Genomic DNA, 111629 nt, shown 5'->3' with positions numbered 1-111629 from the left:
TGATCCACGGCGGTTTGCGCTCGATCGGCGTCTCGGCGTTGCGCGCCTCGATCCGCAGCAGGCGACGCCCCTCGGGGGCGGCCGTTGCGGTACGCGCTGCCTGACCGGTCGTCGGTGCGGAGTGCTCGATCGTCACGAAAACGAGCCTACGCCGGACGGCCACCATCTATGTGCGTCAGGCGACCGGCGTCACGCCCCGAACGTTGTGACGCCGGACACCGGCAAGCCGAAAATTGGCGTCACACGGACGGGGCGCGGGTGTTACCGTCGCCGCCAACAGCGACGACGGAACCGAGTAGTGCCCCGACCCGCCAGTGCAGAGAGCCGCCGGTGCTGAGAGGCGGTCTGGCGACGGGTGCGCGAAGACCCTCCCGAGCTGCGGGAAGAACGGCTGAGAAGCCCAGTAGAGCCCGCCCGGCTGGCCCCGGTCATCAGGCGACGAACGAGGTTCCCGCTCCGGCGGGGACGAAGGTGTGGTGGCACCGCGAGGTTCCCGCTCGCCCACACCTCCCTGGGGCTGATGCGATGTCGCCGCCCCGGTGGCGGCGTCGCGATCGACCGAGGAGCAGCCCGCCATGCAACGAACCCTGTCCCAGCACCTGCCCGCCCACGTCGGCGAAACCGTGCGGATCGCCGGCTGGGTACACCGCCGCCGCCTGCTCAAGTCGGTGGCCTTCCTGATCGTGCGGGACGCCGCCGGCCTGGCCCAGGTGGTCGTCACCGACCCGGCCGTCCGTGCCGAGCTGGAGAAACTCACCGAGGAGACGGTCGTCGAGGTCACCGCGACGGTCACGTCGAACGGCACCGCGCCCGCCGGGGTCGAGCTGACCGACCCGACGGTACGTCCCCTCGGCCCGCTCGCCGTGCCGCCGCCGTTCGACCTGTACCGGCCGGCGCTCACCGCGAGCCTGCCGACCCAGCTCGACAACGCCCCGACGGCCCTGCGCCACCCGAGGAGATCCGCCGCGCTGCGCGTCTCGGCGGCGGCGGTGGCCGGGTTCCGGGCCGCCCTCGACGCCCGGGACTTCGTGGAGATCCACACTCCGAAGGTGGTCAGCTCGTCCACCGAGAGCGGGGCGAACGTCTTCGCGCTGGACTGGTTCGGCCGGCCCGCGTACCTGGCGCAGTCGCCGCAGTTCTACAAGCAGTTGATGGTCGGCGTCTTCGAACGGGTCTACGAGGTGGGGCCGGTCTTCCGGGCCGAGCCGCACGACACCGTCCGGCATCTGGCGCAGTACACGTCGCTCGACGCGGAGCTGGGCTTCGTCGCCGACCACTCCGACGTGATGCGGGTGCTGCGCGACACGCTGGCCGGGATGCTGGGCACGGTGGGTGAGCGGGCCGGTGGTGCCCTGGCGACGCTCGGCGTCACGCCGCCGCAGGTGCCGGCGGAGATCCCGGCGGTGCACTTCAGCGAGGCGTTGACGATCGCCGGGGCGCCCGCCGACGAGCCGGACCTCGCGCCCGCCCACGAACGGGCGCTGGGCGAGTGGGCCCTCCGCGAACACGCCTCCGACTTCCTCTTCGTCACCGGCTACCCGATGGCGAAACGGCCGTTCTACACCCACCCCGACCCGGCGCGGCCGGCGTACTCGAATGGCTTTGACCTGCTCTTTCGCGGTGTCGAGCTGGTCACTGGCGGGCAGCGGCTGCACCGGCACGCCGACTACCTGGCGGCGCTCGCCGCCCGGGGTGAGCCCGTCGAGCCGTACGCCGGTTATCTGGACGCGTTCCGGCACGGCATGCCGCCGCACGGTGGCTTCGCCATCGGCCTGGAGCGGTTCGTCGCCCGCCTGGTCGGCGCGGCGAACGTCCGGGAGGTCACCGCGTTCCCGCGCGACCTGCACCGCCTGACCCCGTAGGAGGACACGGGCCGGCGTCGTACGACGCCGGCCTGTGCGCCGGGGGGCGGTGATCCATGGCGCGCTTGCCTCGTCGCCAGGGCTGTCACAGCCCCTTGAACAGGTGGGAGGTCGTGATCAGGACGGTCCGGTCGCCAGCCGTGATGGCGTCGCGTCGCCGCAGGAGGTCGTAGGCGGCCAACACGGTGCAGCTGCTGATCTCCCAGGTGTGCCCGTGTCGGCTCGCCCGCTCGTACCACCTGGTTGCCACGTCTTCCCGCACCACCACGGCGCTGCCCGCGCTACGGGTCACCGCGGCGTGGGCCTGGACTGTCGTGCTGTCCCCGGCGATCGAGTGGAGGCTTCCGGCGCTGTCGGGAAAGCGCGCGGTGATGTCCCGGCCGGCGAGCACGGCTGACAACCGGGGGAATGGTTCGACCAGATGGAGGCGCGGCACGGGCCCGCCCGTCAGGGCGGACCACTGGACGAACCCGAGGTGGACGCCCCACGCCAGGTCGCCACGGCTCGACGGGATCACCACATGGTCCACCCCGGCGGGAACGGCGGCTGCGATCTCCCAGGCGACGGCCTTGTAGCCCTCGATCCCGAAACAGCTACTGCCGATGACGATGTCGGCGACGTTGGAGACGGCGAGCGTGTCGGGACGGTCGGCCGCCTCCCTGACGTACCGAATGCGTTCCTCGTCGGTGTCGAAGGTGCGCAGGTCAGCTCCGAGCCCGCGCAGCGGCGCCGCGAGCGATTCGGGCAGCCAGGTGAAGCCGGCCACCTCGGCCCGGAGGCCGACGGCGGCGGCGAAGGCGGCGGTCGCCAGCCCGGCGTTACCTGACGATCCGACGACGACGCGCTCGTAGCCCGACGCCTTCGCGTGGGTCACCGCCATCGCCGCGAACCGGTCCTTGTGGGATCCGGTCGGATTCGCCGCCTCGTTCTTGACGAGCACTCCGTCGAGCCAGGGCAGCGGGAACAGCGGCGTGCGCCCCTGGCCCAGATCCGGAACGACCGGGTACGGCAGCAGTTGGTCCTGGCGGACCGCCTCGGCGGGGTACCGGCAGAACAGGTTCGAGCCGTGGCCCGCTGCCGCGCAGGAGGGGCACCCGAGCGAGTAGTCGCCCACCGGATGCCGGGTGCCGCATCGGATGCATTCGAGGGCCGTGACGGCGGTACCGCTCGGCGGTCGTACCGCGTCCGTCATGTCACGTCACCGACGCGCGGGTGCGTTCGTCGGCCGGTGCCGCAGTCAGACCTCGACGAGGGTGGACAGCCGGCGCTCGACCACCGGGAGCACGTCGGCGACGGTGATCGGGCGGCCCAGCTCGGCGGTGAGCGAGGTGACTCCCGCGTCGCGGATGCCGCACGGCACGATCCGGTCGAAGTACGTCAGGTCGCAGTCGCAGTTGATCGAGAAGCCGTGCAGGGTGACGCCCCGGGCCACCCGGATGCCGATGGCGGCCACCTTGCGGGCCGGCCCACGGTCGTCCTCGGGCACCCAGACTCCGCTGCGCCCCTCGACCCGGCCGGCGGCCAGCCCGAACTCGGCGCACACGTCGATGAGCAGCTCCTCGGTGCGGCGGACGTACGCGACCACGTCCACCGGGTCGGGCAGCCGCAGGATCGGGTAGCCGACGAGCTGCCCCGGCCCGTGCCAGGTGATCTTGCCGCCCCGGTCCACGTCGACGACCGGGGTGCCGTCCACGGGCCGATCCCAGGGCTCGGTGCGCTTGCCCGCGGTGTAGACGCTCGGGTGCTCCAGCAGCAGCACGGTGTCGCCGCGCTCGCCGGCCACCACCGACTCGTGCAGTCGCCGCTGCTCGTCCCAGGCGGCCTGGTAGTCGAGCAGGCCGGCACGGACGGCCGTCAGGCCGGAGGTCGTCGTCGTCACGGCGTCCAGCCTAGTCCGGCCGACGGCTCAGATCCCTCGTGAGCCACCTCACCGGGGCCGGTCAGGCCGGCGGGACGCGCCAGAGCCACACGTCGTCGATCCGTTGCGGCTCGCCGAACAGGGCGGTGGCGGTACGCCGGACAGCCGCCTCGTCGACACCGAACTTCGCGCCGTGCACCTGGTCGGCGAGGACCACCGTCTCGATCCGCCAGTGCCGCAGGTCCGCTTGGACCTCACGGATCGTGCCGTCGGTGACGATCGGCACCAGCCCGGTGCGGCCGGCCTGGTCCATGAGCGCGCTCAGGGTGCGCGGCACCGGGCCGATCCGGCCCCGCCCGTCCGGGCCGCCGGGGCCGAGGAAGAAGCCGCCGGGGATCGTGAACTCGCCCTGCCGGTGCGACAGCGCGTACGCCTGCCAGCGCTGCCCGTCCGGGTAGATGTCCACGGTCAACGGCACCGGCGTCAGCACCCTGCCCGGCGAGACGTACTCGCGCCAGGTGCCGGCCGTGATGAAGTGCGGGATCGGCTCCCGCTCGCGGGTCAGCAGCGGGGTGGGCAGCAGCGGCAGCAGGGCCACCGCGAACCCCAGCGACCACGCCAGCTCCGTCGAACGGTGCCGGGGCGGCGCGGCCCGCAACTGATCCAGGGTGTACGCCAGCAGCACCCCGATCACCGGCGCCACCACCAGGGCCAGCCGGGCGGGCAGCGCGGCGTTCACCACCGGCAGCTGTCCGAGCACGTCGAACGGCATGGGCAGGTCCGTACGCCGCCCGTCGATCTTCGCCACCGGCCCGAAGGACAGCACCGTGAAGATCACCGCGACGACGCCCAGCGCCCAGAGGACGGCGCGGCGGCCGGGGTCGGCGCGTCGCCAGAGCGCGACGAAGCAGACCACTGTGAGCACGAGCAGCGGAATCCCGAAGAAGGAGTTCTCCTCGGTGGGGTTCGGCGCCAGCGCGGTGCCCAGCCCGACCTCCCCGGCCAGGGAGCGGCGCGGGAACGCGGCGAAGGCGGCGATGTCCTCGGAGTGGATCACCGGGTCGAAGCCGGTGCCGTGGAACCGTTGCGGCCCGGCGAAGTGCAGCCACAGCGGGTACGACAGCAGCACGCCGGCGACCACCGCGGTCACCCCGAGCCCGCGCACGAAGGTGGGCAGGGCGGCTCGGGCCTCGGCGCGGTGGGCCGGGTGCAGCGCCCAGACGGCGACGAACACGCCGAGCGCGAGAGCGGCGAAGAACAGGCCCTCGGCGGCGATCGAGAAGGCCACCGCCACCAGCACCCCCAGGATCACCCCGTCGCGCAGCCAGTGCCCGGGGCGGCGCAGCGCGAACAGCCGCCAGATCAGCAGCGGCACCAGCCAGCCGGCGGTCCAGTTCAGGTGGGCGTTGGCGTGCGAGACCATGCCGGGGGAGTAGGCGATGAACAGGCCGCCCACGCCGGCGGCGAGGCGGCTGCGCACCAGGTGCCGGGACAGCAGCCAGTACCAGGCCAGCGCGGTGGCGAGCAGGTTCAGGGTGAGGATCACCAGGAACGTCGCCGGTGGCCCGACGAGGTACGTGAGCGGGGCGAAGACCACCGCGTACACCGTGATCGAGGTGTTGACCGCGAGGTTCACGCCGTCCGGGACGTTGATCAGGTACGTGAAGAAGGGGTTCTCCCCGTGGGTGACCGCGTGCCCGCCGAAGGCCAGCAGCCACTCGAAGAGCGCCTGGTCGCTGGAGTTGACGGTGATCGTGCGTACGTTCGGGTCCCGCCACAGGCCGCTGGTCACCCAGACGGCGAGCGCGAGCGCCACGAGCACGACGATCAGGTCGGCCCGTCGGTCCTGACGGGCGCGCGGTGGCGACGCTGGTGCGGGCCCGGTGGCCAGCGACGGGGAGGAGGGCACGCAGCGGACGTTACCAACCGGACCTGGACGAGCCGGTCAGACCGGCGGTTGTTGTCGGCTCCGCTGCCCTCGCGACGGGCGCGGTTCGTCGTACACAACGGCTGCCGTGAATGTGTGACTGTGCCCCATGTCATAGCGGCGACACGTCGTCGTAACGTCTCGGCAACTCGACCGTGACCCAGTTCACAGTCTGCCCCTCTCAGGAGGCCGCCGTGCGCCGCTCCCCATCCACCCTCAACCGCCTGATCGGTGCGGTCGCCGGGCTCGTCCTCGCCGCGGCGGGCGCGCTCGCCCTCGCCACACCCGCCCAGGCCGCCACGCTCACCCAGGTCACCGGGTTCGGCTCCAACCCGGGCAACCTCGTCATGTACGCCTACCGACCGGACAACCTGCCGGCCAACTCCCCGGCCGTGGTCCTGCTGCACGGGTGCGTCCAGAACGCCTCCGGCTACTTCGCGAACTCGGGCTGGCAGAAGTACGCCGACCAGTGGAAGTTCGCACTGATCGTCGCCCAGCAGCCCTCCGGCAACAACGCCAACTCCTGCTTCAACTTCTTCGAGAGCGGCGACACCACCCGGGGTCAGGGCGAGGCACTGTCGATCAAGCAGATGGTCGACCACGCCAAGGCGAACTTCGCTGTCGACGGCTCCCGGGTCTTCGTCAGCGGCCTCTCCGCGGGCGGGGCGATGAGCGCCGTCATGCTGGCCACCTACCCGGACGTCTTCGCCGCCGGATCGATCATCGCGGGCATCCCGTACCGCTGCGCCACCAGCATGGTCAACGCGTTCAGCTGCATGAACCCGGGCACCGACAAGACCCCGGCGGCCTGGGGCGACCTGGTCCGTGGCGCCTACTCCGGCTACACCGGCCCGCGCCCCCGGGTGGCCATCTGGCACGGCACGTCGGACACCACCGTCACACCGCTCAACGGCACCGAGTCCCGCGACCAGTGGACAAACGTGCGGGGGATCTCGCAGACCCCTACCAGCACGTCGTCGCTGCCCGGCAACACCAGCCTCGAGGTGTACGGCAACGACGAGGTACGCCTCTACCGCGTCTCCGGGATGGGCCACGGCACCCCGGTCGATCCGGGCTCGGCGGCGGACCAGTGCGGCACCGCTGCCGCGTACTTCCTGGACACCATCTGCTCGACGTACCGCGACGCGCTCTTCTTCGGCCTGAACGGCGGCGGCAGCACCCCCACCCCGACGGCCACCCCCACCGCAAGCCCGACGCCGACCGCAAGCCCGACGCCAACCCCGACCCCGACGCCGACTCCCACCGCCCAGCCGACCTGCGTGACCGCGAGCAACTACGCGCACGTGGTGGCCGGGCGTGCCTACCAGTCCGGCGGCTACGCCTACGCCAACGGCTCCAACCAGCGCATGGGCCTCTACAACACCTTCTACACCAGCACCCTCAAGCAGACCGCCCCCAACTACTGGGTGATCGGCTGCTGACCCCTCGGCCACCTGCGTTGATCATGAAGTTATTGCCACGACACGCCGAGGTGAGTGGCAATAACTTCATGATCAGCGCGGGTCTAGGCGTGCAGGGCTGCCTGGAGGGCCTCGGGGAGGGTGGGGTGCTGGTAGGGGAAGTTGGCCCTTTTTAGGACTGCGGGGTGGACTCTCGTGCTGGTCAGGGCCTCGTGGGCGAAGCCGCCGAGCGCCACCTTCAGGGCCAGCGCGGGGATCGGGATGATCGCCGGCCGGTGCAGTTGCCGGGCCAGCTCCCGGGTGAACTCGGCGTTGGTCACCGGATGCGGACCCACCACGTTGACCGGGCCGGCGATGTCGTCGTGGGCCAGCAGGAAGACTGTCGCGTCCAGCCAGTCGGCCATCGAGATCCACGGCAGCCACTGCCGGCCACTGCCCAGCCGCCCGGCGATGCCCAGCTTGAACGGCAGCAGTTGCGGCTTGAGCAAACCACCGTCGCGGTCCAGGGGCAGGCCGGTGCGCAGTCGCACCACGCGTACGCCGGCGTCCTCGGCCGGACGGGTCGCGGCCTCCCAGACCCGGCAGACGTCGGCCAGGAAACCCTCGCCGGCGGGCGCGTCCTCCTCGACGACCCGGTCGCCGGTGTTGCCGTACCAGCCGACGGCCGACGAGTTGAGCAGGGCTCGGGGACGGTCGGCGGCCGGCAGCCCGGCGATCGTCGTCGCGAGTGTGCTGCTGCTGTCCACCCGGCTGGTGCGGATGAGCCGCCGGTAGTCGTCGTTCCAGCGCTTGTCGCCGACGCCCGCGCCGGCCAGGTTGATGACGGCGTCCGACCCGGCGACCGCGGCCGGGTCGAGCTGGCCGGCCGCCGGGTCCCACTGTCGCTCCCGCGGGTCGCGCGGTGCCCGACGAACGAGCCGGGTGACCTCGTGCCCGTCCACGGAGAGCCGGTCGCCCAGCCGGGTGCCGAGAAAGCCGGACGCGCCGGCCAGAAGGATCCGCATGTCCTTATCTTCGTCGAAAACGCCACCTCCGGACGCGCCCCGGCCCCACTCCTCGCCGATCCCGCACAACGTGTCGCCGTTCTGCCCGGCCAGCACGGGCGCGATCGGCGAGGTGGGTCGGTCAGGCCGTGGGCACGGGGCGCAGGTCGGTGAGGAGGCGCTCCACCTCGGCGTACGCCTCGGGGGGTAGCGGGCCCAGGGTCAGGCTTGCCAGGTTCTCGTCGGCCTGGGCCACCGTGCGGAGGCCGGGAATCGGCACCGTACGCGGGCTGCGAGCCAGCAGCCAGCCCAGCGCGCCCTGGGCGAGAGTCCGGCCGTCCGCGGTGAGCGCCGCGCGGACCTGCTCGACCCGTGCCGCCCAGCGAGGTGTGGGCCGGCCGTCGGTGAACCACTGCAACCACTCCGGTGCGCGACCGCGTACGTCGTCCGCACCGAGCGCCCGGGTCGAGCCGGTGAGCAGTCCCATCGCCAGTGGCCCCCGGTTGAGGCTCGCCAGGTCGAACTTGTCGCAGACGGCGAGGACCGCGGCGTTGTCGCTCAGCACCGACTCGTCGTGCTGGATGACGGCGCAGCGCGCCCCGGCCGCCGCGAACGCCTCCGCCGACTCCGGGTTGTCGGTGCTCCAGCCGTACGCCCGGATCTTGCCCTGGTCGACCAGGTCCTCCAGGGTGCCGACCAGGTCGAGCGCGGCGGGCACGGGCAGTTCGTTGATGTGCAGTTGGTAGAGGTCCACGTGGTCGGTGCCGAGCCGCCGCAGCGAGTCCTCCAGACTGCGCACGGCGAACGCCGGGCTGGCGTCGGTGCCCCGCGCTCGCCGGGTGGCCTCGTCGCTGACGTTGCCGAACTTGGTGGCGATCACCGCCTCGGCCCGGCGACCCGCCAGGGCCCGACCGAGGATGCGCTCGCTGTGCCCGGCGCCGTAGTTGCTGGCCGTGTCGAACAGGGTCACTCCGAGATCGAGAGCCCGATGGATGGTACGGATCGACTCGTCGTCGTCCACCTCTCCCCAACCGAACGGCTGACCGTCGTCACCCCAGAGCGGGCCGCCGATCGCCCAGCACCCCATCCCGATCGCGCTCACCTCGATGCCGCTGCGTCCCAGCGTTCGTGTCGTCGTCATGCGGACCAGCCTCCAACCTGGAGTGCGCTCCAGGTCAAGGGGTGGCTACCATCGGCGGGCATGACCGGTTACGCCCCCGCGGAGGCCGCTCGGCGCAGCGGCTTCAGTCTGGACACGCTGCGGTACTACGAGAAGATCGGCCTGCTGGCCGACGTCACTCGAACAGCAGGTGGCCAGCGTGTCTTCACCGACGACGACCTGAGCTGGCTGGTGCTCTTCCGCTGCCTGCGCGACACCGGGATGCCGATCGCCCAGATGTGCCGGTACGCGGCTCTGGCCCGCGAGGGTGAGCACACCTTCGGCGAGCGCCGTGAGCTGCTGGAACAGCACGCTGCTCGGGTCGAGGAGCAGATGCTCCTGCTGAGCCGCCAGTACGAGCACCTCCGGGAGAAGATCCGCTTCTACGAGCGGCTGCCCGGGCCGGCACCCGAAACGGCGCAGCCCACCGCCACCCGGTCCGGCCCCGCCGTCAGCCGGTGACCTGCCCCGGCACGGTCAGTCCGAGGAGTTCCTCGGCCGTCCCGGGCCGGCCGGTCAGCGCGTTCAGTGCGGAGACCAGCCGCTTCTCCTCGTAGCGGAAGTGCGACTCGAGCAGGGCGGCCAGGCCGTCCAGCTCGCCGCGTACCTGGACGAGTGGCACCGCCGCGTCGCCGGCGAGCAGCGCCTCAACCCGCTCCAGGATCCCCGCCACCACCTCGTGGTCGACGATCAGGTTGGCCAGGACCGGCCGCAGCTCGGGAACCTCGTCGGCCAGGACCCGGAACGCCCCGGCGTCCTCACCTGTGTGATGGCGGCCGAGTGCGGCGCAGAAGGTCAGACAGTGGGCCCGCAGGTCTCGCGACGGGCGGGCGTCGCCGAGGCTTTCCCGCAGGCGGGCCAGTTCCGCGCGGAGCCAGAGGTGGATCTCGATCATCTGATTGCCGACGGCGGCGAGCCGGTCGGCCGGTGAACCTGTCGGGTGCACGTTCGTCCCATGCTGTCCCCGCGCCTCCATGCCCACGGCGGCCTTCGTGCCGGGTACACCGCGACGCTGCGCCGGAGTCTATCCGAACCGATCACGGCGTGGTCGGCTCGTCGGTCTCCCGGACGTCGTGCCAGCGCGCCCGCCAGGCGGCCTCGTGGGCCTCGTGGCTGGTCCGCTCCTGGAAGACGGCGGCCCGCAACGCGTGCCGGGATTCCGACATCACCATCACCTCCACGGCCACCAGTGCCACGCAGATCACCGTCGCGAGGGTGAGCGCGCCCAGCGCCGGCAGGTGCTGGCCGACCGGGAGGGCCGCCGTGAGCACCACGATCACGCCGACGCGGGTCCAGCTGACGGTGTGCAGGGTGCGCAACTGGAACAACATGTTGACGGCGAAGTAGCAGATCAACCCGCCGAAGAGCATCGGCACGGCTGGTCCCTCCGCCTTCTCGGCGATCCCGCCGGCCGGGTCAGTGATCTTGTGCAGGATCTCCTCGTTGCCGATGGAGAAGAGGATCACCCCGGCGATCATCGGCAGGTAGAGGTATGCGTACGCGTCGCGGGCCATGGCCACCCGCGGGCCACCCTCCGCCGCGTGCAGGGCGATCCGGGCGGCCGGCCCGATGAAGTCGAAGTGTGCCCACCACAGGGCGGCCGTGACCACGATGCCGAGCGCCGCGGCGGCCACCGCCGGCCAGGTCACCGGCTTGCCGAGCAGGTTGCCACCCACGCCGGTGGAGATGATGGACTCGCCCAACGCGATGATCAGGATGAGGTCGTAGCGCTCCGTCCAGTGCTCGGCGCTCGTCACCCCCCAGCCCCAGGTGCCGACGATGAAGCCGGTGGCGTACTGCACCACCACCACGGTGATCCACAGGCCGTCGCGGACCAGCGCAGCCCGGCCGGGGTCGTCGATCAGGGTCGGGAGCAGCGCGGCGGCCAGCAGCAACACGATGCTCACCGCCAGTTCCGGGGCGAAGCGCCGCAGTTGCCGCCGCTCCTGCGGGCTGTCCCGCACCACGTGCTGATAGAGGATCCAGTGGATGCCGCGGACCACGACGTAGCTGACGGCCACCAGCATCGGGCCGGCGGCGCCGGCCTGCGGGTCGCTGAACGCCTGCGGCAGGGCCAGCGCGAACGAGAACAGGGCGGCCATCGAAACCACCATCAGCACCGGGACGTAGCCCTCACCGAGCCGGACCCGGGTGGCGACCAGGCTGTGCACCACCCAGATCCACCAGAGCACGGCGAGCACCAGGGCGGCGTGCAGCAGTTGCCGGCCGGAGATGTTGGCGGCGGTCGCCCGGGTGATGATGAAGAACGAGAAGACGAAGACCAGGTCGAAGAAGACCTCGAACTTGTCCACCCGGGCACCGGGAGCAATCGGGACGGCCGGTCCCAGTTGTCCACCCCGCCGGTAGCCGCCCACGGTCCCACTCTGGCAGCGTCCGGCCTGCTCGGAGGCCCGAACAGGGATGGCGACGGTGTCCGGAGTTACCTCCGGTCCGGCTCGGGAAACACCGGGACCACGGCCTCCGGCAGCGGGCCGGTCGGTCCGAGCCACCCTGGACAAGGATGGATCATGACGACGAACAACCCGATCACCACCTCGTTCGCCCATACCTCCACGGCCATGGACGTGATCCGGGGCGTGGACCTCGTCCGGCGGCGGGCCATCGTCACCGGCGGTTCGTCAGGCATCGGCGTGGAGACCGCCCGTGCCCTGGCCAGCGCCGGCGCGGAGGTCACCCTGGCCGTCCGCAACCCGGACGCCGGCCAGCAGGCCGCCGACGACGTCACGGCCAGCACCGGCAACGACCGGGTCATGGTCGCGCCGCTCGATCTCGCCGACCAGGGGTCCGTCGCCGACTTCGTCGCCAACTGGGACGGTCCGCTGCACATCCTGGTCAACAACGCCGGCATCATGGCCGCGCCCCTGAGCCGAACCCCGCAGGGCTGGGAGATGCAGTTCGCCACCAACCACCTCGGGCACTTCGCGCTCGCCACCGGGCTACGCCCGGCACTCGCCGCCGCCGACGGGGCCCGGATCGTCTCGGTCAGCTCCGCCGCCCACCTGCGCTCGCCGGTGGTCTTCGACGACATCCAGTACGACAAGCGGGAGTACGAGCCGTGGCAGGCGTACGGGCAGTCGAAGACGGCAAACGTGCTGTTCGCCGTGCAGGCTTCCCGGCTCTGGGCCGACGACGGCATCTTCGCCAACTCGCTGATGCCGGGCGCGATCCGCACCAACCTCCAGCGCTACGTCAGCGAGGAGGAGCTGAACCGCTTGCGCGCGGGCAACGCGGCGACCTGGAAGACCGTGGAACAGGGTGCCGCCACCTCGGTGCTGGTCGCGGCCTCGCCGCTGCTCGACGGTGTGGGCGGGCGCTACTTCGAGGACTGTCAGGAGGCCGCTCCGGCCCAGCCCGGCGGGCGGACGGGAGTCGCGGCGTACGCGCTGGACCCGGAGGCTGCCGAGCGGCTCTGGAAGGTCTCGACGACGCTGCTCAAGAGCTGAGGACCGCAAACGAAAGGGCGCCCCGGTCGACGACCGGGGCGCCCTCTACGCGTTGAGCTGGATCAGGACAGGCCCAGCTCCGACTCGAAGTTGCCGCCCTCCAGCCGCTCCTTGACCGCGGTCAGGAAGCGGGCCGCGTCGGCGCCGTCGATCAGCCGGTGGTCGTAGGACATGGCCAGGTAGACCATCGACCGGACCGCGATGACCTCGCCCAGCTCCGGGTCGTTGACCACGACCGGCCGCTTGACCACAGCACCCGTGCCGAGCATCGCCGACTGCGGCGACGGCACGATCGGGGTGTCGAACAGAGCGCCCCGGCTGCCCGTGTTGGTGAGCGTGAAGGTCGCCCCGGCCATCTCGTCCGGGGTGATCTTGTTGGCCCGGGTGCGCTCGGCCAGGTCGGCGATCCGCTTGGCGATGCCGCCCATGTTGAGGTCACCGGCGTTGTGGATGACCGGCACGAGCAGTCCGCGCTCGGTGTCCACGGCGATGCCGAGGTGCTCGGCGGCCGGGTAGCTGATCGTGCCGCCCTCCAGGTCCATGCTGGCCTGGATGATCGGGTACGTCTGGAGCGCCTCGATGGCGGCGAGCGCGAAGAACGGCAGGAAGGACAGCTTCACGCCGTGCTTGGCCTGGAACGACTCCTTGGCCTGGACCCGCAGCTTGGCGACCTTGGTGACGTCGACCTCGACGACGGTGGTCAACTGCGCCGTCTCGTGCAGCGACTGCTGCATCCGCTTGGCGATGGTCGCACGGATGCGCGGCAGCTTCTCCGTGGTGCCCCGCTTGTTGCTCGGCTGCGGCTTCGCGGCCGGCTTCGCGGCGGCGGCCGACGGCGCGGCGGCGGGCTGTGCTGCCGGAGCCGGCGCGGCCTTGGCGGCCTTCGCCTTCTCGGCCGCGTCGAGGACGTCCTGCTTGCGGATCCGGCCACCCACGCCGGTGCCGTTGAGCGAGCCCAGGTCGACACCGTGCTCACTGGCCAGCTTGCGGACCAGCGGAGTGACGTAACCGGCGGCCTCCTCGCCGCCACCCTGCGCCGGGGCGGACGGGCGCTGCGGCGCGGCGGTCGGCGCGGCCGGCTGCGAAGCCTGCTCGGTCTTCGCCGGCTGCGCCGAGGTCTCGGTTTCCGCGGCCGGCTCGTTGTACGACATGCCCGGGGTGGGCTCCTCGACCTTCGGCGTCGGCTTCGGCTCGGCCTTCGGCGTCGGCGCGGCCTCCGCCTTCGGCTCGGGCTTCGGCTCGGGCTTCGCCTGGGCGGGGGCGCCACCGGCGGCGCCGATGATCGCCAGGTCGGCGCCGACGTCGGCGGTCTCGTCCTCGGCGACCTTGATCTCCAGAACCGTGCCGGCGACCGGCGACGGGATCTCCGTGTCCACCTTGTCGGTGGAGACCTCCAGCAGCGGCTCGTCCACCTCGATGGTGTCGCCGACCTGCTTGAGCCAGCGGGTGACCGTACCCTCGGTGACGCTCTCACCCAGGGCCGGCATCTTCACCGCGGTGCCCTCGCCCGACGACGCGGCGGCCGGAGCCGGCGTCTCGGCCGGGGCCTCATCCTGCGCCACCTCGTCGGCGGTGCCCTCGGCGGCGGCGGTCGGCTCGGCGGCCGGCTCCACCGACTCGGCCGGGGCCTGCTCCTGCGGCGCAGCCTCGCCGCCACCGGTCGACTCGCCCTCACCGGCGATGACGGCCAGCTCGCTGCCGACCTCGGCGGTCTCGTCCTCGCCGACCACGATCCGGCTCAGCACGCCCGCCGCGGGCGACGGGATCTCGGTGTCGACCTTGTCGGTCGAGACCTCGAGCAGGGGCTCGTCGACCTCGACCGTGTCGCCCTCCTGCTTGAGCCAGCGCGTGACGGTGCCCTCGGTGACGCTCTCGCCGAGCCGGGGCATGGTGACCGATACCGGCATGTTCTCCAGACTCCTTCATTCCCCTTGGGGGATCTTCGCCCGTCGCCGGACGCCGCGGTTTGGGTGATCAGGCGTGCGCGTGCAGCGGCTTGCCGGCGAGGGCCAGGTGCGCCTCGCCCAGGGCCTCGTTCTGGGTCGGGTGGGCGTGCACGAGCTGGGCGACCTCGGCCGGGTACGCCTCCCAGTTGTAGATGAGCTGCGCCTCGCCGATCAGCTCACCCACCCGGGCGCCGACCATGTGGACGCCGACGACGGGGCCGTCCTCGACCCGGACCAGCTTCACGAAGCCGGTGGTCTTGAGGATCTGGCTCTTGCCGTTGCCGCCGAGCGGGTAGTTGTACGCCTGGACCTTGTCGGCGCCGTACTGCTCCTTGGCCTTCGCCTCGGTGAGGCCCACCGACGCCAGCTCCGGGTCACAGTAGGTGACGCGCGGGATGCCAACCTCGTCGATGACGGCCGGGGTCTGCCCGGCGATCTCCTCGGCGACGAAGATGCCCTGCTGGAAGCCCCGGTGCGCGAGCTGGAGGCCGGGCACGATGTCGCCTACGGCGTAGACGTTCGGCACGCTGGTGCGCAGCCGCTCGTCGGTCAGCACGTAGCCGCGGTCCATCTTCACGCCCTGCTCCTCGTACCCGAGGTTGGCGGTGTTCGGGCCGCGACCGACGGCGACAAGCAGCAGCTCCGCCTCGACGGTCTCGCCGCCGGAGATGGTCAGCTTGACGCCGTTCTCGGTCTTCTCGACCTTCTCGAACGGCTTGCCGACCTTGAAGTTGATCTTCCGCTTGCGGAAGGCCCGCTCCAGCGCCTTCGACGACTCCTCGTCCTCGGCGGCGACCAGCCGGGGCAGCGCCTCGACGATCGTCACGTCAACACCGAAGGACTTCCACACGCTGGCGAACTCGACGCCGATCACGCCGCCACCGAGCACGATCACCGACGACGGCACCCGGTCCATCGTGAGGGCGTGGTCGCTGGTGATGATCCGCTCGCCGTCGACCTCCAGGCCGGGCAGGCTCTTCGCGTACGAGCCGGAGGCCAGGACGATGTTGCGGCCGGTGTAGCGCTTGCCGTCCACCTCGACCACGTTCTTGCCGACCAGCTTGCCGTGGCCCTCGACGATGGTGATCGCCTTGTTGGTCTTCAACATGCCCTGCAGGCCCTTGTACAGCCGGGCGATCACGCCGTCCTTGTACGAGTTGACCCCGGCCATGTCGATGCCGATCAGCTCGGCCTTCACACCGAACTGCTCCGACTCGCGGGCCTGGTCGGCGATCTCCGCCGCGTGCAGCAGGGCCTTGGTCGGGATGCAGCCGTTGTGCAGGCAGGTGCCCCCGAGCTTGCCCTTCTCGACCAGCGCGACGGACAGGTCCAGCTGGGCGGCGCGCAGCGCGGTCGCGTAGCCGCCGCTGCCACCTCCGAGGATGACGATGTCGAAGGTCGCTTCGTTCGGCTCGCTCACGTCCAACTCCCAGGTCGCGTCGCTGCATCGGGGGTCACGAGGTGTAACACGGACACACCCCACCTCGGTCATCTTGTCACCACCGGGCACAGGGTGCGTAGTGAGGTGCCCAACGACACGTCATCGACACGTACCCTTGGCACCGTTGTCGATGACGCAGGGTGGGGGAGAGGTTCGGTGGGGTTGTTCCGGCGCCGGAAGCAGGCGCGTGTGCTGAGCCACGACCGCGCGGCCGATCGCGGCGATCTGGACCATCTCGAGAACTTCATCCGCAGTCGGCGCGGTGTCGAGGCGTTCATCGAGCCCCGGACGACTGTCACCGAGACCACTGTCATCCTGATCGCCGACGACGGGGAGTGGACGCGCCGCCGCATCGACGGCCCGGACGGCGCGCGGCGCTTCGCGTACCGGATGGGCATTCCGGTGTACGACGTCCGGCTGATGGGCTACCCGCAGCGGATGCGCGACTTCAACGAGCGCCGCAAGCGCCGACCCGAGCGGTATTGAGCAACGCCGAGGGGCCCCCGGGTAGGGGGCCCCTCGGTCGTACGTCCGTCAGCCGTTGGCGGCGACGTCCTCGACGAGCTGCACCAGGGTGCGGACCGGCACGCCGGTGCCGCCCTTGGTCCAGTAGCCGGTCGGCTCACCCGAGTGGTAGCCCGGCCCGGCGATGTCGATGTGCGCCCACGCCACGTCGTCGGCCACGAACTCGCGCAGGAACACGCCGCCCTGCAGCATGTGCCCGGCGCGGTCCATCCCCGCGTTGATCTGCGAGATGTCCGCCACGTCGGAGTCCATGCCCTTGCGCACGTCGTCCGGCAGCGGCATCGGCCAGGCGGGCTCGCCGACCGCGTCGCCGACCGTACGGACCCGCTCGCACAGCTCGGGGGTGCCCATCACGCCGGCCACCCGCTTGCCCAGCGCGATCACCTGACCGCCGGTCAGGGTGGAGGTCTCGAACAGGTAGTCGGTGCCGTCCTCGCAGGCGCGGGCGATGGCGTCGGCCAGGACCATCCGGCCCTCGGCGTCGGTGTTGAGCACCTCCACCTTCTTGCCGCTGTACATGCTGATCACGTCGCCCGGCCGGTAGCTGGCGCCCGACGGCATGTTCTCGGCCATCGGCAGGTACCCGCTGACCGCCACCGCCGGCTTCAGCGCGGCGATCGCCAGCATGGCCGCGCCCACCGCGGCGGCGCCCGCCATGTCGGACTTCATCTCCCACATGCCTGCCGCCGGCTTGATCGAGATGCCACCGGTGTCGAAGGTGATCCCCTTGCCGACAAGCGCGACCCGCTTGCCGTTGCCGCCGTCCTGCGGGGTGTAGGTGAGCTTCACCAGCCGCGGCGGGGCCTCCGAGCCCTGCCCGACAGCGATGATGCCGCCGTACCCGCCCGCGGCCAGCGCCGCCTCGTCCAGCACCTCGACACCGAGGCCCGCGTCACGGGCGGCGGCGGCCACGGCGTCGGCGAACGACGGGGGCCGCAGCTCGTTCGGGGCGGTGTTCACCCAGTCCCGGCTGAGCCGGACCGCGCCGGCGACCGCCTGCGCGCGGGTGATCTCGGCCTGGGCGCCCGCGTCGGCGGCGTCCGGAACGGCGATCAGCACCTCGGCCACCGGCTCCCGCCGGGTCGGCTGCGGCCGGGTCTTGTAGCCGGCGAACCGGTACCCGCCGAGCAGCGCGCCCTCGGCGACCGCGCGCAGCGCGGCCGGCGCGTCCGCGTCGTCGGGCAGCGGCATGCTCAGCGCCACTCTCGGGGCGCCGGCCAGGGCCCGGACCGCCGCGCCGGCAGCGCGACGCAGCGTCTCCGGCGCCGGGGCGGCACCCGTCGGTTCCGGGCCGAGCCCGACCGCGACGACCAGCGGGGCGGTGACGGTGCCCAGCGTGGCCAGCTTGACGACCTCACCCGGCCCACCGGTCGCGCCGAGCAGCGCGAGCGTCTCGGTCAGCTTGCCGTCGAAGGCGACGGCGATGCTCTCCGCGCCGCTGGCGAGCAACAGGGCGCCGGCGAGGCCATTGGTGGCGGCCTGCTCTCCCGTCTGGCTGTGCACGCCGATCACGATCGCGTCGACGGCGAGCTCGGCCGGGTCGGTGTCGACCAGGCTCAGGGTGGTGGTGCGGGGTGATGTCACTGAAGCTACTCCGGGCGGGCCGGGCCGGTCGCGACGTCGCGTACCAGCGGTGAAGGTCTCCGGCGGAACCTACCCGCCGGACGTCAGGGCTGTCCCGTCGATCACGCCAACGGGGTCCCGCCGATGCTAACCAGCGGGGGTACCCCCGGTAAGTTGCCACCCATGACCGACGTGACCTCCGACGCCGCCGCGACCCGGCTGCGTCGTTCCCCGCTGCACGAGCGGCACACCGCCGCCGGCGCCAAGTTCGCCCCCTTCGGGGGCTGGGAGATGCCGCTGGAGTACGCCGGCGGCGGGGTGCTCAAGGAGCACACCGCGGTGCGTACGGCGGTGGGGGTCTTCGACGTGTCCCACCTCGGCAAGGCCCGGGTGACGGGCCCCGGCGCGGCCGAGTTCGTCAACTCCTGCCTCAGCAACGACCTGCGCCGCATCGGCCCCGGCCGAGCGCAGTACACGCTGTGCTGCGACGACGCCACCGGCGGCGTGGTGGACGACATCATCGCCTACCTGTACGCCGACGATCACGTCTTCCTCATCCCGAACGCCGCGAACACCGCCGAGGTGGTGCGCCGGCTGCGCGCCGCCGCCCCGGAACGGATCACCGTCACCGACGAGCACGAGGCGTACGCGGTGCTGGCCGTGCAGGGCCCCCGATCGGGCGAACTGCTCGCCGCCCTCGGCCTGCCCACCGAGCACGGCTACATGAGCTTCGACGCCGCCAGCCTCACCGCCGGCCCGGCCGCTGGTTCCGCCGCTGGTTCCGCCGCCGCCGCTGGTTCCGCCGCCGTGGAGCTGACCGTCTGCCGGACCGGCTACACCGGGGAGTTGGGCTACGAGCTGGTCGTGCCTGCCGAGCACGCGGTGGCCGTGTGGGACGCGCTCTTCACCGCCGGCGAGGCGTTCGACCTGCGCGCCTGCGGGCTGGCCGCCCGGGACACCCTGCGTACCGAGATGGGCTACCCGCTGCACGGGCAGGACCTCTCGCTGGACATCACGCCGGTGCAGGCCCGCTCGGGCTGGGCGGTCGGCTGGGACAAGCCGGCCTTCTGGGGCCGTGACGCGCTGCTCGCCGAGAAGGCCGCCGGCCCCCGCCGTACGCTGCGCGGTCTGGTGGCCGTCGACCGCGCCATCCCCCGCCCCGGCATGACTCTGCACGTGGGCGACAAGCAGGTCGGCACGGTGACCAGCGGCACCTTCTCCCCGACCCGCAAGCAGGGCATCGCCCTGGCCCTGTTGGACACCGACGCCCAACTGGCCGACGGCGACCAGGTCGAGATCGACATCCGAGGCCGCCGAGCCCCCCTGACCCTGACAAAACCCCCCTTCGTAACCCCCTCAGTCCACTAACCCCCACCCACCCCACCCACCCACCCCCGGCCCGCCGCCCACCCCCCGCCCCCCCACCCCCCACCTGCGGTGATCATGAAGTTGTCGCCATGACACGCCGACGGCGGTGGCAATAACTTCATGATCACCGTGGGCTGGGGCGGGGACCGCGCGGCCGGGGGGGTGGGTGGGGGGGTTAGGGGGTTGGGGTTGGGGGTTCGCCGGAGTCCAGGACTGCTTGGGTCCAGCCGCCTTCGATGACGCCGGTGGCGTTCAGGACGGCCCAGTCGACGACGTCGGTGGCTTCCACCACCACGGGGGCGCCGATCCGTACGCTGGGGTCGGTGTTGGCGTCGCTGGCGCTGACGCCGACGATCCGCTCCGGGGTCTCCCACGAGGTCACGCCCGCCCAGACGTACTCCGGGCCGTCGTCGCCCGGCAGGCCGTACTTGACCACCAACTGCGACTCCACCGGCAGTTGGCCGGCGACGAAGCGCGCCCGCGCGTCGTCCAGGGCGGCGCGGGCGGTGGCGACCGCACGGCTCATCGCGTCACCGGAGCGGGCATAGCGCACGTCCGGCTGGATGCCGGAGAACAGGGTCGCGCAGGCGGCGGCGTAGTAGCGCCCGTCCGGACCGGGGTGCCCGGCCGGCGGGCGCAGGCTCAGGAACGAGTCGGCGTCCGGGTCGGTCGCCGGGTCCAGCTCCAGGCGCAGCAGCACCGGGGCCGTCGCTCCGTGCTGCTCCGGATTGCCGTACGCCACCGCGATGTCGTGCCCGGTCACCGTGGCCAGCACCGGCAGTTGCACGAACGCCGGCACCTCCTCGCCGGTGAGCCCGTCGGTCCAGTCCCGCAGCAGCCGTCGCGCCGCCCCGGTCATCACCGCACCCCAGGCGCGGGTCAGGTGGTCGGGCACCCCCTGGGTCTGCAACTCCAGCAGACCGAAGCGCCGCAGCCCCTTCGTGGTGAACCACAGCCCCTCGGTGTCCGAGGAGTACGGCACCAGCACCCAGTCGACAAGCCGGATCCGGCCCTGCTCGTCGGGGAGCGAGCGCAGCGCGGTCGCCGGGTCGAGGAACTGCAGGCCGAAGACGTCCACCACGTCGCCGTCGACGGACTCGGCCACCGCAGCCGCCACCGCCCGGGCCGCCCACTCGTGCGCCGGCGGCCAGCCGGGCCGGTACTCCGCCTGCACCACCACCAGGTGTGTCGCCGCGGCCAGCCGGGCCAACTGCGCCTCGGTGGCGCCGAACGCGGTGAGCAGATCCGGTGGCAGCGCGGGAAACTCGCTGATCGGCCGGGTGTCCACGCTCATCAGCGGGCTGTCCAGCATCTGCCGGGCGAGCCCGTGCACCGGCTCGGCCAGCCGGCCGGTCAGCGCCGCCACCGCCGTCTTCGCGCTGACCTTCGGCAGCCCCGCCATCGGCACCAGGTAGGTCGCGCTGAGCGACTCCGGCACCGGTACGGGCAGGAAGTCGTCCGTGATGAGCATGTGGGTTCCCCCGGTGGCCGCGCCGGTGCTGTCGAGCCGAACGCTACCCGGCCCGCCGCGCCGGCTTCAGCCGGACAGCACCACACCCAGGTAGACAAGCGTGGTGACCACCTCGACTGTCGCGCCGAGCACGTCGCCGGTGATCCCGCCGAGGCGGCGTACCACGTGGGTCAGCAGCGCCACCGCGACGGCGAGCGCGGCGGCGACGGCGAGCGGCCCCTGCCAGGGGCGGCCCGGCACCGCGGGCACCGCCAGCAGCGCGACGGCGACCGCGCCGACGGTCACGGCCACCGGGCCGACCGTGCCTGCGACCATGGCTCCCAGCCCGTCCGGCCGGGCGGCGGGAACGCCTCGCCGGCACGCGACCGTCACGCCCAGCCGTCCGGCGGCGGTGGCCGCGACCACGGCCGCGAGGCAGGCGGGCCAGGACCGGCCTGCCAGCTCGGCGAGCGCCGCCGCCTGCACCAGGACGACGACCACCAGGGCGACGACGCCGAACGGCCCGACGTCCGGCTTCTTCATGATCTCCAGGGCGGCGGCGCCCCGCCGGTACGACCCGAGCGCGTCCACCGTGTCGGCCAGCCCGTCGAGGTGCAGCCCCCGGGTCAGCAGGGCGGCGGCGCCCACTGTCACGCCGGCGGCGACCAGCGGGGGAGCGAGCGTGCCGGTCAGCAGCAGGACGCCGCCCAGCAGCGCGCCGAGCAGCGCGCCGACGGCCGGGGCGAGCGCCATCGCGGTACCCGCCACCGGGCGGTCGATCCGGCCGGCGCGTACCGGCAACGTGCTGAAGGTGGTGACCGCCAGCCGGGCGCCCGCGATGAACCGCGACTCAGCCGGCACGCCAGCCCGACGCCGGCTGCTCGTCCGTCTCCGTGCGGGTGGGGCCCGGTCCGGCAGGCTCCGGCTCGGCGAACTCCGGGTCGGTGTAGTCGGGCCCGGTGTAGGCCGGCTGGGCGTAGTCGGGTTCGCTGTCGTCGGGCTCCGCGTACTCCGGGTCGGTCTGCGGTTCGTCGGCCCGGTCGGCGCCGCCGGCCAGCGACGGGTGGACCGGCAGCGCGGCGGCCAGCGCCAGCACCGAGCGCAGCAGCGGCAGCGCGACAAGCGCGTTGGCGCCCTCGCCGAGGTCCAGCCGCAGGTCGAGCAGGGGCGTGAGGCCGAGTACGTCGGCGGCCAGCCGCACCGCCGGGTGCCCGCCGTGGTCGGCCAACAGGCACCAGTGCCGGGCCTGCCCGGCGAGGTCACGGCTGACCATTCCGGCGGCCAGCCCGACCGGCCCGTCCAGCAGCACCGGCACCCGACGGGCCGTCGCGCCCAGCAGCACGCCGGTGGCCACCGCCACATCGCCGCCGCCCAATTCGGCCAGCACGTCCTTGGCGGCGCGGGGCGAGCGGCGGGTGCGGTGCAGCGCGTCGCGCACCGCCGCGCAGCGGACCATCCAGGCCGCGTCGTCGATCTCGCCGGAATCGGTGATCACCCGACCCAGCACCGCCGGTGGTTCCGCGCCGGCCGTGGCCGCCAGCACCGCCGCCGCCGCCGCCTCGGTGCCGGCGCCGCACGCCCCCAGGACCAGCAGTTGTACGCCCGCGTCGGCCGCCTGCTCGGCCAGCCGCCAGCCGTAGCGCAGCGCCGACTCGACCTGCTCGCCGGCGAGCGCCGGCTGGGTCTCCATGGGCGCGGAGACGGGGGTGTCCACCACCTGCAGGCTCGCGCCGCTCTCGGCGGCCAACCGGGCCAGCGCGCCCCGCCCGGCGCGCGCCTGGGCGGCCCGACGCGCCGACTCGCCCGCGACGGTGCCGGCCGACGCGCCACCGGCGTGGTCGCCGTTGAGCAGCAGCACCCGCACCGAACCCCAGGCGACAGGCGTCGAGGTGCCCTGTGTGGCGGCGGCGAAGCCGACCACCCGGTCCAGAACACCCAGCCCGGCACCCGGTACGTCCAACGTGGCCAGCCGATCCACCGCCTGCGGCCCGGCGTAGTCGTCGGGCATCGGCAGCTCCATACCGGGCTGGATGACCAGCCCGGTGGCCACCATCGGCAGCGCCATTGTCGGTGCGGCCCAGGGGTTGCCGGGCTCCTGGTTCGGAGCGACAGGCGGGGTGTGGGTCAGCACGTCGGGGAGCTGCACCTCGGGCGTGGGCTCGCCGTCGAGCAGGCTCGTGCCGGCCCGGTGCGTGCCGGTCCGGCTCGCGTCCTGGGCGGTGACCTGGCTCGTGCTCGGCGGCACGGACCGCGCCGACGCGCTCACGGTCGGAGCGGCGGCGAGGGCGGCGGTCGGCTTCAGCCAGGCCGGCTGACCGGCGACCACCAGCACCACGGCATCGCAGGCGTCGGCGACCGCGCGGTTGGCCGCGCCGAGCGCGTCGGTGAACGCCCGACCCAACGGGGTGGTCGGCACCAGCGACAGCCCCACCTCGGGGCTCACCACCACGACCCGCGCCGAGCAGGTGCGGATCGCCTCGGCCAGCTCGGCGATCGTCGCCACGTCGTCGGCGGGCTGGTGCTCCGGGTCGAGCAGCACCGTCACCCAGCCGCCCAGGTCGTCCACGAGGAGTGTCTCGTTGGGCTCAGCGGATTCGAGCACGTCCGCCAGCCGACGCGGCTCCCCGGCGGTCTCCTCGGTGGTCCAGCTGCCCGGTCGTCGGGAGCGGTGCGTCGCCAGCCGGGTCGCCCACTCGGTGTCCTCCGGGTCGCCCTCGGGTGCCGTGGCGATGTAACGGACCACCGGCGCGTCGGCGACCAGGGACTCGGCGAACTCGGACTTGCCGGACCGGATACCGCCGAGCACCAGGACCGTGTTCCACCCGTCAACGGACATGTCCGTACCTTAGTTCGCATCCTTCGGGGTTGGGCACGTCGCCCCAGCCCCGACGGAGATCGGGAGTCCGATCCGCGTCCCTTGCGGTTAAGCGTCCGCTTCCCCGCGATCGCTGGCAGTCCTGGACAGTTTCCGTCGGCGAGGAACTGCGCTGTCCCGAGCAGGCTTCGGAAGCCCGGCGTGACCTGGGTTGATCAACCCGTGGGTTGCCGCGGGGGCGAGCGAGCGGCCGTTGCGCGCCGGGCCGACTACGCTGGCGGGGGTTCGTCCCACGGGGACTTCAGCGGCGAGGGGAGACGCGGCATGGCGTGGAGCTGGCGGTACGAGGGCACGGACGGTCAGACGGTCGAGGGCCCGGCGGAGTCGTTCGGCAGCCAGGCCGACGCCGAATCCTGGATCGGTCAGACCTGGCGTGAGCTCGCGGCGTCCGGCGTCACCTCGGTCGCACTCGTGGAGGACGACCGGGTGGAGTACCGGATGAGCCTGCTGCCCACGGCCGAGTGATGGCGTACGACCGGCCGGGCGCCGACGGACTGGTGCTGGGCGTGCCCAAGGCGGCGTTCCGGCCCAGCCCGGTCTTTCTCGGCCTGGTCGCGCTCTTCGCGGTCAGCGGGGTGCTGGCCTGGAACGGCTACGGCAGTGTTCGCTTCGACGTGTTCCTGTTCGTGGTCTCCGGCTGGCTGGTGTCGCTCTGCCTGCACGAGTACGCCCACGCGGTCGTCGCCTACCGCGCCGGCGACCGGGACATCGCCCACCGCGGTTACCTGACACTCAACCCGTTCAAGTACACCCATCCGCTGCTGTCGATCGTCCTGCCGGTGGTGGTGGTGCTGCTCGGCGGCATCGGCCTGCCCGGCGGGGCGGTGTGGGTGGACCGGCACGCCATCCCGGGGCGGCTGCGGCACACCCTGGTCAGCCTCGCCGGCCCGGCGACGAACGTGCTGTTCACGTTGCTGCTCGTGGCGGCGGTGCGACTCGGCACGTCCTCGGGCGGCCCGGTGGAGTTCTGGGCCGGGGTGGCGCTGCTGGCGTTCCTCCAGCTCACCGCCAGCGTGCTCAATCTGCTGCCGGTGCCCGGCCTGGACGGCGGCAACATGATCCAGCCGTGGCTCAACCCGCAGTGGCGCAGGATGTACGACCTGTTCGCCCCGTACGGCTTTCTTCTGCTCTTCGCGCTGCTGTGGAACCCGCGCATCGGCGGCTGGTTCTTCGACGCGGTCTTCGCCGTCGGCGACCTGCTCGGCCTGCCGTCGTGGCTGTACGCCGCCGGTCTGGACCTGATCCGCTTCTGGCAGAGCTGAGTTGTCCGGTCCGGCCGGCGCGGGTGCGCCGACCGGACCGGAGCCGCGTCAGGGACGCTCGGCGGGGGACTCGGTCTTCGCCGGGTCCCGCTCGGTGACCGGCTCGACGATCTCGTCGATGGCCTTGAGCAGCTCGGCGTCGAGCTTGACCCCGGCCGCCTTCACGTTGTCGTGCACCTGCTCGGGGCGGGACGCGCCGATGATCGCCGACGACACGTTCGGGTTCTGCAGGACCCACGCCACGGCCAGCTGGGCCATGCTGAGCCCGGCCTGCTCCGCGAGCGGCTTGAGCTGCTGCACCCGCGTCAGCACGTCGTCGTTCATGAACCGGGAGATGAAGTTCGCGCCGGACTTCTCGTCGGTGGCGCGGGAACCGGCCGGCGGCGGCTGCCCCGGCAGGTACTTGCCGGAGAGCACGCCCTGGGCCATCGGCGACCAGACGATCTGGCCGATGCCCAGCTCCTCGCTGGCCGGCACGACCTCGGTCTCGATGACCCGCCACAGCATCGAGTACTGAGGCTGGTTGGAGACCAGCGGGACGTGCAGCTCACGGGCGAGCGGGTGGGCGGCCCGCAGCTGCTCGGCGGTCCACTCGGAGACGCCGATGTAGTGCGCCTTGCCGGAGTGCACGACGTCGGCGAACGCCTCCATCGTCTCCTCCAGCGGCGTGCTGTAGTCGTACCGGTGGGCCTGGTAGAGGTCCACGTAGTCGGTGCGCAGCCGGCGCAGGGAGCCGTTGATCGACTCCATGATGTGCTTGCGGGACAGGCCGCGGTCGTTGCGACCCGGCCCGGTGGGCCAGTAGACCTTGGTGAAGATCTCCAGGCCCTCGCGACGCTCGTTCTGCAGCGCCCGGCCGAGCACGTCCTCGGCCCGGGTGCCGGCGTACACGTCGGCGGTGTCGAAGGTGGTGATCCCCGCGTCGAGGGCGGCCCGGACGCAGGCGTTCGCCGCGTCCTCCTCGACCTGTGAACCGTGGGTGATCCAGTTGCCGTACGAGATCTCGCTGACCATCAGGCCGGAACGGCCCAGGTGTCGGAATTCCATGCCCCGACCCTAACTCCGGTGGATCACGATCGCCGAGCGGCGACTCAGAGCACCGGGTTGGCGTCGGTCAACAGCCTGTCGATCTCCTCCAGCACCGCCGCGCGATCGGGGTGCACCGGGTCGATCAGCGGCTCACCACGCCGGTCCAGCGCACCCCACCGACCGCCGCCGCTGCCGACGAGGAACGCCACCGGGTGGATGACCACCATCGGGTACGACGGCGGCACCAGCACCGTGCCGGTCCGGTCCACCACACCGCGTCGTCCGGCCACGTCGACGACCACGAGACCCTCGTCGGTGAAGCCGTCGACAGGCCCTCCCTCGGTCAGCTCGGTGACGAAGCCGTGGTAGCGGGTCGGCACCACGATCCGCCCGGTCCGGTCGACCGCCCCCCACCCCTCACGCTTCACCGCGGCCAGCCCTCGGCGGAACGGCCGTACGTCGGCGAAGTTGGGCGGAACCTGCACCGCGCCGGTCGGGTCGATCGCCGTCCACCCGCCGTCGGTGACCACCCAGGCCAGGCCGTCGCTGAACGGGCGGACCGCCCGGTACGAGGGCGGGATCACAGTCGTACCCAGCAGATTGATCAACGACCACCGGTCGGTGTCCGGCCGGCGGACCCAGGCCAGCCCGTCGTGAAACGGCTGCGCCTCGGCGTAGCGGGCGGGAATGACCAGCTCGCCGGCGTGGTCGGTGTAACCCCACAGCGGTCCGTCCCGGTCCGGCTGCGGGGGCCGGTCACGGTCGAGCACCTCGTCCCGACCCCGGGGGTACGGCCCGAAGCCCTCCGCCGAAGCCCGCGCGGTCACCGCGTCGAGCGCCACCCGGACCCGGTCCAGCAGTTCGGCGTCGCCGGCCCCGCGCAGGTCGAGCGCCCGCTCGAAGTGGTGACAGGCCTCCATCAGCCGGCCCTGGTCATAGCAGCACCGCCCGGCGTGCTCGTGCAGGGCGGCCCGCAGCCGATCGGGCAGCTCGATCGAGTTGGCCTCGGCGAAGAGCTGGTCGGCCTCGGCGTAGTCGCCCCGCCAGCGCAGGACGTGGGCCAGCCGGGCCTGAGCCAGCGCGGTCCGGCGCAGCTCACCGGTGGCCTCCGCGTAGGTGAGGGCGAGCCGTCCGTCGGCCAACGCGTCGTCGAGCTCGCCGAGAATCCGCGAGGCGACCGCGCGCAGGCTGAGCAGCCGCGCCCGAGCCCGGTTGTCGACCGCCGAGCCCAGCTTCTCGGTCAGCCGCCGCCGGATGGCCCGCATGGCGTCCGGCTCCGTCAACTCCTCGCGCAGGGTCACCGGGTCCAGCCGCCAGCGGTACGCGGCCAGCACCTGCTCCGGGTCGCCCTGATCGGCCAGCGAGGGACGAGGCGTCTGGGGTGTCGTGACGGGCGGCGCCGACACCGGCACGTCCTGGTCGGACGATCCACTGCGCGGCGCGGGAATGCCAGCGAACGGTACGGCGGAGACGGCCGCCGGGGGCGTGGCGGGCGGCCCGGAGACGGGTGCCTGTGCGGCGGGCGGCCCGGAGACGGGCGGCGCGGGGGCGGGTGTTTGTGCAGCGGGTGGTGCGGAGACGGGCGCCGTCGCGGCCGGTGGCGCGGGGGCTGGCGGTGCGGAGACGGGCGTCGTCGCGGTGGGGCGTTCCGCTGCGGACTCTGGCGGCGTGCCCGTCGCCTCGGTCGCCGGGCCGGAACCGGCCAGGCCGGCATCCGTGTCCGGCCCGGCGGTCGGCGGGTACTCGCTACTCGACGCGGGCGGCGCCGACATCGGTCGGTCCGACGGCTCGGCGTCGGGGAGGCCGTCCGGCGACGCGTCGGTGGATGTGTCGGCGGTCGGCGCGCTGGTCGGGCCACCGACCTCGTGGACGTCGTCGGGGGCGAGTCCGCTGTGGTGCCCCGACGTCTCGGCGTGCGGCTCGTCCCCAAGCGGACGGTGGGTCTCGGCCGATGCCGGCTCGACGGTTGGCGCGTCGTCGTCCGCGGCATCGTCGACCAGATCGTCCAACCAGACGCGTGGAGCATCGGAGACCTGGTGTGCCGGCGGTCCGGCGACCGGCTCCGATTCGTCGGTCGGGGTCATCTCGGCGGCGGCCTCGGCGGCGAGGCCGTCGTCGATGGGGCGACGCTCACCGTTGGCCACCTCCACGGGCGTGGCGGAGGCCGGCGGTGCCGAGACGGGCCAGGCTGAGTCGGGCGGCGCGGAGGTCGGTGGCGCCGAGACGGGCCAGGCTGAGTCGGGCGGCGCGGAGATCGGTCGCGTTGAGTTCGGTGGCGCCGAGACTGGTGGTGCCGAGACCGGTGGTGCGAAGGCCGGCGGTGCCGAGACGGGCCAGGCTGAGTCGGGCGGTGCGGCGACGGGCGGCGCCGAGACTGGTGGTGCCGAGACCGGTGGTGCGAAGGCCGGTGGCGCCGAGACGGGCCACGCCGAGTGGGGCGATGCCGAGACCGGCGGCGCGGAGACAGGCGGTGCCGACACTGGCCGTGTCGCGTCGGGCGGGGCGGGTCGTGTCGCGGTCGGGTCTACTGGAGGTGCGGACGCCGGCCGGATCGGTGGCGGGGAGGCCGCTTCGGCGGGCGGTCCGGAGATCGGTGTCCCAGCGGTTTCGACGGCCGGGTCGGGTCGCCGGTCGGTTGCGCGGTCACCGACCGGCTGGCTGGACGCCACCGATCGGTCGTGCTCGTCCTCGGCGTGCGGCGGCGAGCCGGCCGAGCCGTCGCCGGGCGTCCAGTTCTCGGTCGTCTCGGCGACGGTGTCGGTCGCGGTGCCTTCGGTCGGCCGCTGGTCGGCCGGCATCTCGTCCTGGTCGGACTCGGCCGGCTGCGCGGCGGGACTGAACCAGGCTTCCGGCCCCCGCGCCGACGCCTCCGCTGGCTCCGCAGCGCTGGGCTCGGGCGCCTCCGAGGGCACCGGGGGCACGTAGCGACGCGGCACACCCGGGGCGATCGGAAGCGCCGGCTCGGGTTCCGGCGCGGGTGCCGAGGACGTCGACGTCCCGGGGGTGGCGGGCTGTTCCGGCCGCTGCCAGGCCGGCGGCGGCGCGACCGGCGGGCGATCGTCCGAAGTCGGTGCGGGGTGCGGCCCAGGCGTGGGATGCGTGGGCCGGCCCTGCGGGGCCGAAGTGCCCGAGGCCGCCGGATGCCGCTGCTCGGCCGCCGGTTCGTCGTCCCGCCACCGATCGGGCGAGCGGTTGCCGGCATCCGGCCCGGGGTAGCGCGGTGGCGCGGACCGGGCGTCGACAGTCGAAGCCGGTTCGGTGGGTGTGCGGTGCTCGGGCCGCTGCGGCGGCTCGGGCCGCTCGTCCGACGCCGGGGGATCCACCGGGGCGGGCAGGAACTCCAGCCGCAGCCGGGCGGCCGGTGGACCGGAGACGGGGACCTCCGCAGGGGAGACCGGTGTGGCCGACACCGGCCGCTCGTACTCCGGGCGAGCGGACGATGTGGACGGTTGCCACCCCTGGTCCGACGGGGCGGGGGAGACCGGAGCGGCAGACACCGGCCGGTCTCGCCCGGGTGCGGCGGGCGACACCTGTCGCTCCGGCGACGTCGGTCGAACCGGAGCCGCCCGACCAGTGCCCGGCGCGGCCGGGGAGACGGGGGTGGGCGGGATCGGAGCCGCCCGGCCGGCGCCCGGCGCCGCCGGGGAGACAGGAGTGGCCCGGTCCGAGGTGGGCGATGTCGTCGCGGCGGGCCGCGCGGACCGCTCGTCGTATCGGGGCTGCTCCGCCGGCGGCCGTTCGGGTCGGGCGGCCGGCCGCGACGGCACGCCCGGCTCGGCGCGGTGCGGCTCGGGTCGGTACCCCGGCTCGCGGGTGCGGTCCGGGTGTACCGGTCCGGGTGCCGGCCAGGGCAGGCCGCCAGCCGACCGGGGGTCAGGCTGTGCCCGGGGCTCGCGGTAGAGCTCCTCGCGGTGAGGCTCCGGCCGCGCGGACTCGCGCGGGCGACGGTCCGGGTACGCCTCGGTGCGGGCTGCCGCCTCGCGGGGTTGGTGTCGGTGCGGCTCGACATCGGGGCGGCGGCGCTCGTCGTCGCGGCGGGGCTGCTCCGGTGCCTCCGGTTCGGGGCGTCGCCGCCGTCCGCCCTCGGACGTCGACGGCGGGCCGAAAGCCTCGTCCGGCCGGCGCTGCCGGTCGGTGGGCGTACCGGGGCCAGCCTCCACGCGGGACCGACCGTCGGCGACACCCCGCTCCGAGCGCCGGACGTCATCAGGGAGTCGTTCCATCCGGCGGGCGTCATCGGGTAGGCGTTCCGAGCGGCGGGCGTCGTCGGGTACGCGGTCGGCGTGGCCGTCCGCCCGGTAGCGGGAGCGACTGTCCACGGGCGCCCACGGGCCGGCTCCCTCGGCAGCCCAGCCGTCGTTCGGGCGGCCGTCGTGGCCCCTGACCGGTCGTGCACCGTACCCGTCGCCGGGGTGCCGCTCGTGACTCGCGGCCGGCCGCTCCGACGTGCCGCGTCGGCGCGGCGTCTCGTCCGGCTCGGGCACCCAGCCGGAGTCACTGCGCGGTGCGGGAGAGACGGGTGGTGCGGCCGGGTACGCCCGGTCCCGGTCGGCCGGCTCGTGTCGGGACGTACGGCCGTCGTACCGCTCGGAAGTGGGCTGCTCGCGGTGCCAGGCGGCCTCCCTCGCCGGTCCCCGGTCGTCGCCGGGGCGCCGGTCGGACCAGGCGGTCCGCCGGTCAGACTCGGGGGAGCGGCGCTCCTCCCGTCGGGGCGGCTCGGGGAGCGGGCGGCGGTACGGCTCATGGTCGTAGTGCGGGGTTTCGGTCCGCCCGTGGTGTGCCATGTCGACCGGACGCTCGTCGCCGTGTGGCCAGCCGTAGGCCGACGTCTCGGCGGGTCCGCCGTCCGCCCCCCAACGGCCTTGGGGAGCCAGCTCGTCGTCCGCTCCCCAACGGCCGTTGGGGGCCGGGTCGGCCGGAGGCTCGTCGGCCCAGGAGCGCCCGAGGTAGGTGCCGTCCGGTCGGGTGGGCGCGAGTGGCGGCACCTCGGTACGACCGACCACGCTCGCTCGTCCGCGCGGCGGCGGTGGGGGCTGGTGGGTGACGCCGATGTCGCCGGGGTAGCGCTGGCCGGGGAACTGGGGGTGCCACTCGGTGGTCGGCTCGACCACCCAGGACGGCTCGTTGGGGTCCCGCCACCGGTCCGTGTAGCGGCCGTTCATCCGTCGAGCCCGTCGCCACACCCGGCCGCGTGGCCGCTCCCCGTCGACGGTGCGGTGTCCGCGGTCGTATGCCGCTGACCGGTGGGCGTCCGGTCGCCGCCTGCCACGCCCCGGTGGCCGGCTCGCGTCCGCTCGCTCACGGCGTTGTCACCTCGTTGCACATTGTCGCGCTGGGGCCTCGCGTGCCGGTCGGGTCGCCCGTTCCGGCAGGGCGTGGCTGCGGATGGAGGGTAACGGCGCGGGCTCGTTCACCGCCACTGTGGCACCGCCCATGGGCGCAAACGTTATCCGATGGTTCCGGACATTTAGGTTGATAACCCAATCTGGCCTTCGACGATACCCCACCCGACACGGTGACAGACCGGAGCCTCGGGTCAGGGGTGCTCCATGACGAGGACGGCGAAGGTGCCGGGGACCAGCGCCTCGTACCGGTGCGGCATGTCGCCGGGGAACGTCGCGTAGTCACCCGGACCGAGATCCACGGTGCCCCCCTCGGGGCCGAGGCGCAGCCGGCCCGCTGCCACCACCACGTGCTCGATGCTGCGGGGGGTGTGCCCGTCCGCCTCCCGGACCGCGCCCGGCTCCAACTCGATCAGGTACACGTCGCGGCGTAGGTGCGCCGTGCCGGCGCTGAGCAGCGTTCCGGTGAAGTCGGCCTGCTCGGAACGAACCCGGGGCCCCTCCCCGGCGCGGATCACCCGGATGTCGACGTCGGCCGGCTCCACGAGCCGGCTGAACGGTACGCCCAGCGCCACGCCCAGCGCCCAGAGCGTCTCGACGCTCGGGTTGCCCGTCCCTGATTCCAGGTGGGAGAGCGTCGACTCGGACACCCCCGCCCGACGAGCCAGCTCGGTCAGCGAGACACCGACGCGCTCCCGTTCGCGGCGCAGGGCGGCGGCGATGTTGGCCAACGGGGCAGCCGGTTCTCCAGGCATGCGTGTTCGCTCCATTGGATCAACGTTCGCGGTGACGAACAACGGGCGACCTGTTCACCGTGATGAACTACGCGCACGGTACAACGATCAGCCGCTGCCCGGATGCTTCCCGCTGTGCTTTGCCCCCAACGCGGGCCCCCACGACGGACCCTGACACGGCCGCAGCCTTCGCCGGGCAGCCTCCGCCAGGGCGATCCCGGCTCGCCGAGAAGCCGGGATCAGACCTTGTCGCCGAGCTTGACCTGCGGGGCCGGAGCGCGCATCCGCCGGAAGGTGATCGACCGCATCACGGCGTAGAGGTAGAGCGAGCCCATCCGCTGGTCGGTCTTCGGGAAGCGCTCCCGGACCAGCTTGCCGATCTTGCGGCAGATGAGCAGCGAGTCCACGACCACACCCAGGGCCAGCGCGCCCCAGAGCACGTTGGAGATCAGCCGGACCACCGGCGGCATCGCCGCGTTCGAGCCGATCAGCACGATCAACGCGCCGCCGAAGAACCAGGTGCCGACGGTACGCCGGGAGTCGACCACGTTGCGCGCCAGCAGCCGCTCCGGGCCCCGGTCGCGGGGGCCACCCTCGCGGCGGAAATCGGCCGCGGCCTCGGTACGCAGTTGGCGGCGCCGCTCCCGCTCCTCCTCCTTGGTGAGGGGGCGGGTGGGCCCGGCCGGGCGACGGCCGACTGTGGGTCGCTTCGGCGTCTCCCGACCCTTGGCCGGGGTGTAACCCCGGGGACGGTCAGCGGTCTCCTCGGGGGTCACCGAGGAGACGGCCTCGTCGACGAGGTCGGTGGACTTGCGGCGAAAGAGCGACGGCACGCGGCAAGGGTAGCCAACGGTCCGCACACGCTGCACATCGCGGTGCAGCGGCCGACGGCTCCCGACCGCAGCGCGCGATCTGGAGCCGTCGGAGCCGAACGATGGTGAGACAGGTTACGGGCGCTCGGCGTGCGCGCCGAGGTCGGCGAGCTTCGCCTCGAAGTCCTCGTAGCCCCGGTTGATCAGGTCGACGCCGTACACCCGGGAGGTGCCCTCGGCCGCGAGTGCCGCGATCAGGTGGCTGAAACCGGCCCGCAGGTCGGGGATGACCAGGTCGGCGGCGTGCAGCTTGCTCGGCCCGGCGATCACCGCCGAGTGCTTGAAGTTGCGCCGGCCGAAGCGACACGGGGTGCCGCCGAGGCAGTCCCGGTAGACCTGGATGTTGGCGCCCATCGAGTTCAGCGCCTCGGTGTAGCCCAGCCGCTGCTCGTAGACCGTCTCGTGCACGATCGACAGGCCGCGGGCCTGGGTCAGCGCCACGACCAGCGGCTGCTGCCAGTCGGTCATGAACCCGGGGTGGACGTCCGTCTCCAGCGCCACCGCGTTCAGCTCGCCACCGGGGTGCCAGAAGCGGATGCCGCCCTCCTGGCCGGGGTCGCCCAGCTTCGGCGGCCGGGTGTCGGTGACCTCGTACTCGCCGCCGACGGACCGGAAGATGTTCAGGAAGGTCATCATGTCGGCCTGCTGCGCGCCGAGCACCTCGACGTGGCCACGGGTGGCCAGCGCGGCCGCGGCCCAGCTGGCGGCCTCGATCCGGTCCGGGATCGGCCGGTGAGTGTACCCGTGCAGCTTCGGCACACCCTGGATCTCGATGACCCGGTCGGTGTGGACCTTGATGATCGCGCCCATCTTCTGCAGGATGCAGATCAGGTCGATGATCTCCGGCTCCACCGCGGCGTTGCGCAGCTCGGTGACGCCCTCGGCCATCACCGCGGTCAGCAGCACCTGCTCGGTGGCGCCGACGCTCGGGTACGGCAGGGCGAACTTGGTGCCGTGCAGCCCGTTCGGCGCGGACAGGTGCAGGCCCTCGGGCCGCTTGTCGACGGTGGCGCCGAACTCGCGCAGCGCCTGCAGGTGGAAGTCGATCGGGCGCGGGCCGATGTGGCAGCCGCCCAGATCCGGGATGAACGCGTGCCCGAGCCGGTGCAGCAGCGGCCCGCAGAACAGGATCGGGATTCGGCTCGAACCGGCGTGCACATTGATCTGGTCGGTGCTGGCGCTCTCCACGTTCGCCGGGTCGAAGACGAGCTCGCCGTCCTCGGCGCCGTCGGTCACCTTGACGCCGTGCAGACCGAGCAGACCCCGGACCACCTCGACGTCGCGGATCTTCGGCACGTCGAACAGCCGGCTCGGGCTGTCGCCCAGCAGTGCGGCGACCATCGCCTTCGAAACCAGGTTCTTCGCGCCGCGCACGCGGATCCGCCCTTCGAGCGGAGTCCCTCCGTGCACGACCAGGACGTCGTCGGTCAACGCAACCTCCAGCGCTTCGGTGCTGCTGTGTTGATGGTGGGGAGCGTGAACTCTGTCGCTACCCCGGATGCGGCCATATCGAAACGGCCCGCTTGCGTCCTCGCCCCGGCAGCATAGCCCTCGGTGACGAAGATGGACTCGGTCACACGGGCGTGTGTGGCATTAATCGGTGATCCGGCACTTTTGTGTGCCAGGAGCGTCACGGATCGTGATCAGGCGGCCGTGGGGGGTGGAGTGTCCGCCCCGGGCAGGGCGAGCATCTGGTCCAGCGCCACCCGCGCGTGGTGCGCGGTGTCGGCGTCCACCGTGATCTGGTTGACGACCCGGCCCGCGACCAGCTCCTCCAGGGCCCAGACCAGGTGCGGCAGGTCGATCCGGTTCATGGTCGAGCAGTAGCAGACGGCCTTGTCGAGGAACATGATCTGCTTGTCCGGGTGGGCCAGCGCGAGCCGGCGGACCAGGTTCAGCTCGGTGCCCAGCGCCCACGCCGAACCGGCCGGAGCGGCCTCGACGGCCTTGATGATGTATTCGGTGGAGCCCACGTAGTCGGCAGCGGTGACCACCTCGTGCCGGCACTCCGGGTGGACCAGCACGTTGACCCCCGGCACCCGCTCGCGCACGTCGTTGACGCTGTCGAGGGTGAACCGGCCGTGCACCGAGCAGTGCCCCCGCCACAGGATCATCTTGGCGTCGCGCAACTGCTCCGGCGTGAGCCCGCCACCGGGCTTGTGCGGGTCGTAGAGGACGCAGTCGTCCAGCGACAGGCCCATCTCCAGCACCGCCGTGTTACGGCCCAGGTGCTGGTCCGGCAGGAAGAGCACCTTGGAGCCCTGCTCGAACGCCCAGTCCAGGGCGCGCTTGGCGTTGGACGAGGTGCAGACCACGCCGCCGTTGCGGCCGACGAAGCCCTTGATGTCGGCCGAGGAGTTCATGTACGTCACCGGCACGGTCTCGCCGGCGATGCCCAGCTCGGTGAGCGTGTCCCAGGCGGCCTCGACCTGACCCAGGACGGCCATGTCCGCCATCGAGCAGCCGGCCGCCAGGTCGGGGAGGATCACCCGCTGGGCGTCCGTGGTGAGGATGTCGGCGCTCTCGGCCATGAAGTGCACGCCGCAGAAGACGATGTACTCGGCGTCCGGGCGGGCCGCGGCCTCCCGGGCCAGCTTGAACGAGTCGCCCGTCACGTCCGCGAACTGGATCACCTCGTCGCGCTGGTAGTGGTGCCCCAGCACGAAGACCTTGCTGCCCAGCTTCGCCTTCGCCGCCGTGGCCCGGGCCACCAGATCCGGATCGCTGGGCGCCGGCAGGTCGCCCGGACACTCGACGCCGCGCTCGGTGTCGGGGTCGCTGCCCCGGCCGAGCAGCAGCAGAGCCGTCGCCGTGTTGGAGGGTTCCACCCAGGTCGAAGTCACGTAGCCCATGGTCCCACAGCGCGAGCGCGCCGCAGCTCCGCTCGGTGTGGGCTGCCACACTGCTCGGCATGCGCGTGCTGCTCTGCCCGGACAAGTTCGCCGGCACCCTGCCCGCACCGGAGGTCGCCGCCGCGGTGGCGGACGGGTGGCGCAGCGTCGCCGACGGTGACGACCTGCTGATCCGGCCGCTCGCCGACGGCGGGCCGGGCTTCGTGGACGTGCTCGCCGGCGCGCTCGGCGGCCGGCGGGTGCCGGTGTCGACCGTCGACCCGCTGGGCCGGCCGGCGGCCGGTGAGATCCTCCTCACCACCGACGGCACGACCGCCTATCTGGAGAGCGCGCAGGCGTGCGGGCTGCACCTGCTGGCCGCCGGCGAGCGGGATCCGAAGGTCACCACGTCGTACGGGCTGGGTCTGCTGGTGACCGCCGCCGTGGAGAGCGGCGCCCGGACGGTGGTGATCGGGCTGGGCGGCTCCGCCACCAACGACGGCGGCGCCGGCATGCTCACCGCGCTGGGCGCGACAGCGCTCGACGCGACCGGTGCGGCGCTGCCGTACGGCGGGGCGCCGTTGGCAGTGGTCGACGCCCTCGACGGCGCTCCCCGGCTGCGCGGCGCCCGGCTGGTCGCCGCCACCGACGTGGACAACCCGCTGCTCGGCCTGCACGGGGCGAGCAACGTGTTCGGTCCGCAGAAGGGCGCCGACCGCGCCGACGTGCTGCTGCTCGATGCGGCTCTGGAGCGCTTCGCGGCGGTGCTGGAGCGGGATCTCCCCGGCTGCCCGGTGGGGCTCGGCGCGCTGCCCGGCGGTGGGGCCGCCGGCGGCCTCGGCGCGGCCGTCCTCGCGCTCGGCGGCGCCTGCGAGTCGGGCATCGGTCTCGTCACCCGGGCCACCCGGCTGGAGGCCGCGCTCGACACCGCCGACCTGGTGATCACTGGGGAGGGGTCCTTCGACCACCAGTCGCTGCGCGGCAAGGTCGTCGCCGGGGTGGCCGGGGCCGCCCGGGACCGGGGGGTGCCCTGCGTGGTGGTGGCCGGCCAGGTCAGCACCGGCCGACGGGAGGCCGCCTCGGCGGGGGTGACGGACGCGTACAGCCTGGTCGAGCACTTCGGTGGGGAGCAGGCCGGCGGGCTCGACGCCGCCTTGAGTCGTCCCGCCGACGGATTGCGCGAGCTGGGCGCCCGACTGGCCCGGCAGTGGAGCCGCTGAGGCGGCCGACGGCGCGTGAGGAGGGGCCTACCTGCGGCGGCGATCACGCCACGCGGGTGGGCGCGGCCGGGGCGGCGTACGATCGGAACCGGACCACAACCGGGAATCACTGGACGGCGCGCGGCGTTGGCCAGTGCGTCCGGACCCAAAACCGCGCAGGGAGACTTCCACGTGACCACGCCAGCGCAGACCGAGTCGACCGAGGCCCAGGCCCCTACTTCCGTCGTCCTCACCGACGTCGCGGCGCAGAAGGTCAAGGCCCTGATCGAGCAGGAGGGCCGCGACGACCTGCGGCTCCGCGTCGCGGTGCAGCCGGGTGGCTGCTCCGGCCTGCGGTACCAGCTCTTCTTCGACGAGCGTTCGCTCGACGGTGACGTCGTCACCGACTTCGGTGGCGTCGAGGTCGTCGTCGACCGGATGAGCGCCCCCTACCTGTCCGGCGCGACGATCGACTTCGCCGACCGGATCGACGCCCAGGGCTTCACCATCGACAACCCCAACGCAGGCAACTCCTGCGCCTGCGGCGACTCGTTCAACTGAGTCACCCACGCACCAGCACGGCGGGGCCGTCCTTCGGGGCGGCCCCGCCGTTTTCGTGTCGGTGGGAGCGGTTCCGCGCCGGGCGCGACCGGTCGGTTGTCATTGCCCGACCGACCGGTCACGTCACTGTTGCCGGGCCGGTAGGCTGACCGCGCCCTGCTCCCGACCCCGAGGGTTGACATGAAGATCGCCGTGACCGGCTCGATCGCCACCGATCACCTGATGAGCTTCCCGGGTCGCTTCGCCGACCAGCTCATCGCCGATCAGCTGCACAAGGTTTCCCTCTCCTTCCTGGTGGACGACCTGGTGCTCCGCCGTGGCGGGGTCGCGGCGAACATCTCCTTCGGCATGGGCCAGCTCGGGCTGCGCCCGGTGTTGCTCGGGGCGGTGGGCGCGGACTTCGCCGACTACCGCTCCTGGCTGGAGCGGCACGGCGTGGACTGCGACTCCGTGCACATCAGTGAGGTGGCGCACACGGCGCGGTTCGTCTGCACCACCGACACCGACATGTGCCAGATCGCGTCGTTCTACGCGGGGGCGATGAGCGAGGCCCGCAACATCGAGCTCGCCCCGGTCGCCGACCGGCTCGGCGGTCTGGACCTGGTGCTGGTGAGCGCCAACGACCCGGAGGCGATGCTGCGGCACTCGGCCGAGTGCCGCACCCGTGGGTACGCCTTCGCCGCCGACCCCTCCCAGCAGCTCGCCCGGATGCCCGGCGAGGACGTGGTGGCGCTGATCGAAGGCGCCGAGTACCTGATGACGAACGACTACGAGAAGTCGCTGCTGCAGAGCAAGGCGAAGCTCAGCGACGACCAGCTTCTGGACCTGGTCAAGGTGCGCGTCACCACGCTGGGCAAGGACGGGGTGGAGATCGCCGGCCGGGGCATCGACCCGATCCACGTGCCGATCGCGCGGGAGATCCGGGCCGTCGACCCGACAGGTGTGGGCGACGGCTTCAGGGCCGGCTTCTTCACGGCGCTCTCCTGGGGTGTCGGCCTGGAGCGCGCCGCCCAGGTCGGCTCGCTGCTGGCCACGCTCGTCCTGGAGACGGTCGGCACCCAGGAGTACGACGTCCGCCCCGACCTGTTCGTCAAGCGCCTCGCCGAGTCGTACGGCGACGCGGCCGCCGAGGAGATCCGCGCGCACCTCCTCCCGTAACCGGGGTCAGTGGGTGCGGCGGATGTCGTAGGCGGGGCCGTCCGGGCCGCTGATCGCCGCGAGGAACTCCTGGCCGCGCATCCGGCACCAGGCGGGGATGTCCACCGCGGCGGCCGGGTCGTCGGCGAGCACGCGGACCACGGTGCCGACCGGCACCTGCGGCATCCGGCGGGCCGCCGCGATCACCGGCAGCGGGCAGCGCTGCCCCCGACAGTCGAGCACCTCGTCCGGCATCGTCACAGCCCCACCACCCCGGCGTCGGCGCGCAGCCCGGCGACGATCCCGGGCAGCTCGGCGAGGAACCGCTCGACGTCGGACTCGGTGGTGTCCCGGTGCAGGCTGACCCGGACGTTGCCGTGCGAGAGCACCCCCATCGCCTCCAACACGTGTGACGGCCGCAGCGTGGACGACGTGCAGGACGAGCCGGACGACACCGCGAACCCCCGCCGGTCCAGCGCGTGCAGCAGCGTCTCGCCGTCGACGTACAGGCAGGAGAACGTCACCAGGTGGGGCAGGCGTAGCACCGGGTCGCCGACCACCTCCACGTCGGGCACCTCGGCCGCGACCCGCGTCCGGATCCGGTCCACAAGCGGGTCCAGCCGGGCCGCCTCAGCGGCCGCGTCGGCCGCCGCCGCGCGCAGGCTCGCCGCCGCCGCCACCACCGCGGGCAGGTTCACCGACCCGGGGGTACGTCCACCCTCCCGCTCGTCGGCCGGCCAGGGCGACTCCCAGCGGGTGCCCTTGCGGACCGCCAGCAGCCCCACCCCGGGCGGGCCGCCCCACTTGTGCGCGCTGGCGCTGAGCAGCGCCCAGCCGGCCGGCAGGGGCACCCGCCCGACCGACTGCGCCGCGTCGACGTAGAGCGGCACCCCGACATCCGCGCAGACGGCCGCCGCCTCGGCGACCGGCTGCACGGTGCCCACCTCGTGACTCGCTGTGATCAACGCGGCCAGCGCGACCCCGGGCGCGCGGACGGCCGTCGACCAGGCCGCCAGGTCCAGCCGGCCCACCCGGTCGACAGGCACCGAGTGGGCGACGCCACCGGCCGCGACGTGCCGCTCGGCGGCGTGCAGGACGGCGGAATGCTCGATCGCCGAGTGCACGAGCGTCGCCCCGGCCCGGTGCCGTCCCGCCAGGCCGCCGAGCACCGCGCCGTGGGCTGCCGTCGTACCGCTGCTGGTGAAGGACAGCTCGTCGGCGCGGACGCCGAGCGTCTGCGCGGCGGCCTCGCGGGCGGCGTCGAGCAGTTGCCGGGCGCGGCGCGCCTGGCCGTAGAGCTTTCCCGGGTCGGCCCAGCCGTCCTCCAGGGCGGCCAGCAGCGCCTGCCGGGCGACCGGATGCAGCGGCGCGGCCGTTGCCGCGTCCAGGTAGACCGAAGAGGCGCTCACGGACCTGCCTTTGTTCGCGGTTGCGGGGCTCGCAACCCCGGCTCACTCCTCGCGCTCACGGATCAGACGCTATCGCGACGTTATGCCCAGGATCCCCCCGATGGGGGCGGACAGTGACCCCACCACGGCCGAGTCCGTCATGGTCGAGTAATCTGCGACCGTCGGTGACGCCTTTGCCGCCGGTGCTGAGGAACGACGCACCGCGGCGCGCTAGGGAGGCAGGACCAGGTGGTCGCAAGGAGTTCGGAGGTACGGCCGTCGGCCGTACGGCACGGTGCTGCCCCAGGGGTCGGTGGACGCCGGGGACGCGGTGCTGGTCGGTTGGCCGGGCTCGGTCTCGGGGGCGTGGCTCTGCTGGTTCTGCTCACGGGCTGTGACGTGGGCAAGACGTTCGACGGCTTCGGTTGGCCGCAGGGCGGCATCTCGGCGGAGTCGCACCGCATGTACGACCTGTGGATCGCCTCCTGCGTCGCCGCGCTCGCGGTCGGCGTCTTCGTGTGGGGCCTGATCTTCTGGTGTGTCGTGCGGTACCGCAAGCGCGGCAACGCGCTGCCGGTGCAGACCCGCTACAACCTGCCGATGGAGTTCCTCTACACCATCGCGCCGATCCTGATCGTCTCCGTGCTCTTCTACTACACGGCGATCGTGCAGACCGACGTCGACAAGCTGTCGAAGAACCCGGACGTCACGGTCGAGGTCGTCGCCTTCAAGTGGAACTGGCAGTTCAACTACCGCGACGGTCAGGGCACGGAGGCCCGCACCACCGCGTCGACGCTGGGCACCAGTGAGGTCATCCCGGTGCTCGTGCTGCCGACCAACCGGTCCATCCGGTTCGAGGAGACCAGCCGCGACGTCATCCACTCGTTCTGGGTGCCGGAGCTGCTGTTCAAGCGGGACGTCATGCCGGGCAAGATCCGCAACGTCTTCGAGGTCTCCAAGCTGGACGCCGAGGGCGCGTACGTCGGCCGCTGCGCCGAGCTGTGCGGCAGCTACCACGCGTTCATGAACTTCGAGCTGCGGGTGGTCTCGCCGGAGAAGTACGACCAGTTCCTCGCGGCCAAGCAGAGCGGCAAGTCGACGCAGGACGCGTTGACCGAGATCGGCGAGCAGCCGTACGCGCAGACCACGCAGCCGTTCGACACCCGGCGGACGCACAGCAACTTCAACCCGGACAGCGCTCCGGCCGGCACGGGAAGCTGAGGCAGCCGCATGAAGACCGAGTGGCGTATCTTCCTGATCATCGCCGGGTTCCTCTTCGGCGCCACCATTCTCTACGGCGCCTGGACCCACGGGGAGTCCGGCAACGTCGAGTGGGTGGGCACCGTCGCCCTGCTGCTGTCGTTCCTGCTCTGCTCGATGTGCGGTGGCTTCTTCTGGTTCGTCTCCCGCCGCATCGACCTGCGCCCGGAGGACCGGCCGGACGCCGAGATCGCCGACGGCGCCGGTGAGGTCGGCTTCTTCAGCCCGGGCAGCTACTGGCCGTTCGGTCTGGCGCTGGCCGCCGCGACCGCCGCGCTGGGCATGGTGTTCTGGCAGTTCTGGCTGATCGGCCTCGGCCTGCTGGCGGTCGTCTTCGCCGCCTGTGGCCTGCTGTTCGAGTACTACACAGGCACCCGGCGCACCGCCGAGCACTGATCCACCCGGTCGCCCGCGACCAACAGGCGTGACGAAGGCCCGCACCCCCACCGGGGGAGCGGGCCTTCGTCGTGGCGTGTCGTGTCGACGGGTCAGGCGGCGTGGCGGTGGGCGGGCTGGCGACGTCGGCGGTCGGCCAGCCGGGTGACGCTGACGGCGTACGTGGCGATCAGCACGGCGGCGCCGCAACCGGTGCAGACCAGCTCGGGACAGTCGCTGCCGTGGCCGTCGACGCAGGGTGGCGCCTCGAACGGTGCCACGCCCTCGCAGACGTCGCAGTAAAGCTCGTGATGCGACACGGGCGTCTCCTCTTCACTCCAGGCGACAGGCCCCCGAAATGCGACAGCCGCGCACAACGGAAGCGGAGAATGACTCGCCTGTAGTTTCCCACGCGGGTCCGACAAATCTCCGCGGCCACCGCTCGGGGGCACCCGGACCACGGCGTGATCCACTCGACATCGGGGAAGTCGGGGCATCACGACCGGCCGGACACCGCCGATTCCAGGAACCCAAGTCGATCACGCTCCCGGCGCGGTCAGGCGGTGGCGGCCTTCTCGGCGGTGGTCGCGGTCTCGATCCAGCGGTCCAGGGTGGCCGCCGCCGCGCCCGAGTCGATGGACTCGGCGGCGCGGTCCAGGCCGGCACGCAGCGCCTCGGTCAGGTCGCCGTCCAGCGGACCCTGGGTAGCCAGCGCCGCCGCCGCGTTGACCAGCACCGCGTCGCGGACCGGACCGGTCTCGCCGGCCAGCAGGCGACGGGCCACGCCGGCGTTGTACGCGGCGTCACCGCCCCGCAGGTCGCCGAGGGTGGACCGGGGCACCCCCAGGTCGGCCGCGTCCAGCACAGCCTCGCGTACGGTGCCGCCCTGCGCCGCCCACACCCGGGTCGGTGCGGCGGTGGTGAACTCGTCCAGCCCGTCCTCGCCGCGCATCACCAGCACCGAGTCACCCCGGGCGGCGAACACGCCGGCCATCACCGACGCCATCCGTGCGTCGAAGCAGCCGACGGCGCCGGCGCGGGGGCGGGCCGGGTTGGTCAGCGGGCCGAGGAAGTTGAAGACGGTGGGAACGCCCAGCTCCCGCCGGACCGGCCCGGTGTGCCGCATCCCCGGGTGGAACCGGGCGGCGAAGCAGAAGCCGATGCCGGCCTCGGTGACGCAGCGCACGATGGCGTCCGGGTCGAGGTCGAGCGGGACGCCGAGGAACTCCAGCAGGTCGGCGGTGCCGCACAGGGAGGACGCGGCCCGGTTGCCGTGCTTGACGACCCGGACACCGGCGCCCGCCACGACAAGCGCGGCCATGGTGGAGATGTTGACCGTGTGGGCGAGGTCACCGCCGGTGCCCACCACGTCCAGGGCGGTCGAGCGCAGCTCCTCGGGGAGGTCGACCGGGACGGCCCGGCTCAACATCGTCTCCACCAGGCCGGCCAGCTCGGCCGAGGTCTCACCCTTGGCACGCAGGGCCACGGCGAAGCCGGCGACCTGCGCCGGGCCCGCCGAGCCGGCCATGATCTCGCCCATCGCCCAGGCGGTGTCGGCGGTGGACAGCTCCTCGCCGCGCAGCAGCGAGTTGAGCAGGTGCGGCCAGGTCCGATCGCCCATGGCGGGCCTCCCGAGCGTACGAAGTGCGGGTGGGCTGGAACCGGCGCCGGCTGGTCCGGCGCCGCGTCGGTGCCGGAGAGCGGGGGACGTCAGGCGGGTGCGTGCGTCCGCAGCAGCTCGGCCACCGTGCTGCCGGTGGTCACCGGGTCGAGCGGGTGCACAAGCGTCGCGTCGACCTCGGCGTACGCGGCGAGCCATCGGTCCGCGGCGCGGGCGATCACGAGGCAGGTGGGCGGGGCGTCGTCCCGATCGTCCTTGATCTGGCGGGCGATGCCGATGCCGCCGCCCGGGCTCGCCTCACCGTCGAGCACCAGCAGGTCGATCTCGTAGTCGTCGACCAGCCGGATGGTCTCGGCGTACGTCGACGCGTCGACGAACTCGATCTGCAGCCCGGGCGCGGGCCGGGTGCCGACAGCGAGCCGCATCCGGTCACGGACCTGCGGGTCGTCGCTGTAGAGCAGGACGGTGCACAGACGATCGCTCATGGCTGACAGGCTCCCACCTCGTAGCTGCCCGCCGATCGTACCGGTCGACGTGACGTAGCCGACATCCCGCCCGACGCCCGGCCGACGGCGTACCGTCTGCGCAGCTCAGGTCGTCGCGGCGTCGGCGGCGCGCTCGCGGGCCTCCTGGCGGTCCAGCTCGCGGTCGACACGGCGGGCCTCCCGCTCGGACTGCTTCACCCACTGCACGACAAGCACCGCGAGCATGGTCACACTGACGAACTCGCCACCGGCCCAGAGGATGCCGCCGGCGACCACCTGGTCGGCCTTGGGGTCGGCCCAGCTCAGGTGCAGCGACGGGTACCAGTCGCCCCCGAAGAGGGTGGTGCTCTGCATGATGGTGAGCCCGAGCACGGTGTGGAACGGCACGGAGAGCAGCATCAGCAGGGCCCGCGCCGGATACGGCCAGCGGCCCGGGAGCGGGTCGAGGCCGAGCAGCGGCCAGAAGAACACGCAGCCGGTCATGATGAAGTGCGCGTGCACCAGCTCGTGCGCCCAGGCGTGTTCCAGGGTGAAGCGGTACAGGTCGCTGAAGTACAGCGCGAACGGGTTGACCACGAAGATGGCGAACGCCACCAGCGGGAAGCTGTAGACCCGGGCGACGCGGCTGTGCACGATCGCCAGGAGCCGCTTGCGCGGCCCGACCGGCAGGGTCCGCAGGGCGAGCGTCATCGGCGCGCCGAGCGCCAGGAAGATCGGCGACACCATGGAGAGCACCATGTGCTGGACCATGTGCACCGACAGCAGCGCGGTGTCGTACGCGTGCAGACCGCTGACGGTGACCAGCGCGATGCCGCCGAGGCCGGGCCCGAGGAAGAACGCCGTACGGGCGATCGGCCAGCGGTCCCCGCGGACGCGCAGCCGGTGCACTCCGTAGAGGTAGAGGCCGGCGGCCAGCACCAGGCCGAGGGCCAGCCAGCTGTCCAGCCGGGTCTCGGTCAGCACCGCGCCCACGGTGAACGGTGGCGGTGTCGCCTCGGTCCCGGCGGCCAGCGCCGTCGGGCCTGCCAGAGTGGCCGCGAGCACATCGGCGGGGACGGCCGAGGTGGCGGCGAGGATCGGATCGACGTGCAGCACGCTTTTCAGGCTAGGCCAGGCGAACCGGACCTCGACGGTCGGGCCACGGAAGGCGCAGGTTTGCCACCCCGCTGATGGGCGGCCCCGGTCAGGGGCAATAATGACGGCGTGACTGCGGCCCCAGCCATTGACAAGAGCCGGATCCACTCTCTGACCCGACCGAACATGGTCAGCGTCGGGACGATCGTGTGGCTCTCCAGCGAACTCATGTTCTTCGCGGCGCTGTTCGCGATGTACTTCTCGATCCGCGCGGCTGCGCCGGAGCAGTGGGAGAAGCACACCGAATCGCTGAACATCCCGTACGCGACCACCTTCACGGTGATCCTCGTGCTGTCCTCGGTGACCTGCCAGCTCGGCGTCTTCGCGGCGGAGAAGGGTGACGTGCACGCGCTGCGCCGCTGGTTCACCGTCACCTTCGTGATGGGTCTGATCTTCGTGCTCGGCCAGGTGAACGAGTACCGCCACCTGGTGGAGGACGGCGTCAGGATCAACGGCGACGGGTACGGCTCGATGTTCTACCTGACGACCGGCTTCCACGGCCTGCACGTGACCGGCGGTCTGATCGCCTTCATCATCTTCATGGTCCGCACGACCATGGGCCGGTTCACGCCGGCGCAGGCGACCTCGGCGATCGTCGTGTCGTACTACTGGCACTTCGTCGACGTCGTGTGGATCGGGCTGTACGCCATGATCTACTGGCTTCAGTGATCTTGGCGCGTCACGAACCGCGCCGCTGCTCCGTCCCCTGAGACAAGGTCCAACCGGTTAAGGACACAGCTCATGACTTCTGACAACGACCGCCGACGCGGTCTGCTCGCGCGGTTGCGCGGGCGGCCCGCCGCGCGCAGCAGGGGCCGCCGCCGGCTGGGCGCCGCGGTCCGGCTGTTCGCCGCGCTGATGCTCGCCGGCGGCGCATACACCGTCTTCGCCCCCGGTGCGCAGGCGCAGGACAATCCGCCGCTTACCGGTGCCGCAGCCGAGGGCAAGGCGCTGTTCGACGTGAGCTGTGTGACCTGCCACGGCCGCAACGCCCAGGGCGTCGAGGGCCGCGGGCCGAGCCTGATCGGCGTCGGCGCGGCCTCGGTCGAGTTCCAGGTCAGCTCGGGCCGTATGCCGCTGGCCCGCCAGGAGGCCCAGGCGCACCGCAAGCCGCCGGTCTTCACCGACGAGCAGGTGCGCCAGCTCGGCCAGTACATCCAGGAGTTGGGTGGCGGTCCGGTCGTCCCGGGCACCGAGGAGAACCTCCACGAGGACGGCAACGTCGCGGCCGGCGGCGAGCTGTTCCGGATCAACTGCTCCCAGTGCCACGCCTTCGGTGGCGGCGGTGGCGCGCTCTCGTCGGGCAAGTTCGCCCCGAGCCTGCACCCGGCGACGGACCGGCAGATCTACGCGGCGATGCTGAGCGGCCCGCAGAACATGCCGGTGTTCGGCGACAACCAGATCACGCCGGAGCAGAAGGCCGACATCATCGCCTACATCCAGGAGACGCTGAAGACCGACCAGGACCCGGGCGGGTTCAACCTCGGTCGGTACGGGCCGTCCACCGAGGGCCTGGCGATCTTCCTGGTTGGCATTGTGGCGCTCGTGTTCGCTAGCCTGTGGATTGCGGGTAAGTCGTGACCGAGCGGATCGTCAGATTCAGTGCCGTGGTGCCGCTCGGCGCCACCCGTAGCGAGGTGACGGCATGAGCACGCACACCGAGCACCAGGCCCCGCAGGGCCGGGAGCCGCTCGACGTGAACGACCCCGGGCTGACCCGGTTCGACATCGTCCGTGAGGGCGCGCGTCGGGACGACATCGAGATCGTGCACTACGAGCCGCAGGTGCTGCCCGGCACGAAGGCCGAGCGTCGGCTGACCCGCGTGGTTGCCGGTTTCTTCCTGATCACCGGCCTGGCGGCGACCGCCTTCCTGGCCATCTACATCTGGTGGCCGTGGAAGTACGAGCCGGGCCGCGGCGGCGACAAGTTCTACACCCCGCTGCTCGGGTTCACCCTCGGCGTGGCGCTGCTCGCCGTCGGCTTCGGCATCCTGACCTGGGGCAAGAAGTTGCTGCCCAAGGAGGTCTCGATCCAGGACCGGCACGAGGGCGCGGTGGACGCCGACGGTCGCACCATCACCGGCCAGACCATGCTCTACATGGCCGACGAGCTGGGTGTGAAGCGTCGTCCACTGCTCGGCATCTCGCTGCTGGCCGGTCTCGCGCCGGTCGCCGCGGTCGCGGCGGCGCCGCTGGTCGGCGGTCTGATCTCGCAGCCCCACAAGAACAACCAGATGTTCACCACCGGGTTCGCCGCCGCCGAGGGCGGCCAGCGGATCCGCCTCGTCCGCGAGGACGGCCGCCCGGTGCGCCCGGCGGACATCAGCACCGGTGGCCAGCTGACGGTCTTCCCGGGCATCGAGAACGGTGTGAGCAACCGGCACGCCGACTCGCCGACGCTGCTGATCCACCTGCGCGACTCGGACGCGCAGGAGTCGCGCCGGGCCAACGAGCGGGTCGGCCACGGTGACTTCATGTGGGGCAACTACGCGGCGTTCTCCAAGATCTGCACGCACGCCGGCTGCCCCGCGAGCCTGTTCGAGCAGCAGACCAACCGTCTGCTCTGCCCGTGCCACCAGTCCCAGTTCCTGATCACCGACAACGCCCGGCCCGTCTTCGGCCCCGCCAGCCGGCGGCTGCCGCAGCTGCCGATCGAGGTGGACTCCGAGGGCTTCTTCGTGGCGAAGTCCGACTACACCGAGACCGTCGGGCCTGATTTCTGGGAGCGGCCATGAAGCGTCGAAAGTTTGACCTGGCAGCCACGCCGGGCAAGGCCGCGGTGGGGGTGGACGACCGTTTCCAGGTGGCCACTCCGCTCCGTCGGCTGCTGAACAAGGTCTTCCCGGACCACTGGTCGTTCCTGCTGGGCGAGATCGCGCTGTTCTCGTTCATCGTGCTGCTCCTGACCGGTGTGTTCCTCACCTTCTTCTACGAGCCGGCGATGACCGAGGTGGTCTACGACGGCAGCTACGCCCCGTTGCAGGGCACGCCGATGTCCGCCGCGTACGCCTCCAGCCTGGACCTGTCGTTCGACGTCCGCGGCGGCCTGGTGATGCGGCAGATGCACCACTGGGCGGCGCTGCTGTTCATGGCCGCGATCGTCGTGCACATGCTGCGGGTGTTCTTCACCGGCGCCTTCCGCAAGCCGCGCGAGACCAACTGGATCATCGGCTCGCTGCTGTTCTGGGTCGGCTTCCTGGCCGGCTTCACCGGCTACTCGCTGCCGGACGACGGCCTGTCCGGCACCGGTCTGCGGATCGCCTCGGCGATCATGCTGTCCATCCCGGTGATCGGCTCCTGGCTCACGTCGTCGATCTTCGGTGGCGAGTTCCCCGGCACGATCATCATCAGCCGGTTCTTCATCGCCCACGTCCTGCTGATCCCGGGTCTGCTGCTCGCGTTGATCAGCGCCCACCTGGGCCTGGTCTTCAAGCAGAAGCACACCCAGTGGCCCGGCCCCGGCCGGACCAACGGCAACGTGGTCGGCGAGCGGATGTTCCCCCGCTACGCGCTGAAGCAGGGCGGCTTCTTCATGGTCGTCTTCGGCGTCATCGCGCTGCTGGGCGGTCTGTTCCAGATCAACCCGATCTGGCTGTTCGGCCCGTACGAGGCGTGGGTGGTCTCGGCCGCCAGCCAGCCCGACTGGTACGTCATGTTCCTCGACGGCTCGACCCGACTCATGCCGGCCTGGCAGCTCAACATCCCGATCGGCGACGGGTACGTCATCCCGCCGCTGTTCTGGCCGACTGTCGTGCTGCCCGGCATCCTGGTCGGCCTGTCGACGATGTACCCGTTCCTGGAGGCCCGGCACCTCAAGGACCGCAAGAGCCACAACCTGCTCCAGCGGCCCCGCGACGTTCCGGCCCGTACCGCCGTCGGCGCCATGGCCGTCGCCTTCTACGTCGTGTTGACGCTCTCGGGCGCCAACGACGTGATCGCCGACAAGTTCCAGATCAGCCTGAACGCGATGACCTGGGCGGGCCGCGTCGGCCTGCTGGTGGTCCCGCCGCTGGCGTACTACGTCACCTACCGGCTCTGCCTGGGTCTGCAGCAGCACGACCGGGAGGTGCTCGCGCACGGCGTGGAGACCGGCATCATCCGGCGCCTGCCGGACGGCCGGTTCGTCGAGGTGCACCAGCCGCTCAGCGCGGCGAACGGGCACGCGGACGGCCACGGTGAGCTGGACTACGTCGGCTGGGTGGTGCCGAAGAAGATGAACCGGCTCGGGGCCCTCGGCCCGGCGGTCCGGGGCTTCTTCTACCCGATCGAGAAGCCGGTCGAGGCGCCGGTCTCGCCGGGTCACCCGCCGGTAGAGCCCCGGCCCGAGCGCGCGGAGATCGGCAGCGGCGAGAGCCGTCACTGACCCCGACCGCACTGTCACGTGGCGCCCGCCGGACTTCCGGCGGGCGCCACGTCGTTGTCAGTGTCCCGTCGCCCATCCGAGCAGGAGTCGGACGGCCACGGCGGGACCGGTCGACCCCGCGCGCCGGGCGATCGCAGGAATAACCCCCGTGAGCCGGGTATCCGTGCGGTCCAACGTCTCAAGGGGGGGAAGCATGTTGGGTCTCAAACGCCTCGGCCTGTTGGCCGCGCTGGTGCTGGTAGGTGTCGCGCCGGCTGTGGCCGCGCAGGCCGCGGCACAGCCGTCGACGCAGGACACCCAGTATCTGCAGGCGGTACACCAGGTGAACCTGTTCGAGATCACCGCCGGTGACCTGGCTCAGCAGAAGGGCCAGAACCAGGGGGTCAAGGACCTGGGTGCGATGTTCAAGACCGACCACACCCAGCTTGACCAGACGGTGCAGCAGACGGCGTCCCAGCTCAACGTCGAGTTGCCGAACGAGCCCAGCGCCGATCAGCAGGCCGTCATCGACAAGCTGAACAACGCCAACGGCGCGGAGTTCGACAGGCTCTGGGTGACCAGTGAGCTGGCCGGTCACGTCCAGGCCATCCAGGCCACCCAGACGGAGATCTCGCAGGGCTCCGAGCAGTCGGTGGTCCAGCTGGCCCAGAACGCCCTGCCGACGCTTCAGGCGCACTACGACGAGCTGGTCCAGCTCGCCAACCAGCTGGGCGTCCCGGTCCCGCAGACCAGCGCCAGCGGTACGCCAAGCCCGGGTACCTCGTCGCCGGCTCCGGGTGGCGCCACCGAGTCGCCGGCTCCTAGCGGCGGCATCACCGAGTCGCCGGAACCGGGCCTCGGCACCACCGAGCGGCCCGCTCCCAGCGAGAGCTGACGTAGCGGCAGCAGACGGCCGGTCCACCCGCAGGGGTGGACCGGCCGCGCCACGTCCGGCGGCGGCCTTCCCACGCGGCCTCGCGGGTCAGTCGGCGTCGGCGAGGCCGATCGCGAACGTCTCCTCAAGGTCGAGCTGGGAGTACGCCCGGAAAGCGATGTGCGACTCCGTGTTCAGCACACCCGGCACCTTGGAGATGCTGCCCGCGATGACCTGGGCGATCTGGTCGAACTCGCGGACCCGGACGATGGCGATGAGGTCGACGTGCCCGGCCACCGAGTAGACCTCGCTGACGCCGGTGACATTGGCCAGGGTCTCCGCCACCTCGGGAATCGCGTCGGTGGCGCAGTCGATCAGCACGATCGCGGTGATCACGGGGCAATTCTCCGTTCGTCGGCGTCGTCGCCCATGCTAGATGTCTCCGCCTGGGCCGGGAGAGGGTGTACCGCGTCAGCTCAGCTTTGCGCGGCAGCCTGGACCGTGCAGCCGTCCCCGAACCGGATCACGTCGTGCAGCCGTTCGCCGTCGCGTACGACCGCGCCCGGCCACACCACCGTGCGCCGCACCTCGCCGTCCACCCGTGCGCCCGCGCCGACCACCGACTCCAGGCAGCGCCCGGTCACCGTCGCGGACGGGTCGACGAGAGCATCGCCACCCGCGGCGTGCAGGTTGGCCGCCAGGTAGTCGGCGGGGGTGCCGGTGTCGTAGAAGGTGCCCGGGTAGGGCACCACCTCCAGCGCGCCGGCCGCCTCGGCCGGCCGCCACGCCGCGCGTACCAGGTCGGAGAAGACCACCGGCAGGTCGCGGACCAGCCGCCACGGCAGCAGCGAGAACCCGGTGAAGCAGTGTCCGGCGAAGGTGCCGGGCGCCGTGGGGTCGGCGGCGGGTTGCCCGAGCAGGCGTACGGAGTTTCCGTCCCACCCGTCCAGTAGCGCGGCCACGTCGGGGCCCGGGGGAGTGGCGGCGTCGGCCAGGTACGCGTCGGCGTTGCCGACCAGCACCGGCCGGCCGTCGATGAAGTCCCGCAGGTTGGCCACCCCACCGGCGGTGCCGAGCGGGTCGCCGGGCTCCACCGACAGGTGGGCGCGGCCGCCGACGTGTGCGACCACCTGGTCGGCGAGGTAGCAGGCGTTCACGGCCACGCGAGCGGGACCGCTCAGGCCGAGGCCGGCCAGGCGAGCCAGCGCCCGGTCCAGCAGTGGCACGTTGCCGACCGGGCAGAGCGCCTTGGGCACCCGTGCGGTGAGCGGGCGCAACCGGGTGCCCTCACCCGCGGCGAGCACGACCGCGCACAGCTCGGCCGGCACGGAAGCCGGACCGGTCATGGCAGCCGGACCGGTCATGGCAGGTCGTCGGGGATCGGGGGCGGGAACTGTCCGGCCAGCGGCCCGATGTCGTAGTAGGCGAGCAGCCGGGCCGTCGGCCAGGTGAGCTTGGGCAGGTCGTCCAGCGGATGCCAGGCGGCCTCGAAGACCTCCGCGCCGTCGACCGCCAGGTCGGTGGTGGACGCCGGCACCTCCGTCTCGAAGACCATGTCCACCCAGCCCTTGGCGTGCACGATCGCGTTCGGCGCCGCCGGGCGCAGCCGGGACGGTGGCAGCCGGATACCGGACTCCTCGAACAGTTCGCGGGCCGCGCCCACGACGGGCGGCTCGGCCCGGTTGAGCAGGCCGGCGGGCAGCGACCAGCCCTTGCCGGGGGGCTGGCGCAACATCAGTAGCCGGCCCGCGCCCGTCGCCTCGGCGTCCCGAACCAGGGTGACCGCCCCGACGATGTACTTGGGCACGGCCAGCTTCACCAGGCGACGGCGCACCGGCAGCGGCAGCCGGTAGAAGGCCTGGTAGAAGATGGCCCGACCGGTGGCGCGGGAACGGGGGATCATGACCCCAGGCTAGTGGTCACGAATGTCCCTCGGACGCGCTGGGGGCCGGCCGGTCACTGTCGATGGTCGACCAGGTCGATGAGCTGGCGTACGACGGTGTCCGGTTCGATCACCCGGTCGAAGACCGCGACGAGCAGGGTCTCCAGGTCGGGATAGCCCAGCTCCTCGGAGAGCCGCAGCAGCGGCAGGTCGCTGGCGAGGCCGCGGTTGTGCTGGCGCAGGGCGAGCCCGATGGTGGCCCGACCGAGGCGAACCTTGTCGCTGATCGTGATGCCCGGCTCGGTGTGCTCGGCGAACCACCTGTTGATCTGCATCTGCGCGTGCGGCGACTTGACGAAGCCCAGCCACTCCTTGCGGGGACCGCGTGGCGCCACGCCGGCCTCGAAGCCGTTGTCACCGTCGTTCTCGGTGAAGATCTCCACCACGTCGCCCTCGTCCAGCTCCGAGCTCAGCGGCGCCAGCCGGCCGTTGATCCGGGCCGCGAGACAGTGGTCGCCCCGCTGGCTGCCCAGCTCGTACGCCAGATCGACAGGCGTGGCGCCAGCCGGCAGCACGACCTGACGCCCGTCGGCGAAGACCTGGATCTGGCCCTCGGCGAGGTCGCAGCGCAGCGACTCGTAGAACTGCGCCGGGTCGGCGGCGTCCGGCTCCCAGTCGAGCACGCGGCGCAGCCAGTCCAACTGTTCGGCCCGGGCCGCCGCGCTGCCGCCGCCGGAGCGTGGGAAGCGGAAGTCGGCGGCGATGCCGTACTCGGCCGCGCGGTGCATCTCCTCCGTGCGGATCAGCACCTCCACCGTGCGGTCCTGCGGGCCGCAGACGCTCGTGTGCAGCGAGCGGTAGAGGTTGTTCTTCGGTGAGGCGATGAAGTCCTTGAAACGGCCCGGGACCGGCCGCCAGGTGCCGTGGATCGCGCCCAGGGCGGCGTAACAGTCGGTGGCGGGCCCGTCGACCACCACCGAGATGCGGGGAAGGTCGAACGGGGCGGTGTGGCCGCCGGCGATGGTGTCCTTCCAGATGGAGTAGAGGTGGCGGGGGCGCGGGCTCACCTCGGCGTCGACCCGGCTGCGGCGCAGCGCCGCCCGGGCCTTTGTCACCACCGAGTCGAGGTACGAGTCCCAGCCGGGCCGATCGTGCACGTGCCGGGCCAGCCGGGCGTGCTCGTCGGGCTCCAGGTGCAGCAGCACCACGTCGTCCAGCTCGCGCTTGAGGGTCTGGATGCCCAGCCGGTCGCAGAGCGGGACCAGCACCTCCTGGGTCTTGCGGGCGATCCGTTCCCGCGACGCCGCGGAGCGCACACCGAGCGTACGCATGTTGTGCAGCCGGTCGGCCAACTTGATGATCAGCACCCGGACGTCCTTGGCTGCCGCGACGATCATCTTGCGGACCGTCTCCGCCTCGGCGGCCTTGCCGTAGAACGCCTTGTCGAACTTCGTCACCCCGTCGACCAGGTGGGCCACCTCGCCGCCGAAGTCCTCCGACAGCGCCTGGAGCGTGTAGCGGGTGTCCTCGACGGTGTCGTGCAGCAGCGCCGCCACCAGGGTCGTGGTGTCCATGCCCAGCTCGGCGCAGATCTGCGCCACGGCGAGCGGGTGGGTGATGTACGGTTCGCCGCTCTTGCGGAACTGGCCCCGGTGCATGTTCTCGGCGATCGTGTACGCCCGGCGCAGCACGGCGGGGTCGGTGCCGGAGTGGATGCCCCGATGGGTGCGGACCAGGTGGGTGACCGGGTCGGAGTCGGTGGTCGGCCAGGTGAGCAACGACCGCAGTCGGCGGGTCAGGGGCAGCTCACCCGACTGGGTCGGCAGGGCGCCCCCCAGGGCGGCGCCGTGTCCGGCGTCGACGTCCACGAGGGACACCTCCTCACCCCGGCTCCGCGATCGCCGGACCGGGCGATCGGAAGCAGGCCCACGAAACGGGCAGGACTGCACTTCTCTAACAGCCTAAGGGAGTCGACGTAGTCCGATCGGTCAGTTGGTCATGAGCGTTCGGTCGAGAGTTGGTGCGACCCCCCGCTCTCGGCCTTCGCCAGCAGGTCACGGAAGCGGCCCGCCCCGCCCGCCGGGGACGACCAACCGGACGACATCTCGACGAGCCGGGTCTCCGGCCGCTCCAACCAGGACAGGATGCGCTCGGATTCCTCCGCCGTGGCCGACGGTACCGGACCGTGCCCGCCCGACACCGTCTCGGCGGTGGCCCGGATGGCGTTCAGCGTGGGTCGCGGGTGGACGCCGGGCGGGGACACCCCGGCGCCGGCCAGGCGACCGTGCCGGACCAGGGCCAGCTCCCAACCGCCCCGGGCGGCCGGTCGGGCGGCGGCCAGCTCGACGATCGACGTCAGCGCCGCCAGCCGCTGCATCCGCACGGTGGCGCGCAGCACCGCGGCCAGCCGGGACCGCACCACGGCTGCCTCCTCGTAGCGTTGGTCGGCGGCGAGCACGTCGATCCGGGCCAGCAGCGCGTCCACCACCGGCTGCGGGTCGCTGGCGGTGGCGGTGCGGAACGGCCCGGCGGCTCTGTCGTCGTACTCCTCGGGGGTGATCCTGTGCTCGCAGGGTGCCGGGCAGCGACCCAGCTCGGCCAGCGCGCAGGCCGGCGTGACGGTGCGCAGCGAGAGCCGGTGCGTGCACTGGCGCAGCGGCACCGCGTCGTGGAAGCCGGCGGCGGCCAGCTCGGCGGCCCGCCGGGAGGTGAACGGCCCGAGGTAGGCGGTGTCCGTGGGGGAGAGGTCCCGGACGATCGACAGCCGAGGATACGGACCGTCGGTCAGCTTGAGCCAGACCATCCGCTCCGGGTATTTCGACCGTCGGTTGTAGGGAGGAGCGTGCGCGGCGATCAGCCGCAGCTCCCGGACCTCGGCCTCCAGCGAGTGCGCGCACTCCACGGCCTCGACCCGCTCGGCGGCGGCCAGCATCTCGGAGATCCGGGCGCGCTTCTCGCCGGCGGTGAAGTAGCTGCGCACCCGGGTGGCGATGTCGACGGAGGTGCCGACGTAGAGCGGCCGGTCGTCGGCGGCCCGGAAGATGTAGACCCCGGGGACCTTGGGCAGCCCCTCGGCCAGGTGTCGCTTGCGGCGCTGCGTCGGGGTGACCGCGCGGGCGAACTCGATGGCGTCGCCGACCGTGTCCACCCGGTGCCCACCGAGGCGACCGATCAGCCCGTGCAGCACGTCGACTGTGGCTCTCGCGTCATCGAGTGCCCGGTGGGTGGGCTGGGTGCCGGTGCGGAAGTAGGCGGCCAGGGTGCCCAGCTTGCGGTTGGGCACCTCGTCGCGGGTCAGCACCCGGCGGGCCAGCGCCGCCGTGTCCAGTACGCGCGGATTGGGCCAGCGGTGACCGTGCTTCGCGCAGGCGGCCTTGAGGAACCCCACGTCGTACGGGGCGTTGTGGGCGACAAGCACCGCGTCGGCGAGGAACTCCAGGAAGCTGGGCAGCACCTGCTCGATCGGCGGCGCCGGCAGCAGCATGGCCTGGGTGATCCCGGTCAGCACGGTGATGAACGGCGGAATCGGCTGCCCCGGGTTGACCAGGGTGGCCAGCTCACCCAGGTGCTCGCCGCCGCGCACCTTGACCGCGCCTATCTCGGTGATGCCGCCGCCGTCGGGTGCGCCGCCAGTGGTCTCCAGGTCGACCACCACGAAGGTCGTCGCATACAGCGGCAGGGCCGGGTCCACCCCGCCCACCGCCGGGTCGAGACCGGCCAGTGACTCCTGGACGTACTCCGCCTGTGCCATCGGCGGCACGGTAACGCCCCGGTCCGACACTCCCGTCGCAGCCGTCCCAGCAGTCACCATGGGGCTAGGATGAGAGATCGGCTCACTCACCGGGCGGTGGGCCCGGTCGCGGTGGGAGACTTGCCACATGCCCCTCACCGAGCCGCACGACGACCACCTCCCGCAGGAGGATCCGGTCGTGGTCGACGGTGCCGTGGGCGACCCGGACAGCAGTGACACATCTGTCGATTCGGGTGCCGATCCGGCGGTCGAGCCCGAGCCGACGCTGCCCGAGCCGGTCCGGCAGCGGATCGTGACGTTGACGGCCACCGTGCTGCCCACCCTGCCCGCCGACGAGGTGCCGGTGCCGCTGCGCCGGGTGGCCAAGTTCGCCCCCAACCGCCGGGCCCGCCTCGGCGCCCCGGCCATCGCCGCCCAGCTCACCGCCGACCCGCTGTTCCGGCAGCGGGTCACCGCCCGGGTGCTGGCCGACGCCGGCGACCTCGGCGCGGCCGTGATCGAGGGCACCGCGCCGGCCGCCGCCGACCCGGTCGAGGTGGCCGCGCTCGCCTACCTGGCCCGACCCCGCGGCTGGCGGGAGCTGATCGACGCCAGCGGCGCGGCGGTCCGCGCCGAGGCGGACAGCGCGGTCGTCGCCGAGCTGGTCCGCGAGGCCGAGCAGCGGGCCACCCGCGCCGAGCACGACCGGGCGGTGGCAAGGGTCGAGGCCGAGAAGCTCCGCGACGAGCTGGCGCGGGTCCGCGAGGAGTTGGGCCAGCTCCGGGAGGAGTCCCGTCAAGTGGCCCGCACCCTGCGCGAGACGCAGGCCCGGGAGCGCAAGGCCACCGAACTGTTGGCCACCGAGCGCGGCCGGGCCGCACGCGCCAGCGCCGACGTGGACGCCGAACTGCGCCGCGCCCGCGCCCGACTCGCCGAGGCGGAGGCCGCCGCCGGGGTGGCCCGGGCCAGTGCCAAGGAGGCGCGCTCGGTCGACGATGCCCGCCTCTGGCTGCTGCTGGAGACCATCGGTCAGGCCGCCGTCGGGCTGCGCCGGGAGTTGGCGCTCGACCCGGTGGACAAGCTCCCCGCCGACTTCGTCGCCGACGCGTTCGCCGAACAGCCGGGCACCGCCCCGGCCGGCCCGGCCGCACGCGCCCGCGACACCGACGACCCGGCCCGGTTGGACCAGCTGTTGGCCCTGCCCCGGGCGCACCTCGTGGTGGACGGCTACAACGTCACCAAGCGCGGCTTCGGCGAGATGTCGCTGGAACAGCAGCGCAAACGCCTCATCAGCGGCCTGGGCGGGATCGCCGCGCAAACCGGCGACGAGGTCACAGTCGTGTTCGACGGCGCCGAACGGATGCACGGGCTGCCTCCGGCACCGCGCGGCGTCCGGGTGCTCTTCTCCCGCAAGGGCGAGACCGCCGACGAGCTGATCCGCCGCCTGGTCCGCGCCGAGCCGGCGGGCCGTCCGGTCGTCGTGATCTCGTCCGACCGCGAGGTCGCCGACGGCGTACGCAGGCACGGGGCGTACCCGCTGGGCGCCGACTCGCTGCTGCGCCGCCTCGCCCGCTCCTGAGGGCACGGCCGACGGCCCGGAGGCTGTCGGGGGAGAGCGTTAGCATCGCCGCGATTGCCGAGCGGATGGGGGACGCCATGGCCCAGGACAGCGCCACGAGGTTCGTCGACAGGGACCTGGGTGGTGTCAGGTTCGACAGGTCGACGCTGGCCGGCGCGGTGATGCGCGGCGTCGACGTGCGTGGCCTGGACATCGACGGTCGATATTCGTTACCGAGCGGCCGAGCTTCGCGTCGGTGCTCGAAATGCGGGCCGACCGGCAGGGCATGGTGCGGGCCTTCCTCGCGACCGTCACGCCGGACGCGCTCGCTGAGTCTCGGCCGAGCGCGTGGTCGCCGGAGCACGAGGTGTCCGTCCTGCACTGTCTGCACGTGATCCGCGACGAAGAGTGGGAGCACCTCCGCTTCGTACTTCGTGATCTCGAGGCGCAGCGCTGACGATGCGCGAGGTCGGCCTCGGTGACTGGGCCGTCGACTCGGGCGGCCGCGTCAGGTGGTCGCCAGTCGCTTGGCCAGCTCGCGGCTCAGGGTGTGGCGGTCCGGCGTCATCGAGGCCACCGGCACGATCAGCTCGTACGGGCCACGTCCGGGCGTCGACCACTGGCCGGGTCGCAACGGGGGCCGGGTCAGCTGCCGATCGAGTGGTTCGACCACCAGCCGCGGGCCCAGCCTGCCTCGAACCTCGGCGCGGGCCACATTCGCCCAGTCGATGGTGAGGACGGTGCCGTCGGGCACGGTCATCTGCAGGGCCTCGTCGGTCAACCGCAGGGGCAGGCGAGGCTGACGACGCAGCTGCCAGCGGATCATCAACCCGGCGGCGACGCCGAAGCAGCCCGACCGCAGCAGCGGCTGCCACCACGGTTCGTCGAACACCACCGCGTAGGCGGCGACGAGCGCCGTCGCGATCATTGCGACGATGGCCATGGCCCTACGACGTCGGCCCGGCGAGTGGTGGAACTCCAGTACGGACGAGGAATCGACGTCGGCCACCGTCACTTCGTTCCCGAGCGGCCACGGTGGCAAACAGGGCCGCAGCGTGATCAACACGAGGTCGGCGATGTCGGGGTGTCCCGGCCGTCGGAACACCCCGACATCGCCGAACTGGAGTGGATCTCGAACCCCCCGGTGCCCCGGTGCCGCTAGACGCAGCGGTAGACGGCGGGGTTCGGGTCGTGGCCCGTGTTCATGTAGTCGCCGGCGAGCATGCCGCTCGCGTTGCCGTAGAAGGCGTTGTACCAGACGGTGTCGCCGTTTACCGACGATCCGGGCGCCCAGCAGTTCAGGTAGACCGACTGGCCCTTCGGGATCGTGAGGATGACCGAGCACTGCGAATTGTTCAGCCACTGGCAGTAGCGCAGGTTCAGGTCGGTCTTGGTCTGGAAGGTGCCGCCAGCGAACGCGGGGGTGGCGACGAGGCCGACCGCTGCGGTCACCGTGACGGCGCACGCGGCGAGGAGACGTCGTGGATTCATGTCTTCAACCTCCGGTGGGCGGTCAGTACGAGCAGTAGGGGGAGTCCATGATGTCGAGGGCGACCGCGTAGCCGTACGGCTCGAGGTAGGCCAGCTCTCCCGGCGCGACGCAGACCCAGTCGCCGTTCGAGTAGAAGATCTTCGCGCCGTCGTCGTTGCGGGTGTTGTAGACCCAGTCGGCGCCCCGGCTGCGGGACCCGAGGGTCTGGTAGTAGTTGTCCTGGAACGACGCGGTCGGCGGGGCGTCGTTGTACGGGCTCCCGGTCACCCAGAAGCAGACGCGGGGGTAGTTGCAGCCGAATGCCGAGGTGGCCTGCGCCGGCGTGGCGACGAGCCCGCTCGCGGCCGTCGCGGCGGCCGCGAGGAGCGCGACGGCCGCGAGGCGGGAGCGTGTGGTCGAGGTTGGTCCGCGCATGTCGAGTCCTCCGGTGGGTCGAACGTGGGTTCGGCCGGTTCGCTCGGCCGTACCGTCACGATCGCAGCGGCCACCGTGGAGGGAACAGGCGCTTGGCCGGCAGTTGACCGGCGATTGGCTCGTCACGGGATCGCTGATATCGGGGCGTTCGGCCGGCCGGGATACCCCGATTTCGCTGATCTGGAGTCGATCTAGCCCTCAACGGGGCGGTGCGGGCGGTTCTGTCGTACCCGGTGGATAGCGTCGATGTGACCGACGGTGCTCGGGCGACGACGACAGGGCGTCGACTGCGCATCGCGAGCGATCAGGAGGCGTGATGCTCATCGACTGCGACGGGTGCGCGAAGCGGGCCGACGGCTGTTCCGGCTGCCCGCTGACCGCCCTGTTCGACGAGACGTCCCCGGCAGCCGGGCTTGTCGCCGCCGAGGTCGAGGCGATCGAGGTGTTCGCCCGGGCCGGCTTCGACGTCGAGGTGCTGGCCGCGCCCGCGCGGCCCGGCGTCGCCGCACGCCGGGTCCGTCGGGTGGCCTGAGTCCGCCCGCACCCCGGGTCCGTCGGGTGGCCTGAGTCCGCCTGCACCCCGGGTCCGCCGGTCGCCTGAGTCCGCCCGCATGCCAGGTCGCTGGGAGCGCGACACCGCGCCCGGAGCGGGCTTTTCGCGGGCCATAGGATGGGCGGTCACGGCGGGAGGAGCGGCGGGATGAGCGGGGTACGACGCGAGCACGGCGAGCTCGTCGATGCTGCGCGGGCCCATCGCGTGGCGCGCACGGCGGTGCGCCGGTGACGCCGCGCGGCTGGGCGCTGCTGACGTTGGCCGGGTTGACGGTGGCCCTGCTGGTGACCGCCGCGCTGTTCATTCCCTGGCACCGGCCGCCGGCGCCCCGCGCCGACCAGCTCGCCGCGCTGCGCGACCTCCCGGCCGAGCAGGTGGCCAAGGGGCGTGAATTTCGTGCCGCGCTGCGCCCCGGGAGCTACGCCGCGCTCGCCGTCGGGCTGCTGATCGCCGTCGCGCTCGGACTCACGCCGCTGGGCAGTCGCCTCGTCGAGCTGGTGGGCCGGCCCTTCGGCGGGCACTGGATCGCGCAGGCGGTGCTCGGCGGTCTCGCCGTGGTGCTCGTCGCCGACCTGCTCACGCTTCCGTTCTCGGCGTGGCGGCAGAGCGTGCTGACCCGCTACGGGCTGAGCACCAACGGGTGGAGCGGCTGGGCCGTCGACCTGCTCAAGTCGTACGCGGTGAGCGCCGTGATCGGCGCGGTGGCGCTGTTCGGTTTCTACACTGTCATCCGGCTCGCCCCGCGCTGGTGGTGGGCGTTCGGCGCGGCCGGCGCGGCCCTGCTGGTGGTGCTGCTCTCGTTCGTGCTGCCGGTGCTGGTGGAGCCGGTGTTCAACAAGTTCACGCCCCTGGAGCAGGGCCCGCTGCGCACCGAGCTGATGAGCATGGCCGCCCGGGACGGGGTGCCGGTGCGCGACGTGCTTGTCGCCGACGCCTCGCGGCGCACCAGGGCGGTCAACGCGTACGTCTCCGGCCTCGGGCCGACCCGCCGGGTGGTCGTCTACGACACGCTGCTGCGCGAGGCCACCCCGGCCGAGGTCACCGCGGTGGTGGCCCACGAGCTGGGCCACGCGAAGGACTCCGACGTCACGGTGGGCACCCTGACCGGGGCGCTGGGCGCGGCCGCCGCCGTGGTGGCGCTCTACCTGCTCGGCTCGTGGGGGCTGCTGCTGCGGTTGGCAGGCGTCGACTCGGTGGCCGATCCACGCGCGTTTCCGCTGCTGATCGCCCTGGTCACGGTGGCCGGCCTGGTCGCCACCCCGGTGCAGGCGCTGCTGTCGCGCCGGGTGGAGGCGCGCGCCGACGCGCATGCGCTCACGCTCACCGGCGATCCGGTGGCCTTCGAGTCCATGCAGCGCCGCCTCGGCTCGGTGAACCTGGGCGACCCCGATCCGCCGCGCTGGGAATACCTCTACTCGGCCTCGCATCCATCCACTGTGGAGCGCATGGCCGCCGCCCGCGCGTACGCCCGGGAGGCCGCCCGATGAGCCGCACGCTGCTGATCACCAACGACTTCCCGCCCCGTCCGGGCGGCATCCAGTCCTTCGTGCACAACCTCGCCGTGCGCCAACCGGCCGGCTCGGTGGTCGTGTACGCGTCGAGCTGGCGCGGTGCCGCGAAATTCGACGCCGACCAGCCGTTCGAGGTGATCCGCGAGCGCACCCGGGTGCTGCTGCCCACGCCGCTGATCGCCCGCCGGGCGGCCCGCCTCGCCCGCGCGTACGACTGCGACACCGTGTGGTTCGGCGCGGCGGCCCCGCTGGGGTTGCTCGCCGCCGGGCTGCGGCGACGGGCGGGCGTACGCCGGGTGGTGGCGCAGACCCACGGCCACGAGGTCGGCTGGGCGGCGCTCCCGGCCGCCCGGCCGGCGCTGCGGCGCATCGGTCGGGGTGTCGACGTGACCACCTACCTCGGCGAGTACACCCGCACCCGGTTGGCCCGCGTGCTGGACGGGGTGACCGACCTGCGCCGGCTGGCGCCGGGGGTGGACGTGGACACCTACCACCCCACCGTGGACGGTGAGCCGGTCCGGGCCCGGTTGGGGCTGACCGACCGGCCGGTGGTGGTCTGTGTGTCCCGGCTGGTGCCGCGCAAGGGCCAGGACATGCTGATCCGGGCACTGCCGGAGATCCGCCGCCGGGTGCCCGACGCGGCGCTGCTGATCGTCGGTGGCGGGCCGTACCGGGCAACCCTGGAGAAGCTGGCCCGGCAGACGGGCGTCGAGCGGGACGTGGTGTTCACCGGTTCGGTGCCGGCGGCCGACCTGCCGGCGCACTACGCGGCCGGCGACGTCTACGCGATGCCCTGCCGCACCCGCAACCGCGGGTTGGACGTGGAGGGGCTGGGCATCGTCTACCTGGAGGCCTCCGCGACCGGTCTGCCGGTGGTGGCCGGGGACTCCGGCGGCGCCCCGGACGCGGTCCGTGAGGGAGAGACCGGGTACGTGGTCGGTGGCCGGGACGTCGCCCAGCTCGCCGACCGGGTGTCCCGGCTGCTCGCCGACCGCGATCTGGCCCGCCAACTGGGCGCGGCCGGTCGGGCGTGGGTGGAGCGGGAGTGGCGCTGGGAGGCGCAGGCGCAGCGGATGGCTGCTCTGCTCGCCGGCTGACGCCCCGCCCGCGCTCAGCCGCGCGCCGGCCGGGGCGGGGCGTAGCGGGGCACGTACTCCTGGTCGGTGAGCCGTTGGATCGCGGCCATCACCTCGTCGGTGATCGTCCGGATGTCGCGCGGCCCGAAGATACGCCCGGCGACGGGGATCGGCGGACCGAACCGCAGGGTGACCGGGTGCCGGCGGGGCAGCCGCGCGTCGACCGGCAGGACCTCGGCGGTGCCGAGCACGCCGACCGGGACGATCGGCACCTCGGCGTCGCGGGCGAGTCGGGTCATGCCGGTCCGACCCCGGTAGAGCCGCCCGTCGGGGGAGCGGGTGCCCTCCGGGTAGATGGCGACGAGACCGCCGGCGCGCAGCACCGGCACGGCCGCGTCGAGGGCCGTGAGGGCGGCTCGGCCGCCGGCCCGCTCGACCCGGATGGCGCCCATGCCGGCGACGATCCGCCGGCTCAGCCAGCCAGCCGGGCCGCGGCCGGTGAAGTACTCGGCCTTGGCCCAGAAGGTGACGTGTCGGGGCGACAGGCTGGCGAGGAACATCTCGTCGGCGACGGACAGGTGGTTGCTGGCGAGGATCGCGCCGCCGTGTCGGGGCAGATGCTCCAGCCCGTCCACCTGGGGTCGCCAGCCCAGGCGCAGGGTGGTGCCGACGGTCAGCTTGGTGAGGTCGTACAGCAGGGGCACGTCGTCTCCGGTTCAGTGCGGCGCGGGGCCGAGGTGCGCGTCGAGCGCGGCCCGCAGCAGGGTGTCGTCGTCGGTGGCGCCGGTGGCCAGCGGCAGGCTGCCCCAGGCCCAGAGCTGGGCGATGCCGTGCAGGTTGGCCCAGAGCGCGCCGGCCAGCACCGGCGCGGGCGCGTCGGTCGGCTGGCGCACCTGGGCGACCAGGTCGACAAGCAGGGTGAACAGCGGCAGGCTCGTCTCGCGCAGCCGCAGGCGACCGCTGGCCAGCAGGTCGTGGCGGAACATCAGCTCGAACATGCCGCGATGCGCCGCGGCGAAGTCCAGGTACGTCCGGGCCAGCGCCACCAGGCGGGTACGCGGATCCGGGCCCGCCGCGCGCAGGGTCGCCTCGACGCGGGCGGCGAGGTCAGCGAAGCCCTCCCGGGCGATGGCGGAGAGCAGGTCGACGTGGGTGGGGAAGTAGCGACGCGGCGCGCCGTGCGAGACGCCCGCCCGACGGGCGATCTCCCGCAGGGACACCGCCGACTGGCCCTCACGCAGCACCAGGTCCACGCCGGCGGCCACCAGTCGGGACCGTACGCCCGCCTCCTCCGCGCTCATAGACAGTGTCTACCAGTCCGGCGTAGACGCTGTCTACCGGTGTCCGGGTTCAGCGGATGCGGGCCAGGATGCGATCGGCGGGGGCCGGCCGGCCGAAGTGCCAGCCCTGGGCGGCGTCGCACCCGATCGCCCGCAGCCGTTCGGCCTGCCCGGCGGTCTCCACCCCCTCGGCGGTCACCGTCAGGTCCAGCGCGTGCGCCAGCGACACCAGCGAGGCGAGGATCCGCTCGTCGGTACGCCCCACCGCGGGCGAGCGCAGGCCGGCCACGAACTCCCCGGCCACCTTCAGCTCGGTGACGGGCAGGTCCCGCAGGTACGCCAGGTTGCTGTAGCCGGTGCCGAAGTCGTCGATGGCGATGCGTACCCCGAGATCGGCCAGCACCCGCAGCGCGCGCACCGGCTCCTTCGCGCTGCTCATCATCGTGCTCTCGGTGATCTCCAACTGGAGTCTCTCGGGTGGCAGACCGGTCTGGCGCAGCAGCGTACGGACCTCCTGCACCAGGCCGGGCCGGTGCACCTGCCGCACCGCCAGATTGACGCTCACGAACGGCGCCTGGACACCCCCCGCCGACCACGCCTCCGCCTCCCGGCACGCCTCGGCCAGCACCCACCCACCCAGTTGCACGATCAGGCCGGTCTCCTCGGCCAGCGCGATGAAGCTGTCCGGCCGTAGAACGCCCAGCTCCGGATGCCGCCAGCGGACCAGCGCCTCCACGCCGAGCAGCCGGCCGTCGCGCAGCGAGGTGAGGGGTTGGTAGTCGAGGTAGAACTCGCCGCGCTCCAGCGCGGCGGGAATGGCCGCCGAGAGGGCGTAGCGGGCCAGTTCGCGGCGGTTGCGTTCGGCGTCGTAGAGCGCCCAGCGCGCCCCGCCGGCCGACTTCGCCCAGTGCAGGGTGCTGTCGGCGGCCCGCATCAGATCGCTGGGGCTTGCACCGGCGACCTGCCGCTCGACGATGCCGATGCTCGCCGTGACCTGAAGTTCGTGTCCGTCGACCACCGCCGGTGTGCGGACCGCCGCGAGGGCGCTCTCGGCCACCTCCACGACGGCGTCGGTGCCGGCGGCGTCCTCCACCAGGATGACGAACTCGTCCCCGCCGAGGCGGGCTACCAGGTGCTCGCCGAGCGTCTGACGCAGCCGCTCGGCCACAGTGGTCAGCAGCCGGTCGCCGACCTGGTGCCCCAGACTGTCGTTGACGACCTTGAAGCGGTCCAGGTCGAGGAAGCACACCCCGACGCGCTGGGCGCCCCGGCCCGGCTCGTTGAGCGCGGCGGTGAGTCGTTCGGTGAACAGCGTCCGGTTGGGCAGGCCGGTGAGCGGGTCATGGGTGGCCTGGTGGCGAAAACGCGCCTCGCTGGTCCGTAGCGCCCGCTCGGCCTGCGTGCGGGCCATCATGGCGGCCCGACGGATCGACTCCTGCTCGTCGAGGGTCCGGTCGCGCAGCGCGCGGGCGTAGCCGGTCGCCACGGCGGCCAGCAGCCGCGCCATCCGGTCCTCGACGTCCTCGGCCACCAGTCCCAGGTCACGCACGAGCCGGAGCTGAATGACCTCGACCGTACGGCCCAGCCCTTCCGCGGACGCGATGTGCGCGGCGACCAGCTCCGCGCCGACCCGGTGCCCGGCCCGCAGGTCGAACGGCTCGGCGAGCAGCGCGCCGGCCAGCTGCCCGGTGAGCCGGTGCAGCAGCTCCTCGAGCTGGGCCTGGGTCATCGGCAGGTAGCTCGTGCCGGAGACCGCCTTGGCCCATGCGCGGGCGAAGGTGCCCGGGCGGGTGGCCGCCCCGGGCGACTCAGTCACCGAGTCGCCCGACGCCGCCCATGAAGGCCGCACGTTCGGCGTCCTCCGCGCTCTCCGGGGTGTCCGGTCGCCACTGCGGCACCCAGACCACGCCGGGGTCGACCAGCTCGAACCCGTCGAAGAGCGCCGTCAGCTCGGCCCGGTTGCGAATCCAGAGCGGGTTGTCGGTGCGCTGGTAGACCCGCTCCGCCTCGGCCCGCTCGTCCCCGCTGCGCCCGTCGTCGCTGACCTGGGACAGCACCAGGTAGCTGCCGGGCGCCAACGCGTCACGCAGTGCCCGCAGCAACTCCGCCGGACGGTCGGAGTCGGAGACGAAGTGCAGCACGGCCACGATCATCACGGCCACCGGCTGGCTCAGGTCGAGCAGCTTGCGGACGTCGGGGTCGGCGAGGATGCGCTCCGGGTTCCGCAGATCCTCCTGCACGACGACCGCGCGGTCGTTGCCGGCCAGGATCTCCCGGCTGTGCGCCACCGCTACGGGGTCGACGTCCACATAGACCACCCGCGACTGCGGGTCGATGCGCTGGGCGATCTCGTGCACGTTGCCGACTGTCGGAATGCCCGAGCCGATGTCCAGGAACTGTCGGACGCCGGCCTCGGCGAGATGGTGGACCGCCCGGCGCAGGAACGCCCGGTTGGCCTGCGCCATCAGCGGCGCCTCCGGTACGGCTGCCACCATCGCCTGCGCGGCGGCCCGGTCGGCGGCGAAGTTGTGCGATCCGCCGAGGTAGTAGTCGTACATCCGCGCGACGCTCGGGCGCTCGATGTCGATGGTGTCGGGTGCCCAGTCCGGCCGCTGCATGCGCTCAACCCCTTGAGTCCGCGACGCGGGCGTCGTCGCCCGCGCGGGTATTCTGCCCCCGACGTGCCCGCCAGACCATAGCCTGCCGTCAGATTCCCGCCGACGTCGGTCGATACACGAAGGTCCGCGCCGGGGGGAGCCGGCGCGGACCTTCGGTCGCGGTGTCCCGCTCGACGAGCGGGCGCGGATCAGAACTTCGGGGCGTCCGGCGCCTCGAGCAGGCCGAGCCGCAGCGCGGTCATCAGCGCCTGCGCCCGGTTGGCGGCGCCGAGCTTCTCGTAGAGCTTCGAGATGTGCGTCTTGGCGGTGGACTCGCTCACGAACAGCTGCTTCGCGATGCCCGCCACGCTCATCCCGTCGGCGAGCAGGCGCAGCACCTGCCCCTCCCGCGGGGAGAGCTGCGGGCCGGACGGGGCGAGTCGACGCTTCATCGCCTCGGCCAGGTCGGCGGCGGTGAACGCGCTCGGCGAGGAGGCGGCGTGCCGCGCGGCGGCCACCACCTCGTCGGCCGGGGCGGTCTTCGGCACGAAGGCGCTCGCGCCGGCCTCCAGAGCACCGAAGAGCTGGTCGTCGCCCGCGTACATGGTCAGCACCACGATGCCCATCGACGCGCTGGACTTGCGCAGCGCGCGGGTGGCCTCCAGGCCGCTGCCGTCGGGCAGCCGCAGATCCATGATCACCACGTCCGGCTGCAGGGCGCCGGCCTGGCGTACCCCCTCAGCCGCGGTAGCGGCCTCGCCGACGACCTCGAACTGGCGGTCGCGCTCGAAGGCGTGCCGCAGGCCCTTGCGAATCAGGTCATGATCGTCGACAAGGAGGACCTTGGTGCGGGTGGCCGGTGTCGGACTTGTGGTCATCCTCGGGTTACTCCCCTTCTGGTGCTGCGCTGTCGCGCACGTTGTCGCGCCGGGACGAGGTGCCGAGAACCACCGCCACGGTCGTGCCGCTGGGTTGCCGCGGCCTGATCTCCAACCGGCCCCGGATACGTTCCGCCCTCTCGGCCATGATCGCAAGACCGTACCGTCCGTCGGGGCGCTGGTCAGCCATCCCCTGACCGTCATCCGACACTTCAATTTGGGCGTACGGGGGGTCCACCTCACACGTGACCCAGAGATTCGAGGCTCCGGCGTGCTTGCGGGCGTTGGTCACCGCCTCCTGCGCGATGCGCAGCAACTCGGCCTCGGTGGCCGCCGGCAGGCGCGCGGTGGACTCGTCAAGCGACAGGTGCACCCGCAGCCCGCCCGAGGCGCCCACGGTCCGGGCGTACTCGGCGATCGCCGCCGCCAGCCCGCCCTGCCGGTCCACCTCGCTGCGCAGCTCGAAGAGGCTCAGCCGCAGCTCCTGGATCACCCGGGTCACCTCGCCGCGCAGCGTGCGCAGGGCCTCGGCGGTCTCGTCGGCGTCGTCGAAGACGGTGGCCATGGCGTTGTCGATGCCGTAGCCGACCATCACCAACTCCTGCGCCACCCCGTCGTGGATCTCCCGGGCCAGCCGCTGCCGCTCCTCGTTGGTGGCCAGCGAGCGGACCTCGTCGAACAGCAGCGCCGCCTCCAGCCGCAGCGCGGCCGGCCGGGTCAGCCCGGTCACCCGGGACACCACCGGCGGCGGGTACGCCTGCGCGACGTCCGCCTCCAGCACCACCAGCCCCACCGTGCGCACCCCGGCGACCAGCGGGACGATAAGCGCCGACACGTCCCCGCCCCGGTGTGAGCGCGACTGCGAGCGGGCGGCAGTCGTGGCCTGCTGGCTGGCCCAGGCGTCGGCGATAGCCGAGTCCGCGTCCAGGGTCGTCTCCCAGTCCACCCGGTCCAACCCGGCCTGGGCGAGCACCACGAGCCGGCCCCCGCCGCTTGCCGACAGCACCGCGCCCCGGTCCGCCCGAGCCACCGTGCGCAACTCCTCCAGGAGGTGCTCGGAGATGCCGCCCGGGTCCAGGGTCGCCCCGGGCAGTTGCCGGGCCACCGTCCGTAGTTGGGTCAGCAGCCGGGTCGCCTCGGCGTACGGCTGGGGTTTGCCCTCCCCGCGCACGGCCATCACCCGGTGCAGGGTGCCGGCGGCGTAGAGCCCGAGTGCGGCGAGGATCAGCCACTGCGCGCAGACCGCGAGGTAGCCCACCTGGCCGAGCTGACGCCCGCCGTCGACCTCGGTCAACCCGCCGCTGACCAGCAGCGTGCCGGCGGTCACCGCGAGCAGCGCCGCGCCCTCGCGGAAGCGGCGGCGCAGGGCGGTGACGGTCACCGGCACCGCCAGGTAGGGCAGCACCGCGGAGGCCCCGAGCCCGTCGACAGTGCCCCCGATCGACGCGACCGCGGCGACCTGGCTCGCGGCCAGGCCCAGCACCACCACCTCGGCGACCCTGCTCAGCGGCCCGATCAGCCGGTGCTGCGGGGCGAGCAGGGACGGCGCTCCGGCCACCGCCAGCAGCGCGATCCACCACAGCTGCGTGACGTCGCGGGTGGCGAACAGGGTCAGGATCGCGACCAGCGCCAGCATCACCAGGCGGGCGGCCGCGGCGAGGGGATGCGGGTGTGGTGTGGCGGATGCGGATGCGGGCACGTGACGGATGGTAGTCAGCTGCGGTAGATGTCGGCGATTTCCGCCGCGTACGTCTTGTGGACGACCTGTCGCTTGACCTTCAGCGACGGGGTCAGCTCACCGGTGGCCTCGGAGAAGTCGCGGGGCAGGATCCGGAAGACCTTGATCGCCTCGGCCTTCGACACGACCTGGTTCGCGGCGTCGATCGCGGACTGGACCTCGGCGCGCAGGCCCTCGTGCTCGCGCAGCTCCTCCAGCGGGGTGTCCGGAGGCAGACCGGCGCCAGCGAGGAACGTCGGCAACGCCTCCTCGTCGATGGTGACGAGCGCGGCGATGAACGGCTTCGCGTCCCCGACGACGACGCACTGGCTGACCAGCGGGTGAGCGCGGACATGGTCCTCCAGCACCGCCGGGGCGACGTTCTTGCCCCCCGCGGTCACGATCAGCTCCTTCTTGCGGCCGGTGATGCTCAGGTAGCCGTCGGCGTCGAGCTGACCCAGGTCGCCGGTGCGGAACCAGCCGTCGGCGCTGAGCGCCTCGGTGGTCGCTGCCTCGTTGTGCCAGTAGCCCTGGAAGACCAGGTCGCCGGAGATCAGGATCTCGCCGTCGTCCTCGATCCGGACGGTCACGCCGGGCAGCGGCCGACCGACGGTGCCGATCCGGGTGCCGGTGGGCAGGTTCGCGGCCGCGGCGGGCGAGGTCTCGGTCAGCCCGTACCCCTCCAGGACCGTCACGCCGACGCCGCGGAAGAAGTGACCGAGCCGGGCGCCCAGCGGCGCGCCGCCGGAGATGGCGTCGCGGCACCGCCCGCCGAGCGCGGCGCGCAGCTTGCGGTAGACGAGCCGGTCGAAGACCGCGTGCTGGGCGCGCAGCGCGAGGCCGGGCCCGCGCGAGGTCTCCAGAGCCTCGCTGTACGAGATGGCGACCTGCTCGGCGCGGGCGAAGACGCCGGCCTTGCCGTCGGCCTCGGCCTTCTGCTTGGCCGCGTTGTAGACCTTCTCGAACACCCGGGGTACGGAGAGCACGAAGGTGGGCCGGAACTCCTGCAGCTCACCGACGAGGTTCTTGGTGTCGGCGCAGTGCGCCAGGGTGGCCCGGGCCTGCACCACGCCGATCTGGATGAGCCGGGCGAACGCGTGCGCCAGCGGCAGGAAGAGCAGGGTGGTCGCGCCGGCGTTGAACAGGTTCGGCAGCACCGGCACCGCGTTGGCGATGTCGGCGTACATGTTGCGGTGGGTGAGCACGCAACCCTTGGGGCGGCCGGTGGTGCCGCTGGTGTAGATGATCGTGGCCAGGTCGCCGGCCCGGACGGCCTTGCGGCGCTGCTCGACCTCGGCCAGCTCGACGGCGGCGCCGGCGGTGACCAGCTCGTCGACCCCGTCCCGCTCGATCTGCCAGAGGTGGGTCAGCTCGGGCAGGCGGTCGCGGACGCCGGCGACCAGGTCGGCGTGCGCGTCGGTCTCCACCACGGCGGCGACCGCGCCGGAGTCGGCCAGGATCCAGGCGGCCTGCTCGGCGCTGGAGGTCTCGTAGATCGGCACGGTGACCGCGCCGACCGTCCAGATGGCGTAGTCGAGCAGGGTCCACTCGTAGCGGGTCCGGCTCATCAGCGCGACCCGGGCGCCCGGGGAGACGCCGGCGGCGATCAGGCCCCGGGCCACCGCCGCCACCTCGTCGCGGAACTGCAGGCAGGTCACCTCGGCCCAGGTCGTGCCGCTGCCGTCGGGCGAGCGGGTGGCGCGGGCGAACTGGATGGTGTCCGGTGCGGCCTCTGCGTTGTCCCAGACCGGATCGGTGAGGTTGGCCGCGTCGCCAACGGTGACGATCGGCGGGACGGAGAACTCGCGCACCTGCACTCCTTCGTGCTCGCACTGGCCGGGCCACTGCCCATCCACGGCTGTCGGCTCTGTCGAAACCTACCCGGCGGGGGCGGCGCGGCGTGCGGGCGGTACCCGCCGGGTAGCCTCCCCCCATGGCGGACTCCTCCACCCAGTCGATCATCATCGGCGCGTCACCGGACCGGGTGGCGGTGGTCATCTGTGACTTCCCGAGTTACCCCGAGTGGACCGAGGCGGTGCGCCACGCCGAGGTGATCGAGGAGTACGAGGACGGCTACGCGAGCCAGGTGCGTTTCGCCATCGACGCCGGGGTGATGGCCGACGAGTACGTGCTCGCCTACGAGTACGCCGAGGACCTCTCCCGCGTCGAGTGGCACCTGCTCGCCCCCTCCAGGATGCAGAAGAGTCAGCGCGGCTCGTACGACCTCGTGGCGAACCCGGACGGGAGCACCACTGTGACGTACACGCTGGAGGTCGAGCTGTCGGTGGGGATGCTCGGCATGTTTCGGCGCAAGGCCGAGAAAATGATCATGGACACCGCGTTGAAGCAGCTCAAGCGCCGGGTAGAAGCAACCGGTGCGGCGCAGTGACGCGTCCGGCGGCAGGGTAGAGGAGCCGACTGTGGGCGGAACGGATCCGGGCTCGGCCCGGGAAGAGGCCGAGCGTCTGGTCGCCACCCTGCTCGCGGGGGCGCGACTGGCCTCCGGCGGGTCGGCGGGTGGCGCGTTCGGCCCGCTGGGCGGGATGCTGGCCGGTGTCCTCGGTCACAGTGCCGCTCCGGGCGGCGGCGCCCACGGCGGTGGTGGTTTCGCCACCGGTTCACCGGAATGCTGTGTCTGCCCGGTCTGTCGCGGCATCGCCGCGTTGCGCGATCCGAGTCCGGAATTCGCCGAACGGCTCGCCACCGGCGCCGGAGACCTCGCGGCCGGCGTGGCCAGCCTGCTCCGCGCGTTCGCGCCACCCGAGCCGCCCCCGACGAGCGCGACGGAGCCGTCCGCGCCGACGTGGCCGGCATCCGCCGCGAGTAGCGACGACGAGGCACCGACCTCCACAGCGCCCGAGCGGTCCGCCGAAGCCGCCGACGCGCACGTGTGGCGCGATGCCACCCGCACCGGGCATGATTCTCAGCCGGCGCCGGAGCGGGATGTCTGGTCGGTCGCCACCCGGTCGGCGGGCCCATCCGCCCCGGCCACCGCAGCACCCGTCGACGACGCCGGGTCGGTGGCCGCACCGGCACCGACCAGCCGACCCGCGGTGCCCGCGTCGCGGGCGTCCGACGACACCGGCGCGGACGCGCCGGGCGGCGGCGCCTGAGCGCGGGACATCGCGAACCGGACCGGCGTGCCATCGGCGCGCGGGCCGGACAGCACAGCAGAGGGGAGCGGCAGCGGTGACGCTGACCATCGGAGTCGACGTCGGTGGCACGAAGGTGGCCGGCGGTGTCGTGGACGACACCGGCACGGTTCTCGTGCAGAGCCGACGGGACACTCCCGCCGATGACGTCGGCAAGACCCGCGACGTCATCATCGAGCTGGTCGGCGAGCTGGCCGCCGGGCGGACGATCGAGGCCGTCGGGATCGGCGCGGCCGGCTGGATCGACGCCACCCGCTCGACAGTGCTCTTCGCCCCGAACCTGGCCTGGCGTGACGAGCCGCTGCGCGAGTACGTCAGCGCCGCCGTGGGCGTGCCGGTGATCGTGGAGAACGACGCCAACGTGGCCGCGTGGGCCGAGTTCCGCTACGGCGCGGCCCGGGACGCCGACGACTCCATGATCATGTTCACCATCGGCACCGGCGTCGGCGGCGGCATCGTGCTCGGCGGCGAGCTGATGCGCGGCGCGCACGGCGTCGCCGCGGAGCTGGGCCACATGCTTGCCGTGCCGGACGGGCACCAGTGCGGCTGCGGGCGGCTGGGCTGCATCGAGCAGTACGCGAGCGGCAGCGCCCTGGTCCGTTTCGCCCGCGCCGGCGCCCGGCAGGAACCGCAGCGAGCCGCGGCCCTGCTGGACCTGGCCGGTGGCGAGGCCGAAGCGATCACCGGGCACATGGTGACCGCCGCCGCGCAGGGCGGCGACCCGGTCTCCGCCGAGGCGTTCGCGCAGATCGGCCGGTGGCTGGGCACCAGCCTCGCCGACATGGCGCAGATCCTCGACCCGCAGACCCTTGTCGTCGGCGGCGGCGTGATCGACGCCGGTGACCTGCTGCTCGGCCCGACGCGCCGCTCGTACCTCGACGCGCTCGCCCAGCGGGGTCGCCTGCCGGTGGCCGAGGTGCTCCCCGCCGAGCTGGGCAACAGCGCCGGCGTGATCGGCGCGGCCGACCTGGCCCGCCGGATCTGAGGCGGCCGGCGATGGGCGAGGCTGCCGGCGTACCGCTGCGCGTGGTGTCGTACAACATCCACAGCCAGCGCGACGACACCGCCGCGTTGGCGGCGGTGGTCCGGGCCGCGAGGCCGGACGTGGTGATCGTGCAGGAGGGGCCCCGCCGGTTCCGGTGGCGGCAGAAGTCCGCCACGCTGGCCGAGTCCTTCGGCCTGGTGGTGGCCGCCGGCGGTCTGCCCGCCCTGGGTAACCTGTTGCTGACCAGCCTGCGGGTGCAGGTGCGCGGCACCCGTTGTGAGCGCTTCCCGCTGACACCGGGTCGGCACCTGCGCGGCGCCGCGTACGCCGACTGCCGGGTCGGCGACGCCCGGTTCACCCTCGCCGGCTCGCACCTGTCCACCGACCCGGCCGAGCGGCCCGCCCAGGCCGCCGAGTTCCGGCGCGGACTGGCCGCGGCGAGCAGTCCGGTGGTGGCCGGGGCCGACCTGAACGAGGGCCCGGACGGGCCGGCCTGGGCCACTGTGGCGCGTGGCCTGACCGATACGGCGATCGCCGCCGACCGGGCGGACCGGCTCACCTACTCGTGCGCCGACCCGCGCCGACGCATCGACGCGCTGTTCGTCGATCCTCGGATCACCGTGGTCGACTACGACGTGGTGGACACTCCGCAGACCCGCCGGGCCAGTGACCACTTCCCGGTCCTCGTCGACCTGCTGCTGCCCACCGCGGGCTGACCCCCACCGGCCGGACCCGCCGATCGGTCCGCGCCGGGGCTGGACATCCGGCTCCGTTGTGGAGAGGATTTCGCGGCGACCGGCACCCGTGCCGCACAAAAGGAGATGTCCCGGTGTCCACCTCCACCGACCACGGCCGGCCCGACCCGGATGCGACCCCGTCCGCGCAGAGCCGCGACGGCCGTCCGCTCTCCGACCGGGGCGACACGGTCTGCGTCATCGGGGCCGGGGCCAGCGGCCTGACGGCCATCAAGAATCTGCGTGAGCACGGGTTCGGGGTGGACTGCTACGAACGGGAGACAGGCGTCGGCGGCGCCTGGAACTGGCGGCACGACCGCAGCCCGGTGTACGCCAGCACCCACCTGCTGTCGTCGAAGCCGTTCACCCAGTTCCCCGACTTCCCGATGCCGGACTCGTGGCCGGACTATCCGCACCACAGCCAGCTCCTGGCGTACTTCGAGCGGTACGCCGACCACTTCGACCTGCGGTCGCACGTCTGGTTCGGCACCGAGGTGATCCGGGTGGAGCCCGCCGAGGGGGACCGCTGGGACGTGACCACCCGTTCCACCGGCGGCTACGGGCCCGAGCGCACCTCCCGGTACGCCGCCGTGGTCATCGCCAACGGGCACAACTGGTCGCCGAAACTGCCCCGCTACGAAGGGCTGGAGGAGTTCCGCGGCGAGATCATGCACGCGTCGTCCTACAAGGACCCGGCGCAGTTGCGCGGCAAGCGGGTGCTGGTCGTCGGCGCCGGCAACACCGGCTGTGACATCGCCGTCGAGGCGGCCCAGCAGGCGTCGCGCTGCTGGCACTCCACCCGACGCGGCTACTGGTACGCGCCGAAGTACGTCCTCGGGCGCCCGGCCGACCAGGTCAACGACGCCCTGCTGGCGATGCGGGTGCCGCTGCGGGTCCGCCAGTGGCTCTACCACTGGACGCTGCGCCTGACCGTCGGCGACCTGACCCGCTTCGGCCTGCCCAAACCCGACCACCGGGTGTACGAGACGCACCCGATCGCCAACAGCCAGCTCGTCTACTATGTGGGTCACGGCGGGATCGGCCCTGTGCCCGACGTGGCCCGCTTCCGCCCGTACGCGGTGGAGTTGGCCGACGGCCGCGAGATCGACCCCGACCTGGTCATCTTCGCCACCGGTTACCTGCCGCGGTTCGAGTTCCTGGACGCCTCGGTGTTCGGTGACAGCGCCGGCACGGGCCGGCCCACGCTCTGGCTCAACGCCTTCACGCCGGGGCACCCCACGCTGGCGGTCGCCGGCCTGGTGCAGCCGGACTCCGGGATCTTCACCCTGTCGCACTGGCAGACGGTGCTCTTCGCCCGGCTGTTGCAGGCCCGGCGGGACCGGCCCGAGCGGGCCGCGGCTTTCGCGCAGCGGGTGCGCGACCGGGCCGGGGAGCGCTACTCGGGGCAGGTGAAGGACAGCAGCCGGCACTGGTTCGAGGTCGGGCACGCCGACTACCTGCGCGCCGTCCAGCGCGCCCTGCACGACCTGGAGGCCAAGTGAGCGCGAGGAGTGAGCTTGCGAGCCCCGCAGTCGCGAACGAAAGGCGAGCCCGGTGAGCGCGAGGAGTGAGCTTGCGAGCCCCGCAGTCGCGAACGAAAGGCTGAACCAGTGACCGAGCTGCGGATCATGCGGGGGCGGGAGTGGTCCCGGCCGGTCCGGCCGGCGCGACGTGAGGTGCTCAGTGCCATTCCCGAGGTGGAGGAGGGGCGGCCTCCGCTGCTCTTCGTGCCCGGGTTCGGCCACGGCGCGTGGGCGTTCGCCGAGCACTGGTTGGGCCACGCCGCGTCGCGGGGCTTTCCGGCGTACACGCTGAGCCTGCGGGGGCACGGCGGCAGCGAGCCCGCGCCGGAGGCGACGCTGCGCGCGTACGCCCATGATGTGGTCCAGGTGGCGGCGGGCCTGCCGCGCCAGGCGGTGCTGGTGGGGCACGGCGCCGGGGCGCTCGTGGTGGCGCACGCGCTGGCGCGTTACCCGGCGCGCGGCGCGGTGCTGGTCGCGCCGGTCTTCGGTGGCCGGGGCATGTTGTCCACGGCGCTGCGCCGCAACCCGGCCGGGACGCTGCCCGCGGTGTTCGGTGGGCCGCTGCGGCTCAGCCGCGCGCAGCTGTTCAGCCGCGAGCTGCCCGACGAGGAGGCCCGGCGGCACGTGGCGCGGCTGGGCCGGGCCGGTCGGCGGGCGCAGTGGGCGCTGCTGGGCGAGCCGGAGGCCGAGCCGGCCGTGGGCGCGCCGCCGGTCCTGGTGCTGGGCAGCCCCGACGACCGGGTCGTGCCGGCGTCGACGTTGACGCGGATCGCCCGCCGGTACGGGTCGGCGCCGCTGCTCTTTCCCGGCATGGGGCACGACCTGATGCTCGACGCGCGTTGGGCCGAGCCGATCGACGCGATCCTCGACTGGCTGGAGAAGGAGCCCGCGGCGCGTTGAGTGGGCGTGCCCCCGGTCAGCCGCCGGCGTGTTGCGTGGCAGTGGTGACCCGGGTCGCCGGGCGCGGCACCACGGCGGCGCCGTCGGTGCTGGTGAGGCGGCTGACCATGGCGCCGCTCTCATCCAGTGCGCTCAGGTAGGAGCGTGCCCAGGCCCGGATGTCGTGCTGGTGCAGGTGGGCGCGCATGGCCCGCATGCGTGCGGTGACGTCGGCGGGGCTGGCCCGCAGCGCCGTCCGCAGCGCCTGCTTGAGCCCCTCCAGGTCGTGCGGGTTCACCAGGTACGCCTGGGACAGCTCGGCGGCCGTGCCGGCGAACTCGCTGAGCAGCAGCGCGCCGGTGTCGTCCACCCGGGCGGCGACGTACTCCTTGGCGACCAGGTTCATGCCGTCGCGCAGCGGGGTCACCGCCATCACGTCGGCCACCCGGTAGAGCGCGGCCAGCTCGGCCCGGTCGAAGGGCTGGGTGAGGTAGTGGATGGCGGGCTCACCGACCCGGCCGAACTCGCCGTTGATCCGGCCCACCTCGCGCTCGATCCGTTCGCGCAGGATCTGGTACTGCCCGACGCGTTCCCGGCTCGGCATGGCGACCTGCACGAGCACCGTGTCGCGGACCTTGACGTCGCCGCTGGCGAGCAGCTCGCTGTACGCCTTGAGGCGCTGCTCGATGCCCTTGGTGTAATCCATCCGGTCCACGCTGAGGATGACCTGACGGGGATCGCCGAGATCCTGGCGGAGACGGCGGGCCCGCGCGGCCACGTCGGGGCGGGCGGCGAGGGCGCCCATTTCGGCGGTGTCGATGGAGACCGGGAAGGCGCCGATGCGGACCACCCGGTCGTCGATCCCGATCCGGCGGTCGGTGGCCGGCAGCTCCAGCACCCGGGTGACCAGTTGGGCGAAGTTGTGCGCTGCCTGGGCGCGCTGGAAGCCGACCAGGTCGGCGCCGAGCATGCCGCGCAGCAGTTCGGCGCGGCGGGGCAGCTGCATGAACAGCTCCGGCGGTGGGAACGGCACGTGCAGGAAGAAGCCGATGCGGAGGTCGGGGCGCAGCGCGCGCAGTTGCCCGGGGACCAGTTGCAGGTGGTAATCCTGCACCCAGACGACGCCACCCGGCTCGGCCACCTCGGCGGTCGCCTCGGCGAAGCGCTGGTTGACCCGCTGGTACGCCTCCCACCAGCGGCGGTGGTGCTCGGGTTGCTCGACGGCGTCGTGGTAGAGCGGCCAGAGGGTGGCGTTGGCGAAGCCCTCGTAGTGGTCGCGCAGATCCTCCTGGCTGAGGGCGACGGTGTGCATGTGGACGCCGTCCACGTCCGGCAGGGCGGGCGCCGATCCGGTGCCGCCGGCCCAGCCGACCCAGATCGCCGGGGTGTGCCGGAGCAGGGGGTGCAGCGCGCTGACCAGCCCACCCGGGCTGCGGCGCCACTCGCAGGCCCCGTCGGGCGCCTGGCTGTCGTCGATGGGGAGGCGGTTGGCCACCACCACGAGAGAACTCTGTCGCATCTCGGGCATTCCGATCAGCAGAGGACTGACCGCCACGAGCAAGGAAAAACCGGTCAGTCAGCGGGGGAAGTGACGTACAGCGGTATTCCTACTGACAGTAAGTTACACCATTGTTACGCCCCGAGCGGGGGCGTCGTCGTCCCGCGATGCGGTCGGCGGGCGTGGGCGTCAGACGACGGCGCCGTTGTCCGGGTCGTCGTCGTTCTCGTCGCCGGGGCGCAGCCGCCAGATCAGCGTGACGAAGCCGGCCAGGATGCCGGTGAACCCGAACAGGGTGACCGCCGAGCGGTCCACCGGGAGCAGCGACGGGAAGAGGAAGAGCACGAAGCCGACGACCACCGCGAGCGCGCCGACCACCGCGTACTTGGAGATCCGGGGCAGCGGCGGCGGGGGTGGCGGGTGGTAACCCTCGTCCTCGTCGTCGGGCAGGTCGGCGCCGAAGGTGTCCAGACCGTCCAGCAGCGAGGGCTCGTCGCCCCGGGTGCTCCGGCCGACAGAGATCCCGGAGAAGTCGGTCGCCGACGGCAGCCGACGAACGTCGGTGGCGGTCGGTCCGGGCTCGTCGGCGCCGGAGCGGGCGAGCGGACCGGCCGTCGACTCGTCCCGGGTGTCCCGGTCGTCGTGCTCGTCCACGTCCTCCGCCGCCGGCCACGGGCGTTCGTCGGCCGTCGAGGTGGTGTGGAAGCCGGCCACGATCCGGGCCCACTCGGCGTCGATGTCCGGCTCGTCGCGGGCCGGCGGCTCCTCCGGGGCGCTCTCGTCGGCGAGCTGCGTGAGGTAGTCGCGGGCGGTGGTCAGGTGCGAGCGGTCGACGTAGAGCCGGTCGACCGGGCGGGCCGGAACCGTGGTGGTGCGGGTGACCGGGTTGAGGTCGGCGGAGGGCTGCAGGTAAGCGGCGATCCCGCCGGCGGCCAGCACGTCGAGCAGGTGCTCACCGACGCGCGGATCGACGTCGCCGACGATGGCGTACTCGCTCGCGTCGAGCCCGTTGTCCCGCCGTCCCCGGCGGGCCCCACCCGCTGACACCCGGCAATCCTCCTCAACGCGCCCTGCGGCGCGGCCCCCTCGACGCCCGTCCGCACGCCGTGCTCTGAATCGTGACACGTCGGAGGCCGGTTCCGGGAGTGCGTTGTGTCGCGTCTTCCAAAGTCAGGGGCGCTGCCGCAGGTCGCGGCGGTGGCTCTTTGTCCGTTCTTGCGCGACACGTGCGATCTCGGTGATCGTTGGCAGCGGAGTCACTCGACACGCTGTGCGCCGCCCGGATGAGCTGCCGGCGATCGAGGCGGCACCTCGACCCCGAGCCTCGTCCGCGGTGGTGGTCGGTGCCCGCCTGAGTCGTCTCAGCAGGCCACGGCCGGCCCGGTGGGGCTGATCGGCCGGCCGGCAAGCGCCAGCAGGCCCGGGGCGTCGTTACGCAGCGCGAAGGTGCGGACCTCGGCCCGCGGCACCCGGGCGCCCACCGGGTCGCCGGCGCGGGTCAGCTCCGCCGCCGCGAGGGCCAGCGCCAGCACCCGGTCGCTGACGTCCGGGACCCGCCCGTACGTCTCGGCCGCCGCCAGGTGCAGCTCGGCCGCCCGCCGGTGGTCGCCGTCGGCGGCCGCCACCGCCGCCGTCACCGTCCGCAGCGCCGCCTCCGACCACGGTGTCCGATGCCCGACCCGGTCGAGCATCGCCCGAACCCGCACGGAGGTGTCCCGCCCGGCCAGGGCGGCGGCGTACGAGGCGGCGGCGATCCACTCCCCACTGGCCAGCGCCGGCACCGCCGACCACGACCGGTCCAGCTCGTCGATCAACGCCGCCGCCTCGGTGTCGCGGCCCTGCAGCGCCCGGCACAGCGCCGCCATGCTCAGCATCGTCCAGCGCAGCCGGTGGAAGTCGCTGCGCCGCGCGGTGGTCAGCGCGTCGACCAGGTCGGCCGGATCCTCGTCGTCGCGCAGCACCAGCAGGCAGCAGCGCAACCCCCGTACCTGCATGTCCCAACTGCCGGTCGGCGTGTCCACGAACGCCTCCGCCGCGGCGAGCAGCCGGCCGAAGTCACCCTCGAACCAGGCCCGCATCGCCTCGGCCGAGTAGCTGGTGGTGAGCGTCTGCCCGCTGGCCGTACGCGCCGGCGCGGCCGAGAGCAGGGCGTTCGAGCGCAGCCAGTCGCCCTCCTCGCGGATTGCCCAGGCCAGGTTCTGGGTGGCCCGGGGCAGCGCGAGCAGCTGACCGGCGCGGGCGAACTCGACGATCGCGTGCAGCTCGTCCAGGCCGACCCGGTCACCGGCCTGGTAGCGGGCGGTGGCAGCGGTGATCCGCGCGTTGGTGCGCGTCTCGGTCAGGCCCAGCCGCTCCGCGATCTCCGCCGCCGTGTCCGCCGCCGACACGGCCGGGTCGCGCTCGTAGTTGAGCATGTGCAGGCGGCCCAGCTCGGCGTACGCGTCGGCCTTCTGCGGGCTGTCCGGCAACGACTCGAACAACTGGACCGCGCGATCCAGGCAGGCCAGCCCGTCACCCCGGTCGGCGCGCAGCCAGGCGGCCTGGCCGAGCAGCGTCCACGCCCGTGCGGCGCACGCGTCGTCGCCGTGCGCCGACAGCCGGTCCGCCAGCGTGTGCACCTGCTCCGGCCCACCCCCGGAGAGGAACGCGTTGCCGTCGCGGTAGAACGAGATCTCCGTGCTGAGCAGCTCCAGTTGCAGCCGGCCCACCGGGTCGCTGTCGTCGGCCAGGCCCAGCGCCCGACCCGCGTGGCTCGCCGCCGCGTCCAGCCCGTGCAGGGCGTACGCCCGGCGGGCCGCCCGGTGCAGCGCCTGCCGCGCCGGCCCCGCGTACCGGCGGACCGGCATGCCCAGCGAACGCGCGATCTCGTGGGCTGCCCAGCGGTGGTGGGCGAGGACCTCCGCCAGGTCGGTGTCGCGGCTGTGCGACAGCGCGTCGAGCCAGTCCGCCGCCCGCTCGTGCCGCGCCACCCGCTCGGTGCGCGGCAGCCGCTGGTAGCAGACGTCGCGCACCAGCACGTGCCGGAACCGGAACTCCGCCTGCCCGGCCATCGTCGACGCGGCCTGCTCGTGCACGAAGTCGCGCTGCTCCAGCCGGCGCAGCGCGCGCTCGACCGACTCGACCGGTTGCCCCAGCGCGGCGGCCACCGCACCCGGCCAGAACTGCACCCCGACCACCGAGGCCGCCAGCAGCACCGAGCGGTCCTTGGCGTCCAGCAGGTCCACCCGGTTGGCGATCACCGCGTGCACGCTCTCCGGCATGGTCAGTTCGAGTTGCTTGTCCAGCGACCAGCCCCGCCCGGACTGGCGCAACGCGCCCTGTTCGATGAGCATCCGGACGTACTCGTGCGCGTAGAGCGGGTTGCCGCCGGCCACCTCGATGAGCGGGGTCAGCATGTCGGCGGAGAACGCCGCCTGGCCGAACAGGTGCGCGTACAGGGCGGCGATGCCCGTGTCGCGCAGCGGCGGCAGGGTGATGGTCACCGAACCGGTGATGGTCCCGGCCCAGCTCGGGTCCCGGTCGACCAGCTCCGGACGGGCGGTGCAGAGCAGCAGCAGCGGGGCTTCGCGGGCCGCCGCCCCGAGCAGCTCCACGAAGCGCAGCATCGCGTCGTCGGCCCAGTGCAGATCCTCGAAGACGAGCACTGTGGGGCGGCGTGCGGCCAACGCCAGCAGGAACCGCCGCCACGCCGACTCGGCCTCCTCCGCGGGCAGCGGCGTGCCGGGCAGCCCGACCAGCGGGCGCAGGGCGTCCACCACCCGGTCCCGCTCGCCCGGGCCGATCAGCTCGCTCACCGCGCCGGCCAGCCGCTGTGCCGCGCTGGAGGCCGGGTCGGTGTCCAGGATGCCGGCCTCGGTCTTGACGATGTCGGCGAGCGCGGCGAACGTGACGTTCTCCCCGAACGGCGGGCAGCGCCCCGTCCGCCACGTCAGCGGCTCGTCGACCAGCCGGCCCGTGTGCCGGTACAGCTCGCGCAGGAGCCGGCTCTTACCGATGCCGGCCCGACCGAAGATCGTCACGACCTGTGGCAGCCGGTCGCGCAGCGACCGGTGCAGGGCGTTGACGAGCATGCCCAGCTCGTGTTCCCGGTCGACAAGCGGCGTGGTGTCCGGCTCGCGGTCCGTCGGCAGGCGCCGCAGCGGCGACAGCGCCAGCCACACCTCGGTCGGCGACGACCGGCCGCGCAGGGTGACCGGGGGCTGCTCCTCGTAGCGGATCGTGTCCCTGGTCAGCGCGTGCGTGGTGCCGCACACCAGCACCCCGCCCGGAGGCGCGACCGACTGCATCCGGGAGGCCGTGTTCACCACGTCGCCGGCCACGATCGCCTGCCCGCCGTCGCGGGCCGCGGCCACGTCGACAAGGGCCTCCCCGGTGGCCACCCCCACCCGGAACCGCATCTCCGTGCTGCCGGTCGGCCCGAACCGGGTGAGCACCCGCTGCAGCTCCAGCCCGGCCCGCACACAGCGCAGCGCGTCCGTCTCGGTGGCGATCGGCGCCCCGAACAGTGCCATCACCGCGTCGCCGATGTACTTCTCGACCACCCCGCCGTACTGGCCGACGACCCGGCGGGCCGCCGAGAAGAAGCCTGTCTGCATGCCACGGACCTGCTCGGGGTCGGCCCGCTCGACGTACGGGGTGAAGTCGATGAGGTCGACGAAGAGCACGCTCACCCGGCGCCGGTCCTCCTGCGGGGTTGCGGCGGTCGCCCGGTCCGCGCCCGGCCGGGGTGACCCGCACGAGGTGCAGAACGTGACGTCCGAGGCGAGCGGGCGAAGGCAGTGCGGGCAGACGGCACCCAGCTCGGCACCGCAGCCACCGCAGAAGCGGTCGCCGTCGGCGGCCGTGCGTCCACAGCGCCCACACTGCGCGGCGATGACACACCCTCCATGGCGAACCGGGCCGACGCCCCCCGTCGTCCCGTCACAGGGAGTATCCCCGCCCGCGCGCCTGTCAGGTAACCGGCCTGTTGGCTTGTGGACAGTCCACCATGGGTCTGGCGGACTACATTCAGTCCGCCACATCTTCGATCAGCGACCAGAGGGGGACAGGTCAATGGTGTACGTCAAGCTGGAGAGCGACTGGACCGACGGCAAGGGGGTCAGTCACTCCGCCGGCGAGTCGGTGGACGTCGACGCCGCCACGCTCGCCACGCTCCAGGCCGAGGGCATCGTCAGCGAGCAGTCCCACGGCCCGGGTGGCGAGGGCAAGGGCCCGGACAAGTGGGCCGGCCCGGGCAGCCCCGGGGTCTGAACCGCGCCTCGATGAACTGACGACCCGGCCGGGCCGCCCACGGGCGACCCGGCCGTGTCATGTCCAGGTGTGCCTCGGCGTCGCGCGGCTCGGCGGTCGTCGACGCCGGAACCGCGTCGGCGGCTCAGCGGTCGTTCATGCCGGCGCGGCGGCGCAGCGCGGCCACGTCGGTGACCACGATCCGGCGGCCCTCGGTCCGCAGCCAGCCGCGGCTGGCGAAGGAGCCGATGGCCTGGTTGACGCTCTGGCGGGAACCGCCGGCCATCTCGGCGAGCTGGCTCTGGTTGAGCTCGATCGTGATCATCGGGGCCTGGCTCTCGCCGGCCAGTCGGACCAGCGTCTTGGCGACCCGACCGGGCAGGTCGAGGAAGACGTGGTCGGCGTTCTGCTCGGTGAGCCGGCGGATCAGCCCGCCCAGCGAGCGCATCACCGCGTCCAGGATGCGCGGGTTGGAGTGCACCAGCTCCATGAACGCGCCCCGGGAGAGGGCCAGCGCCGCGCAGTCCTCGATGGCCTCGGCCGACGCGGACCGGGTGGAGGCGTCGAGCAGGGAAACCTCGCCGAGCACGTCCGGCGGACGGATCACCGACAGGACAGCCCGCTCGCCGGTCGGCGCGGTGCGGAAGACGGCGACCGCGCCGCGGCGCAGCACGATCAGCGACTCGCCCGGGTCGTTCTCCACGAAGAGCAACTGCCCCTTGCGGTACGTCCGGGGGACGGCGGCCGCGATGACACGCTGGCGCACCTCGGGCTCCAGCCCGGCGAACATCTCGACACCCGTGAGCGCGTCACCCGGCTCCGGCAGGCGCATCTCCACGGCCCAACCCCTCCCCGGTCATGGACCACACAATCGCTCACCGGGTGAACCTGATGGCCCTGACAAGGTGAACTGACACCGATTCGGCGTCCGGTAGCGGTACACATCAGATCATGACGGTCCGGTCGCTTGCTGTACACCCCTCGAAGCACTTCCGTGACCGTCGCGAGCTGTGCGTACCCCCTGCCCGGGCCCTTGGTCGCAGGTCGGCGGCCCGGGTCGCCGCTGGTCCGCGGCGGACCGGCCGGGGATCGCACCCGGGACCCGCCGGGTGTCGCCGCCCGGCGGTGGGCGAGGATGGCCGGAATGGTCTACCGCTATTTCTACGACTGCGAGTTCATCGAGGACGGCCGGATCGTCGACCTCGTGTCGATAGGTGTCGTCGACGAGTACGGCCGCGAGTTCTACGCGGTCTCCACCGAGTTCGACGACTCCCGCGCCGTGCCCTGGGTACGGCGCAACGTGCTGGACCGGCTGCCGTCGCCGGCGGACCGGGCCTGGCGTTCCCGGGAGCGCATCCGTGACGACCTGTACGACTTCCTCATGGAGCCGATCCGGGACCGGCCGGGGGAGCAGATGGAGCTGTGGGCCTGGTACGCGGCGTACGACCATGTGGTTCTCGCCCAGCTCTGGGGGGCGATGCCGGCGCTGCCCCGGGAGATCCCCCGGTTCACCAAGGACCTGCGGCAGCTCTGGGACGACAGGGGCCGGCCGACCCTGCCGGACGCGGACGCGGCCCGGCACGACGCTCTGGTCGACGCCCGGCACAACCTGGCCCGCTGGCGGGCGATGACGGCGCGCTGAAGTCGTCGTACCTTTGCAGGTTTGGCCGGTTCTGTCCCGGGCATCGGTTCGACCAGTCGAGCCGAGGGAGACTGCCATGAGCAACGATCCGACAAGCGTCGCCGAGGCCCGGGCGCGGGTCACCGAGCTGGTCCGCGCCGCACGGATCTGCATGCTCACCACGATCGCGCTGGACGGGCGACAGGTGAGCCGGCCGATGGGGCTGCAGGAGGCCGAGTTCGACGGTGACCTGTGGTTCTTCGCCTACGCCGACTCGGCCAAGGCGCGCCAGATCCGGGTGAATCCGGAGGTCAACGTCGCCTTCTCCGACCAGAAGCACAACGCCTGGGTGTCGGTCTCGGGCACCGCCAGCGAGGGCTTCGACAGAGAACGCGCCGAGCGGCTGTGGAACCCGCTGCTCAAGACCTGGTTCCCGGACGGGCTGGACACGCCCGGTCTGACCCTGATCAAGGTGCACGCCAGCTCCGCCGAGTACTGGGACTCGCCGAGCAGCACCGTGGTCAACCTGCTCGGGTTCGCGAAGGCCGCCGTCACCGGCCATCCGCCGGCGGCCGGCGAGAACCACGAGGTGACCTACTGACCCGTCGCCCCCGGGGCGCGCTGTCGTCGCGCAGGCAGGCCGACTACAGTGCGCAGTGACGGCCCGCCCCGGGCCGGCAATGGCGCCGATGGTCTGACCTGACACATACCCTGGGGCATATCGGGCTTTACCTGATGCTTCAGGAGGATGAGCGGATCATGCGTATCGGCGTGCTCACCGGCGGCGGCGACTGCCCGGGTCTCAATGCGGTCATCCGGGCGGTGGTCCGCAAGGGCGTCGCCACCTACGGTCACGAGTTCGTGGGCTTTCGGGACGGTTGGAAGGGCCCGCTGGAGGGTCTGTCCCGTCCCCTCGGCATCGCGGACGTCCGCGGCATCCTGCCCCGCGGCGGCACCATCCTCGGCTCGTCCCGGACCAACCCGTTCAAGATCGAGAACGGCGTCGAGCGGATCAAGGACAACCTCGCCGAGCAGGGCGTCGACGCGCTGATCGCGATCGGCGGCGAGGACACCCTCGGCGTGGCCACCAAGCTCTTCGAGCTGGGCGTGCACGTGGTCGGCGTGCCGAAGACCATCGACAACGACCTGGGCGCCACCGACTACACCTTCGGCTTCGACACCGCTGTCAACATTGCGATGGAGGCCATCGACCGGCTGCACACCACCGCGGAGAGCCACCACCGCACCCTGGTCGTCGAGGTGATGGGCCGGCACGCCGGCTGGATCGCCCTGCACGCCGGCCTGGCCGGCGGCGCCAACGTGATCCTGCTGCCCGAGCGGCAGTTCGACGTCGACCAGGTGGCCGGCTACGTCGAGAAGCGCTTCCAGCACCAGTACGCCCCGATCGTGGTGGTCGCCGAGGGCGCCCAGCCGCTGGACGGTCAGATGGTGCTCGCCAACCAGGAGCTGGACTCCTTCGGCCACGTCCGCCTCGGCGGCATCGGCCAGTGGCTGGCCGAGCAGCTGGAGGCCAAGACCGGCAAGGAGGCCCGCACCGTGGTGCTGGGCCACATCCAGCGCGGTGGCACCCCGACCGCCTTCGACCGGGTGCTCGCCACCCGCCTGGGCCTGCAGGCCATCGACGCGGTCAACGAGGGCGACTGGGGCAAGATGGTCGCGATGCAGAGCACCGACATCGTTCGGGTCCCGCTGGCCGAGGCCACCCGCGAGCTGAAGACGGTGCCGCTGGAGCGGTACGAAGAGGCCGAGGTCTTCTTCGGCAGCTGATCGACGGTAGGCGGCGCGGCGGCCCCCGCGGTCGTCGCGTCGCCAACCGACGTTCGACGGCGCGTACGGCCCCGCGGCCCGCCGCGCCGTGACCCGACGTTCGACGGCGCAGCGGGCGTGTGGCCCGTCGCGCCGCAGCACGACGCGAGGGGGTACGGCCGAGATGTCAGCCGGGGTGCACACGGTCGCGGTGATCGGCGCGGGCAAGATCGGCGAGCTGATGCTCTCCGGGCTGCTGCGCTCCGGATGGCCTGTGGAGCGGCTGCTCGCCACCGCCCGCCGACCGGCCCGCGCCGAGGAGCTGACTTCCCGCTACGGCGTCCGGGTGGTCGACAACCTGACCGCCGTCGACGAGGCGGCGGTGCTCGCGGTCTCGGTCAAGCCACAGGACGCCGCCGCCCTGCTCGACGAGATCGGCCCCAAGGTGCCCGTCGACAAGCTGGTGATCTCGCTCTGCGCCGGCCTGCCCACCAGCTTCTTCAACCGCCGACTGCCCGAGGGCACCCCGGTGGTCCGCGTCATGACCAACACCCCCGCGCTTGTCGACGAGGCGATGACTGCCATCTCGGCGGGCGCGTACGCCACCGGGGAACACCTCGCCCTCGCCGAGGAGATGTTCAAGCCCCTCGGCCAGACCATCCGGGTGCCCGAGTCACAGCAGGACGCGGTCACCGCGCTGTCCGGCTCCGGCCCGGCCTACTTCTACCTGCTGGTCGAAGCCATGATCGACGCCGGGATCCTGCTCGGACTGCCCCGGCAGGTGGCGCACGAGCTGATCGTGCAGACCGCTATCGGCTCCGCAGTGATGCTGCGCGACTCCGGCGAGCACCCGGTCAAGCTGCGCGAGGCGGTCACCTCGCCGGCCGGCACCACCATCTCCGCGATCCGCGAGCTGGAGAAGCACGGCGTCCGCGCGGCGCTGCTCGCCGCGCTGGAGGCCGCCCGGGACCGCGCCCGCGAACTGGCCGCCCAGGCCGACTGACGTCCCGGCGAGCGGACCGCGCCCGCCGACCGACACGTCCCGCGACTCGCGGGGCGTGCGCGGCGCGGCAGTGGCGCGACTCGCGGGGCGTGTGCGGCGCGGCCCGTGGCGCATACTGGCGGCGTGTTCACACTCGCTCAGGCCCGGCACCTGGTGGCCACCCTGCAGCCGCGGGTCGACGAGCTGATCCGGCTCCGCGCCGACCTCGCCGAACTGCGCGTCGACCTGGCCGACCACGGCGTCAGCGCGCTCGGCGGGCTGGCCGAGGTGAAGGGCCTGGAGGCCCGGCTGCACGGCGTCGTCGAGGAGCTGCACCAGCACGAGATCCAGGTCAAGGGCATCGCGCCGGTGCTGCTCGACTTCCCCGGCGAGCGGGCTGGCCGCGCGGTGCTCTGGTGCTGGCTGGAGGGCGATTCTGACGTGCGCTGGTACCACCGCGCCGAGTGCGGCTTCGCCGGCCGCCGCCCGATCTGACGTCGCCCACGCCGTCCGCCAGGCGATGATCGACTCGGGATGCGGGAATCCGGGGCATCCGGCCGAGCCGGACACCCCGACTTCCAGGAAGGCGAGTCGATCACCCGTCGGCGACCGCGAACACCACCACGTTGTCCCGGTAGTGCCCGCGCCGCCTGTCGAAGTCGCCCCCGCAGGTGACGAGACGCAGCTCCGGCCCGGGCGTCGGGCCGTAGACCACGGCCGTCGGGAAGCGATCCTTGCGGGTACGCAGCGACCCGGTCACCCGGAACGACAGCCACCGTCCGCCGCGCCACACCTGGACCCGGTCGCCGGAACGCAGCTCACCGAGCCGGGCGAAGACCGCCGGGCCGCTCCGCGAGTCCAGGTGCCCGGCGAGCACGGCGGGACCCGTCTCACCGGGCGCCGGGCCCCCGCCGTACCAGCCGGCGATGTCGAAGTCGGTGGGCGGAACGAGCGCGCCCGCACGGTCGAGGCCCAACACCGTGAGCCCCGAGTCGACGCCGATGCGCGGTACGCGTACCCGAGTGGGTGGACCCGCCGGCCGCGGCGACGCGGCCACCGACGGGCAGCCGTCGGCACAACCGGGGTGCCAGCTCGCGGCCGGCGGCGGCGGGCCGGTGGTGGCCAGCCCGACCCCCGTCCCGGCGGCCAGACAGACAGCCGCGCCGGCCGCGACCAGCGCGGCCAGCGGCGCCCGGCGGTCGCGGTGCCGTCGGATCGCGGCGGCGGGCCCCACGCTCACCAGGTGGTGCGCCGCCGCCGACGCCACAGGAGCACGCTCACCACGCCGGCCGCCGCGGCCAACCCGCCGGCCATCAGGGGGTACGCGCCGAGCCCGGCACCGGACGTGCCGCCCGCGCCGGTGTCCACACCGCCCGCCGGTACGACGGTGCCGCCCTCGGCGTCGCGGCGCAGCTCGGCCGTGAGACCGCCCTGCTTGCCGTCGAGCACGAGCAGCGAGTAGACCGCGCCGCCGGTGAGCCGCACCTCGGCGTCGGTGCTCGGGCCGCCCGCGCCGGTCAGTCGCAGCCGCCAGGCGCCCGGCTCGACCTGCTGGTAGTCGGTCGTGGTGGCGAACTGCACGCCGTCGGCGATCGTCGGCCCGTCGGCGGCGGCCACGTCGAGGACGGGCGTCCGCACCGACGCCTGCACGACGCGCACCTTGGCCCGGCCCTGCGCGGGAGCGCTCAGATCGTCGGTGAGCACCCGCAGCCCCAGGTCGGCGTGCCGTCCCACCCCGGCCACCGTGTACGCGCGGCCGCTGACCACCGCGACCTCGGTCGTGAGCACCGGTGGCTCGCTGGCGGGGGTGCCGGCCACGCGCATCGCCACCGCGTAGCGGCCCGGGGGCAACTTGAGGTAGTCGGAGACCACGCCGTAGCCGACGCCCGGGAACACCTTCGGCTTCGCGGCGTCGGGGGCGGCCAGGTAGACGTCGACGGCCGGAGTGTCGGGGGAGAGGTGAGCGAGCCGGACATATCCGACGGTGTCCGCGCTGGCCGGTGCCGCAGTGGCGACGGTGGCGAGGGCGGTGCCGAGCAGGAGCGCGCCAGCGCCGGCCAACAGCCGACGGGACGCGGTACGAAGCGTGTGCATGTCGCCTCCGGAGGGCACGTTCGGTGAACGGGCGGCAACCCACGGACAGAGTCCCGTGTGTGGGACTCCACCGCAAGTTGTACACGCGAACTTTCTCCGCGCGTCCCGCCCCGCGCGCCTGCCCGCCGCCCCGCACGCCGCCCCGCGCAAGTTCGGTGAAGTTGCTGTCTCGACTCGTGCTGAGGCACCAACTTCCCCGAAGGTGTGCGGATCGTGGTGCTTCCGGGGAGGCCTTACCGGTGGCGTTCGGCGAGGAAGCCGAACAGGTCCGGCACGCCGCCCGAGCTGGCCTCGACGAACCGGACCGGTCGGAGGCCGGCGGCCACTGTCGCGTTGAGCAGGTCGGCCAGCGGAACGTGCCACGCGCCGACCCGGACCCGGACGCCCTCGGTGTTCCAGCTGTCGAAGCTGCGGGACCGATCGGCGTAGCGCTCATCGACGACGACGCTCGGATGCCGACCCCAGTCGGCGAACGCGCCCACGAAGCACGGGTGCACGCCCACGTGCACGAACCGCCCGCCCGGGCGCAGCACCCGGCCGACCTCACGCAGCACGGCCGGGTAGTCGGGGACGTCGGTGCTGGACAGGACGCACATCGCGGCCGGCAACGACGCGGCGGCGATCGGCAGGGCGCTCGCGTCACCCCGGGCCACCGGTAGTCGCCCGCGCGCGTGCCGCAACTGGCCGCCGGACAGATCGACACCCAGCGGCGTCCAGCCCAGGTCGCCCGGCACCGAGGCGTGCGTGCCGGTGCCGCAGCAGATGTCGAGGCAGGGGCCCGCACCGGTTCCGAGCAGGTCCGCCACGGTCGCGTGCACTCGTCGAAGATAGTCGCCGCCACCGGAGATGAAGCCCTCGTACCAGTCCGCGTGGGCGTCGTACGCGGGTGTGCTCGTCGCTCCCATCCACCGATGCTACGAACGGACGCCCGACACGCGGTCCCCGTTCTTCCGAGGGCAGACGCCACGCGTCGCGCTCGGCTCGGGCGGTGACGGTCCTCTGTCCTCGGTCGATGCGGGATCGCCGAGTGGCGCTGGCGAGCACGGCGCAGGGCCGACGTGTCGCGTACGCCGCGGACGGCCGAGCCCGTCGCCGACTACGACGACGAACTCGCCGCCGCCCTGAAGACGGCCGCCCGGTAGGCGGTCGTCCCAGGACGGCGGCGAATGCTCAGCGGGTGGCGGCGGCCAGCGCGGCGCGCAGCTTCTCGGCGTCGCCCGGTGCGGGGTTCTCCCAGTCGGTAGGCGTCGCGGCGTAGATCGTGCCGTACGCCGGGGTGTCCGGCTGGTAGCGCCACCCCTCGGCCAGCGACCCGGCGTCCACCGCGTCGTAGCCGATCTGGTCCAGGAAGGCGGTCACCTCGGCCTTCGCGGCGGCGTCGTCACCGGCGATCGCGAGGGCGCTGCGGTCGGCCGCCCCGGCCGGCCGGGGGAGCGCGGCCAGTGCCTTGAAGTAGATGTTGTTGAAGACCTTGACCACCCGTGAGGTCGGCAGGTGCTGCTGGAGCAGCTCGCTGCTGGTGATCTCGTCGGCGTCCAGCTCCGGGAACGCGCCGTCGCGCTGCGGGTAGTAGTTGTTGGTGTCGATGACGACCTTGCCGGCCAGCGGCTCTGCGGGCACCGCCCGGTACGCCTTGAGCGGCACGGTGACCACCACCAGGTCGCCGACCTGGGCCGCGTCCTGCGCCGTGCCGGCGCTGGCCCGCTCGCCCAGCTCGTCGACCAGTTCGGTGAGCGTCTCCGGCCCGCGCGAGTTGCTCAGCACCACGTCGTAGCCGGCGGCCACCGCCAGCCGGGCCAGGGTGCTGCCGATGTTGCCGCTGCCGATCAGTCCCACAGTTGTCATGCTTCTTCCCAACTCCGTCCACCCACGACGCATTCCCGACCGACATGGTGGGTTATTTCGGTGGTCCCACACCGAACGCCCGGCCATGCCCCGAGCGGGTCGTGCACAACGTACTGCTCAGGCGCACCGCCGACCGGTCCTGCGGGAACGTTCCACCCCTCCGGTGGGCGACCCGGGGAGTCAGGCGGGGGTGGGGAGGGTCTTCTCGATGGCGGTGCGGAGGTCTTCTGCTTCCGGCTCGACAGTGGGGGCGAAGCGGGCCGCGACCGTGCCGTCCGGGGCCACCAGGAACTTCTCGAAGTTCCAGCGGACGTCCCCGGTGTGCCCCTCGGTGTCCGAAGCGTCCACCAGGGCGGCGTAGAGCGGGTGCCGGTCGGGCCCGTTCACGTCGACCTTCTCGGTCAGCGGGAAGGTCACCCCGTAGTTGACCTGGCAGAAGTCGCTGATCTCGGCGGCGGTGCCCGGCTCCTGCCCGGCGAACTGGTTGCACGGCACGCCCAGCACCACCAGGCCACGCTCGCCGTAGGTGTCCGCGAGGGTCTGGAGGCCCGCGTACTGCGGGGTGAGGCCGCAGCGGGAGGCGACGTTGACCACCAGCAGCGCCCGGCCCCGGTACTGGGCGAGGTCGGCGGGCCCGCCGCTGAGGGCGTCGATCGGGATGTCGAAGACGGTCATGGGCCGAGGCTACGCGCAGGGTGATGAGCCGCCGGACGGGGTGGGCAGGGGCACTCCACGCACCAGAAGAAATCGAAACATGGACATCTTGACGAAGTGATGACGGCGTGAGTACCGTCTCACCATCTCTTTTGGAAAGTTTCCTAACAGTTCGGGAGACGCCTCATGACAAGATCGCTCCGCCGGGCCCTCTGGGCCGGTGCCGTGGTCGCCGTGACCGTCGCGGCGGTGCCGATGACGACCGCGTTCGGCGCCGGCACGGTCACCACCACGTTCACCAAGGCGCAGGACTGGGGGACCGGTCACGAGACGAAGGTGACCGTGACCAACGGTTCCAGCGCCACGGTCGCCACCTGGCGCATCGAGTTCGACCTGCCGTCGGGCACCACCATCAGCAGCGCGTGGGACGCCGACGTCACCAGCAGCGGCAACCACTACGTCGCGGTCAAGAAGAGCTGGGCCGGCGGGCTCGCGCCGGGTACCTCGTTCAGTTGGGGCTACAACGGCACCGGCGCCTACAAGGCGCCGCTGAACTGCACCGTCAACGGCGCGCCGTGCGGCGGCGGCGGCACTCCGACCACCCCGCCGACCACTACCGCGCCGCCGACCACGGCGCCGCCGACCACGGCCCCGCCCACCACCGCGCCGCCCACCACGGCACCCCCGACCACCACCCCGCCGAACACGGGCGGCAAGAAGGTTGTCGGCTACTTCGCCGAGTGGGGCGTCTACGGGCGCAACTACCACGTCAAGAACATCCAGACCAGCGGCTCGGCCGCCAAGCTGACCCACATCCTGTACGCCTTCGGCAACACCACAGGCGGCCGCTGCACCATCGGTGACAGCTACGCCGACTACGACAAGGCGTACACGGCGGCGGAGAGCGTGGACGGCGTCGCCGACACCTGGGACCAGCCGCTGCGGGGCAGCTTCAACCAGCTGCGCAAGCTCAAGCAGCTGAACCCACACCTCAAGGTGATCTGGTCGTTCGGTGGCTGGACCTGGTCCGGCGGCTTCACCCAGGCCGCGCAGAACCCGGCCGCGTTCGCCGAGAGCTGCTACAACCTGGTCGAGGACCCGCGCTGGGCCGACGTCTTCGACGGCATCGACGTCGACTGGGAGTACCCCAACGCCTGCGGTCTGAGCTGCGACACCAGCGGCCCCAACGCGTTCAAGAACGTGATCGGCGCGCTGCGGTCGAGGTTCGGCTCCAGCGCCCTGGTCACCGCGGCGATCACCGCGGACGGCAGCAACGGCGGCAAGATCGACGCCACCGACTACGCCGGCGCCATCGGCAACCTCAACTGGCTCATGCCGATGACGTACGACTACTTCGGCGCCTTCAACGCCCAGGGCCCCACCGCCCCGCACTCGCCGCTCACCTCGTACACCGGCATTCCGCAGCAGGGCTTCAACTCCGACGCGGCGATCCAGAAGCTCAAGAGCAAGGGCGTCCCGGCCAACAAGCTGCTGCTCGGCATCGGCTTCTACGGTCGGGGCTGGACGGGCGTCACGCAGGCCGCACCGGGCGGCAGCGCCACCGGCGCGGCGCCGGGCACCTACGAGGCAGGCATCGAGGACTACAAGGTCCTCAAGAACACCTGCCCGGCCACCGGCACGGTCGCCGGCACCGCGTACGCCAAGTGCGGCAGCAACTGGTGGAGCTACGACACCCCGTCGACCATCAACGGCAAGATGACGTACGCGAACAACCAGGGCCTCGGTGGCGCGTTCTTCTGGGAGCTCTCCGGTGACACCAGCAACGGCGAGCTCATCGGCGCCATCAAGGGCGGCCTCGGCTGAGCCGAAGGTCGACGCACCACCCACACGAGCGGGGAGGGGCCCGCACCGCCTCTCCCCGCCCGTGACACAGCGGCCCGGCCGACGCCCAGCGTCGACCGGGTCGCCGGCCGTGGGTGGGTCGGCCGGGTCGCCGGCCGTGGGTGGGTCGGCCTGGTCGCCGGCCGTGGGCGGTCGGCCGGGTCGCCGGCCTTGGGTGGGTCGGCCGGGTCGCCGGCCTTGGGTGGGTCGGGCCCGATGTGGCAGACTCGCGGCTCGGCACGTCTCGATTTCCCGTCGACGGAGGTGGTCATGCGCCCGATCCACCGCAGGCTGGCGGCGACCGCCGCCGGGCTGGTGCTGCTCCCGGCAGCCCTGGTCGGCTGCGGGATCGGCGGCGGTGACGAGGACGAGTCGACAACCGAGCCCGCGAAGGCCCCCGCCGAGGAGGCCGGCACCCGCTCCCGCGAGCGCGTGCAGGCGTACCTCGACGCGATGACCGCCAAGGACGTCGCCGCCGGCCGCAGCCAGCTCTGCGAGCTGCTGCACGACGGGTTCGACCTCGCCGCAACCGGCCCCAACGGCGACTTCGCCGACCACTTCCAGGTGCCCGCGGCGACCATCACCGACGTCCGGTCCGGCCCGCGCGGCCAGGAGGTCAGCGTCTCGGTCTCGGTCACCGCCGGCAAGAGCAAGGTCACCCGCCCGCTGGTGTTCACCGTCACCCGTGACGGCGGCGACTGGTGCATCGCAGGGGAGGCGCCGGGCAGGACGGCCGCCCCGTCGTCGCCGGCAGCCCCACCGCGCCCCAAGGGGTAGCCCTCGCCGCGTCCAGAGCAGAGCCAGGGATTTTGATCTCCCATCTGCCGGAACCGTCCCCCTCGCCGCCCGGGCACGCCCACGGTCGCCGTACGCTTTCTCTCATGCGCCATGAGTGGCATCAGCTGAGCCATCCCGCGGTGGGCAGCCCGGGCCTGCAGACCAGCCGTCCGACCGTCGACTCCGCCGAGGACGCCGCCCTCGGTCTGGACCGCTGGCGGGAGCTGCCCCGCGAGCAGATCCCACCGTGGTCCGATCCGGCCGCCGTCGCCCAGGTCTGCAAGGTGCTCGACACCGTGCCCTCGGTCGTCGCGCCCTATGAGGTGGACCAGCTCCGACAGAAGCTGGCCCTGGTCTGTGAGGGCAAGGCGTTCCTGCTCCAGGGCGGTGACTGCGCCGAGACCTTCGTCGACAACACCGAGAGCCACCTGCTGGCCAACGCCCGCACCCTGCTCCAGATGGCGATCGTGCTCACCTACGGCGCGTCGCTGCCGGTGGTCAAGGTCGCCCGGGTCGCCGGCCAGTACACCAAGCCCCGTTCGCTGCCGACCGACGCGCGTGGCCTGCCCGCCTACCGCGGCGACATGATCAACTCGCTGGAGGCCGATCCGGCCGCCCGGGTCGCCGACCCGCAGCGCATGATCCGGGCGTACGCCAACTCGGCCGCCGCGATGAACATGTTGCGGGCGTACCTCGCCGGTGGGCTCGCCGACCTGCACGCGGTGCACGACTGGAACAAGGGCTTCGTCCGGACATCCCCGGCGGGGGAGCGCTACGAGGCGATCGCCCGGGAGATCGACCGGGCGTTGGCCTTCATCCGGGCCTGCGGGATGACCGACGACGAGGCGCTGCGGACGGTCACCCTCTACTGCTCCCACGAGGCCCTCGCCCTGGAGTACGACCGGGCGCTCACCCGGGTCTCCGACCGCCGGGCGTACGGGCTGTCCGGGCACTTCCTCTGGGTCGGCGAGCGCACCCGGCAGATCACCGGCGCGCACATCGACTTCATCTCCCGGATCGCCAACCCGATCGGCGTCAAGCTCGGCCCGACCACGTCCCCGGACGAGGCCATCGAGCTGTGCGAGAAGCTCAACCCGGACAACATCCCCGGCCGGCTCACCCTGATCAGCCGGATGGGCAACCACCGGGTCCGTGACGCCCTGCCGCCGATCGTCGCCAAGGTCACCGCGTCCGGCGCCAAGGTGGTCTGGCAGTGCGACCCGATGCACGGCAACACCCACGAGTCGTCCAACGGCTACAAGACCCGGCACTTCGACCGGATCGTCGACGAGGTGCTCGGCTACTTCGAGGTGCACCGTGGCCTGGACACCCACCCCGGCGGCCTGCACGTCGAGTTGACAGGTGAGGACGTCACCGAGTGCCTCGGCGGCGCCCAGGGCATCGAGGACCTCGACCTGCCCGACCGGTACGAGACCGCCTGCGATCCGCGGCTGAACACCCAGCAGTCGCTGGAGCTGGCCTTCCTCGTGGCGGAGATGCTCCGTGGCTGACGCGAGGAGTGAGCTTGCGAGCCCCGCAGTCGGCAGCCGAAAGGCTGGCTCCGTGGCTGACGCGAGGAGTGAGCTTGCGAGCCCCGCAGTCGGCAGCCGAAAGGCTGGCTCCGTGGCTGAATCGTCCAGCCACGGTCGGTGGACGAAGGGATGATCATGGCTGAGGCGTTCGTGGACCTGCGGTCCGACACGGTGACACGGCCGACCGCCGGTATGCGGGAGGCGATGGCCGCCGCCGAGGTCGGCGACGACGTCTACGGCGAGGACCCCACCGTCAACGCGCTGGAGGCGGAGGTCGCCGCGCTGTTCGGGCACGAGTCGGCGCTCTTCGCCCCGAGTGGGTCGATGGCCAACCAGATCGCCCTGCAACTGCTGGTGTCCCCCGGCGACGAGCTGCTCTGCGACGCCGACGCGCACGTCGTCACGTACGAGATCGGGGCCGCCGCCACGTACGGCGGAATCTCCTCGCGGACCTGGCCGGCGGTCGGCGCGGACATCGACCCGGAGCTGGTGGCCCGGATGATCCGTCCGGACGGCTACTTCGCCGTGCCCACCCGCGCGATCGCCGTCGAGCAGACTCACAACCGGGGCGGTGGTGGCGTGATCCCGCTGGCCACCCTGCGGGAACTGCGCGGTGTCGCCGACGAGGCGGGGGTGGCGCTGCACTGCGACGGCGCCCGGATCTGGCACGCGCACGTCGCCGACGGGGTGCCGCTGACCGAGTACGGCCGGCTCTTCGACACGCTGTCCGTCTGCCTCTCCAAGGGGCTCGGCGCGCCGGTCGGCTCGCTGGTGGTGGGCAGCGCGGAGAAGATCGAACGGGCCCGGTTCCTCCGCAAGCGGATGGGCGGCGGCATGCGCCAGGCCGGCATCCTCGCCGCCGCCGGCCGGTACGCGCTCGCGCACCACGTCGACCGGCTGGCCGAGGACCACGCGAGGGCGGCCCGGCTCGCCGAGGCGATCGCGCCGTTCGGGGTGCTCGCCAGCACGGTCCGCACCAATCTCGTCCCGCTGGACCTGACCAAGCACGCGTTGGACGCCCGCGCTCTCGCCGCCGCCGCGCGTGCGGAGGGCGTACTGGTCTCGGTGCTCGGCCCCCGTACCGCCCGCCTGGTCACCCACATGGGCATCGACGACGCCGCGATCAATCGAGCGGCCACCGCTCTGACCACGATCCTGGCCGCCTGACCCCGAGACCGCAGTTGATCAAGAGGTTTGCGTCATTCGCGGGCCAGAATCTGACGCAAACCTCTTGATCGACGAGGAGTGGGCCGGTCAGGGGCGCAGGCGGGTGAGGGTTTCGATGTCGGCCGCGTGACCCTCGTGCTTTTCGCTGGGGGTCTCCACCACGATTGGGACGCCGGCGGTGGCCGGGTGGGTCATCAGCTCCGCGAAGGCCGGCTCGCCGATGGTGCCCTTGCCGATGTTCTCGTGCCGGTCCCGGGTGGAACCGCACAGATCCTTCGAGTCGTTGGCGTGCACCAGCCGCAACCGGTCGGACCCCACGGTGGCCACCAGTGTGTCCAGGGTCGCCGTCATGCCGCCCTCGGCGGCCAGGTCGTGCCCGGCGGCCCAGGCGTGGCAGGTGTCGAAGCAGACCCCCAGCATCGGGTGCCGGTCCACCGTGTCGAGGTAGGGCCCGAGCTGCTCCACGCGGGAGGCGAGCGAGCGGCCGCCGCCGGCGCTCGGCTCGACCAGCAGCATCGGCCCACCGGCCTCGGCGGTCCAATCGAGCAGGGGCAGCAACTCCCGACGGACCTGCCGCATCGCCGCCTCGGCATGCCCCTCGTCCACCGAGCTGCCGGCGTGGAACACCACCGCCCGCGCGCCGATCGCCACGCCCCTGCGCAACGCGTGCGCGAGCGTCTGCGCCGACTTCTCGACCGTGGCGGCCGTGGGCGAGCCCAGGTTGACCAGCAGCGAGGCGTGGATGAACGCCGGGACGCCCCGCTCGACGCAGCCCGCACGGAACAGCGCGTCCTGCGCCGGGTCACCCGGGGGCAGCGCCCAGCCTCGCGAGTTGGAGACGTACACCTGGACGGCCTCGGCGCCGGTCGCGTCGAGGTACGGCAGGGTCGCCCGAGCCAGCCCGCCGGAGGTCGGAGTGTGCGCGCCCACCGGACGCGAGGAGACCGCGGTCATCAGAAGCACGTGATGACGACCGGGGTGCCCGGCGGCACCTGCGAATTCTCGCCGGGAGCCTGGATCCGGGCCACCGCGTTCGGGTTGATCGCGACGGTCACCGGGAAGCCCTGGCTCTCCAGCACCTGCTTGGCCTGTTGGCAGGGCAGATCGATGACCCTGGGCACCACGACCAGCGGCGGACCCTTGCTGACGTCCAACTTGACCTGGGTGCCCTTCTCCACGCCCGTCCCGTCGGCCGGGCTCTGGCCGAGGATCTCGTCCTTGGGCTTGTCGGAGTCCTTGTAGGTCTCCACCGGCTTCAGGTCGAGCCCGCTCAGCGTGGCCCGGGCCTCGGCGAGGCTCTTGCCGACCAGGTTCGGCACCGACACCGGCGCCCGGCCGCGGCTCAGGATGAGCGTGATCTTCGTGCCCGGCTTGACCTCGGCGCCCACCTTCGGGGAGCTGTCCAGGACGACGCCGGCCGGCAGGGTGTCGTCGTAGCGGGGAGCGCCCTTGGCCACCACCAGCTTGGCGTTGACCAGATCGGCCTCGGCCAGCTCGTACTCCTTGCCGATCACATCCGGCACCGGGAAGCGCTCCGGACCCAGCGAGAGGGTCAGGGTGATCGTGCCCCCCTTGACGATCTTGCTGGCCGATGCCGGGTCCTGACCGAGGACGCTGTCCTTCGGAGCCTTCTCGTCGTAGCGCGGCTCCCCGTACGCCAGGGTCAGGCCGGCGCGGTCGGCCTGGGCCTGCGCGTCGGTCTTGCTGAGGCTGACCAGCTGCGGGGCGGACGTGTAGCGGCCGACACCGAACCACCAGCCGCCCAGCGCGGCCACCAGGCCCAGCGTCACCACCACGGCGGCGACGGCCAACCGGCCGCGCGGGTTGCCCATCACGGCGCTGCGCAGCGCGGCAAGCCGGGCACCCAGGCCCTCGGCCGGCTCCGGTGCGGCCCGTCGCCGGCCAGGCCCCTGGCTGCCGCCCTCGGGCAGCCGGGCCCAGGTCGGCCGTTCGGCCGGGCGGACCGTGGCGACCATCATGGTGGGCTGGGAGACCGGCGGCTCGTCCGTCACCCGGCGCAGCACGGCGGTGCTGCTGCTGTTGACGTCACCCAGGCGATCCCGGGCGACCTGAACCTCGGCCAGCAGCGCTCCGGCGTCGGCGGGCCGGGCGGCGGGATCACGCCGGGTGGCCCGCTGCACCAGACCGTCGAGTGCCGGCGGCAGGCCGGGCACCAGCGTCGAGGGCGCCGGTACGTCCCGGTCGACGTGCTGCCAGGCCACGTCCACCGGGCGGTCCCCGTCGTACGGCACTCGACCGGTGAGCATCTCGAACAGCACGATGCCTGCCGAGTAGACGTCGGTGCGCGGGTCGGCCCGACCCTCGGTTACCAGCTCCGGGGCGACGTACGCCACGGTGGCCATCAGTTGGTTGCCCTGCTCGTCGTCGGCGCTCGCCTCGACCGCCCGGGCCAACCCGAAGTCGGCCACCTTGACGACGCTGTCGACCAGGTTGGCGACGCCGCCGGTGGGCGCCTCGGCGACCAGGACGTTCTCCGGTTTGACGTCGCGGTGCACCAGGCCGGCCCGGTGCGCGGCGGCGATCGCGGCGAGCATCTGCTCGGCGATGGCCAGCACCTCGTCCGGGTTGAGCCGGTGTCGCTCGGCCAGCACGTCGCGCAGGGTGCGGCCGCGGACGTACTCCATCACCAGGTACGGCAGGCCGGCGTGGGTGCCCTGGTCGTAGACCGCGACCACGTTCGGGTGGGTCAGCCGGGCGATGGTCTTCGCCTCGTCGGTGAACCGGGCCACGAAGTTGGCGATCCGGGCCCGCGCCTCGGGCGCCTGGGTCGGGTGAATGATCTTGACCGCGACGGTGCGCTCGAGGCGTTCGTCGGTGGCGGTGTACACGGTCGCCATGCCACCACGGGCCACGCGACCGCGAATGCGGTAGCGCCCGTCGATCAGCGAGCCCAGCAACGTGTCGGCGACCTGTGTGTCCATCGGCAGGGAGTCTATGTGTCCAGTCGGTGGGAGTTGAACAGGATGCTACAGCCCGGAGCCGTACCTGGTCCGTCCCGTTGTGATCGCCTGTGGGCTCGGACCGGTCGTACGGGGTGCCGGTGGCCCTCGGCGGCGACGGCGTGGCAGGGTGATCGGGTGACCGAATCCGTACCCGACCAGGCCGTACCCGGCCCCGAGCTCGCCGGCCCCACCGACCCGGCGGGCTGGCTCGCCCTGCCCGACGTCGCCGAGCGACTCGACGTGTCGATCAGCAAGGTGCACCAGATGATCCGCGACCGGGAGCTGTTGGCGGTCCGCCGCGACGGCATCCGCCGGATACCCGCGGAGCTGGTGGCCAACGATGTCGTTCTCAAGCACCTGCCCGGCGTGCTCAACCTGCTCGCCGACAACGGCTACGACGACGAGGCGGCGCTGCGCTGGCTCTACGAGCCGGACGACACGCTCCCCGGCAACACCCCCGCCGCCGCCCTCTCCGGCGACCAGGCCCGCGAGGTCAAACGCCGAGCCCAAGCCCTGGGCTTCTAACCCCGCCCACCCACCACCCACCCACCCACCCACCCCCGGCCCGTTCCCGGCCTCCCCGGGCCGTTCCCCGCGTTGATCATGAAGTTATTGCCACGACACGCCGAGGCGAGCGCAATAACTTCATGATCGACGCGGGCGCGGGCGGGGGCGGGGCGCAGGGCGGGGGCGGGGCGGGGGCGCGGGGCGGGGGTGGGGAGCGGGGTGGGGTGGGGGTGGGGGTGGGGAGCGGGGTCAGTCGGCTCGGCGGGTTGCGGCTATGGCCAGGTCTACCAGGGCCTGGCGGGCCTCGGTGTCCAGGTCGACGGCGGTCAACGCGGCCAGCGCGGAGTCGGTGAGCGTGACGATGCGCTGCTCGGTGCGGGCCAGTGCCCCACTCGCGTCGATCAGCTCGCGGAGCTGGCCTACGCCCTGCTCGTCCAGGTTCGGGTCGCCGAGGCGACCGAGCAGCAGTTCCCGGCCCGCGTCGTCGGTCGCCTCCACGGCCGCCGCCACCAGATAGGTGCGCTTGCCCTCGCGCAGGTCGTCCCCGGCCGGCTTGCCGGTCTGCGCCGGATCGCCGAAGACCCCCAGCACATCGTCGCGGAGCTGGAACGCCTCGCCCAGCGGCAATCCGTACGCCGAATAGGTCGTCCGGACGTCCTCCCCGGCGTCGGCAAGCGCGGCGCCGAGCAGCAGCGGACGTTCGACTGTGTACTTCGCCGACTTGTACCGGGCGACCTTGCTGGCCCGTTCCACGGACGTGTCCCCGGTGACCTGGGTCAGCACGTCGAGGTACTGCCCGACGGTGACCTCGGTGCGCATCTCGTCGAAGACCGGCCGGGCCCGGGCCACCGCCCGCAGGTCCAGGCCGGCGGAGTGCAGCAGTTCGTCGGACCACACCAGGCAGAGGTCGCCGAGGAGGATCGCGGCGGCGTCGCCGAACCCGTCCGGGTCGCCGCCCCAGCCGGCCGCCCGGTGTCGGGTGGCGAACCGCCGGTGCACCGCCGGCTCGCCGCGCCGGGTGTCGGAACGATCCATCAGGTCGTCGTGGATCAGGGCGCTGGCCTGCACGAACTCCAGCGCCGCGAGGGCGGTGAGAACCTGGTCGTCGTCCACCCCGCCGGCGCCCCGGAACCCCCAGTACGCGAAGGCCGGGCGTAGACGCTTGCCGCCACCGAGCACGAAGGCTTCGATCGCCTCCGCCACCGGGACGAGGGCCTCGTCCACCCGGGTCAACCGGGTCCGCTGGCCGGCCAGGAACTCGGTGAGCGCCTTGTCGACCCGCTCCCGCAGGCCGGCACGGTCGACGGGAGACACGGGAGCAGCGTGGGTCACGCCACGACGCTAGCGGGTCGCCCTGGATCGCGCTCCACCGCCACGCGCAGTCCCGCCGGGACGCCCGCCGGCGTAACCCGGACCGGCCCGGCCAGCCGGCCGCGCACCCGCCACCCCGCGCCGGCCCGGCCCGGCGGCTGTCGTCCGGCGGGTTCGGCGGGTGCGCGCGGCCGCCTCGGCCAGCACCACCACCGGTACGTCCAGCACGACGGCGAGCCAACCGAGCCAGAACCCGCCGGGCACGCGCCGCTGCCGTTCCCACCGGGACACCTCGTGGCGGCTCAACGTCGGCACGCCCGCGGCGGCGCACAACTCGGCGGCGGTGCGCCGCTGGCTCCAACCCCGGGCCCGCCGATGCCGGACCAGGAGCGGCCCGAGCGGGGTGCGGGTCGGCGGTGGGGGCGAGGTCATGGGTCCTCCCGGCGGGACGTCGGCGCGGTGACACCCACCCGTCCGAGGGGACGGGACCGGTGCACCTCTCGGCTGCGATGACCCCCGCGCCGGACCCCCGGGCCGGCCCCCACCGCCCCTCCCGCGCCCCTCCTTCCTACCCCCGGGGTACGACGGTCTTCCCCGCCGGTGGGAAGCGTCTGGGTGTCGATGGCGTCGCCAGCTAGAGTCGGGTCGTGGCGCTCGGTCTTCCCTCGGTACTCCCCAATCCGCAGCCGGCGATCGGGGAGCTCATCCGTGACCGCCAGCCGACCTTCTCGTTCGAGTTCTTCCCGCCCAAGACCGAGGCGGGGGAGCGGCTGCTCTGGCAGGCGATCCGTGAGCTGGAGTCGCTGCGCCCGTCGTTCGTGTCGATCACCTACGGCGCGGGCGGTTCGACCAGGGACACCACAGTCGCGGTGACCGAGCGGATCGCCACCGACACCACCCTGCTGCCGATGGCGCACCTGACCGCTGTCAACCACTCCGTGGCCGAGCTGCGACACGTGATCGGCCGCCTCGCCGGGGTCGGGGTGCGCAACGTGCTGGCCGTACGCGGTGACCCGCCGGGCAACCCGGGCGGCGAGTGGGTCCGGCATCCCGAGGGCGTCGACTACGCCGAGGACCTGGTCCGGCTGGTGCGCGACTCCGGTGACTTCAGCGTCGGCGTGGCGGCCTTCCCGTACAAGCACCCCCGCTCGCCCGACGTGGCAAGCGACACCGCGCAGTTCGTCAGCAAGTGCCGGGCCGGCGCCGAGTTCGCGATCACGCAGATGTTCTTCGAGGCCGACGACTACCTGCGCCTGCGCGACCGGGTGGCCGCCGCCGGCTGCGACACCCCCATCCTGGCCGGGGTGATGCCGGTGACCCAGATCGGCACCATCGAGCGGTCCGTGCAGCTGTCCGGGGCGCCCTTCCCGTCGGCGCTGGCGGAGCGCTTCGAGCGGGTGGCCGACGACCCGGAGGCGGTGCGCCGGCTCGGCATCGAGCAGGCCAGCGACATGTGCCGTCGACTGCTGGACGAGGGCGTTCCGGGAATCCACTTCATCACCCTCAACCGGTCCACCGCCACGCGGGAGGTCTGGCAGAACCTCAAGGCCGGCGCGCGGGTGTGAAAGCGGAAGTCTGCGACACCTGATGCCCGGCACTACGGTTGATCCTCAGGTGGGCACACAGCTGAACTGGGACCAGTACGCCACGGCGTGGGCGCGGTTGCACGGCGGGTTCGACCCGCGGGTCGCCGCGCCGGTGGTGCGCGCCTGGCTGCGGTTCGCGTACCACGTCGGGTATGTGCTGGGTCGGCTGCGGGTCGGCCCCACCCCGGTCACCGTGGTGGGGGTGCTGCTCTGCTTCTGCGTACCGTTGCTGGCGACCCGGCCCGGCGACGGCCCGTTCCTCGGCGCGCTGTTCGTGCTGCTCGCCGCGGTGGCCGACAGCGTGGACGGTGCGGTGGCGGTCGCCACCGGCCGCACCACGCGGCTCGGCTACGTCTACGACTCGCTGGCCGACCGGCTCGGCGAGGTGGCGTGGCTGCTGGCGTTCTGGCTGGTCGGCGCGCCGGGCGCGCTTGTCGTGGCGGGCGGCGCGCTGTCCTGGCTGCACGAGTACGTCCGGGCCCGCGCCGTCTCCGCCGGGATGCGCGACATCGGCGCGGTGACCGTCGGCGAACGACCCACCCGGGTCTCGGTCGCGCTGGCGGGCCTGGTGGTCGCCGGACTGGCCGGTCTGATCGAGCCGGACCTGGCCGCCGGCACCATCACCATGGCGACGGCGGTGTGGGTGCTGCTGGCCGGCTTCGGGCTGGGGCAGTTGCTCTCCACCGTCCGCCGCGCCCTGCTCGACGCCGGCTGAGCTGAGCGGGCGGCCTACCAGGCGGGGCCGATCTCGTCGGCGACGATCTGCGCGGAGAGGGTCACCATGGGCAGGCCGCCGCCGGGGTGGCTGGAGCCGCCCACCAGCCACAACCCGTGCGCCGGACCCCGGTTGGCCGGGCGGAGCAGCCCACCGGCGGTGCCGTAGATCGTGCCGCCCGGCGCACCGGTCGCCGCGTCCAGGTCGGCCGGGGTCCGCACCTCGCGGAACAGCAACCGGTCCCGCACGTCGACGCCGCGCTCGGCCAGGACGTCCAGGATCCGGTCGGCGTACGCGTCGGCCAGCCCCGGGCGTCGCCAGTCGACCGCGCCACCGGCGGTGCCCTGCCGGGCGGCGTTGACAAGCACGAACCACGCCTCGTGCCCGGCCGGGCGGACCATCGGGTCGTCGGCCACGGTGACGAAGACCGTCGGGTCGGTCGCCGGCCGGGCACGTACGCCCCGCCCCGGGTCGCCGAAGACCGCGTCGAACTCCGCGTCGTAGTCACGCGGGAAGAAGACGTTGTGGTGCGCCAGGCCGGTGTCGCCGGAGACGCCGAGCAGCAGCACGAAACCGGCGAGGCTGCGGTCGGTCAACGTGGCCAGCCGGCGCGCGTGTGGCAGCAGGTCACGGTAGACGGTGAGCGCGTCGACGTTTGCCACCACCACGTCGGCGGGCACCGGCGCGGTGACGCCGGCGAGGCGTACCCCGTGCACCCGCCCGCCCGCCGCGTCGATCCGGGTCACCGCGGTGCCGGTCTGCACGACCACGCCGAGGTCCAGGCAGCGGGTCAGCAGCGCGTCGGCGAGCGTGCCCAGCCCGCCACGCAGGTACCACCCGCCGTAGGTCAGCTCGGCGTAGGGGACCGCGACCAGCGCCGCCGGCGCCCGGCGCGGGTCGGCGCCGGTGTAGGTGGCGTACCGGTCCAGCAGCATCCGTAGCCGCGGGTCGGACAGGTGCCGGCGGCCCAGGCCGCGCAGGGTGCGGCCCGGGGCGATGGCGGCCAGGTCGCCGACGCGCCAGGCCAGCGACGCGAGGTCGCGGGGGGAGTCGACGGTACGGCGCAGGATGTCCCGTTCGGAGGCCCGCCACACCCGTTCGGCGCGGTGCCACAGTCGCTGCCAGTCGGCCGCCGCCCGGTCGCCGAGGGCGGCTCCGATCCGGGTGGCGAACTCCACCGGGTCGGCGCACGAATCCAGGGAAGGGCCACCACCGGGAAAGACGTGCCGGACGATCGGGTCCAGCGGCGTCAGGTCCAGGTACTCGTCGAGCTTCGCCCCGGTCGCCTCGAACAGGTCGTGGAAGACCTCGGGCAGGGTGAGCAGGCTCGGCCCGGTGTCGAAGTGGAACGCCCCGGCCGGGGTGTGGTGCGCGTACCTGCCGAGCTTGCCTCCGACCGTGTCGGCGGCCTCGAAGACGGTCACCTGGTGCCCGGTTGCGGCCAGCCGGGCGGCGGTGGCGAGGCCACCCACCCCGGCGCCGACGACCACGATCCGCGCCATGCCGCGCCTCCTAGCTGACCGGGCGGCCCCGCCAGGTCAGGCGGCGTCGCTTTCGCAGATGGTACGACCGCAGCGTCAACCAACCGAGGACCACGACCGACACGGGGTGTGCGAGCGCGTCGGGCCACCACCGGCCGCCTGTCGCGCGGGCCGTGAGCACCCGTCCGGCCACCCCGAGCAGGTAGCCCGCCAGCCCCACGACGGCTACCTGCGCCGAGCCGGCCACGAGGCCGACCAGCGCGACCAGCGGCGGGGCGGTGTAGAGCAGGAGCAGCAGCGTCACCACGGCGGCCGCCGCGCCGGGGTGCCCGAACGACGCCCAGAGCGACTTCGAGTACCCGTCGCGCAGTTGCGGCCAGTCGTCGTACATCCGGCAGGTGGCCAGCCGGGAGCCGTCGGCCAGGGCGATCCGCCCGCCGGCGCGCTTGAGCGCCCGGGCCAGCTCGACGTCCTCCAGGATCTTGTCGGCGACGGCGGCGTGACCGCCGGCGGCGGTGTAGCCGGCCCGGTCCACCACCAGGAACTGCCCGCCCGCCGCGGCCAGCGACGGCCGCCGCGAGCGCTCCATCGCCCGCAGCGGCAGGAAGGTCAACCACAACCACTGCAACAGCGGCTGTACGAGCCGGTCGGCAGCCGTCGCCACCACGATCCGGGGGTACGGCGACAGCAGCGTCACGCGGGCGGCGCGCAGCTCGGTGACGGCGGCGGCCACGGCGTGCGGGGCGAGCACCACGTCGGCGTCGACGAAGACCAGCGCGGTGGCCGACGGGTCGGCCCGGGTGGCCAACTGCCAGCAGGCGTGCGGCTTGCCCAGCCAGCCCGGCGGCGGGGCGACCCCGCTGAGCAGGGTGACCCGCGGGTCGTCGCCGACGACCGCGCGGACCACGTCGGCGGTGCCGTCGGTGGAACCGTCATCGAGGACCACGATGCGCAGCGCCGGCACGCCACGCTGGGCGAGCAGGGCGCGGAGGCAGGGCGTGAGGCGGGTGGCCTCGTCGCGCAGCGGCAGCAGGACGGCCACCGGCTCGTCGACCTCGTCGGGCCGGTCGGTGGGTCGGCGCAGCCATCCGGCGGCGTTGACCCAGGTGTGCCCGGTCAGCGCGGCGACGGCGAGCAGCAGGGCGACCAGGACGATCATCGGGTCGCGTCGACGCCGGGACGGTGCGGTTGGTGGTCGTCCCGGCGCGCGTGGTGGGGCCGGCGGGCGCGCAGCAGGGTCACCGCCAACGGCACGGCGGTGACCGCCATGCCGGCCGCGCCCCAGAGCGCCGACGCGGGCAGGTCCAGGAAGACCGCGTGGGCCAGGATGCTGGAGAAGTACGTCCACAGGTACAGCGCGATCATCGGATGGTCCCGCCGATCGGTGTGCTCGGCTGCCGGCCCGGCCAGCGGGCGCAGCGCGCTCATCAGCAGCACCGCGAAGAGCAGCCAACCCAGGTAGTTGCTGACCGGGATGCCGGCCAGGCCGGGCAGCGCCGGGGTGGCGTCCCGCCAGACCCAGTAGCCCTCGGCGACCATCTGCGGGTCGAGGAAGAGATCCCAGGCGGCCAACCCCACCGCGGCCAACACGATCCTGCCCACCCACCGGCCGACTGTCGTGCCGCCGCCGGCTGGCGTGCCGTTCCCGGTCGACGTGCCGCTGCCGACTGGCGTGCCGCTGCCGTTCGGTGTGCCGCTGCCGCCGGTTAGGCGGACCGCGGCCAGCCACGCCGGCCAGGCCATCCAGGTCCACGCCAGCGGGATGATCAACGGCACACCGGCCAGCTTGGGGCCCAGCTCACCCGAGTAGTCGTAGCTGCCGAACGGCACACCGGTGGCCACCCCGATCGCCTCGATCGCGAACCCGCCGCCGGTGGCCACCGCGACCAGCGCCGCCGCGACCCGGGGCCCGCGACTGAGCAGCGCGTGACCGACCGAGAGCAGCCAGCCGAGCACGACAGTGGCCACGGTCAGCCCGGCCCGGGTGGCGCCGGTGGTCAGCGGGTAGCAGATCTGGGCGAGCACCAGGACGGCCAGCAGCGTCCAGGAGATCCGCCGGGTCATGACGCGGACGGCTCAAGCGGCAGATCTCGACCGAGCACGCCGAAGGGCCGTTCGTCACCGGGGAAGTGGAAGTCGCGCAGCACGTCGACGAAGCCGAACCGCCGGTACAGCCGCCAGGCCCGCGAGGTCTGCTCCTCGGCCTCCGGGGTGGACAGCAGCGTGGTGTCGCCCTCGGCCATCGTGAGCAGCGCCCGCAACTGCCCGGCGCCCAGCCCGTGCCCCTGCGCTGGCGGGCGGACGTGCAGCTCGACCACCTCGAAGCAATGGGTGAGCCAACGCTTGCGGGTCGGGCCGTCCAGCGCCCGGTACACCTGGTCGTGCCACCACTGGCCCGGACCGCCCAGATAGCCGTACCCGAAGCCGGCGAGGCGACCCTCGCTGGTCAGGCTGGCCACGGCCCGGAACCCGGGCCGGCGGACGTGGGTGGCGATGTAGCCGCGCCGGGCCTCCAGCAGGTCGGTGCGGTATCCCATCGCCTCGCCGTAGACGGCCACCACGTCGTCCAGCCGTCGGACGAGATCGTCCGGCGTCCAGCGCACCAACCTCATGCCCGTCCACCCTTCACTGTCGCCTGGTCGTCGTCGGCGACCCACCCGAGGACCGTCCGGTCGCCGGCCACGTCGCGTACCTCGAACCGGGCGAACAGCTCCTCGGCGTACCAGCCCGCGGTGGGGGTTCGCATGATCGCCGCCCGATGCTCCGGGTGACGGTACGCGAACGCCACCAGGTCCGTCGGGTCACGCCACACGCTCACCGTGCCCTGCCAACCCAGCGGGGCCTCACCGACGCCGAACCGGGCCAGCAATCCGGGCGCGTCGCGCAGGGCGGCGGCCACCGGCGGGATCGCCCGCCAGAAGGTGGCCGCCCGGCGGGCTCGCAACCGGGCCCGGGTCAGCGCCAGCACCGGGCCGCTGACCCGGCCGCCCGGCGGCTCGCCGAACGGCCGCTGGCCGGACCACTCGCCCCGGCTGCTCAGCGGACGCAGGTCGACCCGGGCCTGGGCGTGGGCGATCCGCGCCCAGGCGCGTCCGACCGGCGAGTCGTCGAAGCCGGCCGCCGCGGCGGGGGAGTCCCAGACGGTAAGCGCCGCCCACCGGGTCAGGTCGGCGTCGCCCGGCCCGAAGCCGGTGCCGGTCCCCGTGCCCAGCAGCTTGCCGAACCGGACGCCCGGCAGGGCCCGCAGCCGACGCGGGTCCACCGCCATCCGGGTCAGCGCCCGGGGCAGCGCGCCGCGGGAGGTCCGCCACACGTGCAGGGTGACCAGCTCCGGTACGGCGTTCACGCCACCTCGGCCGGGGTGCCGGCGGTGACGCGCAGCAGTTCGGCGTAGGTGGTCGGGAAGACCGCCCGCGGTACGCCGCCCGCGGTGTGCACCGCGTCGGGCAGCAGGCGGACCGTGCTGGGCTGGCCGGCGCCGTCGCGCGCCCCGGCTCCGTCGAGTGCGTCCTGCACCGCCCGTACGTTCGGGTGTGGCTGCATGGGGGCATTCTTCCCGGTCTGCCGTGCGTCGTTTCACCCCGGTGTCCATCGACGGCGAGCCACGGCGCGTCACACGTTGCATTTTCGTCGGAGGGGAGGTGTACTGTCAGCAGCAGTTAGAACGAGTGTTCGATTGCCTCGAACGCCCGTTCCAACCAGCCGGAGCGCGGTGTTTCGCGGCGCCAGCTCCGGGCGGTGTGGCTTCGCGGGCCGCACCTGGGTTTCCGGGCAGTCGCGAGCCCGGTCCCATCAGGCAGGAGCGTCGCTCGCCGCCCACGACCCCCGGGCGGCGGGCGACGAACCCGCCGGTACGCCGGCCGGGTGTGGTGTGGGGAAGCATCCACACCCGGCCGGCCGCCCCCGGTGCGTCTTCCTCCGCACCACCCGACCTCGGCGTCTCGTCGGCGGCACCACTGCCCCGGCCGACGCCCCGGCCACGTGGAGGAGACAGTCCATGCCGACCAACCCGGCTCAGGCACCGACGGTGCCGGCGCACGTGCTGCCGCACCGCACCCCTGCCCAGCTCCTCACCCTGGCCCGCCGTGGGCTGGTCGAGGCCGGCCAGACCCGACCAGACGGCCTGCGCTACGCGGCCGCCCACCTGGCGGCGCTGCGCGCGGCGGCCGCCCTGCTCGCCGCCCGGGCCCGACCCGCCCCGAGCCGGCGTAACCGGATCACCAGCGTCTGGGTCCTGCTCTGCGCCGTCGCTCCCGAGCTCGACGAGTGGTCCCGGTTCTTCGCCGCCGGGGCCAGCAAACGAGCCGCCGCCGAAGCAGGCATCCCCCGGGTGGTCAGCGCCCGGGAGGCCGACGATCTGCTCCGCGCCGCCGAACAGTTCGTCACGGTGGTGGAGACCGCGCTCGGCGTGGCGCACCAACCGGCCCTGGACGGCCTCGCCGCGTGAGCCCACCGTGACGCCGACCGCCTGGAAGGGAAGCCGGGCGGGCGGCGTCACGGTGCGTCGGTCCTGATCTGTTCCACAGCAACGACGGGGGGTTGGTCCCATGGCGGGCCGCATGGTGGTCGGTTCCGCCGCACTGGCCGATCTGGTACGTCCGGCGAGCGCACCCGATCCGGTCGGCGGCCACCGGGTGCTGCCGGTCGCGCCCGAGCTGACCGGCCTGCTGCCCAACCGGGGCCTGCGCCGGGGCAGCACGATCGCGGTCGCCGCCGGTCAGCCCCGACGCAGTGGCGGCACCTCGCTGGTGCTGGCCCTGCTGGCCGAGGCGTCCCGAGCCGGTTCGTGGTGCGCCGTGGTCGGCGTGCCGACGTTCGGCGCGGGTGCGGCAGCCGAGCTGGGCATCGCCCTGGACCGGCTGGCTCTGGTGCCGAATCCCGGCCCCGAGTGGGCCACAGTGGTCGCCGCGCTGATCGACGGGGTGGACGTCGTGGTCACCGCCGTACCCGCCGCGGTCTCCGCCTCGGTCGCCACCCGGTTGGCCGCGCGGGCCCGGCAGCGCGGCAGCGTGCTCGTTCCGTACGGCAGGTGGGACGGCGCGGACGTGACGTTGCAGGTGGTCCGTGGTGTCTGGGAAGGGCTCGGCCAGGGCCGGGGACGGCTGCGTCGCCGGGAGGTCACCGTCTCGGCGCGCGGGCGCGGAGCAGCCGCCCGACCCAAGGAGATCAAGGTCTGGCTCCCCGGCGCCGAACTCACGCGGGTCATTCCCCGGACGGTGCGGTCGACAGTGAGCCGTCCGTCCGTGCCGCTCGCCCTGGTCGGCTCGGGGTGACCGGCGCGCCGATCCGGACCCTGCTGTTGTGGTGCCCGGACTGGCCGGTGCTCGCCGCCGAGATCGTCGACGGAGTGCCGGCCACCGAAGCTGTCGCCGTGCTGCACGCCAACCGGGTGGTCGCCTGCTCCGAGCGGGCACGCGCCGAGGGCGTACGCCGAGGGCTGCGCAAGCGGGAGGCGCAGGGGCGTTGTCCACAGCTCACCGTCATCGAGTACGACCCGGGCCGGGACGCCCGAGCGTTCGAGCCGGTGGTCGCCGCGCTGGAGGAACTGGTCGCCGGCGTCGAGGTGGTCCGGCCGGGCGCCTGTGCGGTTGCCGCCCGAGGCCCGAGTCGTTACCTCGGCGGTGAGGAGGCGGCCGCCGAACGGCTCATCGAGCACGTCGCCCAGTCCTGTCTGGTGGAGAGCCAGGTGGGCATCGCCGACGGGGTGTTCGCCGCGGGGTTGGCCGCCCGCGCCGGCCGGGTGGTGGCGCCGGGCGGAACACCGGCGTTCCTGGCCGGGATGCCGGTCGAGGCGCTCGGCCGGTCCGCAC

General features: G+C 72.9%; 106 protein-coding genes and 1 pseudogene (2 of these 107 running past the window's edge). 46 read left to right on the top strand and 61 right to left on the bottom strand.

Annotation, left to right across the window (positions count from 1 at the left end):
* Nucleotides 1–163 carry the start of a lipoyl synthase gene (gene lipA, locus AB0K10_RS13855; RefSeq protein WP_363683629.1) on the bottom strand. The gene continues 860 nt to the left of window position 1, outside the view, so only the first 163 of its 1023 coding nucleotides appear in the window; it begins with the start codon at nt 161–163; the stop codon falls past the left edge of the window.
* A gap of 412 nt (nt 164–575) precedes the next feature.
* Between lipA and aspS the strand changes: the two genes are divergently transcribed.
* On the top strand, nt 576–1862 hold the full coding sequence (gene aspS / locus AB0K10_RS13850; RefSeq protein ID WP_363683191.1) for an aspartate--tRNA(Asn) ligase: 1287 nt from the start codon (nt 576–578) through the stop codon (nt 1860–1862).
* Between the two features lie 85 nt (nt 1863–1947).
* Here the strand turns inward: aspS and AB0K10_RS13845 are convergent, their stop codons facing one another.
* The 3 genes from AB0K10_RS13845 to AB0K10_RS13835 form a co-directional block, all read right to left on the bottom strand.
* Complete coding sequence (locus AB0K10_RS13845) at nt 1948–3054, bottom strand: pyridoxal-phosphate dependent enzyme (RefSeq protein ID WP_363683189.1); 1107 nt, start codon at nt 3052–3054, stop codon at nt 1948–1950.
* A gap of 45 nt (nt 3055–3099) precedes the next feature.
* The gene (gene lipB, locus AB0K10_RS13840) at nt 3100–3741 is read right to left on the bottom strand and encodes a lipoyl(octanoyl) transferase LipB (RefSeq protein WP_358102335.1); all 642 of its coding nucleotides are present in this window, start codon (nt 3739–3741) and stop codon (nt 3100–3102) included.
* 61 nt (nt 3742–3802) lie between these two features.
* A complete protein-coding gene (locus AB0K10_RS13835) occupies nt 3803–5629 on the bottom strand; it encodes a DUF2079 domain-containing protein (protein WP_363683187.1) in 1827 nt (608 codons plus the stop codon).
* Nucleotides 5630–5841: 212 nt separating this feature from the next.
* Between AB0K10_RS13835 and AB0K10_RS13830 the strand changes: the two genes are divergently transcribed.
* Nucleotides 5842–7089, top strand: coding sequence for a PHB depolymerase family esterase (locus tag AB0K10_RS13830; RefSeq protein ID WP_363683185.1), 1248 nt, complete (start codon nt 5842–5844; stop codon nt 7087–7089).
* A gap of 83 nt (nt 7090–7172) precedes the next feature.
* Here the strand turns inward: AB0K10_RS13830 and AB0K10_RS13825 are convergent, their stop codons facing one another.
* Nucleotides 7173–8072 carry a TIGR01777 family oxidoreductase gene (locus tag AB0K10_RS13825; RefSeq protein WP_363683183.1) on the bottom strand — a complete coding sequence of 300 codons (900 nt, stop codon included), beginning with the start codon at nt 8070–8072 and terminating at the stop codon, nt 7173–7175.
* Nucleotides 8073–8193: 121 nt separating this feature from the next.
* Nucleotides 8194–9192, bottom strand: a complete 999-nt coding sequence (locus AB0K10_RS13820) for an aldo/keto reductase (protein WP_363683181.1) — start codon at nt 9190–9192, stop codon at nt 8194–8196.
* A 60-nt stretch (nt 9193–9252) separates the two neighbouring features.
* Between AB0K10_RS13820 and AB0K10_RS13815 the strand changes: the two genes are divergently transcribed.
* A complete protein-coding gene (locus AB0K10_RS13815; protein ID WP_363683179.1) occupies nt 9253–9672 on the top strand; it encodes a MerR family transcriptional regulator in 420 nt (139 codons plus the stop codon).
* Here the strand turns inward: AB0K10_RS13815 and AB0K10_RS13810 are convergent.
* Nucleotides 9662–10186: a hemerythrin domain-containing protein gene (locus AB0K10_RS13810; protein WP_363683627.1), complete on the bottom strand. Its 525-nt coding sequence runs from the start codon at nt 10184–10186 to the stop codon at nt 9662–9664. The genes AB0K10_RS13815 and AB0K10_RS13810 overlap by 11 nt on opposite strands.
* A gap of 61 nt (nt 10187–10247) precedes the next feature.
* A complete protein-coding gene (locus AB0K10_RS13805; RefSeq protein WP_363683177.1) occupies nt 10248–11585 on the bottom strand; it encodes a low temperature requirement protein A in 1338 nt (445 codons plus the stop codon).
* A 153-nt stretch (nt 11586–11738) separates the two neighbouring features.
* Here AB0K10_RS13805 and AB0K10_RS13800 point away from each other — a divergent pair, with 153 nt between their 5' ends.
* On the top strand, nt 11739–12674 hold the full coding sequence (locus AB0K10_RS13800; RefSeq protein WP_363683175.1) for an SDR family NAD(P)-dependent oxidoreductase: 936 nt from the start codon (nt 11739–11741) through the stop codon (nt 12672–12674).
* Between the two features lie 62 nt (nt 12675–12736).
* Here AB0K10_RS13800 and sucB read toward each other — a convergent pair whose 3' ends face one another.
* Nucleotides 12737–14581: a 2-oxoglutarate dehydrogenase, E2 component, dihydrolipoamide succinyltransferase gene (sucB, locus tag AB0K10_RS13795; protein WP_363683173.1), complete on the bottom strand. Its 1845-nt coding sequence runs from the start codon at nt 14579–14581 to the stop codon at nt 12737–12739.
* Nucleotides 14582–14648: 67 nt separating this feature from the next.
* On the bottom strand, nt 14649–16040 hold the full coding sequence (gene lpdA, locus AB0K10_RS13790; RefSeq protein WP_363683171.1) for a dihydrolipoyl dehydrogenase: 1392 nt from the start codon (nt 16038–16040) through the stop codon (nt 14649–14651).
* Nucleotides 16041–16217: 177 nt separating this feature from the next.
* Between lpdA and AB0K10_RS13785 the strand changes: the two genes are divergently transcribed.
* Complete coding sequence (locus tag AB0K10_RS13785; RefSeq protein ID WP_007463244.1) at nt 16218–16547, top strand: hypothetical protein; 330 nt, start codon at nt 16218–16220, stop codon at nt 16545–16547.
* A gap of 48 nt (nt 16548–16595) precedes the next feature.
* On the opposite strand, the gene AB0K10_RS13780 is transcribed toward AB0K10_RS13785, so the two are convergent.
* Nucleotides 16596–18170, bottom strand: a complete 1575-nt coding sequence (locus AB0K10_RS13780) for a leucyl aminopeptidase (protein ID WP_363683169.1) — start codon at nt 18168–18170, stop codon at nt 16596–16598.
* 162 nt (nt 18171–18332) lie between these two features.
* On the opposite strand from AB0K10_RS13780, the gene gcvT reads away from it, so the two are divergent.
* A complete protein-coding gene (gene gcvT / locus AB0K10_RS13775; RefSeq protein WP_363683167.1) occupies nt 18333–19517 on the top strand; it encodes a glycine cleavage system aminomethyltransferase GcvT in 1185 nt (394 codons plus the stop codon).
* A gap of 175 nt (nt 19518–19692) precedes the next feature.
* On the opposite strand, the gene AB0K10_RS13770 is transcribed toward gcvT, so the two are convergent.
* The 3 genes from AB0K10_RS13770 to AB0K10_RS13760 all read right to left on the bottom strand — a co-directional run bounded on the left by AB0K10_RS13770 (nt 19693) and on the right by AB0K10_RS13760 (nt 23803).
* Nucleotides 19693–20988, bottom strand: coding sequence for a DUF2314 domain-containing protein (locus AB0K10_RS13770; protein WP_363683165.1), 1296 nt, complete (start codon nt 20986–20988; stop codon nt 19693–19695).
* A 66-nt stretch (nt 20989–21054) separates the two neighbouring features.
* Nucleotides 21055–21828, bottom strand: a complete 774-nt coding sequence (cobS, locus tag AB0K10_RS13765; RefSeq protein WP_363683163.1) for an adenosylcobinamide-GDP ribazoletransferase — start codon at nt 21826–21828, stop codon at nt 21055–21057.
* The gene (locus AB0K10_RS13760; protein WP_363683161.1) at nt 21818–23803 is read right to left on the bottom strand and encodes a bifunctional adenosylcobinamide kinase/adenosylcobinamide-phosphate guanylyltransferase; all 1986 of its coding nucleotides are present in this window, start codon (nt 23801–23803) and stop codon (nt 21818–21820) included. The genes cobS and AB0K10_RS13760 overlap by 11 nt, the downstream gene beginning before the upstream one ends.
* A gap of 303 nt (nt 23804–24106) precedes the next feature.
* Between AB0K10_RS13760 and AB0K10_RS13755 the strand changes: the two genes are divergently transcribed.
* Nucleotides 24107–24307, top strand: a complete 201-nt coding sequence (locus AB0K10_RS13755) for a hypothetical protein (protein WP_030337978.1) — start codon at nt 24107–24109, stop codon at nt 24305–24307.
* On the top strand, nt 24307–25104 hold the full coding sequence (locus AB0K10_RS13750) for a site-2 protease family protein (protein ID WP_363683159.1): 798 nt from the start codon (nt 24307–24309) through the stop codon (nt 25102–25104). The genes AB0K10_RS13755 and AB0K10_RS13750 overlap by 1 nt, the downstream gene beginning before the upstream one ends.
* A gap of 48 nt (nt 25105–25152) precedes the next feature.
* On the opposite strand, the gene AB0K10_RS13745 is transcribed toward AB0K10_RS13750, so the two are convergent.
* The 3 genes from AB0K10_RS13745 to AB0K10_RS13735 are packed head-to-tail and all read right to left on the bottom strand — an operon-like array spanning nt 25153 to nt 28560.
* On the bottom strand, nt 25153–26151 hold the full coding sequence (locus tag AB0K10_RS13745) for an aldo/keto reductase family protein (protein WP_007463224.1): 999 nt from the start codon (nt 26149–26151) through the stop codon (nt 25153–25155).
* Between the two features lie 44 nt (nt 26152–26195).
* Nucleotides 26196–28277, bottom strand: coding sequence for a WG repeat-containing protein (locus AB0K10_RS13740; RefSeq protein WP_363683157.1), 2082 nt, complete (start codon nt 28275–28277; stop codon nt 26196–26198).
* Nucleotides 28264–28560 (bottom strand): hypothetical protein, encoded by a 297-nt coding sequence (locus tag AB0K10_RS13735; RefSeq protein WP_363683155.1) that lies wholly within the window; start codon nt 28558–28560, stop codon nt 28264–28266. The genes AB0K10_RS13740 and AB0K10_RS13735 overlap by 14 nt, the downstream gene beginning before the upstream one ends.
* A 1484-nt stretch (nt 28561–30044) precedes the next feature.
* Here AB0K10_RS13735 and AB0K10_RS13730 point away from each other — a divergent pair.
* Nucleotides 30045–30377, top strand: coding sequence for a hypothetical protein (locus tag AB0K10_RS13730; protein ID WP_363683153.1), 333 nt, complete (start codon nt 30045–30047; stop codon nt 30375–30377).
* Nucleotides 30378–31669: 1292 nt separating this feature from the next.
* Here AB0K10_RS13730 and AB0K10_RS13725 read toward each other — a convergent pair.
* From AB0K10_RS13725 to nadA, 4 genes are all read right to left on the bottom strand, one after another.
* Nucleotides 31670–32230, bottom strand: coding sequence for an XRE family transcriptional regulator (locus AB0K10_RS13725; protein ID WP_363683151.1), 561 nt, complete (start codon nt 32228–32230; stop codon nt 31670–31672).
* Between the two features lie 218 nt (nt 32231–32448).
* Nucleotides 32449–33042, bottom strand: a complete 594-nt coding sequence (locus AB0K10_RS13720; protein ID WP_007463218.1) for a DUF3043 domain-containing protein — start codon at nt 33040–33042, stop codon at nt 32449–32451.
* A 114-nt stretch (nt 33043–33156) separates the two neighbouring features.
* On the bottom strand, nt 33157–34512 hold the full coding sequence (gene murA, locus AB0K10_RS13715) for a UDP-N-acetylglucosamine 1-carboxyvinyltransferase (RefSeq protein ID WP_007463216.1): 1356 nt from the start codon (nt 34510–34512) through the stop codon (nt 33157–33159).
* 212 nt (nt 34513–34724) lie between these two features.
* The gene (gene nadA, locus AB0K10_RS13710) at nt 34725–35924 is read right to left on the bottom strand and encodes a quinolinate synthase NadA (protein WP_363683149.1); all 1200 of its coding nucleotides are present in this window, start codon (nt 35922–35924) and stop codon (nt 34725–34727) included.
* A 68-nt stretch (nt 35925–35992) separates the two neighbouring features.
* Here nadA and AB0K10_RS13705 point away from each other — a divergent pair, with 68 nt between their 5' ends.
* From AB0K10_RS13705 to AB0K10_RS13695, 3 genes are all read left to right on the top strand, one after another.
* On the top strand, nt 35993–37132 hold the full coding sequence (locus tag AB0K10_RS13705) for a glycerate kinase (protein WP_363683147.1): 1140 nt from the start codon (nt 35993–35995) through the stop codon (nt 37130–37132).
* Between the two features lie 171 nt (nt 37133–37303).
* Nucleotides 37304–37672 carry an iron-sulfur cluster insertion protein ErpA gene (gene erpA / locus AB0K10_RS13700; RefSeq protein WP_007463211.1) on the top strand — a complete coding sequence of 123 codons (369 nt, stop codon included), beginning with the start codon at nt 37304–37306 and terminating at the stop codon, nt 37670–37672.
* A 180-nt stretch (nt 37673–37852) separates the two neighbouring features.
* A complete protein-coding gene (locus AB0K10_RS13695) occupies nt 37853–38830 on the top strand; it encodes a carbohydrate kinase family protein (protein WP_363683145.1) in 978 nt (325 codons plus the stop codon).
* A gap of 6 nt (nt 38831–38836) precedes the next feature.
* Here AB0K10_RS13695 and AB0K10_RS13690 read toward each other — a convergent pair whose 3' ends face one another.
* Nucleotides 38837–39070, bottom strand: a complete 234-nt coding sequence (locus tag AB0K10_RS13690; RefSeq protein ID WP_363683143.1) for a sulfurtransferase TusA family protein — start codon at nt 39068–39070, stop codon at nt 38837–38839.
* On the bottom strand, nt 39067–40218 hold the full coding sequence (locus AB0K10_RS13685; protein ID WP_363683141.1) for an aminotransferase class V-fold PLP-dependent enzyme: 1152 nt from the start codon (nt 40216–40218) through the stop codon (nt 39067–39069). Before AB0K10_RS13685 ends, AB0K10_RS13690 begins: the two co-directional genes overlap by 4 nt.
* A 228-nt stretch (nt 40219–40446) precedes the next feature.
* Here AB0K10_RS13685 and coxB point away from each other — a divergent pair, with 228 nt between their 5' ends.
* Nucleotides 40447–41418 (top strand): cytochrome c oxidase subunit II, encoded by a 972-nt coding sequence (gene coxB, locus AB0K10_RS13680; protein ID WP_363683139.1) that lies wholly within the window; start codon nt 40447–40449, stop codon nt 41416–41418.
* Nucleotides 41419–41427: 9 nt separating this feature from the next.
* Nucleotides 41428–41853, top strand: a complete 426-nt coding sequence (locus AB0K10_RS13675; RefSeq protein ID WP_363683137.1) for a cytochrome c oxidase subunit 4 — start codon at nt 41428–41430, stop codon at nt 41851–41853.
* Between the two features lie 92 nt (nt 41854–41945).
* Here the strand turns inward: AB0K10_RS13675 and AB0K10_RS13670 are convergent, their stop codons facing one another.
* The 4 genes from AB0K10_RS13670 to AB0K10_RS13655 all read right to left on the bottom strand — a co-directional run bounded on the left by AB0K10_RS13670 (nt 41946) and on the right by AB0K10_RS13655 (nt 45033).
* On the bottom strand, nt 41946–42152 hold the full coding sequence (locus tag AB0K10_RS13670) for a hypothetical protein (RefSeq protein WP_363683135.1): 207 nt from the start codon (nt 42150–42152) through the stop codon (nt 41946–41948).
* A 236-nt stretch (nt 42153–42388) separates the two neighbouring features.
* Complete coding sequence (gene trpD, locus AB0K10_RS13665) at nt 42389–43453, bottom strand: anthranilate phosphoribosyltransferase (RefSeq protein ID WP_363683133.1); 1065 nt, start codon at nt 43451–43453, stop codon at nt 42389–42391.
* An 89-nt stretch (nt 43454–43542) separates the two neighbouring features.
* On the bottom strand, nt 43543–43938 hold the full coding sequence (locus AB0K10_RS13660) for a hypothetical protein (RefSeq protein ID WP_007463197.1): 396 nt from the start codon (nt 43936–43938) through the stop codon (nt 43543–43545).
* A 105-nt stretch (nt 43939–44043) separates the two neighbouring features.
* The gene (locus AB0K10_RS13655) at nt 44044–45033 is read right to left on the bottom strand and encodes a cytochrome c oxidase assembly protein (protein ID WP_363683131.1); all 990 of its coding nucleotides are present in this window, start codon (nt 45031–45033) and stop codon (nt 44044–44046) included.
* A 108-nt stretch (nt 45034–45141) separates the two neighbouring features.
* Between AB0K10_RS13655 and AB0K10_RS13650 the strand changes: the two genes are divergently transcribed.
* The 5 genes from AB0K10_RS13650 to AB0K10_RS13630 all read left to right on the top strand — a co-directional run bounded on the left by AB0K10_RS13650 (nt 45142) and on the right by AB0K10_RS13630 (nt 50308).
* Nucleotides 45142–45741 carry a heme-copper oxidase subunit III gene (locus AB0K10_RS13650; protein ID WP_266244549.1) on the top strand — a complete coding sequence of 200 codons (600 nt, stop codon included), beginning with the start codon at nt 45142–45144 and terminating at the stop codon, nt 45739–45741.
* Between the two features lie 72 nt (nt 45742–45813).
* Entirely contained in the window at nt 45814–46653 is an 840-nt protein-coding gene (locus tag AB0K10_RS13645) for a cytochrome c (protein ID WP_363683129.1), read from the top strand.
* Between the two features lie 64 nt (nt 46654–46717).
* Nucleotides 46718–47806, top strand: a complete 1089-nt coding sequence (locus AB0K10_RS13640) for a Rieske 2Fe-2S domain-containing protein (RefSeq protein ID WP_363683127.1) — start codon at nt 46718–46720, stop codon at nt 47804–47806.
* The gene (locus tag AB0K10_RS13635) at nt 47803–49434 is read left to right on the top strand and encodes a cytochrome b N-terminal domain-containing protein (RefSeq protein ID WP_358102402.1); all 1632 of its coding nucleotides are present in this window, start codon (nt 47803–47805) and stop codon (nt 49432–49434) included. The genes AB0K10_RS13640 and AB0K10_RS13635 overlap by 4 nt, the downstream gene beginning before the upstream one ends.
* A gap of 193 nt (nt 49435–49627) precedes the next feature.
* Nucleotides 49628–50308, top strand: a complete 681-nt coding sequence (locus tag AB0K10_RS13630) for a DUF4142 domain-containing protein (protein ID WP_363683125.1) — start codon at nt 49628–49630, stop codon at nt 50306–50308.
* Between the two features lie 87 nt (nt 50309–50395).
* Here the strand turns inward: AB0K10_RS13630 and AB0K10_RS13625 are convergent, their stop codons facing one another.
* The 5 genes from AB0K10_RS13625 to AB0K10_RS13605 form a co-directional block, all read right to left on the bottom strand.
* Nucleotides 50396–50683 carry an Lrp/AsnC ligand binding domain-containing protein gene (locus tag AB0K10_RS13625; RefSeq protein WP_007463184.1) on the bottom strand — a complete coding sequence of 96 codons (288 nt, stop codon included), beginning with the start codon at nt 50681–50683 and terminating at the stop codon, nt 50396–50398.
* An 80-nt stretch (nt 50684–50763) separates the two neighbouring features.
* The gene (locus AB0K10_RS13620) at nt 50764–51633 is read right to left on the bottom strand and encodes a sugar phosphate nucleotidyltransferase (RefSeq protein ID WP_363683625.1); all 870 of its coding nucleotides are present in this window, start codon (nt 51631–51633) and stop codon (nt 50764–50766) included.
* Nucleotides 51634–51647: 14 nt separating this feature from the next.
* Nucleotides 51648–52190: an NUDIX domain-containing protein gene (locus AB0K10_RS13615; RefSeq protein WP_363683123.1), complete on the bottom strand. Its 543-nt coding sequence runs from the start codon at nt 52188–52190 to the stop codon at nt 51648–51650.
* Nucleotides 52191–52243: 53 nt separating this feature from the next.
* Nucleotides 52244–54037, bottom strand: coding sequence for an HD domain-containing protein (locus tag AB0K10_RS13610; protein WP_363683623.1), 1794 nt, complete (start codon nt 54035–54037; stop codon nt 52244–52246).
* Between the two features lie 128 nt (nt 54038–54165).
* Entirely contained in the window at nt 54166–55920 is a 1755-nt protein-coding gene (locus tag AB0K10_RS13605; RefSeq protein WP_363683121.1) for a DEDD exonuclease domain-containing protein, read from the bottom strand.
* Between the two features lie 127 nt (nt 55921–56047).
* Between AB0K10_RS13605 and AB0K10_RS13600 the strand changes: the two genes are divergently transcribed.
* Complete coding sequence (locus AB0K10_RS13600) at nt 56048–57478, top strand: NYN domain-containing protein (protein ID WP_363683119.1); 1431 nt, start codon at nt 56048–56050, stop codon at nt 57476–57478.
* 178 nt (nt 57479–57656) lie between these two features.
* Nucleotides 57657–57914: pseudogene (locus AB0K10_RS13595) on the top strand (DinB family protein); the annotation flags it as partial.
* A 51-nt stretch (nt 57915–57965) separates the two neighbouring features.
* On the opposite strand, the gene AB0K10_RS13590 reads toward AB0K10_RS13595, so the two are convergent.
* The 3 genes from AB0K10_RS13590 to AB0K10_RS13580 all read right to left on the bottom strand — a co-directional run bounded on the left by AB0K10_RS13590 (nt 57966) and on the right by AB0K10_RS13580 (nt 59363).
* Complete coding sequence (locus tag AB0K10_RS13590; RefSeq protein ID WP_363683117.1) at nt 57966–58466, bottom strand: hypothetical protein; 501 nt, start codon at nt 58464–58466, stop codon at nt 57966–57968.
* Nucleotides 58467–58615: 149 nt separating this feature from the next.
* The gene (locus AB0K10_RS13585) at nt 58616–58948 is read right to left on the bottom strand and encodes a hypothetical protein (protein WP_007463171.1); all 333 of its coding nucleotides are present in this window, start codon (nt 58946–58948) and stop codon (nt 58616–58618) included.
* 22 nt (nt 58949–58970) lie between these two features.
* Nucleotides 58971–59363 carry a hypothetical protein gene (locus tag AB0K10_RS13580; RefSeq protein WP_363683115.1) on the bottom strand — a complete coding sequence of 131 codons (393 nt, stop codon included), beginning with the start codon at nt 59361–59363 and terminating at the stop codon, nt 58971–58973.
* A 316-nt stretch (nt 59364–59679) separates the two neighbouring features.
* Here AB0K10_RS13580 and AB0K10_RS13575 point away from each other — a divergent pair, with 316 nt between their 5' ends.
* The 3 genes from AB0K10_RS13575 (at nt 59680) to AB0K10_RS13565 (ending at nt 62524) form a co-directional block, all read left to right on the top strand.
* A complete protein-coding gene (locus AB0K10_RS13575) occupies nt 59680–59895 on the top strand; it encodes a hypothetical protein (RefSeq protein ID WP_363683114.1) in 216 nt (71 codons plus the stop codon).
* Between the two features lie 248 nt (nt 59896–60143).
* Nucleotides 60144–61403, top strand: coding sequence for a M48 family metallopeptidase (locus AB0K10_RS13570; protein ID WP_363683112.1), 1260 nt, complete (start codon nt 60144–60146; stop codon nt 61401–61403).
* The gene (locus tag AB0K10_RS13565) at nt 61400–62524 is read left to right on the top strand and encodes a glycosyltransferase family 4 protein (RefSeq protein WP_363683110.1); all 1125 of its coding nucleotides are present in this window, start codon (nt 61400–61402) and stop codon (nt 62522–62524) included. Before AB0K10_RS13570 ends, AB0K10_RS13565 begins: the two co-directional genes overlap by 4 nt.
* Nucleotides 62525–62538: 14 nt before the next feature.
* Here AB0K10_RS13565 and AB0K10_RS13560 read toward each other — a convergent pair whose 3' ends face one another.
* The 7 genes from AB0K10_RS13560 to AB0K10_RS13530 form a co-directional block, all read right to left on the bottom strand.
* Nucleotides 62539–63207, bottom strand: coding sequence for a lysophospholipid acyltransferase family protein (locus tag AB0K10_RS13560; RefSeq protein ID WP_363683108.1), 669 nt, complete (start codon nt 63205–63207; stop codon nt 62539–62541).
* A 12-nt stretch (nt 63208–63219) separates the two neighbouring features.
* Nucleotides 63220–63804 carry a TetR/AcrR family transcriptional regulator gene (locus AB0K10_RS13555; protein ID WP_363683106.1) on the bottom strand — a complete coding sequence of 195 codons (585 nt, stop codon included), beginning with the start codon at nt 63802–63804 and terminating at the stop codon, nt 63220–63222.
* Nucleotides 63805–63853: 49 nt separating this feature from the next.
* Nucleotides 63854–65512 (bottom strand): EAL domain-containing protein, encoded by a 1659-nt coding sequence (locus tag AB0K10_RS13550; protein WP_363683621.1) that lies wholly within the window; start codon nt 65510–65512, stop codon nt 63854–63856.
* Nucleotides 65513–65591: 79 nt separating this feature from the next.
* Nucleotides 65592–66401: an SAM-dependent methyltransferase gene (locus AB0K10_RS13545; protein ID WP_363683104.1), complete on the bottom strand. Its 810-nt coding sequence runs from the start codon at nt 66399–66401 to the stop codon at nt 65592–65594.
* A 188-nt stretch (nt 66402–66589) separates the two neighbouring features.
* Complete coding sequence (locus AB0K10_RS13540) at nt 66590–67258, bottom strand: response regulator transcription factor (protein WP_007072219.1); 669 nt, start codon at nt 67256–67258, stop codon at nt 66590–66592.
* Nucleotides 67259–67265: 7 nt separating this feature from the next.
* Nucleotides 67266–68957, bottom strand: coding sequence for a GAF domain-containing sensor histidine kinase (locus tag AB0K10_RS13535; protein ID WP_363683102.1), 1692 nt, complete (start codon nt 68955–68957; stop codon nt 67266–67268).
* 14 nt (nt 68958–68971) lie between these two features.
* Nucleotides 68972–70786: a long-chain fatty acid--CoA ligase gene (locus tag AB0K10_RS13530; RefSeq protein ID WP_363683100.1), complete on the bottom strand. Its 1815-nt coding sequence runs from the start codon at nt 70784–70786 to the stop codon at nt 68972–68974.
* 122 nt (nt 70787–70908) lie between these two features.
* Here AB0K10_RS13530 and AB0K10_RS13525 point away from each other — a divergent pair, with 122 nt between their 5' ends.
* The 6 genes from AB0K10_RS13525 to AB0K10_RS13500 all read left to right on the top strand — a co-directional run bounded on the left by AB0K10_RS13525 (nt 70909) and on the right by AB0K10_RS13500 (nt 76269).
* On the top strand, nt 70909–71364 hold the full coding sequence (locus AB0K10_RS13525; protein WP_363683098.1) for an SRPBCC family protein: 456 nt from the start codon (nt 70909–70911) through the stop codon (nt 71362–71364).
* Nucleotides 71365–71395: 31 nt separating this feature from the next.
* On the top strand, nt 71396–72088 hold the full coding sequence (locus AB0K10_RS13520) for a hypothetical protein (protein ID WP_363683096.1): 693 nt from the start codon (nt 71396–71398) through the stop codon (nt 72086–72088).
* A 76-nt stretch (nt 72089–72164) separates the two neighbouring features.
* Nucleotides 72165–73112 (top strand): ROK family glucokinase, encoded by a 948-nt coding sequence (locus tag AB0K10_RS13515; RefSeq protein WP_363683094.1) that lies wholly within the window; start codon nt 72165–72167, stop codon nt 73110–73112.
* Nucleotides 73113–73123: 11 nt separating this feature from the next.
* Nucleotides 73124–73828, top strand: a complete 705-nt coding sequence (locus AB0K10_RS13510; RefSeq protein ID WP_363683092.1) for an endonuclease/exonuclease/phosphatase family protein — start codon at nt 73124–73126, stop codon at nt 73826–73828.
* Nucleotides 73829–73941: 113 nt separating this feature from the next.
* Nucleotides 73942–75348, top strand: a complete 1407-nt coding sequence (locus AB0K10_RS13505; protein ID WP_363683090.1) for an NAD(P)-binding domain-containing protein — start codon at nt 73942–73944, stop codon at nt 75346–75348.
* A gap of 126 nt (nt 75349–75474) precedes the next feature.
* Nucleotides 75475–76269, top strand: coding sequence for an alpha/beta fold hydrolase (locus AB0K10_RS13500; protein ID WP_363683619.1), 795 nt, complete (start codon nt 75475–75477; stop codon nt 76267–76269).
* 16 nt (nt 76270–76285) lie between these two features.
* Here AB0K10_RS13500 and AB0K10_RS13495 read toward each other — a convergent pair whose 3' ends face one another.
* The 3 genes from AB0K10_RS13495 to AB0K10_RS13485 all read right to left on the bottom strand — a co-directional run bounded on the left by AB0K10_RS13495 (nt 76286) and on the right by AB0K10_RS13485 (nt 82620).
* Nucleotides 76286–77767, bottom strand: a complete 1482-nt coding sequence (locus AB0K10_RS13495; protein ID WP_363683088.1) for a trehalose-6-phosphate synthase — start codon at nt 77765–77767, stop codon at nt 76286–76288.
* 168 nt (nt 77768–77935) lie between these two features.
* Nucleotides 77936–78793 (bottom strand): DUF308 domain-containing protein, encoded by an 858-nt coding sequence (locus AB0K10_RS13490; RefSeq protein ID WP_363683086.1) that lies wholly within the window; start codon nt 78791–78793, stop codon nt 77936–77938.
* 314 nt (nt 78794–79107) lie between these two features.
* Entirely contained in the window at nt 79108–82620 is a 3513-nt protein-coding gene (locus AB0K10_RS13485; protein ID WP_363683617.1) for an adenylate/guanylate cyclase domain-containing protein, read from the bottom strand.
* A 178-nt stretch (nt 82621–82798) separates the two neighbouring features.
* On the opposite strand from AB0K10_RS13485, the gene AB0K10_RS13480 reads away from it, so the two are divergent.
* Nucleotides 82799–82996 carry a hypothetical protein gene (locus AB0K10_RS13480; RefSeq protein ID WP_363683084.1) on the top strand — a complete coding sequence of 66 codons (198 nt, stop codon included), beginning with the start codon at nt 82799–82801 and terminating at the stop codon, nt 82994–82996.
* A gap of 124 nt (nt 82997–83120) precedes the next feature.
* On the opposite strand, the gene AB0K10_RS13475 is transcribed toward AB0K10_RS13480, so the two are convergent.
* Entirely contained in the window at nt 83121–83813 is a 693-nt protein-coding gene (locus AB0K10_RS13475; protein ID WP_007463121.1) for a Crp/Fnr family transcriptional regulator, read from the bottom strand.
* 306 nt (nt 83814–84119) lie between these two features.
* Here AB0K10_RS13475 and AB0K10_RS13470 point away from each other — a divergent pair, with 306 nt between their 5' ends.
* From AB0K10_RS13470 to AB0K10_RS13450, 5 genes are all read left to right on the top strand, one after another.
* Nucleotides 84120–84617: a polyadenylate-specific 3'-exoribonuclease AS gene (locus AB0K10_RS13470; RefSeq protein WP_363683615.1), complete on the top strand. Its 498-nt coding sequence runs from the start codon at nt 84120–84122 to the stop codon at nt 84615–84617.
* 76 nt (nt 84618–84693) lie between these two features.
* Entirely contained in the window at nt 84694–85197 is a 504-nt protein-coding gene (locus AB0K10_RS13465) for a pyridoxamine 5'-phosphate oxidase family protein (RefSeq protein ID WP_363683082.1), read from the top strand.
* A 158-nt stretch (nt 85198–85355) separates the two neighbouring features.
* Nucleotides 85356–86384, top strand: coding sequence for a 6-phosphofructokinase (locus AB0K10_RS13460; protein ID WP_363683613.1), 1029 nt, complete (start codon nt 85356–85358; stop codon nt 86382–86384).
* Between the two features lie 163 nt (nt 86385–86547).
* The gene (proC, locus tag AB0K10_RS13455; RefSeq protein WP_363683080.1) at nt 86548–87366 is read left to right on the top strand and encodes a pyrroline-5-carboxylate reductase; all 819 of its coding nucleotides are present in this window, start codon (nt 86548–86550) and stop codon (nt 87364–87366) included.
* A 123-nt stretch (nt 87367–87489) separates the two neighbouring features.
* Entirely contained in the window at nt 87490–87840 is a 351-nt protein-coding gene (locus tag AB0K10_RS13450) for a DUF2203 domain-containing protein (protein ID WP_266244517.1), read from the top strand.
* A gap of 100 nt (nt 87841–87940) precedes the next feature.
* Here AB0K10_RS13450 and AB0K10_RS13445 read toward each other — a convergent pair whose 3' ends face one another.
* The 5 genes from AB0K10_RS13445 to AB0K10_RS13425 form a co-directional block, all read right to left on the bottom strand.
* On the bottom strand, nt 87941–88612 hold the full coding sequence (locus AB0K10_RS13445) for a class F sortase (RefSeq protein ID WP_363683078.1): 672 nt from the start codon (nt 88610–88612) through the stop codon (nt 87941–87943).
* A complete protein-coding gene (locus tag AB0K10_RS13440) occupies nt 88582–89439 on the bottom strand; it encodes a DUF4397 domain-containing protein (protein WP_363683076.1) in 858 nt (285 codons plus the stop codon). The genes AB0K10_RS13445 and AB0K10_RS13440 overlap by 31 nt, the downstream gene beginning before the upstream one ends.
* A gap of 233 nt (nt 89440–89672) precedes the next feature.
* Complete coding sequence (locus AB0K10_RS13435) at nt 89673–90344, bottom strand: methyltransferase domain-containing protein (protein WP_363683074.1); 672 nt, start codon at nt 90342–90344, stop codon at nt 89673–89675.
* Between the two features lie 265 nt (nt 90345–90609).
* Complete coding sequence (locus AB0K10_RS13430) at nt 90610–91284, bottom strand: NADPH-dependent F420 reductase (RefSeq protein WP_363683072.1); 675 nt, start codon at nt 91282–91284, stop codon at nt 90610–90612.
* Between the two features lie 180 nt (nt 91285–91464).
* Nucleotides 91465–91959 (bottom strand): glutathione peroxidase, encoded by a 495-nt coding sequence (locus tag AB0K10_RS13425; RefSeq protein WP_363683070.1) that lies wholly within the window; start codon nt 91957–91959, stop codon nt 91465–91467.
* 165 nt (nt 91960–92124) lie between these two features.
* Between AB0K10_RS13425 and AB0K10_RS13420 the strand changes: the two genes are divergently transcribed.
* From AB0K10_RS13420 to AB0K10_RS13405, 4 genes are all read left to right on the top strand, one after another.
* Nucleotides 92125–93762: a glycosyl hydrolase family 18 protein gene (locus AB0K10_RS13420; protein WP_363683068.1), complete on the top strand. Its 1638-nt coding sequence runs from the start codon at nt 92125–92127 to the stop codon at nt 93760–93762.
* Nucleotides 93763–94050: 288 nt separating this feature from the next.
* Entirely contained in the window at nt 94051–94557 is a 507-nt protein-coding gene (locus AB0K10_RS13415; protein ID WP_363683066.1) for a nuclear transport factor 2 family protein, read from the top strand.
* Between the two features lie 104 nt (nt 94558–94661).
* Nucleotides 94662–96068: a class II 3-deoxy-7-phosphoheptulonate synthase gene (locus tag AB0K10_RS13410; RefSeq protein WP_363683064.1), complete on the top strand. Its 1407-nt coding sequence runs from the start codon at nt 94662–94664 to the stop codon at nt 96066–96068.
* Between the two features lie 156 nt (nt 96069–96224).
* On the top strand, nt 96225–97256 hold the full coding sequence (locus AB0K10_RS13405) for a GntG family PLP-dependent aldolase (protein ID WP_363683062.1): 1032 nt from the start codon (nt 96225–96227) through the stop codon (nt 97254–97256).
* Nucleotides 97257–97343: 87 nt separating this feature from the next.
* Here AB0K10_RS13405 and AB0K10_RS13400 read toward each other — a convergent pair whose 3' ends face one another.
* A complete protein-coding gene (locus tag AB0K10_RS13400; protein WP_363683060.1) occupies nt 97344–98210 on the bottom strand; it encodes a deoxyribonuclease IV in 867 nt (288 codons plus the stop codon).
* Complete coding sequence (pknB, locus tag AB0K10_RS13395; RefSeq protein ID WP_363683058.1) at nt 98210–100198, bottom strand: Stk1 family PASTA domain-containing Ser/Thr kinase; 1989 nt, start codon at nt 100196–100198, stop codon at nt 98210–98212. The genes AB0K10_RS13400 and pknB overlap by 1 nt, the downstream gene beginning before the upstream one ends.
* Before the next feature lie 156 nt (nt 100199–100354).
* Between pknB and AB0K10_RS13390 the strand changes: the two genes are divergently transcribed.
* A complete protein-coding gene (locus tag AB0K10_RS13390; protein WP_363683056.1) occupies nt 100355–100744 on the top strand; it encodes an Rv2175c family DNA-binding protein in 390 nt (129 codons plus the stop codon).
* 231 nt (nt 100745–100975) lie between these two features.
* Here AB0K10_RS13390 and AB0K10_RS13385 read toward each other — a convergent pair whose 3' ends face one another.
* Together AB0K10_RS13385 and AB0K10_RS13380 are read right to left on the bottom strand one after the other, a co-directional pair.
* Nucleotides 100976–102058: a polyprenyl synthetase family protein gene (locus AB0K10_RS13385; protein ID WP_363683054.1), complete on the bottom strand. Its 1083-nt coding sequence runs from the start codon at nt 102056–102058 to the stop codon at nt 100976–100978.
* Nucleotides 102059–102067: 9 nt separating this feature from the next.
* Nucleotides 102068–102469, bottom strand: coding sequence for a helix-turn-helix domain-containing protein (locus tag AB0K10_RS13380; protein WP_363683052.1), 402 nt, complete (start codon nt 102467–102469; stop codon nt 102068–102070).
* Nucleotides 102470–102684: 215 nt separating this feature from the next.
* Here AB0K10_RS13380 and metF point away from each other — a divergent pair, with 215 nt between their 5' ends.
* Entirely contained in the window at nt 102685–103602 is a 918-nt protein-coding gene (gene metF / locus AB0K10_RS13375) for a methylenetetrahydrofolate reductase [NAD(P)H] (RefSeq protein ID WP_363683050.1), read from the top strand.
* Between the two features lie 22 nt (nt 103603–103624).
* Entirely contained in the window at nt 103625–104338 is a 714-nt protein-coding gene (locus tag AB0K10_RS13370) for a CDP-alcohol phosphatidyltransferase family protein (RefSeq protein WP_363683048.1), read from the top strand.
* Nucleotides 104339–104352: 14 nt separating this feature from the next.
* Here AB0K10_RS13370 and crtI read toward each other — a convergent pair whose 3' ends face one another.
* Genes crtI through AB0K10_RS13340 form a run of 6 tightly spaced genes read right to left on the bottom strand, consistent with a single transcriptional unit; the run spans nt 104353 to nt 109362 of the window.
* Complete coding sequence (crtI, locus tag AB0K10_RS13365) at nt 104353–105840, bottom strand: phytoene desaturase family protein (protein WP_363683046.1); 1488 nt, start codon at nt 105838–105840, stop codon at nt 104353–104355.
* Between the two features lie 10 nt (nt 105841–105850).
* Entirely contained in the window at nt 105851–106978 is a 1128-nt protein-coding gene (locus tag AB0K10_RS13360; RefSeq protein ID WP_363683044.1) for a glycosyltransferase family 2 protein, read from the bottom strand.
* Complete coding sequence (locus tag AB0K10_RS13355) at nt 106975–107883, bottom strand: carotenoid biosynthesis protein (RefSeq protein ID WP_363683042.1); 909 nt, start codon at nt 107881–107883, stop codon at nt 106975–106977. Before AB0K10_RS13355 ends, AB0K10_RS13360 begins: the two co-directional genes overlap by 4 nt.
* Entirely contained in the window at nt 107880–108431 is a 552-nt protein-coding gene (locus tag AB0K10_RS13350; RefSeq protein WP_363683040.1) for a GNAT family N-acetyltransferase, read from the bottom strand. The genes AB0K10_RS13355 and AB0K10_RS13350 overlap by 4 nt, the downstream gene beginning before the upstream one ends.
* Complete coding sequence (locus AB0K10_RS13345) at nt 108428–109165, bottom strand: monooxygenase (protein WP_363683038.1); 738 nt, start codon at nt 109163–109165, stop codon at nt 108428–108430. Before AB0K10_RS13345 ends, AB0K10_RS13350 begins: the two co-directional genes overlap by 4 nt.
* Entirely contained in the window at nt 109162–109362 is a 201-nt protein-coding gene (locus AB0K10_RS13340; RefSeq protein WP_363683036.1) for a hypothetical protein, read from the bottom strand. The genes AB0K10_RS13345 and AB0K10_RS13340 overlap by 4 nt, the downstream gene beginning before the upstream one ends.
* A 454-nt stretch (nt 109363–109816) precedes the next feature.
* On the opposite strand from AB0K10_RS13340, the gene AB0K10_RS13335 reads away from it, so the two are divergent.
* The 3 genes from AB0K10_RS13335 to AB0K10_RS13325 form a co-directional block, all read left to right on the top strand.
* Nucleotides 109817–110266: an SAV_6107 family HEPN domain-containing protein gene (locus AB0K10_RS13335; RefSeq protein WP_007463070.1), complete on the top strand. Its 450-nt coding sequence runs from the start codon at nt 109817–109819 to the stop codon at nt 110264–110266.
* 100 nt (nt 110267–110366) lie between these two features.
* Nucleotides 110367–111092 carry a hypothetical protein gene (locus AB0K10_RS13330; protein ID WP_363683034.1) on the top strand — a complete coding sequence of 242 codons (726 nt, stop codon included), beginning with the start codon at nt 110367–110369 and terminating at the stop codon, nt 111090–111092.
* Nucleotides 111089–111629: the 5' end (the start) of a DNA polymerase Y family protein gene (locus AB0K10_RS13325; RefSeq protein WP_363683032.1), read on the top strand. 1199 nt of this gene lie beyond the right edge of the window; 541 of the gene's 1740 nt are visible here — the first part of the coding sequence; the start codon lies at nt 111089–111091; its stop codon lies beyond the right edge, outside the window. The genes AB0K10_RS13330 and AB0K10_RS13325 overlap by 4 nt, the downstream gene beginning before the upstream one ends.

The organism is Micromonospora sp. NPDC049274 (genome assembly GCF_040678875.1).
GTDB lineage: Bacteria > Actinomycetota > Actinomycetes > Mycobacteriales > Micromonosporaceae > Micromonospora.
This window is presented reverse-complemented; position numbering and strand designations above follow the sequence as displayed.

What these genes read in the sequence shown, in the direction of transcription:
- AB0K10_RS13410 (WP_363683064.1), top strand. Translation starts at nt 94,662, where the DNA reads ATGCGCCATGAGTGGCATCAGCTGAGCCATCCCGCGGTGGGCAGCCCG.
- AB0K10_RS13440 (WP_363683076.1), bottom strand. Translation starts at nt 89,439, where the DNA reads ATGCACACGCTTCGTACCGCGTCCCGTCGGCTGTTGGCCGGCGCTGGC.
- AB0K10_RS13630 (WP_363683125.1), top strand. Translation starts at nt 49,628, where the DNA reads ATGTTGGGTCTCAAACGCCTCGGCCTGTTGGCCGCGCTGGTGCTGGTA.
- AB0K10_RS13525 (WP_363683098.1), top strand. Translation starts at nt 70,909, where the DNA reads ATGGCGGACTCCTCCACCCAGTCGATCATCATCGGCGCGTCACCGGAC.
- AB0K10_RS13660 (WP_007463197.1), bottom strand. Translation starts at nt 43,938, where the DNA reads ATGAGCGATCGTCTGTGCACCGTCCTGCTCTACAGCGACGACCCGCAG.
- AB0K10_RS13760 (WP_363683161.1), bottom strand. Translation starts at nt 23,803, where the DNA reads ATGTCCGTTGACGGGTGGAACACGGTCCTGGTGCTCGGCGGTATCCGG.
- AB0K10_RS13755 (WP_030337978.1), top strand. Translation starts at nt 24,107, where the DNA reads ATGGCGTGGAGCTGGCGGTACGAGGGCACGGACGGTCAGACGGTCGAG.
- AB0K10_RS13600 (WP_363683119.1), top strand. Translation starts at nt 56,048, where the DNA reads ATGCCCCTCACCGAGCCGCACGACGACCACCTCCCGCAGGAGGATCCG.
- proC (WP_363683080.1), top strand. Translation starts at nt 86,548, where the DNA reads ATGTCAGCCGGGGTGCACACGGTCGCGGTGATCGGCGCGGGCAAGATC.
- pknB (WP_363683058.1), bottom strand. Translation starts at nt 100,198, where the DNA reads ATGGACACACAGGTCGCCGACACGTTGCTGGGCTCGCTGATCGACGGG.
- AB0K10_RS13470 (WP_363683615.1), top strand. Translation starts at nt 84,120, where the DNA reads ATGGTCTACCGCTATTTCTACGACTGCGAGTTCATCGAGGACGGCCGG.
- AB0K10_RS13810 (WP_363683627.1), bottom strand. Translation starts at nt 10,186, where the DNA reads ATGGAGGCGCGGGGACAGCATGGGACGAACGTGCACCCGACAGGTTCA.
- AB0K10_RS13435 (WP_363683074.1), bottom strand. Translation starts at nt 90,344, where the DNA reads ATGGGAGCGACGAGCACACCCGCGTACGACGCCCACGCGGACTGGTAC.
- AB0K10_RS13350 (WP_363683040.1), bottom strand. Translation starts at nt 108,431, where the DNA reads ATGAGGTTGGTGCGCTGGACGCCGGACGATCTCGTCCGACGGCTGGAC.
- gcvT (WP_363683167.1), top strand. Translation starts at nt 18,333, where the DNA reads ATGACCGACGTGACCTCCGACGCCGCCGCGACCCGGCTGCGTCGTTCC.
- AB0K10_RS13555 (WP_363683106.1), bottom strand. Translation starts at nt 63,804, where the DNA reads ATGAGCGCGGAGGAGGCGGGCGTACGGTCCCGACTGGTGGCCGCCGGC.
- AB0K10_RS13420 (WP_363683068.1), top strand. Translation starts at nt 92,125, where the DNA reads ATGACAAGATCGCTCCGCCGGGCCCTCTGGGCCGGTGCCGTGGTCGCC.
- AB0K10_RS13540 (WP_007072219.1), bottom strand. Translation starts at nt 67,258, where the DNA reads ATGACCACAAGTCCGACACCGGCCACCCGCACCAAGGTCCTCCTTGTC.
- AB0K10_RS13750 (WP_363683159.1), top strand. Translation starts at nt 24,307, where the DNA reads ATGGCGTACGACCGGCCGGGCGCCGACGGACTGGTGCTGGGCGTGCCC.
- AB0K10_RS13705 (WP_363683147.1), top strand. Translation starts at nt 35,993, where the DNA reads ATGCGCGTGCTGCTCTGCCCGGACAAGTTCGCCGGCACCCTGCCCGCA.
- AB0K10_RS13510 (WP_363683092.1), top strand. Translation starts at nt 73,124, where the DNA reads ATGGGCGAGGCTGCCGGCGTACCGCTGCGCGTGGTGTCGTACAACATC.
- AB0K10_RS13380 (WP_363683052.1), bottom strand. Translation starts at nt 102,469, where the DNA reads ATGACCTCGCCCCCACCGCCGACCCGCACCCCGCTCGGGCCGCTCCTG.
- AB0K10_RS13745 (WP_007463224.1), bottom strand. Translation starts at nt 26,151, where the DNA reads ATGGAATTCCGACACCTGGGCCGTTCCGGCCTGATGGTCAGCGAGATC.
- AB0K10_RS13360 (WP_363683044.1), bottom strand. Translation starts at nt 106,978, where the DNA reads ATGATCGTCCTGGTCGCCCTGCTGCTCGCCGTCGCCGCGCTGACCGGG.
- AB0K10_RS13675 (WP_363683137.1), top strand. Translation starts at nt 41,428, where the DNA reads ATGAAGACCGAGTGGCGTATCTTCCTGATCATCGCCGGGTTCCTCTTC.
- AB0K10_RS13585 (WP_007463171.1), bottom strand. Translation starts at nt 58,948, where the DNA reads ATGAATCCACGACGTCTCCTCGCCGCGTGCGCCGTCACGGTGACCGCA.
- AB0K10_RS13340 (WP_363683036.1), bottom strand. Translation starts at nt 109,362, where the DNA reads ATGCAGCCACACCCGAACGTACGGGCGGTGCAGGACGCACTCGACGGA.
- AB0K10_RS13425 (WP_363683070.1), bottom strand. Translation starts at nt 91,959, where the DNA reads ATGACCGTCTTCGACATCCCGATCGACGCCCTCAGCGGCGGGCCCGCC.
- AB0K10_RS13545 (WP_363683104.1), bottom strand. Translation starts at nt 66,401, where the DNA reads ATGCAGCGGCCGGACTGGGCACCCGACACCATCGACATCGAGCGCCCG.
- AB0K10_RS13335 (WP_007463070.1), top strand. Translation starts at nt 109,817, where the DNA reads ATGCCGACCAACCCGGCTCAGGCACCGACGGTGCCGGCGCACGTGCTG.
- AB0K10_RS13800 (WP_363683175.1), top strand. Translation starts at nt 11,739, where the DNA reads ATGACGACGAACAACCCGATCACCACCTCGTTCGCCCATACCTCCACG.
- AB0K10_RS13635 (WP_358102402.1), top strand. Translation starts at nt 47,803, where the DNA reads ATGAAGCGTCGAAAGTTTGACCTGGCAGCCACGCCGGGCAAGGCCGCG.
- AB0K10_RS13415 (WP_363683066.1), top strand. Translation starts at nt 94,051, where the DNA reads ATGCGCCCGATCCACCGCAGGCTGGCGGCGACCGCCGCCGGGCTGGTG.
- AB0K10_RS13355 (WP_363683042.1), bottom strand. Translation starts at nt 107,883, where the DNA reads ATGACCCGGCGGATCTCCTGGACGCTGCTGGCCGTCCTGGTGCTCGCC.
- AB0K10_RS13575 (WP_363683114.1), top strand. Translation starts at nt 59,680, where the DNA reads ATGCTCATCGACTGCGACGGGTGCGCGAAGCGGGCCGACGGCTGTTCC.
- AB0K10_RS13330 (WP_363683034.1), top strand. Translation starts at nt 110,367, where the DNA reads ATGGCGGGCCGCATGGTGGTCGGTTCCGCCGCACTGGCCGATCTGGTA.
- AB0K10_RS13465 (WP_363683082.1), top strand. Translation starts at nt 84,694, where the DNA reads ATGAGCAACGATCCGACAAGCGTCGCCGAGGCCCGGGCGCGGGTCACC.
- AB0K10_RS13620 (WP_363683625.1), bottom strand. Translation starts at nt 51,633, where the DNA reads ATGACCGGTCCGGCTTCCGTGCCGGCCGAGCTGTGCGCGGTCGTGCTC.
- AB0K10_RS13845 (WP_363683189.1), bottom strand. Translation starts at nt 3,054, where the DNA reads ATGACGGACGCGGTACGACCGCCGAGCGGTACCGCCGTCACGGCCCTC.
- AB0K10_RS13460 (WP_363683613.1), top strand. Translation starts at nt 85,356, where the DNA reads ATGCGTATCGGCGTGCTCACCGGCGGCGGCGACTGCCCGGGTCTCAAT.
- AB0K10_RS13550 (WP_363683621.1), bottom strand. Translation starts at nt 65,512, where the DNA reads ATGACCCAGGCCCAGCTCGAGGAGCTGCTGCACCGGCTCACCGGGCAG.
- AB0K10_RS13695 (WP_363683145.1), top strand. Translation starts at nt 37,853, where the DNA reads ATGAAGATCGCCGTGACCGGCTCGATCGCCACCGATCACCTGATGAGC.
- AB0K10_RS13825 (WP_363683183.1), bottom strand. Translation starts at nt 8,072, where the DNA reads ATGCGGATCCTTCTGGCCGGCGCGTCCGGCTTTCTCGGCACCCGGCTG.
- AB0K10_RS13400 (WP_363683060.1), bottom strand. Translation starts at nt 98,210, where the DNA reads ATGACCGCGGTCTCCTCGCGTCCGGTGGGCGCGCACACTCCGACCTCC.
- AB0K10_RS13500 (WP_363683619.1), top strand. Translation starts at nt 75,475, where the DNA reads ATGCGGGGGCGGGAGTGGTCCCGGCCGGTCCGGCCGGCGCGACGTGAG.
- AB0K10_RS13770 (WP_363683165.1), bottom strand. Translation starts at nt 20,988, where the DNA reads ATGCTCATCACGGACGACTTCCTGCCCGTACCGGTGCCGGAGTCGCTC.
- AB0K10_RS13820 (WP_363683181.1), bottom strand. Translation starts at nt 9,192, where the DNA reads ATGACGACGACACGAACGCTGGGACGCAGCGGCATCGAGGTGAGCGCG.
- AB0K10_RS13580 (WP_363683115.1), bottom strand. Translation starts at nt 59,363, where the DNA reads ATGCGCGGACCAACCTCGACCACACGCTCCCGCCTCGCGGCCGTCGCG.
- trpD (WP_363683133.1), bottom strand. Translation starts at nt 43,453, where the DNA reads ATGGGCGATCGGACCTGGCCGCACCTGCTCAACTCGCTGCTGCGCGGC.
- AB0K10_RS13495 (WP_363683088.1), bottom strand. Translation starts at nt 77,767, where the DNA reads ATGCGACAGAGTTCTCTCGTGGTGGTGGCCAACCGCCTCCCCATCGAC.
- aspS (WP_363683191.1), top strand. Translation starts at nt 576, where the DNA reads ATGCAACGAACCCTGTCCCAGCACCTGCCCGCCCACGTCGGCGAAACC.
- AB0K10_RS13405 (WP_363683062.1), top strand. Translation starts at nt 96,225, where the DNA reads ATGGCTGAGGCGTTCGTGGACCTGCGGTCCGACACGGTGACACGGCCG.
- AB0K10_RS13815 (WP_363683179.1), top strand. Translation starts at nt 9,253, where the DNA reads ATGACCGGTTACGCCCCCGCGGAGGCCGCTCGGCGCAGCGGCTTCAGT.
- AB0K10_RS13480 (WP_363683084.1), top strand. Translation starts at nt 82,799, where the DNA reads ATGGTGTACGTCAAGCTGGAGAGCGACTGGACCGACGGCAAGGGGGTC.
- AB0K10_RS13370 (WP_363683048.1), top strand. Translation starts at nt 103,625, where the DNA reads ATGCCCGGCACTACGGTTGATCCTCAGGTGGGCACACAGCTGAACTGG.
- AB0K10_RS13640 (WP_363683127.1), top strand. Translation starts at nt 46,718, where the DNA reads ATGAGCACGCACACCGAGCACCAGGCCCCGCAGGGCCGGGAGCCGCTC.
- sucB (WP_363683173.1), bottom strand. Translation starts at nt 14,581, where the DNA reads ATGCCGGTATCGGTCACCATGCCCCGGCTCGGCGAGAGCGTCACCGAG.
- AB0K10_RS13645 (WP_363683129.1), top strand. Translation starts at nt 45,814, where the DNA reads ATGACTTCTGACAACGACCGCCGACGCGGTCTGCTCGCGCGGTTGCGC.
- AB0K10_RS13615 (WP_363683123.1), bottom strand. Translation starts at nt 52,190, where the DNA reads ATGATCCCCCGTTCCCGCGCCACCGGTCGGGCCATCTTCTACCAGGCC.
- AB0K10_RS13605 (WP_363683121.1), bottom strand. Translation starts at nt 55,920, where the DNA reads ATGGCACAGGCGGAGTACGTCCAGGAGTCACTGGCCGGTCTCGACCCG.
- AB0K10_RS13565 (WP_363683110.1), top strand. Translation starts at nt 61,400, where the DNA reads ATGAGCCGCACGCTGCTGATCACCAACGACTTCCCGCCCCGTCCGGGC.
- AB0K10_RS13430 (WP_363683072.1), bottom strand. Translation starts at nt 91,284, where the DNA reads ATGACAACTGTGGGACTGATCGGCAGCGGCAACATCGGCAGCACCCTG.
- crtI (WP_363683046.1), bottom strand. Translation starts at nt 105,840, where the DNA reads ATGGCGCGGATCGTGGTCGTCGGCGCCGGGGTGGGTGGCCTCGCCACC.
- AB0K10_RS13725 (WP_363683151.1), bottom strand. Translation starts at nt 32,230, where the DNA reads ATGCCTGGAGAACCGGCTGCCCCGTTGGCCAACATCGCCGCCGCCCTG.